100 protein-coding genes, 1 tRNA gene, 1 other RNA gene, 2 pseudogenes and 1 riboswitch (2 of these 105 cut by a window edge) are annotated in these 115343 nt (G+C 59.7%); of the genes and pseudogenes, 43 read left to right on the forward strand and 61 right to left on the reverse strand.

Going from position 1 to position 115343, the window contains the following annotated elements:
* The 3 genes in view from ftsL to mraZ are tightly spaced (at most 8 nt apart) and all read right to left on the reverse strand, a layout consistent with a single transcriptional unit that may run on beyond the window.
* Positions 1-146, reverse strand: the beginning of a protein-coding gene (gene ftsL / locus KW403_RS01850) for a cell division protein FtsL (RefSeq protein WP_223021083.1). It extends 223 nt beyond the left edge of the window; the window shows 146 of its 369 coding nt (coding positions 1-146); it begins with the start codon at positions 144-146; its stop codon lies beyond the left edge, outside the window.
* An 8-nt stretch (positions 147-154) separates the two neighbouring features.
* Entirely contained in the window at positions 155-1174 is a 1020-nt protein-coding gene (gene rsmH, locus KW403_RS01855) for a 16S rRNA (cytosine(1402)-N(4))-methyltransferase RsmH (protein WP_223021084.1), read from the reverse strand.
* Positions 1171-1638 (reverse strand): division/cell wall cluster transcriptional repressor MraZ, encoded by a 468-nt coding sequence (mraZ, locus tag KW403_RS01860; protein WP_223021085.1) that lies wholly within the window; start codon positions 1636-1638, stop codon positions 1171-1173. Before mraZ ends, rsmH begins: the two co-directional genes overlap by 4 nt.
* 361 nt (positions 1639-1999) lie before the next feature.
* Here mraZ and KW403_RS01865 point away from each other — a divergent pair, with 361 nt between their 5' ends.
* The gene (locus tag KW403_RS01865) at positions 2000-3109 is read left to right on the forward strand and encodes a cystathionine gamma-lyase (protein WP_223021086.1); all 1110 of its coding nucleotides are present in this window, start codon (positions 2000-2002) and stop codon (positions 3107-3109) included.
* 72 nt (positions 3110-3181) lie between these two features.
* Here the strand turns inward: KW403_RS01865 and rnpB are convergent.
* From rnpB to KW403_RS01910, 9 genes are all read right to left on the reverse strand, one after another.
* Positions 3182-3623: RNase P RNA component class A (gene rnpB, locus KW403_RS01870), an RNA gene on the reverse strand.
* Between the two features lie 80 nt (positions 3624-3703).
* Entirely contained in the window at positions 3704-4393 is a 690-nt protein-coding gene (locus KW403_RS01875) for a lytic transglycosylase domain-containing protein (protein WP_223021087.1), read from the reverse strand.
* A gap of 208 nt (positions 4394-4601) precedes the next feature.
* A complete protein-coding gene (locus KW403_RS01880; protein ID WP_223021088.1) occupies positions 4602-5369 on the reverse strand; it encodes an N-acetylmuramoyl-L-alanine amidase in 768 nt (255 codons plus the stop codon).
* Complete coding sequence (locus KW403_RS01885) at positions 5366-6076, reverse strand: molecular chaperone DjiA (protein WP_223021089.1); 711 nt, start codon at positions 6074-6076, stop codon at positions 5366-5368. Before KW403_RS01885 ends, KW403_RS01880 begins: the two co-directional genes overlap by 4 nt.
* A 132-nt stretch (positions 6077-6208) precedes the next feature.
* A complete protein-coding gene (locus KW403_RS01890) occupies positions 6209-6394 on the reverse strand; it encodes a hypothetical protein (RefSeq protein ID WP_223021090.1) in 186 nt (61 codons plus the stop codon).
* A 116-nt stretch (positions 6395-6510) separates the two neighbouring features.
* Entirely contained in the window at positions 6511-7032 is a 522-nt protein-coding gene (locus tag KW403_RS01895; protein ID WP_223021091.1) for a winged helix DNA-binding protein, read from the reverse strand.
* Between the two features lie 2 nt (positions 7033-7034).
* Entirely contained in the window at positions 7035-8339 is a 1305-nt protein-coding gene (locus KW403_RS01900; protein ID WP_223021092.1) for a TRAP transporter large permease, read from the reverse strand.
* Positions 8339-8890, reverse strand: a complete 552-nt coding sequence (locus KW403_RS01905) for a TRAP transporter small permease (protein ID WP_223021093.1) — start codon at positions 8888-8890, stop codon at positions 8339-8341. The genes KW403_RS01900 and KW403_RS01905 overlap by 1 nt, the downstream gene beginning before the upstream one ends.
* Positions 8891-8989: 99 nt before the next feature.
* The gene (locus KW403_RS01910; protein ID WP_223021094.1) at positions 8990-9961 is read right to left on the reverse strand and encodes a TRAP transporter substrate-binding protein; all 972 of its coding nucleotides are present in this window, start codon (positions 9959-9961) and stop codon (positions 8990-8992) included.
* Between the two features lie 159 nt (positions 9962-10120).
* Between KW403_RS01910 and KW403_RS01915 the strand changes: the two genes are divergently transcribed.
* The 3 genes from KW403_RS01915 to KW403_RS01925 all read left to right on the forward strand — a co-directional run bounded on the left by KW403_RS01915 (position 10121) and on the right by KW403_RS01925 (position 15872).
* The gene (locus KW403_RS01915; protein ID WP_223021095.1) at positions 10121-13747 is read left to right on the forward strand and encodes a hydantoinase B/oxoprolinase family protein; all 3627 of its coding nucleotides are present in this window, start codon (positions 10121-10123) and stop codon (positions 13745-13747) included.
* Between the two features lie 200 nt (positions 13748-13947).
* On the forward strand, positions 13948-15192 hold the full coding sequence (locus KW403_RS01920) for a BtaA family protein (RefSeq protein ID WP_223021096.1): 1245 nt from the start codon (positions 13948-13950) through the stop codon (positions 15190-15192).
* A gap of 2 nt (positions 15193-15194) precedes the next feature.
* Positions 15195-15872, forward strand: a complete 678-nt coding sequence (locus KW403_RS01925; protein WP_223021097.1) for a class I SAM-dependent methyltransferase — start codon at positions 15195-15197, stop codon at positions 15870-15872.
* A 138-nt stretch (positions 15873-16010) separates the two neighbouring features.
* Here KW403_RS01925 and KW403_RS01930 read toward each other — a convergent pair whose 3' ends face one another.
* A complete protein-coding gene (locus tag KW403_RS01930) occupies positions 16011-17408 on the reverse strand; it encodes a serine hydrolase domain-containing protein (protein WP_223021098.1) in 1398 nt (465 codons plus the stop codon).
* Positions 17409-17536: 128 nt separating this feature from the next.
* Here KW403_RS01930 and KW403_RS01935 point away from each other — a divergent pair, with 128 nt between their 5' ends.
* Together KW403_RS01935 and KW403_RS01940 are read left to right on the forward strand one after the other, a co-directional pair.
* Complete coding sequence (locus KW403_RS01935) at positions 17537-18337, forward strand: glycoside hydrolase family 25 protein (RefSeq protein ID WP_223021099.1); 801 nt, start codon at positions 17537-17539, stop codon at positions 18335-18337.
* Positions 18338-18380: 43 nt separating this feature from the next.
* Positions 18381-19559: a lytic murein transglycosylase gene (locus KW403_RS01940; protein ID WP_223021100.1), complete on the forward strand. Its 1179-nt coding sequence runs from the start codon at positions 18381-18383 to the stop codon at positions 19557-19559.
* On the opposite strand, the gene KW403_RS01945 is transcribed toward KW403_RS01940, so the two are convergent.
* A complete protein-coding gene (locus KW403_RS01945; RefSeq protein WP_223021101.1) occupies positions 19556-20992 on the reverse strand; it encodes a cation:proton antiporter in 1437 nt (478 codons plus the stop codon). The genes KW403_RS01940 and KW403_RS01945 overlap by 4 nt on opposite strands.
* A gap of 29 nt (positions 20993-21021) precedes the next feature.
* Positions 21022-22242 carry an alanine racemase gene (locus tag KW403_RS01950; RefSeq protein ID WP_223021102.1) on the reverse strand — a complete coding sequence of 407 codons (1221 nt, stop codon included), beginning with the start codon at positions 22240-22242 and terminating at the stop codon, positions 21022-21024.
* Positions 22243-22440: 198 nt separating this feature from the next.
* Between KW403_RS01950 and KW403_RS01955 the strand changes: the two genes are divergently transcribed.
* Entirely contained in the window at positions 22441-23364 is a 924-nt protein-coding gene (locus KW403_RS01955; RefSeq protein WP_246637858.1) for a DMT family transporter, read from the forward strand.
* Between the two features lie 335 nt (positions 23365-23699).
* Here the strand turns inward: KW403_RS01955 and metF are convergent, their stop codons facing one another.
* Together metF and KW403_RS01965 are read right to left on the reverse strand one after the other, a co-directional pair.
* The gene (gene metF, locus KW403_RS01960) at positions 23700-24620 is read right to left on the reverse strand and encodes a methylenetetrahydrofolate reductase [NAD(P)H] (RefSeq protein WP_223021103.1); all 921 of its coding nucleotides are present in this window, start codon (positions 24618-24620) and stop codon (positions 23700-23702) included.
* Positions 24620-25639, reverse strand: coding sequence for an ArsR/SmtB family transcription factor (locus KW403_RS01965; protein ID WP_223021104.1), 1020 nt, complete (start codon positions 25637-25639; stop codon positions 24620-24622). Before KW403_RS01965 ends, metF begins: the two co-directional genes overlap by 1 nt.
* 125 nt (positions 25640-25764) lie before the next feature.
* Here KW403_RS01965 and KW403_RS01970 point away from each other — a divergent pair, with 125 nt between their 5' ends.
* The gene (locus KW403_RS01970) at positions 25765-26100 is read left to right on the forward strand and encodes a DUF2293 domain-containing protein (protein WP_223022402.1); all 336 of its coding nucleotides are present in this window, start codon (positions 25765-25767) and stop codon (positions 26098-26100) included.
* Between the two features lie 14 nt (positions 26101-26114).
* Here the strand turns inward: KW403_RS01970 and KW403_RS01975 are convergent, their stop codons facing one another.
* Entirely contained in the window at positions 26115-27236 is a 1122-nt protein-coding gene (locus KW403_RS01975; RefSeq protein WP_223022403.1) for a beta-ketoacyl-ACP synthase III, read from the reverse strand.
* 240 nt (positions 27237-27476) lie between these two features.
* Complete coding sequence (ettA, locus tag KW403_RS01980; RefSeq protein ID WP_223021105.1) at positions 27477-29126, reverse strand: energy-dependent translational throttle protein EttA; 1650 nt, start codon at positions 29124-29126, stop codon at positions 27477-27479.
* Between the two features lie 100 nt (positions 29127-29226).
* On the opposite strand from ettA, the gene KW403_RS01985 reads away from it, so the two are divergent.
* The 3 genes from KW403_RS01985 to KW403_RS01995 all read left to right on the forward strand — a co-directional run bounded on the left by KW403_RS01985 (position 29227) and on the right by KW403_RS01995 (position 33065).
* Positions 29227-30156: an alpha/beta fold hydrolase gene (locus KW403_RS01985; protein WP_223021106.1), complete on the forward strand. Its 930-nt coding sequence runs from the start codon at positions 29227-29229 to the stop codon at positions 30154-30156.
* A 90-nt stretch (positions 30157-30246) separates the two neighbouring features.
* A complete protein-coding gene (locus KW403_RS01990) occupies positions 30247-31422 on the forward strand; it encodes a CaiB/BaiF CoA transferase family protein (protein ID WP_223021107.1) in 1176 nt (391 codons plus the stop codon).
* Positions 31419-33065, forward strand: a complete 1647-nt coding sequence (locus tag KW403_RS01995; RefSeq protein ID WP_223021108.1) for a thiamine pyrophosphate-binding protein — start codon at positions 31419-31421, stop codon at positions 33063-33065. Before KW403_RS01990 ends, KW403_RS01995 begins: the two co-directional genes overlap by 4 nt.
* Positions 33066-33636: 571 nt before the next feature.
* On the opposite strand, the gene paaE is transcribed toward KW403_RS01995, so the two are convergent.
* From paaE to paaA, 5 genes are read right to left on the reverse strand one after another with little or no spacing between them, the layout of a single operon-like run.
* Positions 33637-34716: a 1,2-phenylacetyl-CoA epoxidase subunit PaaE gene (gene paaE, locus KW403_RS02000; protein ID WP_223021109.1), complete on the reverse strand. Its 1080-nt coding sequence runs from the start codon at positions 34714-34716 to the stop codon at positions 33637-33639.
* Between the two features lie 22 nt (positions 34717-34738).
* Positions 34739-35257 (reverse strand): 1,2-phenylacetyl-CoA epoxidase subunit PaaD, encoded by a 519-nt coding sequence (gene paaD, locus KW403_RS02005; protein ID WP_281425682.1) that lies wholly within the window; start codon positions 35255-35257, stop codon positions 34739-34741.
* Positions 35258-35271: 14 nt separating this feature from the next.
* Positions 35272-36045 (reverse strand): 1,2-phenylacetyl-CoA epoxidase subunit PaaC, encoded by a 774-nt coding sequence (gene paaC, locus KW403_RS02010; RefSeq protein WP_223021110.1) that lies wholly within the window; start codon positions 36043-36045, stop codon positions 35272-35274.
* Entirely contained in the window at positions 36045-36332 is a 288-nt protein-coding gene (gene paaB, locus KW403_RS02015; protein WP_007008364.1) for a 1,2-phenylacetyl-CoA epoxidase subunit PaaB, read from the reverse strand. The genes paaC and paaB overlap by 1 nt, the downstream gene beginning before the upstream one ends.
* A 5-nt stretch (positions 36333-36337) precedes the next feature.
* Positions 36338-37333, reverse strand: a complete 996-nt coding sequence (gene paaA, locus KW403_RS02020) for a 1,2-phenylacetyl-CoA epoxidase subunit PaaA (protein WP_223021111.1) — start codon at positions 37331-37333, stop codon at positions 36338-36340.
* A gap of 118 nt (positions 37334-37451) precedes the next feature.
* Between paaA and KW403_RS02025 the strand changes: the two genes are divergently transcribed.
* The 3 genes from KW403_RS02025 to KW403_RS02035 all read left to right on the forward strand — a co-directional run bounded on the left by KW403_RS02025 (position 37452) and on the right by KW403_RS02035 (position 40093).
* Entirely contained in the window at positions 37452-37883 is a 432-nt protein-coding gene (locus KW403_RS02025) for a PaaI family thioesterase (RefSeq protein ID WP_223021112.1), read from the forward strand.
* Between the two features lie 213 nt (positions 37884-38096).
* A complete protein-coding gene (locus KW403_RS02030; protein ID WP_223021113.1) occupies positions 38097-38885 on the forward strand; it encodes an alpha/beta fold hydrolase in 789 nt (262 codons plus the stop codon).
* Positions 38886-38905: 20 nt separating this feature from the next.
* On the forward strand, positions 38906-40093 hold the full coding sequence (locus KW403_RS02035; RefSeq protein WP_223022405.1) for a PAS domain-containing sensor histidine kinase: 1188 nt from the start codon (positions 38906-38908) through the stop codon (positions 40091-40093).
* A gap of 52 nt (positions 40094-40145) precedes the next feature.
* Here the strand turns inward: KW403_RS02035 and KW403_RS02040 are convergent, their stop codons facing one another.
* On the reverse strand, positions 40146-40628 hold the full coding sequence (locus KW403_RS02040; RefSeq protein WP_223021114.1) for a CreA family protein: 483 nt from the start codon (positions 40626-40628) through the stop codon (positions 40146-40148).
* Positions 40629-40793: 165 nt separating this feature from the next.
* Here KW403_RS02040 and KW403_RS02045 point away from each other — a divergent pair, with 165 nt between their 5' ends.
* Positions 40794-41435, forward strand: coding sequence for a glutathione S-transferase family protein (locus KW403_RS02045; RefSeq protein WP_223021115.1), 642 nt, complete (start codon positions 40794-40796; stop codon positions 41433-41435).
* Between the two features lie 96 nt (positions 41436-41531).
* On the opposite strand, the gene KW403_RS02050 is transcribed toward KW403_RS02045, so the two are convergent.
* The 5 genes from KW403_RS02050 to KW403_RS02070 form a co-directional block, all read right to left on the reverse strand.
* Positions 41532-41804 (reverse strand): DUF2019 domain-containing protein, encoded by a 273-nt coding sequence (locus tag KW403_RS02050; RefSeq protein WP_343224044.1) that lies wholly within the window; start codon positions 41802-41804, stop codon positions 41532-41534.
* 7 nt (positions 41805-41811) lie between these two features.
* Entirely contained in the window at positions 41812-42315 is a 504-nt protein-coding gene (locus tag KW403_RS02055; RefSeq protein WP_223021117.1) for a DUF2019 domain-containing protein, read from the reverse strand.
* 207 nt (positions 42316-42522) lie between these two features.
* Positions 42523-42894 carry a DUF2019 domain-containing protein gene (locus KW403_RS02060; RefSeq protein ID WP_223021118.1) on the reverse strand — a complete coding sequence of 124 codons (372 nt, stop codon included), beginning with the start codon at positions 42892-42894 and terminating at the stop codon, positions 42523-42525.
* 119 nt (positions 42895-43013) lie between these two features.
* Positions 43014-43625: a hypothetical protein gene (locus KW403_RS02065; RefSeq protein ID WP_223021119.1), complete on the reverse strand. Its 612-nt coding sequence runs from the start codon at positions 43623-43625 to the stop codon at positions 43014-43016.
* A gap of 199 nt (positions 43626-43824) precedes the next feature.
* The gene (locus tag KW403_RS02070; RefSeq protein ID WP_223021120.1) at positions 43825-44442 is read right to left on the reverse strand and encodes a TetR family transcriptional regulator C-terminal domain-containing protein; all 618 of its coding nucleotides are present in this window, start codon (positions 44440-44442) and stop codon (positions 43825-43827) included.
* A gap of 245 nt (positions 44443-44687) precedes the next feature.
* Here KW403_RS02070 and aptA point away from each other — a divergent pair, with 245 nt between their 5' ends.
* The 8 genes from aptA to KW403_RS02110 all read left to right on the forward strand — a co-directional run bounded on the left by aptA (position 44688) and on the right by KW403_RS02110 (position 52888).
* Complete coding sequence (gene aptA, locus KW403_RS02075) at positions 44688-46016, forward strand: omega-aminotransferase AptA (RefSeq protein WP_223021121.1); 1329 nt, start codon at positions 44688-44690, stop codon at positions 46014-46016.
* Position 46017: 1 nt separating this feature from the next.
* A complete protein-coding gene (locus tag KW403_RS02080; RefSeq protein ID WP_223021122.1) occupies positions 46018-46311 on the forward strand; it encodes a cupin domain-containing protein in 294 nt (97 codons plus the stop codon).
* 13 nt (positions 46312-46324) lie between these two features.
* Positions 46325-47575, forward strand: a complete 1251-nt coding sequence (locus tag KW403_RS02085; protein WP_223021123.1) for a Zn-dependent hydrolase — start codon at positions 46325-46327, stop codon at positions 47573-47575.
* A gap of 51 nt (positions 47576-47626) precedes the next feature.
* Positions 47627-49078: a dihydropyrimidinase gene (hydA, locus tag KW403_RS02090; protein WP_223021124.1), complete on the forward strand. Its 1452-nt coding sequence runs from the start codon at positions 47627-47629 to the stop codon at positions 49076-49078.
* A 13-nt stretch (positions 49079-49091) separates the two neighbouring features.
* Positions 49092-49916, forward strand: coding sequence for an ABC transporter ATP-binding protein (locus tag KW403_RS02095; protein ID WP_223021125.1), 825 nt, complete (start codon positions 49092-49094; stop codon positions 49914-49916).
* Positions 49917-50075: 159 nt separating this feature from the next.
* The gene (locus KW403_RS02100) at positions 50076-51002 is read left to right on the forward strand and encodes an ABC transporter permease (protein WP_378596647.1); all 927 of its coding nucleotides are present in this window, start codon (positions 50076-50078) and stop codon (positions 51000-51002) included.
* Positions 50999-51859, forward strand: coding sequence for an ABC transporter permease (locus KW403_RS02105; RefSeq protein ID WP_223021126.1), 861 nt, complete (start codon positions 50999-51001; stop codon positions 51857-51859). The genes KW403_RS02100 and KW403_RS02105 overlap by 4 nt, the downstream gene beginning before the upstream one ends.
* Positions 51860-51904: 45 nt before the next feature.
* On the forward strand, positions 51905-52888 hold the full coding sequence (locus KW403_RS02110) for an ABC transporter substrate-binding protein (RefSeq protein ID WP_223021127.1): 984 nt from the start codon (positions 51905-51907) through the stop codon (positions 52886-52888).
* 9 nt (positions 52889-52897) lie between these two features.
* On the opposite strand, the gene KW403_RS02115 is transcribed toward KW403_RS02110, so the two are convergent.
* The gene (locus tag KW403_RS02115; protein WP_246637859.1) at positions 52898-53680 is read right to left on the reverse strand and encodes a helix-turn-helix domain-containing protein; all 783 of its coding nucleotides are present in this window, start codon (positions 53678-53680) and stop codon (positions 52898-52900) included.
* Between the two features lie 231 nt (positions 53681-53911).
* On the opposite strand from KW403_RS02115, the gene pobA reads away from it, so the two are divergent.
* Positions 53912-55084, forward strand: coding sequence for a 4-hydroxybenzoate 3-monooxygenase (pobA, locus tag KW403_RS02120; RefSeq protein WP_223021129.1), 1173 nt, complete (start codon positions 53912-53914; stop codon positions 55082-55084).
* Between the two features lie 51 nt (positions 55085-55135).
* Here the strand turns inward: pobA and paaZ are convergent, their stop codons facing one another.
* Both paaZ and KW403_RS02130 read right to left on the reverse strand, forming a co-directional pair.
* Positions 55136-57169, reverse strand: coding sequence for a phenylacetic acid degradation bifunctional protein PaaZ (gene paaZ, locus KW403_RS02125; protein ID WP_223021130.1), 2034 nt, complete (start codon positions 57167-57169; stop codon positions 55136-55138).
* Positions 57170-57187: 18 nt separating this feature from the next.
* Positions 57188-58426, reverse strand: coding sequence for a cytochrome P450 (locus KW403_RS02130; protein WP_223021131.1), 1239 nt, complete (start codon positions 58424-58426; stop codon positions 57188-57190).
* Between the two features lie 115 nt (positions 58427-58541).
* Here KW403_RS02130 and paaI point away from each other — a divergent pair, with 115 nt between their 5' ends.
* Genes paaI through KW403_RS02150 form a run of 4 tightly spaced genes read left to right on the forward strand, consistent with a single transcriptional unit; the run spans position 58542 to position 61879 of the window.
* Positions 58542-58979 (forward strand): hydroxyphenylacetyl-CoA thioesterase PaaI, encoded by a 438-nt coding sequence (gene paaI / locus KW403_RS02135; RefSeq protein ID WP_223022407.1) that lies wholly within the window; start codon positions 58542-58544, stop codon positions 58977-58979.
* A gap of 18 nt (positions 58980-58997) precedes the next feature.
* Entirely contained in the window at positions 58998-60308 is a 1311-nt protein-coding gene (gene paaK / locus KW403_RS02140) for a phenylacetate--CoA ligase PaaK (protein ID WP_223021132.1), read from the forward strand.
* 43 nt (positions 60309-60351) lie between these two features.
* Positions 60352-60948 carry a TetR/AcrR family transcriptional regulator gene (locus KW403_RS02145; protein WP_223021133.1) on the forward strand — a complete coding sequence of 199 codons (597 nt, stop codon included), beginning with the start codon at positions 60352-60354 and terminating at the stop codon, positions 60946-60948.
* Positions 60949-60988: 40 nt separating this feature from the next.
* Entirely contained in the window at positions 60989-61879 is an 891-nt protein-coding gene (locus tag KW403_RS02150; RefSeq protein WP_223021134.1) for a PaaX family transcriptional regulator, read from the forward strand.
* 2 nt (positions 61880-61881) lie between these two features.
* Here KW403_RS02150 and KW403_RS02155 read toward each other — a convergent pair whose 3' ends face one another.
* The 11 genes and pseudogenes from KW403_RS02155 to KW403_RS02205 form a co-directional block, all read right to left on the reverse strand.
* Positions 61882-62826, reverse strand: a complete 945-nt coding sequence (locus KW403_RS02155) for a DMT family transporter (RefSeq protein WP_246637860.1) — start codon at positions 62824-62826, stop codon at positions 61882-61884.
* A 91-nt stretch (positions 62827-62917) separates the two neighbouring features.
* Positions 62918-63292 (reverse strand): DoxX family protein, encoded by a 375-nt coding sequence (locus tag KW403_RS02160; protein WP_223021135.1) that lies wholly within the window; start codon positions 63290-63292, stop codon positions 62918-62920.
* A gap of 40 nt (positions 63293-63332) precedes the next feature.
* Complete coding sequence (locus KW403_RS02165; protein WP_223021136.1) at positions 63333-63800, reverse strand: carboxymuconolactone decarboxylase family protein; 468 nt, start codon at positions 63798-63800, stop codon at positions 63333-63335.
* 35 nt (positions 63801-63835) lie between these two features.
* Complete coding sequence (locus tag KW403_RS02170) at positions 63836-64327, reverse strand: RrF2 family transcriptional regulator (RefSeq protein ID WP_223021137.1); 492 nt, start codon at positions 64325-64327, stop codon at positions 63836-63838.
* 190 nt (positions 64328-64517) lie between these two features.
* Positions 64518-65828 carry an NAD-dependent dihydropyrimidine dehydrogenase subunit PreA gene (preA, locus tag KW403_RS02175; protein ID WP_223021138.1) on the reverse strand — a complete coding sequence of 437 codons (1311 nt, stop codon included), beginning with the start codon at positions 65826-65828 and terminating at the stop codon, positions 64518-64520.
* Between the two features lie 14 nt (positions 65829-65842).
* The gene (locus tag KW403_RS02180) at positions 65843-67195 is read right to left on the reverse strand and encodes an NAD(P)-dependent oxidoreductase (protein ID WP_223021139.1); all 1353 of its coding nucleotides are present in this window, start codon (positions 67193-67195) and stop codon (positions 65843-65845) included.
* Between the two features lie 195 nt (positions 67196-67390).
* Positions 67391-68350 carry a peptidase inhibitor family I36 protein gene (locus KW403_RS02185; RefSeq protein ID WP_246637861.1) on the reverse strand — a complete coding sequence of 320 codons (960 nt, stop codon included), beginning with the start codon at positions 68348-68350 and terminating at the stop codon, positions 67391-67393.
* A 625-nt stretch (positions 68351-68975) separates the two neighbouring features.
* Positions 68976-71075: pseudogene (locus KW403_RS02190) on the reverse strand (dipeptide ABC transporter ATP-binding protein); the annotation flags it as partial.
* Positions 71076-71097: 22 nt separating this feature from the next.
* Entirely contained in the window at positions 71098-72255 is a 1158-nt protein-coding gene (locus tag KW403_RS02195) for an ABC transporter permease (protein WP_223021141.1), read from the reverse strand.
* 12 nt (positions 72256-72267) lie between these two features.
* Positions 72268-73305 (reverse strand): ABC transporter permease, encoded by a 1038-nt coding sequence (locus KW403_RS02200; RefSeq protein WP_223021142.1) that lies wholly within the window; start codon positions 73303-73305, stop codon positions 72268-72270.
* Positions 73306-73391: 86 nt separating this feature from the next.
* A complete protein-coding gene (locus KW403_RS02205) occupies positions 73392-75044 on the reverse strand; it encodes an ABC transporter substrate-binding protein (RefSeq protein ID WP_223021143.1) in 1653 nt (550 codons plus the stop codon).
* Positions 75045-75331: 287 nt separating this feature from the next.
* Positions 75332-75540, forward strand: a riboswitch (cobalamin riboswitch).
* 126 nt (positions 75541-75666) lie between these two features.
* Between KW403_RS02205 and KW403_RS02210 the strand changes: the two genes are divergently transcribed.
* Genes KW403_RS02210 through KW403_RS02225 form a run of 4 tightly spaced genes read left to right on the forward strand, consistent with a single transcriptional unit; the run spans position 75667 to position 80151 of the window.
* Positions 75667-77520 carry a TonB-dependent receptor plug domain-containing protein gene (locus KW403_RS02210; protein ID WP_223021144.1) on the forward strand — a complete coding sequence of 618 codons (1854 nt, stop codon included), beginning with the start codon at positions 75667-75669 and terminating at the stop codon, positions 77518-77520.
* The gene (locus tag KW403_RS02215; RefSeq protein ID WP_223021145.1) at positions 77520-78389 is read left to right on the forward strand and encodes an ABC transporter substrate-binding protein; all 870 of its coding nucleotides are present in this window, start codon (positions 77520-77522) and stop codon (positions 78387-78389) included. Before KW403_RS02210 ends, KW403_RS02215 begins: the two co-directional genes overlap by 1 nt.
* The gene (locus KW403_RS02220; RefSeq protein WP_223021146.1) at positions 78386-79366 is read left to right on the forward strand and encodes a FecCD family ABC transporter permease; all 981 of its coding nucleotides are present in this window, start codon (positions 78386-78388) and stop codon (positions 79364-79366) included. The genes KW403_RS02215 and KW403_RS02220 overlap by 4 nt, the downstream gene beginning before the upstream one ends.
* Positions 79366-80151, forward strand: coding sequence for an ABC transporter ATP-binding protein (locus KW403_RS02225; RefSeq protein WP_223021147.1), 786 nt, complete (start codon positions 79366-79368; stop codon positions 80149-80151). The genes KW403_RS02220 and KW403_RS02225 overlap by 1 nt, the downstream gene beginning before the upstream one ends.
* Here KW403_RS02225 and KW403_RS02230 read toward each other — a convergent pair.
* From KW403_RS02230 to KW403_RS02240, 3 genes are read right to left on the reverse strand one after another with little or no spacing between them, the layout of a single operon-like run.
* Positions 80148-81551: a S8 family serine peptidase gene (locus tag KW403_RS02230; RefSeq protein ID WP_223021148.1), complete on the reverse strand. Its 1404-nt coding sequence runs from the start codon at positions 81549-81551 to the stop codon at positions 80148-80150. The two genes, KW403_RS02225 and KW403_RS02230, sit on opposite strands and share 4 nt — an antisense overlap.
* Positions 81544-82200: a hypothetical protein gene (locus KW403_RS02235; RefSeq protein ID WP_223021149.1), complete on the reverse strand. Its 657-nt coding sequence runs from the start codon at positions 82198-82200 to the stop codon at positions 81544-81546. Before KW403_RS02235 ends, KW403_RS02230 begins: the two co-directional genes overlap by 8 nt.
* On the reverse strand, positions 82197-82766 hold the full coding sequence (locus KW403_RS02240) for a sigma-70 family RNA polymerase sigma factor (protein WP_223021150.1): 570 nt from the start codon (positions 82764-82766) through the stop codon (positions 82197-82199). Before KW403_RS02240 ends, KW403_RS02235 begins: the two co-directional genes overlap by 4 nt.
* A gap of 424 nt (positions 82767-83190) precedes the next feature.
* Between KW403_RS02240 and KW403_RS02245 the strand changes: the two genes are divergently transcribed.
* Both KW403_RS02245 and KW403_RS02250 read left to right on the forward strand, forming a co-directional pair.
* The gene (locus KW403_RS02245) at positions 83191-85179 is read left to right on the forward strand and encodes an NHL repeat-containing protein (protein ID WP_246637862.1); all 1989 of its coding nucleotides are present in this window, start codon (positions 83191-83193) and stop codon (positions 85177-85179) included.
* Between the two features lie 10 nt (positions 85180-85189).
* Entirely contained in the window at positions 85190-88804 is a 3615-nt protein-coding gene (locus tag KW403_RS02250) for a DUF7929 domain-containing protein (protein WP_223021151.1), read from the forward strand.
* Between the two features lie 66 nt (positions 88805-88870).
* Here the strand turns inward: KW403_RS02250 and KW403_RS02255 are convergent, their stop codons facing one another.
* The gene (locus KW403_RS02255; RefSeq protein ID WP_223021152.1) at positions 88871-93724 is read right to left on the reverse strand and encodes an isopeptide-forming domain-containing fimbrial protein; all 4854 of its coding nucleotides are present in this window, start codon (positions 93722-93724) and stop codon (positions 88871-88873) included.
* A 654-nt stretch (positions 93725-94378) separates the two neighbouring features.
* Positions 94379-94455 (reverse strand) — tRNA-Ile (locus KW403_RS02260).
* 109 nt (positions 94456-94564) lie between these two features.
* Here KW403_RS02260 and KW403_RS02265 point away from each other — a divergent pair.
* On the forward strand, positions 94565-95293 hold the full coding sequence (locus tag KW403_RS02265) for an SIMPL domain-containing protein (RefSeq protein ID WP_223021153.1): 729 nt from the start codon (positions 94565-94567) through the stop codon (positions 95291-95293).
* A gap of 79 nt (positions 95294-95372) precedes the next feature.
* On the opposite strand, the gene KW403_RS02270 is transcribed toward KW403_RS02265, so the two are convergent.
* The 3 genes from KW403_RS02270 to KW403_RS02280 all read right to left on the reverse strand — a co-directional run bounded on the left by KW403_RS02270 (position 95373) and on the right by KW403_RS02280 (position 96744).
* Positions 95373-95726: a hypothetical protein gene (locus tag KW403_RS02270; protein ID WP_223021154.1), complete on the reverse strand. Its 354-nt coding sequence runs from the start codon at positions 95724-95726 to the stop codon at positions 95373-95375.
* 99 nt (positions 95727-95825) lie between these two features.
* Positions 95826-96242, reverse strand: a complete 417-nt coding sequence (locus KW403_RS02275; RefSeq protein WP_223021155.1) for a nuclear transport factor 2 family protein — start codon at positions 96240-96242, stop codon at positions 95826-95828.
* A 52-nt stretch (positions 96243-96294) separates the two neighbouring features.
* Entirely contained in the window at positions 96295-96744 is a 450-nt protein-coding gene (locus tag KW403_RS02280) for a YcgN family cysteine cluster protein (protein ID WP_343224045.1), read from the reverse strand.
* 204 nt (positions 96745-96948) lie between these two features.
* Between KW403_RS02280 and KW403_RS02285 the strand changes: the two genes are divergently transcribed.
* A complete protein-coding gene (locus KW403_RS02285) occupies positions 96949-98835 on the forward strand; it encodes an OmpA family protein (RefSeq protein WP_246637864.1) in 1887 nt (628 codons plus the stop codon).
* 696 nt (positions 98836-99531) lie between these two features.
* Here KW403_RS02285 and KW403_RS02290 read toward each other — a convergent pair.
* Positions 99532-100236 carry an orotate phosphoribosyltransferase gene (locus KW403_RS02290; protein WP_223021158.1) on the reverse strand — a complete coding sequence of 235 codons (705 nt, stop codon included), beginning with the start codon at positions 100234-100236 and terminating at the stop codon, positions 99532-99534.
* Between the two features lie 174 nt (positions 100237-100410).
* Here KW403_RS02290 and KW403_RS02295 point away from each other — a divergent pair, with 174 nt between their 5' ends.
* The 4 genes from KW403_RS02295 to KW403_RS02310 all read left to right on the forward strand — a co-directional run bounded on the left by KW403_RS02295 (position 100411) and on the right by KW403_RS02310 (position 103258).
* Positions 100411-100797, forward strand: coding sequence for a YciI family protein (locus tag KW403_RS02295; protein ID WP_223021159.1), 387 nt, complete (start codon positions 100411-100413; stop codon positions 100795-100797).
* Complete coding sequence (locus KW403_RS02300) at positions 100794-102047, forward strand: RNA polymerase sigma factor (RefSeq protein WP_223021160.1); 1254 nt, start codon at positions 100794-100796, stop codon at positions 102045-102047. The genes KW403_RS02295 and KW403_RS02300 overlap by 4 nt, the downstream gene beginning before the upstream one ends.
* A gap of 92 nt (positions 102048-102139) precedes the next feature.
* The gene (locus tag KW403_RS02305) at positions 102140-102559 is read left to right on the forward strand and encodes a VOC family protein (protein ID WP_223021161.1); all 420 of its coding nucleotides are present in this window, start codon (positions 102140-102142) and stop codon (positions 102557-102559) included.
* A gap of 264 nt (positions 102560-102823) precedes the next feature.
* Complete coding sequence (locus tag KW403_RS02310) at positions 102824-103258, forward strand: FKBP-type peptidyl-prolyl cis-trans isomerase (RefSeq protein WP_223021162.1); 435 nt, start codon at positions 102824-102826, stop codon at positions 103256-103258.
* Positions 103259-103318: 60 nt separating this feature from the next.
* On the opposite strand, the gene KW403_RS02315 is transcribed toward KW403_RS02310, so the two are convergent.
* Positions 103319-103744: a VOC family protein gene (locus tag KW403_RS02315; protein WP_223021163.1), complete on the reverse strand. Its 426-nt coding sequence runs from the start codon at positions 103742-103744 to the stop codon at positions 103319-103321.
* Positions 103745-103879: 135 nt separating this feature from the next.
* On the opposite strand from KW403_RS02315, the gene KW403_RS02320 reads away from it, so the two are divergent.
* Positions 103880-104476, forward strand: coding sequence for a TetR/AcrR family transcriptional regulator (locus KW403_RS02320; RefSeq protein WP_223021164.1), 597 nt, complete (start codon positions 103880-103882; stop codon positions 104474-104476).
* Positions 104477-104483: 7 nt separating this feature from the next.
* Here KW403_RS02320 and KW403_RS02325 read toward each other — a convergent pair whose 3' ends face one another.
* From KW403_RS02325 to dnaG, 6 genes and pseudogenes are all read right to left on the reverse strand, one after another.
* The gene (locus tag KW403_RS02325) at positions 104484-105194 is read right to left on the reverse strand and encodes a DUF599 domain-containing protein (protein ID WP_223021165.1); all 711 of its coding nucleotides are present in this window, start codon (positions 105192-105194) and stop codon (positions 104484-104486) included.
* A 114-nt stretch (positions 105195-105308) separates the two neighbouring features.
* Positions 105309-105602 (reverse strand): HlyU family transcriptional regulator, encoded by a 294-nt coding sequence (locus KW403_RS02330; RefSeq protein ID WP_223021166.1) that lies wholly within the window; start codon positions 105600-105602, stop codon positions 105309-105311.
* Positions 105603-105684: 82 nt separating this feature from the next.
* A pseudogene (locus tag KW403_RS02335) lies at positions 105685-106040 on the reverse strand (secondary thiamine-phosphate synthase enzyme YjbQ).
* A gap of 114 nt (positions 106041-106154) precedes the next feature.
* Complete coding sequence (gene map / locus KW403_RS02340; RefSeq protein WP_223021167.1) at positions 106155-106907, reverse strand: type I methionyl aminopeptidase; 753 nt, start codon at positions 106905-106907, stop codon at positions 106155-106157.
* A gap of 136 nt (positions 106908-107043) precedes the next feature.
* Positions 107044-109041 carry an RNA polymerase sigma factor RpoD gene (gene rpoD / locus KW403_RS02345; protein WP_223021168.1) on the reverse strand — a complete coding sequence of 666 codons (1998 nt, stop codon included), beginning with the start codon at positions 109039-109041 and terminating at the stop codon, positions 107044-107046.
* A gap of 357 nt (positions 109042-109398) precedes the next feature.
* Positions 109399-111336, reverse strand: coding sequence for a DNA primase (gene dnaG, locus KW403_RS02350; RefSeq protein ID WP_223021169.1), 1938 nt, complete (start codon positions 111334-111336; stop codon positions 109399-109401).
* A 207-nt stretch (positions 111337-111543) separates the two neighbouring features.
* On the opposite strand from dnaG, the gene KW403_RS02355 reads away from it, so the two are divergent.
* Positions 111544-113937: a sensor domain-containing diguanylate cyclase gene (locus KW403_RS02355; RefSeq protein WP_246637865.1), complete on the forward strand. Its 2394-nt coding sequence runs from the start codon at positions 111544-111546 to the stop codon at positions 113935-113937.
* A 198-nt stretch (positions 113938-114135) separates the two neighbouring features.
* On the opposite strand, the gene KW403_RS02360 is transcribed toward KW403_RS02355, so the two are convergent.
* Complete coding sequence (locus KW403_RS02360) at positions 114136-114585, reverse strand: GatB/YqeY domain-containing protein (protein ID WP_223022412.1); 450 nt, start codon at positions 114583-114585, stop codon at positions 114136-114138.
* 403 nt (positions 114586-114988) lie between these two features.
* On the opposite strand from KW403_RS02360, the gene carA reads away from it, so the two are divergent.
* On the forward strand, positions 114989-115343 hold the start of the coding sequence (carA, locus tag KW403_RS02365; protein WP_223021170.1) for a glutamine-hydrolyzing carbamoyl-phosphate synthase small subunit. Its footprint extends 845 nt past the window's final position; 355 of the gene's 1200 nt are visible here — the first part of the coding sequence; the start codon lies at positions 114989-114991; its stop codon lies off the right edge, out of view.

A 115343-nucleotide genomic window follows, 5' to 3' on the forward strand; every position in this document is an offset into this window, starting at 1 on the left:
TCGATGGAATCCTCCTCGAGCTCCGCCTGCCGCTCGATCTTGCGCAGTTCCTCATATTTGGCTTCGGCATCATGCTTGGTCTTGTAGGTAAACGCCGCCGCCGCCATCATGACCGTGATCAGCACAATATCGCTCGTGCGAAACATCTTTGCCTCTACCTCTCACCAGCACGTGTCGGCCGCGGAAAGCGCGAAAGACCAACCATGTCGAAATCAACCTCTCCGGCTTGCGCCTCGCTGCGCACTGCCAGTCTGAGGCGCGCCGAGCGCGCCCTCGGATTCTGCTCGGTCTCTTCCCGCGATGGAGCGACCGGCTTGGCCGGCTTGTGAAACGTAGGGACGCTGTCATGCAGCTCAGGCAGATGGCGGGAGCCACCCTGCCCCCCGGCACGTTCGACCATGAAGCGCTTCACGATCCGGTCTTCGAGTGAGTGAAACGTCACCACGACCAGCCGCCCGCCCGGTTTCAGAACACGTTCCGCCGCAAAAAGCGCCCGCGCCAGTTCACCAAGCTCGTCATTGACGTAGATCCGCAACCCTTGAAAAACACGCGTTGCAGGATGAATTTTCTCCTGCGGTCGACGGCCGACGATCTTTTCAACGGCGCGCGCCAGATCCAGCGTGGTCTCAAAAGGCTTTTCGGCCCGGATCCGCTCCAGACCACGCGCAATGCGCCCTGCCTGGCGCTCCTCGCCCAGAATCCCGAAGATGCGCGCCATATCGCCCGCCTTCATCGTGTTGACAACATCGGCCGCGCTCAAACCCGAGCGCTCCATGCGCATATCCAGTGGCCCATCCTTCTGGAAGGAGAACCCGCGCACCGCCTGATCGATCTGCATGGATGAAACGCCGATATCGAGCACCACACCGTCGACCGGGCCATCGACAACCTCATCGAGCCTGGAGAAACGGTTCTCCACCAGCCGGAGGCGCCCGTCCCACTTTTCCACCAGTGTTTGGCCTGCTTCGATGGCGGTCGGGTCGCGATCGATCGCCGTGACCGACGCACCGTCTTCAAGAAGTGCGGTGGTGTAGCCACCAGCACCGAACGTGCCATCGATGAAATGCTGGCCATCGAGAGGGTGGAGAGCGTCGAGGACTTCACGCAAAAGAACCGGAATGTGGCGGGCCGGTCCGCCACCGGCCGGGCTTTCGCCGCCGGGGCCCGCCATCATTCCGACTGTCCGGCAGCCCGGGCCGAGCTGGCCGCCTGCCGAAGTTTCAGAAGCCGTGCGCGCACCGCCCGCCCATGGGCCTTCAGCTGCTCCGGCTCCCAGATCTGAAAGAAATGACCACGGCCAACGAACGCCACATCCTTCGTGATGCCGGTGTGCTCGCGAATGAAATCCGTCACGGTGATGCGACCATCTTGATCGAGTTTGAGGAACGCGCCGTCGCCATGAACGAAAAATGACATGTCGTCCGCAGTCTGCAGGAAGGGGTCTTCCTGCGCGATCCGCTCTTCGTAACGGTCGAGCAGGTCGAGACCACCCACATCCATCGCAGGAATGTCGAGCGCACGAAGCGCATAAAGTTCGGTAAAGCCACGTTTTTGAACCACGGAGCGGAAATGCGCCGGAACGGAGACCCGACCCTTGGAGTCGATCTTGTTTACTGCATTCGACAGAAACCGGTCCATGACGCGTTGTGGCCAAAAGGCCCATGCCCCTCTGCATCTCTTCAGCCGCGTTCAGTTGCGGCTCTCCGAACATTTGCCCGCCCCTCTGCAAGGGTGAATCCCCGCTGCCACGCCGCCCCGAGAAAAAGGCCGACATGGGAGGAACCCGTACTCCAACTGCAACGAAACGCTGATTTGTTATATGGGGTATCATGGGCCGATATGGGCGTCAACGGGATTAAGCTTCACAAATGCCGCAATGACAGGCGTTTTGGACATGCATCGGGCCATGGTCATTTATCGTGCATTAAGGCTAACAAAAGGTTAGGAAGAGCCTCGTGCCATCCGGCCCGCACCTACCCAATATGACCGCGAGGAGCCCATGTCCGACAGCCAGAACACCCGCGCTGCACGCCTTTCACACCTTCACTCGGGCGATCTCGAAAAAGGCGACCCGCTCTCCACGCCAATCGTCATGAGTTCGGTGTTTCACTTGCCGGGCGACCCGGCAGGCGCGCGTCAATATGGCCGTTTCGACAATCCCACCTGGGAGGCGGTAGAGGCTGCCTTCGCCCACCTGGAGGATGCCGACGCCATCGCGTTCCCCTCCGGCATGGCGGCCATTTCGTCGGTGCTCCTTGCCCTGCTTTCGACTGGCGATCGGGTGCTTCTGCCCTCGGACGGCTACTACACACCCCGCGTCCTTCTGGAAAAGCACCTCACCCGTCTTGGCATCCGCTACGACACCCGACCGACCGCGTCGTTCCTCGAAGGCGGGTTTGCCGGATACCGCATGGTGCTTGTCGAAACCCCTTCCAACCCGGGGTTGGATATCTGCGACATCAAGGCAGTGGCAGAGGCCGCCCAAGCTGAGGGCGCAATCGTTGTCGCCGACAACACAACCATGACACCTTATGGCCAGCGCCCGCTGGATCTGGGCGTCGATCTTGTGCTTGCCGCCGACACCAAGGCCCCCAATGGACATTCCGACGTGCTTTTCGGCCACGTCGCAGGCCGCGACGCGACGATGATCGAAACGATCCGCGAGTGGCGCAAACTTGCCGGTGTCATCCCCGGCCCCTTCGAAGCATGGCTGGTCCTGCGCGGGCTCCAAACGCTTGAAGTGCGTTTTGACCGCATGTGCTCATCCGCCGAGACCATTGCAACACGTCTCGCAGATCATCCGGCGGTCCGGTCGGTGCGCTATCCTGGCCTGAAGAATGATCCCTCGCACGCCCTTGCCAAAACCCAGATGCTCCGTTTCGGTTCGCTCGTCGGACTGACGCTCGGCTCGAAAGAACAGGCAGAGCGCTTCATCGATACCTGTCCGTTCATTGAGGCGACCACCTCGTTCGGCGGCGTTCACACCTCGGCCGAACGGCGCGCGCGATGGGGTGATGATGTGGCCGAAGGTTTCGTTCGTCTGTCGGTCGGATGCGAGCCGACAGACGCCCTCTGGCAGGCGATCGACGCTGCATTGAAAACGGCGTGAAACTGTTCGGAATTTTCTGAAAAGGAGCCGAAATCCGTCGAATTCCGGAAAAATCGGCAAATTTTGGAAAAACGTGCCAGCCGGTCTGTAAGCCGGGTTCTGTATGGCTGCATCGCCCGAAAACGACGCAACGTGACGGCCATTCCTCTGGGTCCGATGTCGCCATCGGCCTTAAGCAACCTACCCGAACGGCTGGGCCGGAAAACGCCCTGAGGGTTGCCCCTCGCGCCATTCCTATTCGGTCTTGCTCCCGGTGGGGTTTACCATGCCGTCTTCGTTACCGTCGACGCGGTGGGCTCTTACCCCACCCTTTCACCCTGACCCCGCCAGTTTTTCGGTTCTCGGCAAGTAGCTGAAAAACAACCGAAAAACAGGCGGGGCGGTCTGCTTTCTGTGGCACTTTCCCTAGGGTTACCCCCGCCGGATGTTATCCGGCACCGTTCTTCCGTGGAGCCCGGACTTTCCTCGCAGACAGCCTTTCGGCTCTCGTCCGCGCGGCCGTCCGACCGGCTGGCAGGACGTATAAAGGGTTTCGCGCGGCAAAAGGCAACTCAAAACAGACCCGTTCCCGCACGAAACCCCGTATTCCCGGACTTAATGCCCAAGAATGCGCTTCACCTTCGTGCAATATCGCGAAGAAATCGGATTCATACGCTTTGCGCCATGACCGGCATTGTACTTGAGAATCGTGCCACAAGTCGTGCCACCGCCAAGCTGGTGGGCCTTGGCGAGATACTTCATGCCGTATTTAATGTTGGTGTCAGGATTGTAGAGCCCCTTGGCCGAGCCGCGGTAGCCCATCATGCGCGCAGTCGCGGGCTTAATCTGCATCAGGCCGATCTCGCCAGCCGCGCCGCGAGCATTGGCGCGATAGTTGCTTTCAACCCGGACCACCGCATTGGCAAGGGAAACCGGCACTCCATAGGCAGAAGCGTACTGCGCGATGATCGTCTGATAAGAACCGCCCTTGCCGCTCGAACGGACGGTCGTCTTTACCGTGGTCTTTTTCTTGCTGGACTTTGAAGCCGTCTTTTTAGTGGCCTTCGCAGGCTTGACGGACGCGGTGGTGGTCATATCGACCTTGCTCGCCTGGGAACCATTTCCGCCGCGAAGAATTGTCCGAAGCAGATTGGGAGCATCTTCACCTTCAGCTGCTTTTTCCGCGCTTTTCTTGGCTGAGTGCATAGCAATCTCTTGCGCGTAATTGGTCTTCTCGGCAGCGTTGGACAAAGACGTGGCAGCGCAGACAGCGATCGCTGCCGCGAGTAAGGTTTTGATTTTCATTTCGACCCGTAACTCTGAGCCGCAGCATTCGTGCGGCGGTTTTGCTTTTCACAAGGCCGGGACTAGGGTCCCACGACCTCAACACGGGCGGTGTTTTGCAGGCGAAGGGGGAACAAAAAAGGCGCTTCAATTCAATAAATATGAATCGATGTAATTTTGCGCCAGTCTTGGGAGTGAGTGATCGTCAGGGAGAAGAATCAATCACAGATCAATTATACAACAATTCCCTCAAAATTATGCACGTTGTCGCATCGGCTAGACCATTAACTTCTAAAGGTCTGAAATGTCTTTGAAATTCTCGCACAACGATTTGCGTATTTGCGTCATAAACACCACTGATATCGATGTTGTACCCGTAGCGACTCAGTAATCGCTGGAGTGCCTCAACGGCCGGTCCTTCGTCCTCGGGGCCAAGGACATGTCCACCTGAAACTGCCGCCATTGCGACAAAATGGCCGAGCCCGGCTTCGGCCAGGCGCTGCCAGGGAAAACGTTCTCCTGGATCAACCTTTCGGCCAGGGGCAATATCGGAATGAGCAAGAACCCGTTTTGGTGGAATATCGTGGCGACGGCAGATGTCGCGTCCGAGTTTCAACACGGCTTGTACTTGCACCTCTGGGAATTCCGGCAATCCCTTAGGGTGCCCCGCATTCGCGATCTCGACACCAATAGACCAGGAATTCACATCGTCGCGTCCCTGCCAGGTCCCACGGCCCGCATGCCATGCCCGGTCCGACTCACGGACCATCTGCACGATGCGCCCATCCTCGTGAACGAGGTAATGGCTTGAAACCTCACTTTGGGGTGCACAGAGCCAGTCCTGCGCGCTCTCGCCCGTCTCCATTCCCGTATAGTGAAGTATCAGAGCATCAGGTGTGTGCCCATCACGACGCTCGCCAAAATTGGGGGAAGGACAAACCTCCGCGCCTCTGAAATCCGGCTCAAATGAGGCTGCTTTCAGAACGACCCCGCTCAAGCGCGCACCTGCGCTTTCTCGATGCTCTCATAGGCAGCATTGATCGCTGCAAGACGCGTGTTGGCGATGGCCAGAAATTCTTCGGGAACGCCACGGGCGATAAGTCTGTCGGGGTGGTTCTCAGCGACCAGCTTGCGATAATGGCGCTTGATCTCATTGAACGGCGCACCCTGTTCGATTCCGAGTACAAGATAGGGATTGCCCCCCCCCTTGATCGCATGGCGTGACAGGATCTGGTCAAAATGGTCTTCTCCAATATCGAAGATCTCAGCGACGTGCTGGAGAAACGCCATCTCCCGTTCATGAATCACACCATCGGCCTTTGCGATGTGAAACAGCGCATCGAGAATGTCTTCAAGCACCATGCAATTGGGTCCGCCATAGCCGCACAGATTGGCCATCTGATGCGCATAAGCCTCAAACCCCGCAACGTCCTGCTGGGCCAAACTATACAGCCGCGCAACATTTGCCTGTTCATTTCGCGGCACTGAGAAAATCTCGTGAAACGCCTGCACCTCGTCCTGTGTGACGATTCCATCTGCCTTCGCCATTTTGGCCGAGAGAGCGATGATTGCGATTGAAAAAGCGACGCGCCGGCGCAATTGCGGATCGCCTTCGAAAACGGTGCGGATGGCCTCGACCATTGCCGACAGCGCATTGCCCGGCGCGCGCGTGATAAAGTCTGTTATTCGATCCCAAAACGTCATGTCGGTTTTGTAACCGCAAACGCTGGGGATTTCGAGGCACAGTTTGGCGCGAGCAAAACCGGATGGGCTACACAGCCCACCCGGTTTAATGAATGTCAGGCACTCAAAACGTAACCTGAAGGGATCGACACCTTACTGGCTTGTCGTGGTCTCATCCGGAACCGGCTCGGTTTCGGGTGTTGCTGCCGGCGGATCCATTGGGGTCGCATCCTGCTGTTCAGGCTCGATGCTCTGGGTGGTCGTGTTGTCGCCTTCACTGCAGGCTGCAAGACCGAGAAGGGCCAAGCCAGAAACGGTTGCGGCTAGAAACTTTTTCATTTCCACTCTCCATACAAAGCACATCTCGAAAGCGCTTCGCCGCGCTCACACTGAAGAAATGCGCAAGCTCGCCTGGAGTTTCGTAACGTTGAGTGACGGCACGTAACGAAGAGGGATCAAAGACTAGTCGCTCCCCGTGCAGCCTGATCGTACTGACCCGAAAGAGCGTGCATCACGGCAGCAATACCGGAAAGCGCTTCTTCATCGAGTTTAAGCCGCTTGGTGCTGGCAACCAGCAGAGCCTCCCGAACTTCGTGGTAGCGCTCGCAGGCCGCAGCCCCCTCCGCCGTGGCTTTCACGGTCTTTTCCTTGCCTCTACGTCCGGTCTTTACCAGTCCGAGGGCTGCAAGTTTCTTGATCGCATAGGAGGCAACATGCACATCCTCAATGTTAAACATCATGCACAGTTCCGAGAGCGTCTTCTCCCGGTTTCTGTGATTGGCTGCATGAAGGATCTGGACCGCCGTCGGCTGGAGGCCCGGAACACCTGCGGCGGCCATGCATCGCACCATCCACCGTTCGAAGGAATGGCTCATAACGGTCATCGCAAACTCGATCTCCGATAACGCCGGCATGGCACCGGCGGCCAGATGGGCTGCAGAGACAACCGGTCCAACCTTCTTTTCGGCGTTCGACATTATCACCTCGCGAGCATGGTTTGCGGCAGCCATAGCGCCAGTTGCGGGAACAGGACGATCAACACCACGGCGACGATCATCATGAGGAAGAACGGCAGCGTCATGCCGGCGACCTTGAGAATATTGTGACCGGTCAGTCCTTGTATGACGAACAGATTGAACCCGACCGGCGGCGTGATCTGGCTCATCTCGACCACGATGACGAGATAGATGCCGAACCAGATGATGTCGAGCCCCGCAGCCTCGACCATGGGCAAAATCACCGACGCCGTCAGCACGACGATCGAAATGCCATCCAGAAAACAGCCAAGAACGATGAAGAACAATGTCAGCGCCGCGAGCAGCGCATAGGGCGAATAGTCTTGCTGCGCAATGAACTGAGCCAGCGCGCGGGGAATACCTGTATACCCCATCGCCACCGTCAGAACCGATGCTCCAGCGAGAATGAGCACGATCATGCAGGAGGTGCGCGAGGCATTGCGCAACGCATCAGAAAAGGTCGCGCGGTTGAGCGTTCCGGTGAACCAGGAGAGTCCAAGCGCGAGAACCACGCCCACGACTGCCGCCTCCGTGGGAGAGGCGAAGCCGCCATATATTGAGCCGACAACCCCCACGATAAGTGAAAGGATTGGAAATAGGCGGCGTGTCTGCCAGACGCGCTGGAGATATGGAACGCGCGCATCGGCTTCGGGCATGCGTTTGCGATTGATAAGCGACCAGACCGCCGTATAGCCCATGAAAAGTCCCGCCAGCATTAGGCCGGGGATGACACCAGCAATGAAAAGCCGCGCAATCGATTGCTCTGTCGCCGCTCCATAGACGATCAGTATGATTGACGGTGGAATGAGCAGGCCGAGCGTGCCGGAACCCGCAAGCGAACCGATAGCCATCCGCTCGTCATAGCCACGGTTTTCAAGTTCGGGCAGAGACATGCGGCCGATGGTTGCCGTTGTTGCGGCGGATGAGCCGGACACCGCGGCGAAAATGGCACAGCCCAGGATGTTGACGTGCAGGAGCCGGCCCGGCAGGCGGCGCATCCACGGCGCAAGACCAGCAAACATGTCTTCAGCAAGCCGCGTGCGGAACAGGATTTCGCCCATCCATATGAACATGGGCAGGGCCGCCAAATCCCAGGAGTTGATGGAACCCCAGACCGTCGTGGCCATAACCGCGCCGGGCGGCACAGGAACCATTAGGAAGATGGCAGCAAGACCGGCAATCATGAGCGCCAGAGCGACCCACACGCCCGCCGTGAGAAGAATGAGGAGCAGGCTCCCGAGCGTCAGGGAAATGGCGAAAAGGTCCATCACACCTCCTCCACCGCGCCGTCTTCCTTGGCGAGATAGGATGGAGACCGTCCCGCAAGAACCTCGAAGAGGTCTTCCACCAGAGCAACGGCGAAAATTCCGACCCCGAGAGCCATCACCGCTTGCGGGATCCAAAGCGGAATGGCGATGATGCCATAGGACAGTTCGTTGAAACGGTAGCTATCGACGGTGAGCTTTGACGCATAGTAAAAGAAGAACCACGAGAGTGCAGCACCAATGACGAGGACAAACACCTCGGCCACCTGCCGCATCCTGTAGGGCATGGCCGACAAGCCCAGTGTGACCCGAATCTGTGCGCCACCTCGCAAAGAGCCGGCAAGCGCCATGAAGGATGCGCCCACAAGCAGAAAACCAGCGATTTCCGCCAGAGATGGGACAAGGAATCCAAAGGGGGGCAGGCCAAAAAGGCCAATAATGGTGTCGAACACACGCCCGAGCACCTGCGCGAACACCAGAAGAGCGATCACGCCGAGAGCAGCCATGGCCAGCCATTCGGCCGCGCCATAGAGCCCGTCAAGAATTTTTCTCATTGTCGTCGTCTCCGCTCCGACGGTCTGATTGTGGTTGTGCGCGACAACCAATCTGCAGGCAGCGGAGTGCTCCACCGCCTGCAGAGCCTGCCAAAGCGATCAGTTGTTGAAGGTGTCGAGAACAGCTTTGCCTTCGTCCCCGGCCTTCTCGGCCCATTCGGCGGACATCTCTGCACCTATGACCGCCAGTCCTTCCTTGAGCTCGGTGCTGGGGGCAGTGACGGTAATCCCGTTGTCCTTCAGAACCTGGGTCTTTTCCATGGTTTCCTTGACGGATGCTTCCCAGCCACGGGTTTCGGCGGAGGCGGCTGCCGCAAGTACGGCAGCCTGCTGCTCCTGTGGGAGCGCGTCGAACGCGCCTTTGTTGACAAACACCATGTTGCGCGGCAGCCACGCCTGAGCGTCCGAATAATGCGACAGGAAATCCCAGACCTGGGAGTTCGCGCCGGTGGACGGCGATGTGATCATGGCTTCGACACGCCCGGTGGCGAAGGCCGTTGGCAGATCAGGCACCTCGACCTGTGTCGGCAATGCGCCCGCAAGTTGCGCAAGGCGCTCGGTGGCGGCATTATAGGCGCGCATCTTCAGGCCTTTGAGATCACCGACCGAAGAGACTTCCTTCTTTGTGTAGATGCCCTGCGGCGGCCACGGGACCGAAAACAGCAACTGAAGCCCCTGCTCCTCGAGCTTGGCAGAAAGCTGGTCCTTCGACGCGTCATAAAGCTTCTTCGCGTCGTCATAGCTGGTGGCCAGGAAAGGAATGGAATCCACTTCATAGATGGGGTCTTCATTGGAAAGACGCGAGCCGAGGATTTCGCCAATCTGGGCAAGCCCCTGACGCACGGCATTCTTGATGTCGGGATGCTTGAAGAGCGATCCATTGGAGTGAACCGTGATCTCCAGCCCGCCACCCGTCGCGGATTTCACATCGTCAGCAAACTGAACGATGTTCTGCGTATGGAAATTGGTATCGCCATAGGGGACAGGCATGTCCCATTTGGTCTGGGCGGATGCTGTCGTGGCAAAGCCGAGCGCAGCGACGGCCAGTGCAAATTTCATGGAATGATGCATATCAAGTCTCCCATTGTGAAGCGCAATGGAGGCGTTTCCATGCCTTTCTCATTGCAATGCGAACAACGTGTCACACTCAGAGAATATGTCAATAAATTGTTGACGTTTTATTCGAGACATGTTTCTCCTGCTCCGTAGGATAATGCGAAGGAAGCAATGATGACAGAAGGCAAATGGGATTTTTGGATCGACCGCGGCGGTACTTTCACCGACGTCATCGGCCGCGACCCCAAAGGCGGGCTGCACGCCCGCAAGCTGCTTTCTGAAAATCCGGAAGCCTATGCCGATGCCGGCATTCAAGGCATTCGCGATCATCTTGGTGTCAACAAGGGCGAAGCCATGCCCTCGCACCTGATCGGCGATGTGAAAATGGGCACGACCGTGGCCACCAATGCGCTTCTGGAGCGCAAGGGCGACCGCGTGGCGCTTCTCATCACCAAGGGCTTTCGCGATGCGCTGAAAATCGCCTATCAGGCGCGGCCGGACATCTTCGCGAAGGAAATCATTCTTCCCGAACAACTCTATGAGCGCGTGATCGAGGTGCCGGAGCGCCGCCGCGTCGACGGCGCGGTGGAAACGGAACTCGACCTTGCCACCGTGAAGGGCGAGATCGAGGCGGCGAAGGCTGACGGCATCGATGCGGTGGCCATCGTCTTCATGCATGCATGGAAGTATCCAGAACATGAGAAAGCGGCTGCAAGCCTTTGCCGCGAATCCGGTTTCTCACAGGTTTCCGTGAGCCACGAGACCTCGCCGCTGATCAAGCTGGTGGGGCGCGGCGACACCACGGTGGTGGATGCCTATCTCTCGCCCATCCTGTCACGTTATGTGAACCGCGTGGCGGCGGAACTGGGCGTCGACGAGAATGGCGAAGGGCCGGGCCTCAAATTCATGATGTCGTCGGGCGGACTGACGGCAGCCGACAAGTTTCAGGGCAAGGACGCTATCCTTTCAGGGCCCGCTGGGGGCGTGGTCGGCATGGTGGAGACTGCGCGGCTTGCCGGTTTCGACAAGGTGATCGGCTTCGACATGGGCGGCACCTCGACGGATGTCGCCCATTATGACGGCGACTATGAACGTGCCTTCGACACGGAAGTGGCGGGCGTGCGCATTCGCGCGCCGATGATGCGCATTCACACCGTGGCCGCCGGGGGTGGCTCGGTGCTGCATTTCGAGGACAACCGGCTCAAGGTCGGTCCGGATTCGGCAGGCGCGAATCCCGGCCCCGCCTGCTATCGCCGTGGCGGGCCGCTGGCCGTGACCGATGCCAATGTGATGCTCGGCAAACTTCAGCCTGATTTCTTCCCGGCTATTTTTGGCCCCGAGCAGAACGAGCCGCTTGATGTGGACGCCGTGCGCGCACGTTTTACCGCGCTTGCCGAAAAGCTCGGCGACGGGCGTCCGGCCGAAGCGGTTGCCGAAGGTTTTGTCACCATTGCCGTGGAAAACATGGCCAATGCAGTGAAGAAGATTTCCGTGCAGCGCGGCTATGATGTGACGGGCTATCTGCTGAACTGTTTCGGCGGCGCGGGCGGCCAGCATGCCTGCCTCGTGGCCGATGCGCTTGGCATGGAGGCAGTGCTGATCCATCCGATGTCGGGCCTGCTTTCGGCGTATGGCATCGGCCTTGCGACCGTGTTCGCCTCACGCCAGCAAGCGCTGATGCAGCCATTCTCGGAGAGCGCGCTGGGTGCCATCGAAGCGCTGTCGGAGTCGCTGCGCGAAGAGGTGCGTGCAGAACTTGCCGATCAGGGCATCACCGGCGACAAGGTGGTCTGGGCGACCAAGCTGGAAATCCGCTACGAGGGCACCGACACCACGCTGCCCATCGCCTTCGATGGCACGCTTGAGACCGCCAGGGCCGCCTTCGAGGCAGCGCACAAGGCGCAGTTCGGCTTCGTCTATGACGACAAGCCGATGGTGGTGGAAGCCGTCAGCGTCGAGGGACTGGACGCGGGCGATGGACGCCCGGTGGAGCAGGAGCAGGCGACCAGCGACGCCACGCCCGCCCCCGGCGAGACGCGCGCGATCTTCTGCGATGGCGCATGGCACGATGCCGGCATCTACCGCCGCGAGACGCTGTCACGCGGCGCGAAGGTCAACGGCCCTGCCCTCATCATCGAGACCAACCAGACGGTTGTCGTGGAGCCCGGCTGGCAGGCTGAGATCACCGCGCTCGACCACATTCTGATGCGCCGCGTGGAAAAGAAGGCCCGCATGGCCGCACTCGGCACCAAGGCCGATCCGGTGATGCTGGAGGTCTTCAACAACCTGTTCATGTCGATCGCCGAGCAGATGGGCGTGACGCTGCAGAACACCGCCTACTCAGTGAACATCAAGGAGCGGCTCGACTTTTCCTGCGCGGTCTTCGACCAGAATGGCGCGCTGGTGGCCAACGCCCCGCACATGCCGGTGCATCTGGGCTCCATGGACCGTTCGGTGGAAACCGTCATTCGTCTGAACAAGGGCAATATCCGCCCCGGCGACGTGTTCGCGCTGAACGCGCCCTATAATGGCGGCACGCATCTGCCCGACATCACGGTGGTCACGCCCGTGTTCGATGACAGGGGCGAGAACATCCTGTTCTACACCGCCTCGCGCGGCCACCATGCCGATGTCGGCGGCACAGCACCTGGCTCCATGACGCCGCTGGCGACCACGGTGGATGAGGAAGGCGTTCTGTTTGACAATTTCCGCCTCGTCAAAGACGGCAGGTTCCGCGAAGAGGAGCTGCACACGCTTCTGACCGACCACCCCTATCCGGCGCGCAACCCGCACCAGAACATTGCCGATCTGAAGGCGCAGATCGCCGCCAACGAAAAGGGCGTGGCGGAATTGCGCAAAATGATCGACCAGTTCGGTCTGGACGTGGTGCAGGCCTATATGGGCCATGTGCAGGACAATGCGGCGGAAGCCGTGCGCCGCGTGCTGGAACGCCTGCCGGATGCGTCGGAATATGAATATCCGACCGACACGGGCCAGGTGATCAAGGTGAGGATCACCGTCGACCGCGAAAAGCGCGAGGCAACCGTCGACTTCACCGGCACGTCAAACGTTCAGAAGAACAATTTCAACGCGCCCGAACCGGTGACCCGCGCAGCCGTGCTCTATGCCTTCCGCGTGATGGTGGAAGGGCAGATCCCGATGAATGCGGGCTGCCTCAGGCCAATCAACATCGTGATCCCGGAAGACTGCATGCTGCGCCCCTCCTATCCGGCGGCGGTCGTGGCCGGCAATGTGGAGACGTCCCAGCACGTCACCAATGCGCTGTTCGGTGCGATGAAGGCCATCGCCAACAGCCAGGGCACGATGAACAACCTGACCTTCGGCAATGAAGAGTATCAGTATTACGAGACCATCTGCTCCGGCTCGCCGGCCGGTCGCATGAATGACGGTCGCGGCTTCGATGGCGCGTCGGGCGTGCATGTGCACATGACCAATTCGCGCCTGACGGACCCGGAAATCCTTGAATTGCGCTTCCCGGTTCTGCTGGAGGACTTCCACATTCGCGACGGTTCGGGCGGCAAGGGAAAGTGGCGGGCCGGCGACGGCACTCGCCGCACCATCCGCTTTCTAGAGACGATGGAATGCGCCATCCTCTCCTCCCACCGCACGCAGCCACCGCGCGGCGTGGAAGGTGGTGGTGATGGCGAGATGGGCAGGACCGAGGTGCGCCGCAGGGACGGTCATGTCGAAACACTGAAGGGCTGCGATCAGACGGTGATCGAGACGGGTGAAGCGGTAATTGTCACCACGCCCACCGCCGGTGGGTTCGGCAAGGTGTAGAGCGTCCAGGATCAACGGGCGGAAGAAAACACTCTCCGCCGATATTGTCCTTGGCCCGGTTCGGGTCAAGGGTTCCTGAGCGGGTAACGCGGATCGTAAACGCCGCATTTCACAGCCCCGTCACACTCGGTCACTCAGCGTTCACGCGCCTGTCATGGAAGCGCAGTAGCCCCTCAATAAAAGATTGAGGGGAGAGACCCATGACAGATCTTTCAGCCGGTACCGGCCTTTCCACCCGCCGCCATCTCGGCAAGGCGGTCTATCAGAACAGGGCCACCACGCGCGCCGGCCTTTCCGAACGCCTCTTCGCTCTCCTTTTTTCAGGCCTCGTCTATCCGCAGATCTGGGAAGACCCGGAGGTGGACATGGCGGCCATGGAACTCGACGAAAGCCACCGTGTCGTCACCATCGCCTCGGGTGGCTGCAATGTGCTGGCCTATCTCACCCGCCAGCCGGCGAAGATTGACGCCGTGGATCTGAACGCTGCGCATGTGGCGCTCAACCGGCTGAAGCTCACCGCTTTCAAGACATTGCCAAGCCATGGCGATCTATTGCGGTTTTTCGGCACCACCAACCAGCGTTCCAACACGAAAGCCTATGAGCGTTTCATAGCGCCCGCGCTCGATGCCCAGTCGCGCCGTCATTGGGAGAAGCGTGGACCGCTCGGCCGCCGCCGCATCGATGCCTTTTCGAAAAATTTCTACCGCAAGGGCCTGCTGGGCTTCTTCATCGCCACCGGACATTCATTTGCCAAGCTTTATGGCGTCAATCCCGCCGACATCATGAAATCGCGCTCAATCCGTGATCAGCGCATTTTTTTCGAAGAGCAGTTGCGGCCCCTCTTCGACCGCAAACTCATCCGATGGGCGACCTCGCGGAAAGCCTCACTCTTCGGCCTTGGCATCCCGCCGGCACAATACGATTCGTTAATCACCGCCGGCGATGGCACGATGGCGGAAGTGCTCTCCAGCCGCCTCGAAAAGCTCGCATGTCACTTCCCCCTCAAGGAAAATTACTTCGCCTGGCAGGCCTTCGCGCGCCATTACCCGACGCAGGGCGAAGCCGCCCTGCCCGCCTATCTGGAACGCCGCAACTTCGAGACAATCCGCGCAGCTGCAGACAACGTGACCGTGCATCACGCCAACCTGATGGATGTGCTGGGTAAAAAGCCGGCACAGAGCGTCGACCGCTATGTGTTGCTCGACGCCCAGGACTGGATGAACGATGATCAGCTCAACGCGCTGTGGAGCGAGATAACCCGCACGGCAGCGCCCGGCGCGCGGGTCATTTTCCGCACAGCCGCAGCACCGAGCCTGCTGACGGGCCGCGTACACGATCACATTCTGAACCAGTGGCACTATGAGAAAATCCGCTCGCGCGAACTTTCAGCCAATGATCGCTCGGCGATCTATGGCGGCTTCCACCTCTATGTGAAGGCGGCCTGAAAATGGCCATGCCGCAGGCCGCAGGCCACGCCAGCCTGATGGACGGCGTCTATCGCCGCCAGCGCCATATCTATGATCTGACGCGCAAATATTATCTGCTTGGGCGCGACGGGCTGATCGGCGGGCTGAACGTGCCGGAAGGCGGCGCGGTACTGGAGCTGGGCTGTGGAACGGGGCGCAATCTGGCGCTCGTATCGGACCATTTTCCGAAGGCGCGTCTTTTCGGCCTCGACATCTCGCGGGAGATGCTTTCGACCGCGAGGCGGCGAATGGAGCGCGAGAACATCGACGCCCGACTGGCTGAGGCCGATGCCTCGTCCTTCGACGCCGAGGCGTTGTTCGGGCAGGCCCGCTTCGAGCGAGTTTTCATTTCCTATGCACTGTCGATGATCCCGCCGTGGCGCGAGACCATTGCAGCCGGCCTCGACTGCGTTGCGCCGGGCGGCTCGTTGCACATCGTGGATTTCGGCCGGCAGGAACGGCTGCCCGGCTGGTTCCGCTCCGGCCTTCGGCGCTGGCTGTTAGCGTTCCACGTAATCCCGCGTGATTCACTGCGTGAAGCACTGGAATCGGAATGCGAGAAACGGGGTGCAAGCCTGCGTTTCGACTCGTCTTTTCGCGGTTACGCCGTGCGGGCGATTGTGGAACTGCCTGCGGTGAATGACACCCGATTGCAGTGAAGTTGTGCGTGGTTCGACAAGCTCACCATGAGGGAGGTGGAGCTTCGCGATGAAGACCGGTTCCACGCCCTTGCTCACCAGTTGCGCAGCCAATCCCATCCCTCATGGTGAGCTTGTCGAACCACGCACCACTCCACCCTACTCCATCTTCCCCGGAAGTTTCGCCAGAGCCTCGATCAGCGCCTGTGGCTTGTAGCCGAGGCGTGAGGGTGTGAGCCCCATGCGCACAACCACCATGCGCAGCGAGGGGATGACCGTGATGGTCTGGCCATCATGGCCGAGCATCCAGAATGCATCAGAAGGCAGGTCGAAACCCTCGTCTTCCGGTACGCCGCGCGGTGTATTGGCGCGCGGGCCGTGCAGCCAGACATGACGGCCATATTCACCTCCCGAAGCTTCGGTGGGGGTCCGCATCCAACGCACCCAGCCTTCGGGCAGAATGCGTTCGCCCTTCCACACGCCATCCTGAAGGAGAAGCTGGCCGAACTTCGCCCAGTCACGCGCAGATGCATAAAGGTTTGAGGACCCGACATAAGTGCCACGCGTATCGGTCTCGAAGACGGCGCTGTCCATGCCGAGCGGACCGAACAGGGCCTCATAGGGCCAGGCCAGCGCATCCTGGGGCGCGCTGAACGTGTCCTGCCACACACGCGACAGGAGAACGCTCGTGCCGCTCGAATAGTTGAAAACCTCGCCGACCGGGCTTTCAAGCTTCTGGTCAGCCGCGAAGGCCGGCATGTCCGAGGCGAGATAGAGCATGCGCGTGACATCGCTCACATCGCCATAATCCTCGTTGAAGTAGAGACCGCTCTCCATGGCGAGAAGATCGGCAACGGTGATCTGCGATCGTTCGTCATCCGCCCATTCGGGGAACAGATTGCTGTCCTCGACAGACAGGCGGCCAGCCTTGACGCGGGTGCCGATGAGGACGGCGGTAACGGTTTTGGTCATGGACCAGCCGATCAGGGGCTGCGTGTAATGGGCGACGTCCTCGCCAAAGCGCTCGCCAATGATGCGGCCATCCTGAACGACGACCACGGCGCGCATGCCGGGGCCGGTGAGCGCGGGATCACCAAGCAGTTTGGCCACCAGCTCATGCCCCTTTACGTCGATGCGCGGGCCATCCGGCCACAGATCCGTTCCCTGAGGCGAAGGCTCCTGCCTGTCGAAACGGGCGCCCAGTGCCGCGTCCACATCGCCATCGGCCACGGCGGCGCAGCCGGTCGCACCGCGATAGACGGCAAGCCCCCCGCCAAAAACACCGAAGAGGCCGGTGTGAACCGTCGCGTCTGACGGCTCGACCCGCACGCGCATGAGCTTCAGGAGCGGGTGACCCGGCGCCTGAACATCCTGCTCAAGCACGGTCTGCGGGTCGCGGCCCGCTACAAAGACATTCGAGCAGATGATTTTGGCAGCGTAATTAGAACCAACGCGGATAAGAGCGGGGGGAGCAAGATACAGCCACAAAGCCCCCCCGGTGAGCACGATCAAAATGAGACTGAGGAGCCACTTGAGAAGCCTGAACATCAGCCGCATTCGCACTTCCAGTTCTTGATTTCGCCTCGCTGCCGGGCCTGCCGTGGTGACTGGGCTGTCATCTTCGCCTATTCCTGTGAGCGACGCTCAATTTCGCTGATTCGCATCCGGGGGAGCCTCTGCACATCATGCGTCGTTTGATCATGGCCAGTCTATCCGTCTTGCTCGTCGGCTGCTCCACGGTCGACTATGATTTTTCCGATATTGCTCCCAAGGTGCAAACACCCGCTTCAACCAGCCATGGCCTGCGGTTTGGCGACACCGACCCGCATGAATGGAAAGGTCGGGCGCCCTGGCACTATGCGATCCATGGCACTGATGTGGCCAAATATCAGGCTGAAATTGATTGGAATAAGGTCGCGCGCAACAACATCTCTTTCGCTTTTATCAAAGCGACAGAAGGCGGCGACCGGGTGGATGACTTTTTCACGCGCAACTGGCGCGAGGCCAAGGCCGCCGGTGTTCCTCGCGGCGCCTATCACTTCTTCTACTTCTGCCGGCCGGCCATCGAACAAGCCCGCTGGTTTATCCGCAACGTGCCGCGGGATGCCTCAGCACTCCCACCCGTGCTCGACATGGAGTGGAACCCTTTCTCGCCAACCTGCACGACCCGCCCGCCAGCGGAGAAAGTGCGCGCAGAGATGCGGATTTTCCTCGATACGGTGGAACGGCATTACGGCAAGCGACCCATTATCTACACATCGATCGATTTCTTTGACGACAACGGTCTCAGCCGTTTCAAAGGCTATCCCTTCTGGTTACGCTCGGTGGCCGGACACCCGGACGACAAATATGGAAACCATCCATGGGTCTTCTGGCAATACACCGGTACCGGTGTCATTCCCGGCATAGAGGGTAAAGCCGACATCAACGTGTTTAACGGCAATGCGACAGCCTGGAAAAACTGGCTGAAGGCCAACGCCAGATGACAACACGAAGCGCCCACGGCGTGCGTTTCCAAGGAGAGTAGACATGCGCAGTAAAACCATTTTGCTCGGAGCGCTCTTTGTCTTCGGCCTCACCGGCAACGCCCTGGCGCAACAGTGTGGTGGTGATTTCAACGCCTGGCGAGAAGGTGTGCGTCAGGACGCTGCCTCAGACGGAGTTAGCGAGCGCGGGCTCTCCGCGCTGAACGGCGCGCGCATCGACCAGAAAGTTCTGGAGCGCGATCGGGCACAGGGTGTCTTCAACCAGACGTTTGCGGAATTCGCCAACCGCATGATCAATGATTATCGCCTGAAAAACGGTGCGGCCAATCTGCAGAAATATGCAGACATCTTTGCACGGGCAGAGAACGAGTTCGGCGTACCGGGGCCGGTGATCGCCTCCTTCTGGGCGCTGGAGACGGATTTCGGCGCCGTGCAGGGCGACTTCTCGACCCTCAACGCGCTCGCCACGCTGGCGCATGACTGCCGCCGTCCGGAAATCTTCCGCCCGCAGCTCATCGCGCTTCTGCACCTGATCGATCAGGGCTGGGTGCCCGCTGACGTAACCGGTGCTTGGGCGGGCGAAATCGGCCAGATGCAAATGTTGCCGTCCGACTATTACACCAAGGGTGTTGACGGCGATGGCGACGGCAAAGTTGACCTTAAGGGCAGCTCTCCCGACGCAATTTTGACTGCAGCCAAAAACCTTCAGTCCCTCGGCTGGAAACCCGGTCAGCCATGGATGGAAGAAGTGCGCGTGCCCGACCAGATGGCTTGGGAGAAAACCGGCCGCGTCAACAAACTGCCCCGTTCGGAATGGGCGGCGATGGGTGTGACGCGCCGCGACGGAAGCCCCCTACCATCCGACGGAATGCCGACAGGACTGGTGCTTCCGATGGGGCACAAGGGTCTAGCCTTCCTCGTCTATGACAATTACGATATTTATCTAGAGTGGAACCAGTCGCTCATCTACACCCTGACGGCGGCACATCTGGCCGCACGTCTTGCCGGTGCGCCCCGTTTCGACGTGGGATCGCCTGAACAGGGCCTGGCGCCAGAGACGATGAAACAGCTGCAGACCAAGCTTGCCGCACGCGGCCATGATGTGGGCAAGATCGACGGCATTCTGGGGGCCGGAACACGCGAAGCCGTGCGCCAGGAGCAACTGCGCCTTGGCCTGCCCGCCGACGGGTGGCCGACACCGACACTGTTTTCCAACCTCTAGACCTTTTGCTTCGACGTCCCGGTGGCCTCCCGTTGATCGGCTTGCCGGGTCGTGGCTTCCATCGTAACAGCCTCGGGGGGCGGCTCCTCCCGTTCCCTCCTGGCCGCCTTGGCGGCCTTTTCCAACGCACGGCGCGCGCGCCATTTGCGCAGGGTCATCCGGCCGGCGCGATAGCGGGCGCGCACCCACCAAAGTCCCTCACCGACATTCTCGATCTCATCAGCATAAGCTTCCGACAAGGCTTCACGATAGGAAGAGAAACTCTGAGCCGCGACGTCTTCGATGCGACGCATCACGGACATCCAGGCAGGTGAAAACAGAAGGGAGATGGCAGTGACAGCGATGGCGAGACGGTAACTGTCCTGTGCCAGAGCGCCGGCCGATAGCCCGGCCGCCGCGAGCACGAAGGAAAACTCGCCGATCTGCGCCATGGAAAGGCCACCGATCAGCGCCGTGTTGCGATCATGACCGGTGGCGCGCAACAGAAAAACATTGAGCAGCGTCTTGGCGGCGATGACGAGAAACGCTGCCCCCAGCACCATCCAGAGATTTTTCCAGATATAGCCCAGATCGAACAGCAGGCCGATGGACAGGAAGAAGATCACCACGAGCACGCTCTGAATCGGCTCGATGACGGGAATGATGCGCGCGCGAAGGTTTGAGTTGCCGACCAGAATGCCCGCGACGAATGCGCCGTAGGCCGGCGAAAGGCCTAGGAAACCCGATAGCGCCGCCACACCGAAACAGACACCCAGCGCGCCAAGAGCGAGAATTTCCACATTGTCGGCAATGGCACTAGCGAAAGGCACGCGCAACTTGCCCCGCCGCCCGAGCCACCACAAAAGCCAGGCTAGAAACCCAACCGCCAACGCTACCTTCCCGGCAATCGCGACGAGACTGGTATCGGCGCCGCCCAGTGCAGAAACGATGATGAGCATAGGCACAACGGCAATGTCCTGGGCGATGAGAACCGCTATAGCAATGCGCCCTGCATCGCGACGCAATTCGTCCATGTCGTCGAGCATTTTCATGGCAACGACCGTGCTGGAAATGCCTATGATGAAACCGAATATGATGCCTTCGGCAAGCCCTGCGCCGCTCATCCATGCAATGGACAGGCCGATGGCCAACGCCACGGACAATTGCCCGACGGCCACGAGCACGGCGGGCCTGAGGCTCATGATGAAAGCTCTGAGCGACAACTCCATGCCGATGAAGAAGAGCAGCATCAAGACGCCCATCTCGGCAAGTGCGATGACGTTTTCGGAATTGTCGATAAGGCCGAATCCGGTTGGCCCCATGACGACGCCGGCCAGGATGAACCCCACCAGCGGCGGTTGCTTCAGCCGCATAAGCCCAAGCCCGAGCGCAATCGCGACGAGAAGGACGAAGGCGACCTCCGTCAAGGGAAAGGCATGTGCTTCCGCTTCCAAATCCGTTCCCCTTGTCCTTCAACCCCGGATCAGTCCGCCATGGTTTCTAGGCTGGCAAAGCCTTCAGGCGCTGAACCCGCATCGAAAGGTGTTTTCACCTCGATGAACGTGTCGGGATAAAACCCGTTGAAACGCGTTCTTAGCGACAGGGAATAGGCACCAATATGGCCAATTTCGATCCAATCACCAGTGTCTACCGTTTCTGGCAACCAGAATGGGCGTGAGAGAATATCAACAGAATCGCAGGTGGCGCCACAGACCTTGAACGGTACGAGCTTATCGGCATCGCCGTTGCGGTTGCGGATCGCGGGATCGGGAATGAAGCGCGCCGGCAGCGTGATCTTGCCGGTCCAAGAATCCGAGAGTGATGCCCAAATGCCGTCATTGATATAGAGCCGGCGACCTTTGCGCAGAAGTACGCGTACGATGAGCGAAAAGGCACGCGCGACGATGACACGGCCGGGCTCCGCCACAAGCGGCATGTCGTCAAAGCCCCACTCCACGATATCGGCCCGCAGCCGCGCCATGATTTCATCAAGACTCGGCATTTCCGGCTTCTTGCGGTTAGGGTCATGACCATATTCAGCCGGAAAGCCGCCCCCGACATCAAGTGCCGCAAGCTCCACGCCCGCCCTGCCCCGCACCCAGTCGGCTGACGCAAGCGCGCGCTCATAGGTATCCGGATCATGGATCTGGGAACCTACATGAAAGCAAAGGCCGAGCTTGTAACCATACCGGTCGAGCCGTCGCAGAAGCTCGACCGCCTGCGCAGGCCCCGCACCGAATTTCTTCGAAAGTTCATAAGCCGCGTGGCCCTTGGTCTGAATGCGCACGAAAACGGTGAGCGAACCGGGGTCGATGTCGAGGGCACGGACCACCCGGATCAGTTTCGTCACCTCGTCCTCATGGTCGACCACGATGACCCGAATGCCGTATTCCTCAAGCGCCAGACGTATGTCCGACTGTGCCTTGACCGGGTGCATGTAAAGCATTTCTGCGTTAGGCGCGACGGAGCGAACGGCGGCGAACTCAGCCGGAGACGCGACATCGAAGGCCTCAACGCCTGCCTCAGCCAGCGATTTCAGCACGAGCTTCTCGCCATTGGTTTTCACGGCATAGGCAGTTTTACCCGGAAACTGTCCCATGAAATTGCGTGCGTCGGCTTTGAGCACTTCGGGCCGGAAGCAGTAGACCGGATCATCGGGACGAAGCTTGAGGGCAGCGTCTCGGGCGGTCTCAAAAATCTGCATTGGCAGCTCCTGGTTCGAATGAACGCAAAGGGCGGGAGGAAAGCGTAGTGGATTTGCGTTGCATGTAAACGCTCCACCGCAGCGTTTGCGGTTGAAAAATGCGGCGACCTCGGCTTCGGCCACGTTTCGGGTGGTTACTGCTTTCCCAGCCGGGCAACGCGTGAAACACGCGAATGATCCAAAACTGAGAGACAGGCGATGACAAGGCAAGCGCCCGACCAAATGAATGCTCCTCAAATGTCGGCCCGAGACTGGGGTCTACTCATCCTGCTCGGTGCCGTATGGGGAGGGTCTTACTTCTTCGCCCGAATCGCTGTCAGCGAGATGCAGCCTTTGGTGCTTGTCATGTTTCGCGTCTCGATTGCGGCCTTGGTGCTCCATCTTTTTCTGACCGTCCGCGGACCATCCTTCCGCACGGCTTTGCCTCTCGCTGGCAGCTTTGTCGTGTTGGCGCTCTTCAATAACGTCATTCCCTTTTCCCTGATCTTCATGGGGCAGACACAATTGGGAGCCGGGCTTGCATCTGCGTTGAATGCCACGACACCCTTCTGGACCGCTCTTCTTGCCAGTGTCCTTACTGAGGATGAGCGACTTACTCCGGTGAAGCTGACCGGCATCGCATTCGGCATTGCAGGCACAGACGTGATGATCGGCCCGGGTCTCCTCAACGGGATGAGCGGGCCCCTATGGGCAAAATTCGCGCTGATCGGCGGCGCAATCTCCTATGGCCTCGCCTTCATCTATGGGCGGCGGTTTCGCAGTGTGCCTCCAACCATCATCGCCACGGGCCAGCTTTCCGCCTCGAGCATCATCATGATTCCACTGGTGCTCACACTCTACTGGTCGGAAAACCTGCTAGGCTTTTCCGGCAACATCTGGTCCGCAGTCATCGGCCTCGCTGTGCTTTCGACGGCTTTTGCCTATCTGATCTATTTTCGGGTTCTGGCGAGCGCCGGCGCCAGCAACGCATCTCTGGTGACCTTTCTGAACCCCGTGAGCGCCATTTTGCTGGGGAGCCTGTTCCTGGGTGAACGGCTGGCTCCCTTTGAAATCAGTGGGATCGTGCTTATCGCCGCAGGATTGATCATCATCGACGGAAGGCTTCCGGCTCGCATCCGTTAACACAAAGTGAATCGGATCAATTGCTCAATGATTTCAAATGAGCGCGATCAGCGCGGCATGCTTTTTTCACAAACCTACCGCAATGCAGCATAAAATCCGCTTGCCGGATGGCCGCTCATCCATAGAATCCGGCTTGCAGATAAGCAGAGGAGGCTTTGGCATGGGACTGACACGGCCTGTGAATGCACTGATGATTTGCGCGGCATTCGTGTTCATCGGCGCCCTTGTGATGGGCGTATTGCCGTAAATCCATGATCGGAGCACCCACCACGAAGGCAGCGCTTCCGAATTTGTTGATATGATACGAAAAGGGCCGGTTCATCCGGCCCTTTATTTCATGCTGCAGCAGGTTGTTCCACAGTCGTGCCGGACCGCGGGCGAATGCCTATCATGTGGCAGACCGCGTAGACAAGATCGGCCCGGTTCATGGTGTAGAAGTGGAAATCGTCGATCCCGCGCTCCATGAGATCAAGCACCTGTTCCGCAGCGACCGCCGAGGCTACCAGAGCATGAATCTGCGGCTCGTCTTCAAGCCCCGCGAACCGCTCGGCAAGCCAGCCGGGAATGCTGGCGCCGCAGCGTCCGGCAAAATTCGCGACCTGGGTGAAATTGTGTATCGGCAGGACGCCAGGAACGATGGGCACGTAGATACCCGCACGGCGTGCACGCTCGACATAGCGCTCATAAAGATCGTTGTCGAAGAAAAATTGGGTTATGGCGCGCGTCGCGCCATTGTCGACCTTGCGTTTGAGCATGTCGATATCGGTGGCAAAATCGGGGCTTTCGGGATGTTTCTCGGGATAAGCCGAGACTGAGATGTCGAGATCGCCCTGACGCTTCATCGCCCCCACCAACTCAGCGCCGTTGGCATAGCCATCGGGATGCGGGCGGTATGCTGCTCCGACACCGGCGCTCGGATCGCCGCGCAGGGCCACAAAGCGCTTCACACCCATGTCAACAAACTCGCCCACCACCTGATCGACGTCTTCGCGCGATGCATCCACACAGGTCATGTGCGCGGCTGGCGTAAGTTGCGTTTCCTCAAGGATGCGCTTGACCGTGCGTGCCGTGCGCTCACGTGTGGAACCGCCGGCACCATAGGTGACCGAGACGAACGAGGGGGAAAGCGGCTCAAGCCGTTTCACCGTCTCCCACAGACGCGCCTCCATGGCATCCGTCTTCGGAGGGAAGAACTCGAACGATACGCGGAGCTTTCCGGATACATCGGGCTGGCGGGAAAAACGCTGTTGCGGCATCAAGCCGTCTCCTTTTGAGCAAATGACGGCACTCTGCCATCGGCAATCTGCATGCGCCGGTCGCGGGCAAGCCAGAGCTTGACCGTGAGACCTTTTCCAGCCTCACCCTGCGGCGCAAATTCAAGTGTTTCAGCAAGGTCCAGTTCGGCCTCGTCAAGCCATTCGGCGATCTGGCCATCGGCCAGCCCAAGGCGCATATGCGCATGTTCCTCACGAAGGAACTCATGCTCATGTGGCGCGAAATCCACGATCACCAGCCGCCCGCCCGGTCTTAACAGTCGGGCAGCTTCACGGATGGCAATGCCTGGCCGGTCGATATAGTGCAAGACTTGGTGAATGGTCACCAGGTCATGGGCGTCACGCTCGAGCTGCGGGGCGGAAATATCGCCAAGCCGAACCTGTGCATGGCCAATGCCCGCGCGGTCGAGATTGGAGCGGGCGACCGCAAGCATCTCACGCGAAAGGTCGATCCCGACGGCGCGCTGATAGAGTGGGGCAAAAAGCTCCAGCATGCGCCCCGTGCCGGTGCCGAGATCCACCATGGACTGGAACGGCCGCGCGCCGATGAGCTTCAACAGCTCTTCCTCGACCGCCTTGTCGGGCACGTGCAAAGAGCGAATCTGATCCCAGCTCGCCGCATTCTGGGCAAAATATTCTGCCGCACGCTCTTCGCGGCGATGTTTGATGGCAGCAAGCCGCTCCAGATCACGCTCAATGACGGCATCGGCACGATCCAGCCTGCCAATGACACCGTCGACAAACTCGCGCGCTGCCTCGGCATCGGACAGGCGGAAGTAGGCCCAGGAGCCTTCCTGATAGCGAAGGATGAGCTGGGCCTCGAGCAGAAGCTTGAGATGGCGGGAAACGCGCGGCTGCGACTGACCGAGAATTTCGGTCAGGTCGGTCACGGTCAGATCACCCTGCGACAAGAGCGCAAGGATACGCAGGCGGCTGGTTTCTGCCGCCGCTTTCAACGTGTCGACCATCTGGTCGAGTTGAATTGCCGGACGCATGAGCATGCGTTTCTCCCAATAGATATAAAGATATGTTTATATCGTTTCGACTTGCTTGGCAAGGCGGCACAGTACAGTGTGCAAAGAGTGCCAATTGCCCAGAACCCAAACAGAACAAGGTTTTTATGACGATGAAGCGGGCTTCCACCGGGCGACGCAAATCGGTCGACAAGGCGCTGACATTGCTGATTCCCTGGGCACCGATGGCCGATGCCGAGGCTATCCGCGACAAGGCCAATGACCGCAAGCTGCGCACATTGCCGCCGGCCATCGCAGTCTGGCTCGCCACCATCACCCATATCCGCCACGAGCATACCGACTATGACGCAATGCTGGACGATGGCTATGACCGGGACGCGGCACGCCACTTCATTGTCGATGACATCAACACGGTGTTGACGCGCTGGCGCGCCACACGTCTGCTCGATCCGGAAGAAGAGGACGGGCTGGAAGCCAGGCAGAGCTGAAGCGTAGCGAGCGCCTACATCATCCTGAGCAGCGCGCCGCCGATGGAATAACCCGCACCGAAAGCGCACAGCAGCCCATGTTCGCCGGGCTGCATGTCCCGATGGTTTTCTTCCAGTGCGACAATGGCACCGGCAGCAGCCGTGTTGCCCAACCGGTCGAGCACAGTGGGGGCGCGATCCTGTCCCACCTCGCCGCCGAAAGCGAGCTTCAGGATCATGGCATTCATGCGTGCATTGGCCTGATGCAACCAGAAACGGCGCATGGTCTGGGGCGTGTGACCATGCTCGGCCAGAAAATCGACGATGAATTTGTGCCCGGCAACGGTAACATCCTTGAAGACCTTGTTGCCGTTCTGCTTGATGAGATTGCCTTCCATGGCGAGATAGGAGGGATCATCCTGCGCAAGGCGGCTCATGAAGCCGAAATTCGTGCGGATATTGTTGGAGAACTGGGTCCAGCTGCGCGTGTCGACAATCTCGAAGTGGCCGGGACGTTCTTCGCGCGCGCCCAGCGCCTCGATCAGAACCGCCACGGAGGCATCTCCGAAAATGAAATGGGTCTGCCGGTCGCGGAAATTCAGATGCGCGGTGATGAGCTCGGGCGTGACCACGAGCACACGGCGATGCGCGCCGGAGCGCACGAGATTGGTTGCCACATGCAGACCGGCGAGCGCCGAGGAGCAACCAAGCCCCATGTCGAAACCCGCACCGCTGGTGCCGAGCGCCTTTTGAATTTCGATGGCGATGGCCGGATAGGGCCGCTGGTGATGGGCGGAGGCGCAGATGACGAGATCGACATCCCGCGCCTGGACACCGGCCTGATCAAGCGCCTTGCACGCCGCCGCCGCACCAAACTCGGCCATGACCGAAAGCTCATCGTCGGGCCGGGCCGGAATGATGGGAGCCATGCGGTTCGGATCCAGAATGCCGTCGCGCTCATAGACGTGGCGGCGCTTGATGCCGGAGGCATGCTCGATGAAATCCGCGTCGGACTTGGCCAAGGGTGACAGCCCCCTCGCCTCTCTCTTCGGGTTTTCCATGTCGACCCAGGCATTGAAGCTGTCGACCAGCTCTTCATTTGAGATGGATGCCTCGGGGATCTCGACACCAATACCGCCAACGCAGACCCGCGTCATGGCGTTGGAGTGGTGTGGTGCGAAATCTGAAGCCTCTGGCTCGACGGTGCGCAACATGGTCCGTGCCTGTGTTTGCCTTCTGGGGCGGATTTACGCTGAAACGCCATAGTGTCAAGGAAACACGACTGCGGACGTTCACGATCCGATACTGATTTAAACACTCAAACAGAGTGTAAATGTCAAAAAGATGAAGGGGCCGAAGCCCCTCCCACCATATTTTATCGACAAGGACCGGTCTGTCTACCGCGTCAGTCGCTTGTAGGTCACCCGCTTCGGATTGACACTGTCGGGACCGAGGCGGCGGATCTTGTCCTGCTCGTAGTCCTCGAAATTGCCCTCGAACCATTCCACATGGCTGTCGCCTTCGAAAGCGAGGATGTGGGTGGCCAGGCGGTCGAGGAACATGCGGTCATGCGAGATGATAACGGCGCAACCGGCGAAGTTTTCAAGCGCGTCTTCGAGTGCGGCCAGCGTCTCGGTGTCGAGGTCGTTGGTCGGTTCGTCGAGCAGGAGCACATTGCCCCCTTCCTTGAGCAGCTTGGCCATGTGAACACGGTTGCGCTGACCGCCGGATAGCGTGCCGACCTTCTGTTGCTGATCGCCGCCCTTGAAGTTGAAGGACGAGCAATAGGCACGGCTGTTCACCTCGTGGGTGCCCAGCTTGATGATATCGTTGCCGCCGGAGATCTCTTCCCAGACCGTCTTGTTGGGGTCGAGCGCATCGCGGCTCTGGTCGACATAGCCGAGCTTGACGGTGTCACCAATGCGTATCTCGCCGGCATCCGGCTTTTCCTGGCCGGTGATCATCCGGAAGAGTGTCGTCTTACCGGCGCCGTTGGCACCGATGACGCCGACAATGCCGCCGGGCGGCAGTTTGAACTCGAGATTGTCGATCAGAAGGCGGTCGCCATAGCCCTTGGTAAGCCCTTCTGCCTCGATCACCACATTGCCAAGCCGCTCGCCGGCGGGAATGATGATCTGCGCATCGCCGGGCCGCCGGTCGGCCGCCGACTGGACCAGCTCGTCATAGGCGCGAATACGGGCCTTCGACTTGGCCTGACGGGCCTTGGGGCTGGCCGCCATCCACTCGCGCTCGCGCGCCAGCGCCTTTTCGCGGGCGGCTTCCTCGCGGCCTTCCTGCTGCATGCGCTTGGCTTTGGCTTCCAGATAGGCGGTGTAGTTGCCTTCATAGGGAATGCCGCGACCGCGGTCGAGCTCGAGAATCCAGCCCGTGACATTGTCGAGGAAGTAGCGATCGTGGGTGATGATCAGCACGGCGCCTGGATATTCGCGCAGGTGCTTTTCAAGCCATGCGGTGGTCTCGGCATCCAGATGGTTGGTCGGCTCGTCGAGGAGAAGCAGGTCGGGCTGGCGCAGCAAGAGCTGACACAGCGCAACGCGGCGCTTTTCACCGCCGGAAAGATGGTCGATGGAAGCATCCCCCGGCGGGCAACGCAGCGCCTCCATGGCCATTTCCACCTGGCTTTCCAGATCCCAGAGGTTCTGGCTGTCGATCTGGTCCTGAAGCTGGGATGCCTCCTCCGCCGTCTCGTCGGAATAGTCCATCATCAGCTCGTTGTAGCGGTCGAGGATCGCCTTCTTGGCGGCAACGCCCTCCATCACATTGCCCATCACGTCGAGAGCCGGGTCAAGCTGGGGCTCCTGGGGAAGATACCCGCAGGTCGCGCCTTCGGCGAGCCACGCCTCGCCGGTGAACTCCTTGTCGAGGCCGGCCATGATCCTCAGAACGGTCGATTTACCCGCGCCATTGGGGCCGAGAATGCCGATTTTCGCATCCGGGTAGAAGGACAGGTGAACGTTCTCCAGAACCTTCTTGGAGCCATAGGCCTTGCTGAGGCCGGACATGTGGTAGATGAATTGGCGTGCCATGTGGCTCGTCGCGCTCCGTCTCACTCGAATTGGGGGAACCTGTTGCGCAGCGTATGTAGGCCAAACGGAGCGGCGGGGCAATCCGCCGTGAGGAGGGAAGATGGGCTTCGATGCTGAAACCCGCCTGGCATCGCCGACCGGGTCCGATCTGCATGTTTTGACACGCCGGGCGCGCGAAACCGTGCGCGCTGCAGTACAGATCAACCATGGGGTGGCAGAGCATGCGGCCCGCTATGCCCGTTTCGCAGATTTTCTGTCCGAAAGCGGTTTCCATGTGTATGCGCATGACCATCGCGGCCATGGCAAGACCAAGGCTCCCGGCGCACCACTCGGCCATATCGGGCCGAAGGCGACCGCCGGAACGTTGCTCAAGGATGTGGAGACGGTTCACAGATACATTGCCAAGGAGCATGCCGGTCTTCCGATCATCATTTTCGGCCACTCCATGGGGGGTATGATCGCGCTCAACTACGCGCTGCGCAACGGCCACCGCCTTGCGGGTGCGGCGATCTGGAATGCGCCGCTGGCGACAAGGGTGGAGGCGCTGGCCGGCAAGGCCGTGCTCGCGTGGGAACGTTTTCGCCTGGGCTCGGACGTTCCCTCGCGGCTTCTGCCGAAACTCACCTTCGCCAGCTGGGCGCGTGCCTTTCCCGACCGGCGCACCGATGCCGACTGGCTGTCTCGGGATGAGAGCGAAGTGGATAAATATATCGCTGACCCCCTCTCTGGCTGGGAAGCATCCATCGGCATCTGGACAGCACTCTTCGATTTCAGTCTGAAGGCAGCCGACAATGCGGCGCTGGAGGCCGCCCGCAAGACATTGCCCTTCATGCTCGTCGGTGGAAGCGAAGACCCCTCCACTAAAGGCGGGAAGATCGTCCGCAAGCTCGAAAGCCGACTGCGAGAAAACGGCTTTTTGAATCTTGAAACAAGGATCTACGACGGTTTCCGACACGAATCTCTCAACGAAATCGGCCGCGAGAGGGCGATGGAGGACTTTGTCCGCTGGGCCGGAAAACTCATCAATTAATGCCAAAATAATGCGGTCTGCGCATCTGGAAGCACGCCTTGCGGTTTGCTACCTCAAAACGGCAGGAGTTTTGGAGGGCTGCGGGCGATCATGAACAACCCACCCCTGAAGGGCATTCGCGTCATCGAACTGGCGCGCATTCTGGCCGGCCCATGGGCAGGTCAGGTTCTGGCCGATCTGGGCGCTGACGTCATCAAGGTCGAAAACCCCAATGGCGGCGACGACACCCGCAAATGGGGACCGCCCTTCGTGGAAGGTGCGGATGGCGAGAACCTCTCGGCTGCCTATTACCATTCGTGCAACCGCGGCAAGCGCTCCATCGCGCTCGACTTCTCGCAGCCGGAAGAGGCGGAGAAGCTGAAAAAGCTGATCGCCACTGCCGACGTTCTGATCGAGAACTTCAAGCTGGGTGGCCTCAAAAAATACGGGCTCGACTATGAAAGCCTGAAGGCCATCAACCCGCGCCTCGTCTATTGCTCTATCACAGGCTTTGGCCAGACCGGCCCTTATGCGCCGCGTGCGGGCTACGACTTCATCATTCAGGGCATGTCGGGCCTGATGTCCATCACCGGCGCACCGGGCGGCGAGCCGCAGAAGGTGGGCGTAGCGGTGAGCGACATCTTCACCGGGCTCTACTCGGTGATCGCCATTCAGGCGGCACTGCGCCATGCGGAGGCGACCGGCCAGGGCCAGCACATCGACATGGCGCTGCTCGACAGTCAGGTCGCCGTGCTTGCCAACCAGAACATGAACTACCTTATCTCCGGCAACAGCCCGGTGCAGATGGGCAATGCGCATATGAACATTGCGCCCTATGAGGTGCTGCCGGTTAAGGACGGGCACATCATCCTTGCCGTGGGCAATGACGGCCAGTTCCAGCGCTTCTGCAGGATCGTCGGGCTGGACGACCTGCAGGCAGACGAACGCTTTGCAACCAACCCGGCGCGCGTGGCCAACCGCGCAGCGCTGCGCGAACGCATCGTGGCCACGCTGGCGGGCTGGGAAAAGGGAGCGCTTTTGGGCGAGTGCGACGCAAACGCGGTGCCGGCAAGTCCGATCAACACGATCGAGGAGATGTTCGACGACCCGCAGGTGAAGGCGCGCGGCATGCAGCTTTCCCTCGATGACGGGCACGGCACGGTGCTGCCCTCGGTGCGCTCCCCTATCAACCTTTCACAAACACCGCTCGCCTTTGAGCGGCCAAGCCCAAGGCTTGGCGAACACACGGCAGAGATCCTGCGCGAAATCGGAGAAGACAGCGAATGAAGACCGGCGGCCAGCTTATCGTCGACAGCCTTGAAGCCAATGGCGTCGACCGCATCTTCAGCGTGCCGGGCGAAAGCTACCTGGCGGTGCTCGACGCGCTTCACGATTCCAAGATCCGCAACATTGTCTGCCGTCAGGAAGGCGGCGCGGCGATGATGGCCGACTGCCACGGGCGGCTGACCGGCCAGCCCGGCATTTGCTTCGTCACGCGCGGGCCCGGCGCAACCAACGCCTCGCCCGGCGTTCACATCGCCATGCAGGATTCCACACCGATGATCCTGTTCATCGGACAGGTGGCAAGCCACGCGCGTGAACGCGAGGCGTTTCAGGAAGTGGATTACCGCGCCTTTTTCGGCCCCATCGCCAAATGGGCGACCGAGATCGACAATGCGGCGCGGATTCCCGAAATCCTGACGCGCGCCTTCTCGGTCGCGACCTCCGGTCGCCCCGGCCCGGTGGTGATTTCGCTTCCCGAGGACATGCTGACCAGCGTGGTGGATGCGCCCGCACCACAGCCCTTCACGCCGGTTGAAACACGCCCGGGCGCAGCCGAGATGAAAGAGCTTGCCGCTCTCCTGAAAGATGCCAAGCGTCCCTTCGTCATTCTCGGAGGTTCGCGCTGGAACGAGAAGGCCGTGGCCGATTTCCAGAAGGCGGCGGAAGCGTGGGCCCTGCCCGTTGGCTGCTCGTTCCGCCGGCAAATGCTGTTCGATCATCTGCATCCCTCCTATGCGGGCGATGTGGGCATCGGCGCGAACCCGAAGCTTGCGGCGGCAATCAAGGAAGCCGACCTGGTGCTGCTCGTCGGTGGCCGGTTCAGCGAAATGCCGTCCTCCGACTACTCGCTCATCAAGAGCCCCTATCCCGAACAGAAGCTGGTGCATGTGCACACCGACGCCGGAGAACTGGGCCGCGTTTACCGCCCGACACTTGCGATCAACGCTTCGGCAACCGCTTTCGCGGAGGCATTTGCCGCACTTGCGCCGAGCGGCGCGCCATGGGCGGGAGAGACCGAGCGCCTGCATCAGGCCTATCTCGACTGGTCGACCCCGCCAAAGACCGGCCCCGGCGCGGTTCAGATGGGGCCGATCATGGAGTATCTGGAAAGCGTTCTGCCGGACGATGCGATCTTCACCAATGGCGCGGGCAACTACGCCACCTGGGTGCATCGCTTTCACCGATTCCGCCGTTTCGCCACGCAAGGCGCGCCGACCTCCGGTTCCATGGGCTACGGCACACCGGCGGCGGTGGCCGCGAAGGCGCTCTTTCCCGAACGCCCGGTGCTGGCCTTTGCCGGTGACGGCTGCTTCATGATGAACGGGCAGGAATTCGCCACTGCCGTGCAGGAGAACCTGCCGATCATCGTGGTGGTGGTGAACAACGGCATTTACGGCACGATCCGCATGCATCAGGAGCGCGAATATCCCGGCCGCGTTTCCGGCACCTCGATCAACAATCCCGATTTCGCAGCGCTCGCCCGCGCCTATGGCGGGCATGGCGAAACGGTGGGGAAGACCGAGGACTTTGCCGCAGCCTTCGAGCGCGCGCAGGCAAGCGGGAAACCGGCACTGATAGAGATCAAGCTCGACCCGGAAGCCATCACGCCCGCCAAGACGTTGACGGATATTCGCGAAAAGCGCTGAGCATCGTTGGCCAACGGCCATGGCAGCGCGTGCCTTCTCCCCCGCCCTTCGCCTTTCGGCAAGCTCAAGATGCTCAGGATGAGGGAGAAGGCAGATTGACCGTGCTATCTTTGATCAGGCGAGATTACGTTTGAAAGCCCACTGATAGGTTGGGTTCCGACTTGCTAAGTCCTCCCCTCCAACACAGCCCTCATCCTGAGCTTGTCGAAGGGCGGGGGCGGCATGGCGCGTGCAGCGTAAAATCAATAAGAGCAGGCGCTTACCCCTCATCCCCCCGCCGGGACCTTCTCCCCGCTTGCGGGGAGAAGGAGTGCGTCATTGACGGCTCTCAGAAATGATACCCGCTGATCAGGCGGAATTTTGCGCTATTCGGGAAGCGAGCCGGGAGCTTGAACCGCCTATCCGAGGCGGTCGCAACGACACCACACGCACCAACCCAGCCCTCATCCTGAGCCGGTCGAAGGGCGGGGGCGGCATGGAGGGTGCAGCGTGAAATCGATAAGAGCAGGCGCTTGCCCCTCATCCCCCTGCCGGGACCTTCTCCCCGCTTGCGGGGAGAAGGAACACGTCATCAGGCCGCGTCGAAATCGAGAACCAGTTTCTTCTCCGTGGGGCGGGTCTGGCAGGCGAGCGTGAATCCGGCTTCCACTTCCCAGGGTTCCAGCGAAAAGTTCACGGCCATCTCCGATTGTCCCTCCACCACGCGGCAGCGGCAGGTGCAGCACATGCCGCCGGCGCAGGAGTAAGGCAACTCGATGCCGGCTTTGTGGGCCGCCTCAAGCACAGTGCCATCCGCATCCTGCATGGAAAAGCTGCGGCGCACGCCATCGACCACGACTTCGACCGCAACACCTTCCTGAACCGCCTCGCGTGCAGCCTTTGACGCCTTGCGGGGCGCCGGCGCTTCACCGGAAGGCGTGAAGCGCTCGAAGCGGATACGGTCGCGCTCGACGCCCATGGCCTCAAGTGCGCCGGAGACAGCATCGATCATCTCGCCGGGGCCGCACAGGAAAACGCCGTCCATGGCGGCGGGCTCGATGAGGCCGCCATCGGCGAGTTCGCCCACGCGCGAAGCGTCGATGCGGCCGTTCAGAATGTCCACATCCTGCGTTTCGCGCGACAGGAGATGGATCAGCGTGAAGCGGCCCATATAGCGGTCCTTGAGGTCGTTCAGTTCCTCAAGAAACATGATCGTCTCGGTGGAGCGGTTGCCATAGACCAGCGTGATCGTGCTGTCGAGCTCATGGGCGAGAACCGTGCGGGCGATGGAGAGCATCGGCGTGATGCCAGAGCCGGCGGCAAACAGAAGGTAATCGTGGCGCTCGCCCTTGAGCGCGGTAAAACGGCCCTGCGGCGGCATCACGCGGATCGTGTCGCCGACCGAAAGCACATCGTTGACGAAGGTGGAGAAGCGGCCATCGGCCACTTTCTTCACGCCGACGCGCAGATAGGGATCGCCGGGTGCGGAGCAAATGGAATAGGAGCGGCGGGCTTCCTTGCCATCAATGTCGGTGGCGAGCGTCAGATACTGGCCGGGCGTGAAGGCAAACGCCTCCGCCTGATCCGCCGGGATTTCGAAGGCGATCGCCACGGCATCAGGGGTCTGGCGTTCGATGGAAGCCACTTTCAGATCGTGAAAACGCGGAACCATAGTCACCTCGGTCTGGGGTCTGTCAGATACATTTGAAATAGTCGAAAGGCTCGTGGCAGGTCTGGCAGCGGTAGAGTGCCTTGCAGGCCGTGGAGCCGAATTCGGAAATGCGCGCGGTCTCAAGCGAGCCGCAGCGTGGGCACGCCACTTGCGTCTCGCCAAACAGGGCGCGAATGGAGTTGGAGGCTTTCACGGGTGGCGCGATGCCATAGACGCGCAGCTTTTCGCGCCCCTCCTCCGTAATCCAGTCCGTCGTCCAGGCGGGCGAAATGACACGCTCCACGCGCGGTTCGAAACCGGCGTCACGCAGCGCCGTTTCCAACGCAAGTTCAATGGCGAGCACCGCCGGGCACCCCGTATAGGTGGGTGTGACGCGGGCGACGGCGACATCGCCATCCATCTCGACACCGCGCAGGATGCCGAGATCGGCAATGGTGACGGCGGGGATTTCCGGATCGACCACGGCGGCGGCGGCGCGATAGGCGCGCACTTCCTTCTCCCCGCCTGCGGGGACAGACTGACCTGAAGAAAAGGCCGTCACCACCCTTTCGCCGATCACCAACTCATCCCAGGATAGGTGCGCTGCATATATTGCAGCTCCGCAAGAAGGAAGCCCAGCGCCTCGCCATGGCGGCCCTGACGGCCGCCCGTCTGGCCATAGGGCGTTTTCACCCATTCAAGGCCAGCCTCGGCAAAAACCGGGCCTATGATGGCGTCGAAAGCAGGCCGCAGGGTGGACGGATCGGGCGCGATGCCGGCCTCGGCCACAGCCCGCGAAACCCCGTCGCTCTCAAACAGCTCGTCCACATAGGGCGCCAGCGCCTCGACCGCCGCCTTCATGCGGCGCGTGCTTTCCTCTGTGCCATCGCCAAGGCGCACCACCCATTCGCCGGCATGGCGAATGTGATAGGCGACTTCCTTCTCGGCCTTGGCGGCAATGCCGGCGAGATGCTCGTCGGTTGAGGTCATCATGGCCTGCCAGAGCGGCTGCATGAAGGCAGCGAAATAGAACTGGCGCAGCATCGTGTGCGCGAAATCGCCGTTCTGGCGCTCGGCCATAAGACAATTCACATACTCACGCTCGCGGCGCACATAGGCCAGCTGGTCCTCGTCGCGACCCTTGCCCTCGACCTCGCCGGCATAATGGTAGAGCGACCGCGCCTGACCGATGAGATCGAGCGCCATGTTTGGCATGGCGAGATCTTCTTCCAGCATGGGCGCGTGACCGCACCATTCCGAAAGCCGGTGGCCAAAAATGAGATGATCATCGGCAAGCCGCAGCAGAAACGCCGTCAGCATCTCGCTGGAAACGGGAGAAGCGGCGGCCATCACATATGCCCCACATCTTCGGGAATATCGTAGAAGGTCGGGTGACGGTAGACCTTGGAAAGAGACGGCTCGAAATTCTCATCCTTGTTTTCCGGGTCCGACGCGGTGATCGCGGAGGACGGCACAACCCAGATGGAGGTGCCCTCGCCCCGGCGCGTGTAGACATCACGCGCGGCCTGAAGCGCCATCACCTCGTCGGCGGCGTGAACCGAACCGCAATGCTTGTGGGCCAGCCCGTTGCGCGGGCGGATGAAAACTTCCCAAAGAGGGATCAGGTTCTTGGTCATGTGGCTCACTCCGCCGCCATTTTCGCCGCCTCGTGGCGGGCTTTCCGTTTTTCCGCATGGGCAAGGGCCGCCTCGCGCACCCATGCGCCATCGTCCCAGGCTTTCCGCCGGGCCTCAATGCGTTCGCGGTTCATGGGGCCATGCCCCTTCACCACGCGCCAGAACTCGTCCCAGTCGATGGGGCCGAAATCGTAAGAGCCCTTCTCCTCGTTCCATTTCAGATCGGGATCGGGAAAGGTCAGGCCGATGAACTCGCCCTGCGGCACCGTTGCATCAACGAATTTCTGTCTGAGCTCGTCATTGGTGAAGCGCTTGATCTTCCACTTCATCGACTGGTCGCTGTGCTGGCTGTCGCTGTCGGGGGGGCCAAACATCATGAGCGAGGGCCACCACCAGCGGTTCAGCGCATCCTGCGCCATCTCCTTCTGCTCGGGCGTGCCACGCGCAAGCGTCATCATGATCTCGTAGCCCTGGCGCTGATGGAAGCTCTCTTCCTTGCACACCCGGATCATGGCGCGGGCATAGGGACCATAGGAACAGCGGCAGAGCGGGATCTGGTTCATGATGGCAGCGCCATCCACCAGCCAACCAATCGCGCCGATATCGGCCCAGGTCTGGGTCGGGTAGTTGAAGATGGATGAATATTTTGCCTTACCGCTGAGGAGTTCCTCCGTCATTTCCTCCCGCGAAACGCCCAGCGTCTCAGCGGCGGAATAGAGATAGAGCCCGTGGCCGCCCTCATCCTGCACCTTGGCAAGCAGGGCCGCCTTGCGGCGCAGCGACGGCGCGCGTGTGATCCAGTTGCCCTCCGGCAGCATGCCGACAATCTCGGAATGCGCGTGCTGGCCGATCTGACGGACCAGCGTCTTGCGATAGCCCTCCGGCATCGGGTCGTTGGGCTCGATTTTCTCTTCGGCATCGACCCGCGCCTGAAAGGCGGCGAGAAAGGCCTCGTCTTCGGTGGTATCGGTTTTCGCACCGATAAGCCCTTGGCTATACATCGCTCGTCCTCCATGCTCACGCGCGGCTCAGGGCGGGGCGTCAATCCGCTTCAAATGTGTAACAAAAAATGCTTATGATGGCAATATTTCGTAACGCATTTCTGGGGATCGGAGTAAAATGAACACGCAATTTGAGGCCGAACAGGCGCTTGGCGCAGCAAGGGAAACGCTACAATCGGTCTTCGCGCCGTGGATCCAGGCGCTGGCAATCGAAGCGCTATCGGCAGACGAAACGGGTGTCGATTTCCACCTTCCGGAAAATGCCGATCTGGTTCATGTGGGCGGGGTGATCTGCGGACAGGCAACGGCTTCCGCCGCCGACACCTGCGCCGTGGCAGCGCTTTCCGCCGCCAATGGCCGCTTTCGAACCTGCACCACGGTGGACATGACCACGCATTTCATCCGGCCCTTGAAGCCCGGTGCGGTTCTGATGCGCGTCGAGATCCTGTCGAATGGTCGGCGCATGGCCTATGTGCGGGTAGAGATGCGCGCTGAAGGCGACGCTCGCCTGGCCTTCACGGCGACCGGAGCCTATGCCTATCTGGAATAGAATAGGGCATTCAATCGGTTGAAACCGGACATGAATCGCGAGGCCAGTCGGTCTTCCGCAACGGAAACACAAAATTCCATAACCGGCTTTCTCGACCGATGAATTTCGCTTAGCATGAATCAAAGGAGGCACCCCACCACCGACAGCAGGCGATTTCTCCTGTGGCTGGCTATCGGCGGCAGGTCCATCCCGGTAAAAATGGATCCGTTCTGAATGTCGATCATCACGCGCAACAACATAAAAGTCAGCGGCGAAGGCCAGACGCCGATGATCTTTGCCCATGGCTTCGGGTGTGATCAGAACATGTGGCGTTTCATTGCTCCGGAATTCGAGCGCGACCACAAGGTGATTTTGTTCGACCACGTAGGGGCGGGTCGCTCCGATCTTGCAGCATATGATCAAGCGAAATATGCCACGCTCGACGGCTATGCGGATGACATCGTCGAGATCTGCGAAGCCCTGAATGTTGAACACGGAGTTTTTGTCGGCCATTCGGTAAGCGCGATGATCGGAGCGCTGGCTTCAATCAAATCGCCCGGGCATTTCGAAAAACTCGTCTTGGTCTGCCCTTCCCCATGCTACCTCAATGACGGGGCGTATCAGGGCGGGTTTTCGCAGCAGCAACTGGAAGAATTGTTGGAGTTTCTCGACGAGAACCACATGGGCTGGTCGGCACAGATGGCTCCAATAATCATGGGGAACACCGAACGCCCTGAACTTTCCGAGGAGCTTGAAAACAGCTTCTGCCGCACCGACCCGGATATTGCCCGAAAGTTTGCACGCGCGACATTTCTATCAGACAATCGCGCAGATCTTGCTTCCGTACCCTCACCGTGTCTTGTGCTGCAATGCAAAGAGGATGTGATCGCCGGTCAGCAGGTCGGAAAGTATGTGGAAGAGCACATTCCTGAAGCGCGACTGACCCTGCTTGATGCCTATGGACATTGTCCAAATCTCAGCGCACCCGATCAGGTGATCAAGGCCATGAGAGATTTTCTGTGAACGTGGTCTATCAGGACACGATGAATGATGCAGAAGAGCTGTTTGAAAACGCGCCTTGCGCTTATGTTTCATTGCACCCCAGCGGCCGCATTCTGCGTGCCAATGAGACTCTCGTCGACTGGCTCGGCTTCTCCAAGGAGGAGCTCGCAGGCAAAGCGTTTCACGACATTCTGAGTGCACCCGGACGTATTTTCTATGAAACGCATTTCGCGCCCCTGCTGCGCATGCAGGGGTTTTTCGACGAGGTGGCGCTCGATCTTTCCGATGCGTCGGGCACGACACTGCCAGTACTCGCCAACGCACGGGAGGTGCGAGACGCAACTGGCGCTCCGAACTCAGTTCGCGTCGCCCTCTTTCGGGCCCGTCAACGCCGACAATATGAGCGGGAGCTTCTGGAAGCGCGCCGCGCTGCGGAGAAGGCACAACAAGAGCTATCCACTCTGAACGCCTCCCTGGAAGAACGCGTGGAAAAGGGCGTGCAGCGACGCATCAAGCTGGAACAGGGCCTCTGGTATGAAAAGCAGACGGCCAAGCTGCGCGAGCAGTTTGTCGCCGTTCTCGGCCATGACCTGCGCAACCCGTTGGCCTCCATACGCAGCGGCGCAGAAATCCTGACCCGCGACCCGGACCCGGAAAAGCGGGAAAAAGTGGTCGATCTCATGCGCTCCAGCATCGCGCGCATGAGCAATTTGATCGACGACATGCTTGACCTCGCCGCTAGCCGGCTTGGCAAGGGCATGTCGGTCGAGACGAAGGCGGTCGACCTTGGCCCAGTCATTCAGCAGGTTGTCGATGAGGTCGTTGCCGGTCGCGATGCGGCGCAGGTCGAAACACAGATCGATCTTCCGGATCCGATCGAGTGTGACGAGGGGCGCATCGGCCAGCTCGTTTCCAATCTCGTGGGCAATGCCATCGATCACGGCACCGAGGGTGAAGCCGTCCGCGTTGTCTCCGCGTGCCGCAACGGCGTTCTCACGATCCGCGTCACCAATGCCGGTGGGCCGATTCCTCCGGACGTGCGGGTCAGGCTCTTCCAGCCCTTTTCCCGCGCCGAAGTGCGCGCGCATCAGAAAGGGCTGGGCCTTGGGCTGTTCATCGCTTCCGAAATCGCCCGCGCCCACAAGGGCAAGCTGGAGGTGGAAAGCGACGAGAAGGAAACGACGTTCCTGTTTTCAATGCCTCAAGCGGCGCCGCAAACAGTCCCTTGAATAGCCCCTCAGGCGACCAAACCGAGCTGACGGGAGAATGCGCGCCTGCGACTTACTCTTCCTTCACCCATCGCGCCTTGGTGCCGTAAAGCGGCACGGTGGAGATCGCCATTTTGGCCGAACCATCCTGCACCTGACGGGCGTGGGAGAGATAAATCAGCGTGTCGTTCTTCTCGTCGTAAATGCGCTTGACGACGACCGACTTCCAGATCAGCGACTGGCGCTGTTTGAACACCTCCTCGCCATCCTCGCCAAGATCGATGTCACCAATGACGATAGGCCCCGTCTGACGGCAGGAAATGGAGGAGTTGGAGGGGTCTTCGAACCAGTTCCCCTTCTGCAGCCGGTCGATCATACCGCGATCGAAATAGGTGACGTGGCAAGTGACACCCTCCACTTCGGGATCGCTCACGGCCTCTATCACAATGTCGTTTCCGAGCCAGTCCACGCCCACCTCACCCACCTGCTCGGCAGAGGCCGGGCTCGCGGCAAGTGCGGCCATCAGAAACGAAGCGGCAATCAAGGAAGGGCGCATGGACTGATCCTTTCGTTACGACGATGCGTTCTGCGCATATGGGGCAATTTGCGCGATATTGAAGCCCTGTCGCTGAAAACCGGGTCTGAAGAGTAAGCAACATGTCGGATCACGGCATTGCTTCTCGTCCTTGGGACATGAGGGCAGTGACAAGGGAGAAACAGGATGCGTCCGCTTCTGACTGTTTTTGAGAAATCACCCGATGGGGGACAAGGTCATGCCCGCGACATGCGTGTGCGCTGGGCGCTTGAGGAGGTCGGGCAGGATTATGATATCCGCACCGTTTCGTTCCAGGAAATGAAGGAGCCCAGTCATCGCAGGCTCCAGCCGTTCGGCCAGATTCCCACCCTTGAAACGGGCACGGTGAGCCTGTTTGAAACGGGCGCCATCCTTCTTCACATTGCCAGCGAACATGCCGGTCTTCTGCCGGAAGACGATCGGGCGCGCGCGAAGGCACTCTCCTGGTTCTTTGCCGCTCTGAACACCATAGAGCCACCCATCGTCGAACGGGAGGCTGCAGGCTATACAGTACGGGACCGCCCCTGGTTCGGTGAACTCCTTGTCCTCCTCGACGAAAAGGTCGATCTCCGGCTCAGGGATCTTTCGGATGCGCTTGCAGGCCGGGACTGGCTTTGCGGCCATTTCAGCCTGGCCGACATCATGATGGTGACCGTGCTGCGCCGGCTGGAGGGCAGTTCACTCATTGAGAAACACGCCAGTCTCTGCGCCTATATGGAGCGCGGCAAAAGCCGTCCCGCCTATCAGCGCGCATTCGACGCGCAGCATGCGCTCTATCGCGCGCGATGAGTTTGCGGGTTCTGCCGGCTGATGAAATGGCACTGCATCACTGCCCGCACTGGTTGCTGAAACTCATTCCGGAACGAAGATCCCTTCATCCAGCGCTTAGAGGCACATCCCGGCATCGCCAGCTTGTGGATTATGCTTCGATTCCGCGATCCACTCCAGGAGCGCCCGCGCCTCCTGCGGCGCGACGGCGAGGGTCGCCTTGGCGGAATTCAGACGCACCTGCATGTTTCGATGTTCATAGAGTTTGATGAACAGCCGCCGCCGATCCCCTGGCCGCCCACGCAGTTCTTCTTCGATTCCCATCAACTCATCGAAAAGTCTGTTGTAGCGGGCAATTTCATTTCCCAGCAGCGCATGGTCCTGTTCCACACCAATTTCAGCGGCACGCGCGATGAGACTGTCGTCTGACTGGTTTGCAAGACGAGCGGCTTTGGACTTCCGTTTCAGCACCCCAAACCTTCTCAGTGCATATCGCCCCATCAGTTCGCGTTCCTCCCGGCGGCTTTCTACCTTCGCCAAACCGTGGTCCATACATCAGAAATGAAAGTACATCCTTGGCATATACTTCCTGCGGAAGCGCCCTGCCATCAACGATGGATTGAACAATCTGAATGGCCTTATCGGGATAAAGAGGGTGGGCATGTTTGGCGGCATTCAGCCGCACTTGAGGATTGTCGTGATCAAACAGTTCGATCAGCGCATGACGCTGATCACCGGGGCACGCTTCCAGTTCTTCAACCAGCTTTTTGATTTTCATATAAGCCCGGTTGTAAGGCCCGCTCTCAAGATATAGCAGCGCCTCATCCTGCGTCAGGCTCAGTTCGATGAAGCGTTGCAGCATCTCGTCGACGGGAGCGTTATTCTTGCGTCTCGTCATCATTTGAAAGTTCCAAGCCGTTGCAACGCAAAAGGCCGGCCTCTACCCACCCGCGCCCTGAAGCCCTCGAAGAAGTTGCTGAAACAAGAATCCTCCCAAATCATTGGATTTGGCAGCAGACCTACCCAAGCGTCCAACCCATCCAGCATGTTCAATGAACGGGCTTGGGTTTCGGCATGATGTCGAGATGTCATCTTCGCAACAACTCCATCATTCCGGCTCAAGAGGTCCATTGATAAAGTAGTCAAGCACGGTTCTAGCATCCGCTTCCTGTGGATGTCTTTTGGCATCAATGATGGATTGAACGACCTTAATGGCCGGATCTGGGAAAAGGGGATGGGCATATGTGGCAGCGTTCAAACGCACTTGCGGGTTTGGATGGTCGAAAAGATCGACCAGAACATGCCGCTGATCACCGGGGCGTGCTTCCAGTTCTTCCGCCAAACCTTTAATCTTAAGATAAGCGCGATTGTAGGGCCGTGTTTCGAGATATAGCACAGCCTCATGCTGCGTCAGGCTGAGGTCGATCAACCGCCGGGTAATCTGATCGACGGAGAGCTCACTTCTCTTCTTCACCGTCATCTCAAAACTCCATGTTTCCTCAATGCCAACAGTCCTATCTCTACCCGCCTGCGCCAAGTGGCATTACGGAGAGCCTCTCGAGGAGAGAGGCCACCGAACTTGCCATTTCTTTTGGCGTACTAGGCCGTGATCTCCCAATGCTTGTACCGCGGTACCAGGACCTTGTTCTGCGGGCTCTCGATCACCTCCCGCGAAAATCCGTCACGATGTGCCGGCGTTTTCTCAACTATATGGTGTATATCATAGCCCGGTCTCGGAGAAGTCGCACGTTCCTTAAGTTCCTCCAATGAGCGCGGCTCGTCAGAGTAGGATCGGATCGTGTGCCCGGCTTCGCTCGCCAGCCAGCCGACCCGCGCGAGAAAGCGAACCTGCTGCCAAAGCGGAAGCGTCCGCAGATACCGGGCCGCAGCACGACCGATCCGATTTCGCTCACGCGCCCGCGCAGGCCTCCTGTCGGGGATCTTCGGTTCGTCCGGGTCGCCGCTGACGGCCACAATTCTCGCACGGCCATCGTCCCGTGCAGGTCCGCCCCAGTCGCCACCCGACCCGGTCCACCGCCCGCCGTAGCGGTAACCACGCGGAACACGCGGCTGAGCGGGATTGAAGTTCGCCCGCGCCTCCAGCAAGACCTGCAAATGCCAAGCCCGCATCAAAAACGCGCCTTCGGCATAGGCCGCGCGCAGCGCCGCATAATCCCTGGCAAGTCCTCGCTCGTCGCCGTCGCTGACCATCTGCCCCCGCCTCATTCAACGGGGTTATGATCGGGCTACTGCGGGCAACGAGGCGCGTTCCCAAGACAATTCAGATGCTTGGTCAGATGCTTGGGAAAAGAAAAAAGATCAGGATTGCGGGTATGAGCGCGGGTTTATCCCCGGACGGGGCCGGCCTTATCGCATCCTCATGACGAACCGTCTCGATGAGCGCCGTTTCTCAGGCCAGAAACAACCCCTCCAGAAACCGCGCGGCATCCTCGAAACGGCCCTCGCCACCGCGGTTTTCGCCCAGCACCGCACGCACCTGCACGTCGAAATCGGCATAGTGCTGGGTGGTCGCCCAGATGGCGAAGATGAAGTGGTAGGGATCGCTTTTTTTAAGGCGTCCCGCGCGCATCCAGGTGGCGATAATCGCGGTTTTCTCGTCCACCAGTTCCTTCAATTCGCCTTCCAACAGCGGCAGGATACGCGGTGCGCCCTGCAGAATCTCATTGGCAAACAGCCGGCTCTCGCGCGGGAAATCACGCGACATCTCGATCTTGCGGCGAATATAGGAGCGGATTTCGGTGTGCGGATCACCCGCCGCATCCATCTCGCGCAGGGGGGCGAGCCAGGTCTCCATGAGACGGTGAATCAAAGTCGCAAAGATCTCCTCCTTGTTCTTGAAATAATAGAGGAGATTGGGCTTCGACATGCCCGCCGCATCGGCAATCTGGTCGATGGTCGAGCCGCGAAACCCATGCTGGGAAAAAACCTCGAGCGCGGCCTCGCCGATCAGTTCACGCTTTTCACGCTGAATGCGGGTGCGTTTGGGGCGATGAGCAGGCTTGTCCATCAGGTGAGCCCCCCTCCAAAACACGCGTGGCGGACACAGGCCGCGCGGCCCGCCTGGTCCAGCCGATTAGTCCACCGTGGAATGCGCCGGCTCAAGAAGATTTCCCCTACTATACTCTTGACCGCCCACATGGCGGTGTTAACGTTTGTCCAAACGGTCAAAAATTGCGTAGCATATCTTCGCGCAAAGCACCAAGCATTGACCGGGACAAGCCGAGCGAAACAACAATCAGGGGAAGCTTGGTCATGCTCGACAGGCTCAACAAGAGGCCGAACGATCTGTCTGCGTTCTGGATGCCGTTCACCGCGAACCGGCAGTTCAAGGAAACGCCGCGCATGCTGGTCGCCGCCAAGGATATGCACTTCACGGCCGAGGATGGTCGTAAGATCATGGACGGCACGGCAGGCTTATGGTGCGTCAATGCTGGCCACTGCCGGCCAAAGATCACCGAGGCCATTCAACAGCAGGCGGCACAGCTCGACTATGCGCCCGCCTTTCAGATGGGGCACCCCATCGCGTTCGAATTCGCCAACCGGCTGGCAGCGATTGCGCCGGAAGGCATGGACCATGTGTTTTTCACCAATTCCGGCTCGGAGAGCGTCGATACGGCGCTGAAGATCGCGCTTGCCTATCACCGTGCCAAGGGCGACGGCTCCCGCTTCCGCCTGATCGGCCGCGAGCGCGGCTATCACGGCGTCAATTTTGGCGGCATCTCGGTGGGCGGCATCGTGGCCAACCGCAAGATGTTCGGCACGCTGCTGACGGGCGTCGACCACATGCCACACACACACCTGCCCGGCCAGAACGCCTTCACGCGCGGCGAACCGGAGCATGGCGGCGACCTGGCCGACGAGCTGGAGCGCATCGTCACACTGCACGACGCCTCGACGGTGGCAGCGGTGATCGTCGAGCCGGTGGCCGGCTCCACGGGTGTCCTGATCCCGCCGAAGGGCTATCTGAAGCGCCTGCGCGAGATCTGCGACAAGCACGGTATTCTCTTGATCTTCGATGAGGTCATTACCGGTTTCGGCCGCCTCGGCGCGCCGTTTGCGGCGGATTATTTCGGCGTGGTGCCGGACATCATGACCACCGCCAAGGGCGTGACCAACGGCGTCATCCCCATGGGTGCGGTTTTCGTGAAGAAGGAAATCCACGACGCTTTCATGAACGGGCCTGAACATCTGATCGAGTTCTTTCATGGCTACACCTATTCGGGCAATCCGATTGCCTGTGCGGCGGGTCTGGCCACGCTCGACACCTACCAGGAAGAGGGGCTGCTCACGCGCGCCTCGGAGCTTGCCGACCACTGGGCCGATGCGCTGCACTCGCTCAAGGGCGAACCGCATGTGACCGACATCCGCAACATCGGCCTCGTCGGCGCGGTGGAGCTTGAGGGCATTCCCGGCGAACCGACCAAGCGCGCCTTCTCCGCCTTCCTGAAAGCCTATGAGCGCGGTTTCCTGATCCGCACCACCGGCGACATCATCGCTCTTTCGCCACCGCTGATCATCTCGAAGGGCCAGATCGACGAGCTGATCGACAATCTGCGCGACGTTTTGAGGTTGATCGACTGACATGGCGACGGAACGCGAAAAGGCCACCCATGAGGTGCTGATCGACGACGAGCGTGTGCGCGTGACCCGCTGGGATTTCGCGCCGGGCGCGGAAACCGGCTGGCACCGCCATGGCATGGACTATGTGATCACCACGCTCACGCCCTGCGCCTTCCATCTGGAGATGCCGGGCGGCGAAGCCGTGCACAACAACCTTGAAGCGGGCATTTGTTATAGACGCGACGAGGGTGTGGAGCACAATGTCATCAATGGCGGCGACAAACCGATGTCGTTCGTCGAAGTGGAATTAAAGTAAGGGACAACACAACATGGCCGCACCGGGCGAGAACCTGAAGATCAACGCCGACCGCCTCTGGGATTCACTCATGGAGATGGCGAAGATCGGGCCCGGTGTGGCCGGCGGCAACAACCGCCAGACACTGACCGACGAAGACAGCGAAGGCCGTAAACTCTTTCAGAAATGGTGCGAGGAAGCCGGCCTCGAAATGGGCGTGGACGAAATGGGCACCATGTTCGCAACGCGCGCAGGCACCGACCCGGACGCCCTTCCCGTCTATGTGGGCTCCCATCTCGACACCCAGCCGACAGGCGGCAAATATGACGGCGTGCTCGGCGTTCTGGGGGGACTCGAAATCATCCGCTCGATGAACGATCTGGGCATCAAGACCAAGCACCCCATCGTGGTGACCAACTGGACCAATGAGGAAGGCACGCGCTTTGCCCCAGCTATGCTGGCGTCGGGCGTGTTTGCGGGCGTCCATGAGCGCGACTGGGCCTATGACCGCACGGACGCGGAAGGCAAGCGCTTCGGCGACGAGCTGGAGCGCATCGGCTGGAAGGGCGACGAGCCTGTCGGCCAGCGCAAGATGAAGGCCTTCTTCGAACTGCACATCGAGCAGGGCCCGATCCTTGAGGACGAGTTCATAGACATCGGCGTCGTCACCCATGGCCAGGGTCTGTGGTGGCTGCAGGTGACGCTGACCGGGAAGGAGAGCCACACCGGCTCGACTCCGATGCCCAAGCGCCGCAATGCCGGGCTGGGCATGGCGCGGGTGACCGAGCTGGTGCATGAAGTGGCGATGGACCATCAGCCCAATGCAGTGGGCGCCATCGGCCATGTGGAGGTCTATCCCAATTCCCGCAACGTCATCCCGGGCAAGACGGTGTTCACTGTCGACATCCGCTCGCCCGACGAAAAAACGCTGAACAGAATGCGTGCGAAGATCGAGGCGGGCATCGAGACCATCTGCGACGCGCTCGACATCAAGTACGAGATCGAGCCGGTCGGCCATTTCGCCCCGGTCACCTTCGACAAAGACTGCGTGAAAGCGATCCGCGACGCTGCCGAACGGCTTGGCTATTCGCATCGCGACATCGTTTCGGGTGCCGGACACGACGCCTGCTGGATCAATCAGGTGGCGCCGACCGCCATGGTGATGTGCCCCTGCGTCGACGGGCTTTCGCACAATGAGGCGGAAGAGATCACGAAAGAGTGGGCGCAGGCCGGTGCGGATGTCCTGTTCCATGCTGTGGTGGAAACGGCGGAGATCGTCGAATGATCTGACGATCCCCCAAAACCGCCAAGGACAACAAAACAAGAGGGGAAACTCATGTCCAAGGTCATCAGAAACGGAACCATCGTCACGGCTGACCGGACGTGGAAGGCCGACATTCTCGTGCAGCACGACAAGATCGTGGCGATTGGCCACGATCTTGTGGGAGATCATGAGATCGACGCGACCGGCTGCTATGTGATGCCGGGCGGTATCGACCCGCACACCCATCTCGAAATGCCCTTCATGGGCACCTATTCAAGCGACGATTTCGAAAGCGGAACGCGCGCCGCAGTTTCCGGCGGCACCACGATGGTGGTGGATTTCTGCCTGCCCTCGCCCGGTCAATCCCTGCTGGAAGCCATCCAGATGTGGGACAACAAGTCGACCCGGGCGACCTGCGACTATTCCTTCCACATGGCGATCACCTGGTGGAGCGAGCAGGTGTTCAACGAGATGCCTGAGGTGGTGGAAAAGGGCATCACCTCCTTCAAGCATTTCATGGCCTACAAGGGCGCGCTGATGGTGGACGATGACGAGATGTATTCGTCGTTCCAGCGCTGCGCCGAGCTTGGCGCGCTCCCGCTTGTGCATGCCGAAAACGGTGATGTCGTCGCTCAGCTTCAGGCAAAGCTTCTGGAGGAAGGCAACAATGGGCCGGAGGCCCATGCCTATTCGCGCCCGCCGGAGGTTGAGGGCGAAGCCACAAACCGCGCCATCATGATCGCCGACATGGCGGGCACGCCGCTTTATGTGGTTCACACCTCCTGCGAGCAAAGCCACGAGGCGATCCGCCGGGCGCGGCAGAAGGGCATGCGCGTTTATGGCGAACCGCTGATCCAGCATCTGGTGCTAGACGAAAGCGAATATGCCAATGCCGACTGGGACCATGCTGCACGCCGCGTGATGAGCCCGCCCTTCCGCAACAAGCAGCATCAGGATTCGCTGTGGGCGGGCTTGCAGGCCGGCTCGCTGCAGGTGGTGGCCACCGACCACTGCGCCTTTACTACGGAGCAGAAACGCAACGGCGTGGGCGATTTTACAAAAATCCCCAACGGCACGGGCGGGCTTGAGGACCGTATGCCGGTGCTATGGACCTACGGGGTCAATACTGGCCGGCTGACCATGAACGAATTCGTCGCCGTCACCTCCACCAATATTGCAAAAATCCTGAACATGTATCCGCAGAAGGGCGCCATCGTTGAGGGCGCCGATGCGGACATCGTGATATGGGATCCGGAAGCCACGAAGACGATTTCGTCCAAGAGCCAGCAATCGGCCATCGATTACAATGTGTTCGAGGGCATAAAGGTGAAGGGCCTTCCGAAAACCGTTCTGTCGCGCGGAGAGATCGTGGTCGAGGATGGCGCGGTGAAGCCGAAGCCGGGCCACGGAAAATTCGTGGCGCGCAAGCCGCACATGGCAGTGAACCGGGCGCTGTCGCAATGGAAGGAAGTGACCGCGCCGCGCAAGGTGGAGCGGACGGGCATTCCGGCGAGCGGCGTATAAGGAGACACATCTATTGAACGCCAACCCAGCCATCCGCCAGGAAGCGCCTTCCCCTCAAACCAGCCAGCCCGTCGTGGAAGCGAAGGGGCTCGGCCTCACCTTCGAGACCAATGACGGGCCGGTGCACGCGCTAGCCGATGTGGATCTGACCATCAACAAAGGCGAATTCGTTTCCTTCATCGGTCCATCGGGCTGCGGCAAGACCACGTTTCTGCGTGTGATCGCCGATCTGGAGCAGCCCACCGCCGGTGAAATCCTCGTCAACGGCATGACGCCGGAAGAGGCGCGCCGCAAGCGGGCTTATGGCTATGTGTTTCAGGCGGCCGGGCTCTTTCCCTGGCGCACCATTGAGCAGAATGTCGCCCTACCGCTGGAAATCATGGGTTATTCCAAGGCGGAACGGAAAGAGCGCGTACACCGCACGCTCGATCTGGTGAACCTTGCGGGTTTCGAGAAGAAGTTTCCCTGGCAGCTTTCCGGCGGCATGCAGCAACGTGCCTCGATCGCCCGCGCGCTCGCCTTCGACGCCGATCTTCTTCTCATGGACGAGCCGTTCGGCGCGCTCGACGAGATCGTGCGCGACCATCTGAATGAACAGTTGCTCGACCTCTGGGCGCGCACCGGAAAGACCATCGGCTTCGTGACCCACTCGATCCCGGAGGCGGTCTATCTCTCGACGCGCATTGTCGTCATGTCGCCACGGCCCGGCCGTGTGACCGACGTGATCGTTTCCCCGCTGCCGAAGGAACGACCGCTCGACATTCGGGAATCGCCGGAATTTTTGGAAATTGCGCACCGTGTGCGGGAAGGTCTTAGAGCGGGGCATGGCGATGATTGAGCCAATGATTGCCGCAGGCGCTCGCCCCTCATCCTCACCTTCTCCCCGCATGCGTGGAGAAGGGGGCATAGACGTCGCCGCTTGGCCCTTCTCCCCGCATGCGGGAAGAAGGTGCCGGCAGGCGGATGAGGGGCAGAACGCCGCCCAACAGGTGACGCCATGACGGCGACGACGGACACAGCCCCGACCCGCACCACGATGCCCATCTTCCGTCGCGCGATGGAAGGCAAGACGCTGCCGATCCTGATCGTGCTCGGCGTCATTCTTCTCATCTGGTACGCCTTCACTGTCTATCTGAACGCGCCTTGGCAGATCGACGCCTATGAGCGGGCGGGGACGGAATGGACAGTCGCCGATCTGGTGCGCGATACGATGGCGCAGGAGCGGCCCGTCCTGCCCTCGCCGCATCAGGTGGTGGCGGAGATATGGAAAACCACGGCTGGAACACGCCTCACCTCCAAGCGCAATCTGTTCTATCACGCCTGGATCACCCTCTCCTCCACCCTGCTCGGCTTCGTGATCGGCACCGCGCTCGGCGTGCTGCTCGCCATTGGCATCGTGCACAACAGAGCGATGGACAAGTCCGTCATGCCCTGGGTCATTGCCAGCCAAACAATCCCGATTCTCGCCGTTGCTCCCATGATCATAGTGGTGTTGAACGCCATCGGCCTCTCGGGCCTTCTGCCCAAAGCGCTGATCTCCACATATCTTTCATTCTTTCCCGTGGTCGTGGGCATGGTGAAAGGCTTCCGCAGCCCGGAAGCCTTTCAGCTCGACCTGATGCGAACCTACAATGCCAGCGGCGCGCAGACCTTCTGGAAACTGCGCTGGCCGGCCGCCCTTCCCTATCTCTTCACCTCCATGAAGGTGGCGGTAGCAATCAGCCTGGTGGGGGCGATTGTCGGCGAACTGCCGACAGGGGCGGTTTCGGGCCTCGGCGCACGGCTTCTGGCCGGCTCCTATTACGGCCAGACGGTGCAGATCTGGTCCGCCCTCTTCATGGCTGCCGCACTCGCCGCCGTTCTGGTGGGCGTGGTGGGCATCGGCCAGCGCATGGTGATGGCGCGGATGGGAGAAAAGCCATGAACTGGGCGCTGACCGGAGCGCTTCTTTTCTGGGCCGCAGCATGGGCGTTGAACGAGTGGCTTGCCGGTTTGAACCCGCGCTCTGTGCAGACCAGACGCGCGCTCGGCCTTCTTATCCCGGCGATCTTCGGCATAACGCTTCTCGTCGTGTGGGAAGGTTTGGTGCATGGCTTCAACATATCGCCGGTGCTTCTCACCCCACCGAGCGCAATCTGGGCACGTATCACGTCGTCCCTACCGACCCTCTGGGCCGATTTCCAGCAAACTTTCCTCAAGGCGGTGCTGATCGGCTATGCTATCGGCTGCGGCGCGGGCTTCCTGACCGCCATCGCCATCGACCGCTCACCCTTCCTGCAGCGCGGCCTGATGCCACTTGGAAATTTCGTCTCCGCCCTTCCGATCATCGGCGTCGCACCGATCCTGGTCATGTGGTTCGGCTTCGACTGGCCGTCCAAGGCAGCGGTCGTAGTCATTATGACTTTCTTTCCGATGCTGGTGAACACGGTTGAGGGCCTTGCCGCCTCGTCCAACATCGACCGCGACCTGATGCGCACCTATGCATCGTCCTACTGGCAAACGCTTTTCAAGCTGCGCCTTCCGGCAGCGGCTCCGTTCATCTTCAACGCATTGAAAATCAACTCAACGCTTGCGCTGATAGGGGCCATCGTCGCCGAATTTTTCGGCACCCCCATTGTGGGTATGGGGTTCCGCATCTCGACCGAGGTGGGGCGCATGAACATCGATATGGTGTGGGCCGAGATCGCAATGGCAGCGCTGGCCGGCTCACTTTTTTATGGTGCAGTGGCGCTTCTGGAGCGCGCCGTCACTTTCTGGCATCCATCCATGAGGAGTGGATAACCGGCCGCGTGGAGAACAGCGGCCCAATCAAAGAGGGAAGCGAAAATGAAACACGCAGTAACGGGCCTTTTATCCGGTGTGCTGATGCTCACCGCCTCGCAGGCTATCGCCGCCGATGACGTCACGCTACAGCTCAAATGGGTGACCCAGGCGCAGTTCGCCGGCTATTACGTCGCGAAAGACAAGGGCTTCTATGAAGAAGAAGACCTGAACGTCGAGATCAAGCCGGGTGGACCCGATGCGGCTCCTGTCCAGGTTCTGGTGGGCGGCGGCGCCGATGTCATGGTGGACTGGCTTCCCTCGGCGCTTGCCGCAAGGGAAAAGGGCGCCCCGGTGGTCAACATCGCCCAACCATTCGCCCGATCCGGCCTTACCATGGTCTGCCGCAAGGAAACCGGCATCGAAAGGCCGGAAGACTTCAAGGGAAAGACCCTGGGAACCTGGTTTTTTGGCAATGAATACCCGCTCTACAACTGGCTGTCGAAGCTCGGCCTGCCCCGCGACGGTTCGGAAGATGGCGTGACCATTCAGAAGATCGGCTTCAACGTCGACCCGCTTTTGCAGAAGCAGGCCGACTGCATCACCGCCATGACCTATAATGAATATTGGCAGGTATTTGATGCCGGGCTGACCGAAGACGATATCGTGGTTTTCAACTACACCGACGAAGGCGTCGCCACACTGGAAGACGGTCTCTATGTGCTGGAAGATAACCTCAAGGACCCCGAATTCGTCGAGAGGATGGCTCGCTTTGTCAAAGCCTCGATGAAGGGATGGATGTGGGCGAAGGACAACCCGGAAGAGGCAGCGATGATCGTGCTCGACAATGATGCGACCGGCGCGCAAACCGAAAAGCATCAGACCCGTATGATGGGTGAAATCGCCAAGCTTTTGGGTGAAGACGCCACGTTGGATGAGGGCGCCTATCAGCAAACTGTGGAGACGCTGTTGCAGGGTGGCGACGATCCTGTCATCACCAAGCAACCGGAAGGAGCCTTTACCCATGAGGTGACGAAGAAGGCGATGTAACCGCCGGTTTCAGGACGCCAGCCTGCGCCGTTGCGTCTCTCGGTAGGCGCCCGGCGTGGTGCCGGTTTGACGTCGGAAAAAGCGATTAAAATAGGCCGGGTCCTGAAACCCCAGCGAATAGGCTATCGCCTGAACCGGGGTTGGCGTGAAGACCAAATCGCGGCGCGCCGCATCAATCAGGCGGCGTGCGAGCAATCGCGAGACGCTCGTACCCGCCTCCCGGCGCGCGATGCGATTGAGTTGGGCAACCGACACGCCAATTTTTTCGGCATAGAAGGCAATGGGGTGGTGCTCGCGAAAATGTGTTGCGATCAGTGTCTCCAGTGCCAAGAGCCGCCGGCTGTCGCTGTTTGACCTGCCCTGCGGCTCCGACGAGGATACTCGTACACCAGCGCGCGCCAGCCGCAGCAGAATTTCGGAAACATGCATGTCCAGCAACAGATCGCGACCTAGAACGGAAGCTTTGCCATGTTCTTCAAGCAATTGAAAGAAAAGGCGCTCCAGATGCGTCCCTTCACCGGCCGTGTCATTCCCCATGGGCACAATGCGCGACTGAGTGAAATAGGTCGAAAACGCCCTGTCTGACGCACGCGGCAAAGCCAGCCGGTCTGCAAGAACCGTCGCAACGACGCCTTCGGAACCTCGAGCAAAGTGAAACCCATGCGCCGCCCCCGGGGGAATAAAAATGGCGCAAGGAGCGGAAAACACGCCCCCCGCCATATCCTCACCGATCAGCTTTCCCTCTCCTGCGGTCATCCAGAACAGCTGAAAAAGCGCGTTGTGCCGATGCACCGAAATTTCCCAATTGTGCATTGCACTGCGAGCGGAGAGCATTTCACAATGGAGCCAAAAGTCAGAGAATTCCCCTGATTTCTCTTCATAAAGTCGATAATTTGGAACCCTAGTGCGCATCACACTTCTCTTCAATTATGATCAAAAAGTGCAATTGTTCGCGCCAAATGTCCATTGTCCGGCAGCATTGAGTCTTTCAATCTTTCCTCTCCAAGGGAGGAAGATCTAAGCGTGCGAACAAAAGTGGTCATCATTGGCTCCGGCCCGTCGGGACTACTGCTCGGGCAGCTTCTGACCAATGCCGGCATCGACAATGTCATTCTCGAGCGGGCGTCGAAGGCACATGTGCTCTCGCGAATCCGCGCAGGTGTGCTTGAGGAAGGCACCGCCGCACTGCTTGATGAAGCCGGTGTCGGCAAGCGTATGCGCCACGAAGGTCTGCCCCATGACGGGTTCGATCTCGCTTTCGACAATCGACGTCACCGCGTCGATCTCCATGAGTTGACGTGTGGCAAACGTGTTCTTGTTTATGGGCAGACCGAGGTCACCCATGACCTGATGGACGGGCGGGAAGCCGCCGGTGCCGTCACAGTTTACGAGGCCGGAAATGTTCAGCCTCACGATTATGACGGCGCTCGCCCCTACGTGACTTATGAGAAAAACGGCAACACCCACCGCATTGACTGTGACTTCATTGCCGGTTGCGATGGCTTTCACGGCATTTCGCGCAAATCCATCCCGCAAGACGCCATCGAAAGTTTCGAACGCGTCTATCCTTTTGGTTGGCTTGGCATCGTCGCCGACGTGCCTCCCGTGGGTGAGGAACTGATCTACGCAAACCACCCTCGCGGTTTCGCCTTATGCTCCATGCGTTCAACGACGCGCAGCCGCTACTATGTTCAGGTGGAGGCGGATGAGCGCGTCGAGGACTGGTCCGACGAACGTTTCTGGGATGAAATCCGCGACCGGCTGCCGACGGCCACAGCTGAGGCGATGATCACCGGGCCCTCGATCGAAAAATCTATCGCGCCTCTACGGTCCTTCGTGGCGGAACCGATGCGCTTTGGCTGCCTGTTTCTGACGGGCGACGCCGCTCACATCGTGCCGCCCACCGGTGCGAAAGGCTTGAATCTTGCTGCGAGCGATGTCCGCTATCTCTTTGATGCCTTTCGGGAATTCTATATCGAGCGATCCTCCGCCGGGATGGACGATTACTCGAACAAGGCACTCTCACGCGTTTGGAAGGCAGAGCGCTTTTCCTGGTGGATGACGAGCACCCTGCATCGGTTTCCCGACCAAGGCGCCTTCGGCCAGCGAATCCAGCATGCGGAACTCGACTATCTGTTCCAGTCGCGTGCCGCGCTTACGATGCTGGCCGAAAATTACGTCGGGCTGCCCTATTAGCTCGCACAAGAACGAGACCGTCCAACAAAGGAATGATAATCAGCAGCAACATCATTCCATGGCGTTCATCGTCAGGAGTTCGTAGGCGGCAACCTGCTCGCCTTCCTGGTTGTAGACGCCGACATCCCAGCGCACTTCACCATATTCGTCCTTGCGGCGCGTCTTCTGCTTCACCGTGAGGCGGACTTTCAGCGTGTCTCCCGGTGAAACCGGCTTCATGAAGCGCAGATTGTCCAGGCCGTAATTGGCAAGCACGGGACCCGGCGCAGGATCGACAAACATGCCCGCTGCAAAGGACAGGATCAGATAGCCGTGCGCTACGCGCCCGGGGAAGAACGGGTTGGCAGCCGCCGTCTGCTCGTCCATATGCGCATAGAAGGTGTCCCCGGTGAACTCGGCGAAATGCTCGATATCTCCTATCGTCACCGCGCGTGGTCCCACCCAGATCGTACGGCCGGGCTCCAGTTCGCCAAAGGTCAGGCGGAAGGGATGCGGCTCCTTCTCCTCCGTCGAGGCACCCGCCACATAGCGGTTGGTGATACCGGCAATCAGATCGGGGCTTGCCTGGATCGCGGTGCGCTGCATGTAATGCATCACGCCACGCACACCGCCAAGCTCTTCACCGCCGCCGGCGCGGCCAGGACCGCCATGCACCATGTGCGGCAGCGGCGAACCGTGGCCGGTTGCCTCCTTGCCGGTGTCGCGGTTGGCGAAATAGAGCCGGCCATGGAATGCACCTGCCTCCAGCACCGCTTGGCGGGCGACCGCCGGATCATGGGTGAAGATCGATGCGACGAGAGACCCCTCGCCGCGATTGGCGAGTTTCAGCGCATGGCCGAGATCACGGTACGGCATGATGGTGGACACGGGGCCGAACGCCTCGACGGAATGCAGCTTCTGAGCGCCATCGGGATCGTCGCAGGAAAAAAGCATCGGCGGAACGAATGCGCCCGCGCCGGCATCGGCTTCGGTGACCGCAAAGGCTTCCGGATCGCCAAAGACACGGCGGGCCTCAGTGGCCAGAATGCCGGCCTTTTCAAGCACGTCGTCACGCTGGGCAAGGCTTGCGAGCGCGCCCATCCGAACGCCTTCGCTGCGCGGATTGCCGACCACCGTCTTCTCAAGCCGGGCGATGAGCGCCTCGGTGACCGCATCGCGGTGGGCGGCGTGCACGAAAACACGGCGCACGGCGGTGCATTTCTGACCGGCCTTGGCCGTCATCTCGCGGTGCACTTCCTTGATGAAGGCGTCGAATTCAGGCGTTCCAGGTGCCGCATCCGGGCCAAGCACCGAGGCATTGAGAGAATCCTGCTCGGCCACGAAGCGCACGGAGTTGCCGATGATCTTCGGATTGGCGCGCAGCATCGAGGCTGTGGAGGCGGAGCCGGTGAATGAAACCACATCCTGACCGGTCAGGCGGTCAAGCAGGTCTCCGGTGGAGCCGGCAATGAACTGCACCGCGCCTTCCGGAAACAGGCCCGATTCCACGATCATGCGGAAACAGGCTTCGGCGAGCCACGCAGTCGCTGAGGCCGGCTTCACGATGGCCGGAACGCCGGCAATCAGCGTCGGCGCCATCTTTTCCAGCATGCCCCACACTGGAAAGTTGAAAGCGTTGATGTGAACGGCCATGCCTTGCAGCGGTGTCGCCACATGCTGGCCGACGAAATTTCCGGAGCGGGAAAGCTGCTCCAGCGCGCCATCCACGTAGACGTGATCGTCCGGCAGCTCGCGCCGGGCCTTGGACGAATAGACGAACAGCGTGCCGATGCCGCCATCGATGTCGATCATCGAGTCAGGCTTGGTCGCGCCGGTCTCGTAGGAAAGCTCATAGAGCGCTTCGCGGCGGTCGTTCAGATATTGCGCCAACGCCTTGATGGCGAAGGCGCGGTCGTGGAACGTCATCGCGCGCAGCGCCGGCCCGCCCACCTGGCGGGCATGATCGGCCATGCGGGCGAAATCCAGCTTTTGCGAGCCGAGTTCGGCAACGACATCGCCGGTGACCGCACTCCGCAGGGGTTTGAGGTCGCCCGAGGGCGCAACCCACGCCCCCGCCACATAGCTTTCAAGCCGCATCACGCTCATGGAAAACTCCTTTACTGGTCAGCGCACCCGCGCCGGCAGCCAGGAGAAGCCGCGGAAGCGCACACGTCCGGTGCGTTCGGGTTCGCCGGTCAGCCGGTAATCGGGAAAACGTTTGAGAAAATGCGAAATGCCGATGCGTCCTTCCATGCGCGCAAGCGAGAAGCCCGCGCACAGATGAGGGCCGCCGGCAAAGGCCAGATGCTTGTTCGGCTTGCGCCCCACATCGAGCCGGTCCGGCTCGGCGAACTGGCGTGGGTCGCGGTTGGCAGCACCAATGCACAAATGGATCGGTGTGCCAGGCTCCACGGTTTCGCCATAAAACTCCACCGGCTCCACCGCCATGCGGTTGCCAAGCTGATTGGGGCTCTGGAAGCGTAAGAACTCATCGACAGCCGTTGCGATCAGGTCCGGGTCCGCTTCAAGCCGCGCTTTCTCTTCGGGCCATTGCAACAGCTCATAAAGGGCGTTGCCGATCAGGTTCGTGGTGGTCTCGTGACCGGCATTGAGGATGAAGATGCAGTTCTGCAAAAGCTCCACCTCGGAGAGCTCTTCCCCATCATTGCCGTTGATGAAACGGGTCAGAACGTCGGTCGCCGGATCGCCGGGATTGCGTCGGCGATCATCGGCGATGTCCTTGAGATAGGCCTTGAAATCGGTGACGGAGGTGTTGCCCCATCTGAGTTGCTCATCGCTGAGAACCGGTTCCAGCGCCCCGAGAATGGCGAGCGACCAGTCGCGCAGCGGCTCGCGTTCCTCATGGGGAATATCGAACAGATTGCCGATCACCTCGACCGGAATCGCCGCGGCAAAATCCTCGATCAGATCGACCTCGCCCTTCTCTTCCATACGGTCGAGCAGGCCGTCGACCAGCGTGATCAGGCCCGGCTCAAGGGCTGCCAGCGCGCGCGGCGTCAGCGCCCCCATCATGATCTTGCGCACCCGCGTGTGGAGCGGCGGATCATTGAAGACGAGGCTTGTCGTATGATGTTCATAGAGCGGTGTGTCGCCGAATTTCGGCCGGAACTCCGCCTTCTTGTCGGAGGAGAAGGTTTTCGTGTCGCGGTAGACGCGATCGAGATCGGCATAGCGCGACAGCATAACGGACCCATCGGAAAAGCGCTTCAAGGGTGCATGCTCCAGAAGCGCGTGATAGGCCGGAAACGGGTCATTCACGAAATCCGATGGCAGTGCCGTCAATTCGAACTCTTGCGCCAGTTTCTGGCTTTCCGCCACAGCGATCTGTGCCGTTTTCGTCATGCTATCCTCCCGGAAGCGGCGCCACCGCCTCCTCACAACAGTATTATTGACCGACCGGTCGGTTTATGCAAGTCTGATTGCATTGATGGCCTCGGGAGGAGCCTAAATGTCACAAATGCAACTGTCTCCACAGGAGATCGCAGAGCGTAGCGCGCAGGCGATGTGGGCGCGCGACGATGCGTCCAAATGGCTGGGATGCAGCCTCGATGCGGTGGCCCCGGGCAGCGCGACCCTCTCCATGACGGTGGAGAAACACCACACCAACGGGCACGACATTTGCCATGGTGGCTACATCTTTACGCTGGCGGATTCGGCCTTCGCCTTTGCCTGCAACTCCTACAATCAGATCGTTGTCGCACAGCACAATTCCATCACCTTCATCGCGCCCGCCGCGCTCGGCGACCGGCTGAAAGCAGTCGCGAGGGAGGTTGCGCGGTTCGGCCGCTCCGGGATTTATGACGTGCGGGTCGAAAATCAGGACGGCAAGCTGATCGCGGAATTCCGTGGCAATTCTCGCGTGATCAGCGGCAAACATTTCGAGGAGGAGGCCTGAGAGCTTCGGGAGAGACACATGAAAGACCTGACCCCAAGAAAAGAAGAGCTGGATCCCATTGAAATCGCCTCGCGCGATGAAATCCAGGCGTTGCAGCTGGTACGTCTCAAATGGTCGTTGAACCATGCCTATGAGAATGTGCCGCACTACAGGAAGAGTTTCGATGCTGCCGGCGTTCACCCCGACGACCTGAAAGAGCTCTCCGATCTCTCGAAATTCCCCTTCACCGTAAAAACGGACCTGCGCGACAACTATCCCTTCGGCATGTTTGCCGTGCCGCGCGAGAAAGTGGTGCGTATTCACGCTTCTTCCGGAACCACCGGCAAGCCGACCGTGGTGGGATACACGGAAAAGGACATCGACACCTGGGCGGAGGTCATGGCGCGCTCGATCCGCGCGTCTGGCACACGCCCCGGTGATGTCGTGCATGTGGCTTATGGCTATGGGCTCTTCACCGGCGGGCTTGGCGCGCATTATGGCGCGGAACGGCTTGGAGCCACCGTGGTGCCCGCTTCCGGCGGCATGACGGCACGCCAGGTCACGCTGATCGAGGATTTTCAGGCGCAGACCATCATGGTCACCCCCTCCTACATGCTCTCGATCCTGGACGAATACCGGGCGAAGGGTCTCGACCCGCGCAAGAGCCCGCTGCAGGTGGGAATCTTTGGTGCCGAGCCCTGGACCAACGCCATGCGCGCCGAGATCGAAGACGCATTCGACATGCATGCGGTCGACATTTACGGCCTGTCGGAAGTGATGGGACCGGGCGTTGCCAATGAATGCGTGGAGACCAAGGACGGACTGCACATCTGGGAGGATCACTTCTATCCCGAAATCATCAACCCGGAGACCGGCGAAGTGCTGCCGGACGGCGAAATGGGCGAACTCGTCTTCACCTCGCTCACCAAGGAAGCCTTTCCCATCGTGCGCTACCGCACCCGCGACCTGACGCGGCTTCTTCCGGGCACCGCGCGATCCATGCGCCGAATGGAAAAGATCACCGGGCGCTCAGACGACATGATGATCCTGCGCGGGGTGAACGTCTTCCCGACCCAGATCGAGGAACAGATTCTGACCGTGAAGGGCCTTGCGCCCCATTTCCAGATCGAGCTCACGCAGGAAGGCCGCATGGACGCCATGACGATCCATGTGGAAATGGCCTCGCCTGAGACGGGCGAAGATGTGCGCCTTTCCGTTTGCCGCCAGCTCGGCGAGCGCATCAAGGATATTGTCGGCGTGACGGTGCGTGTCCACGCGTCCGATCCCGGCAGCGTGGCCCGCAGCCAGGGCAAGGCCGTGCGCATCATCGACAAACGGGTGAAACAGTGATCTCGCCCGACATTTCCAAGCATCCCGATTTCGAAGGAAACTGATGGCCCGCACACGCGCCAAAGATTATGACGACAAGCGCGACGCCATGCTGCATGGCGCGGCGCGCATTTTCGCGCGTGATGGCTATGACCGCGCCTCGATGAACCAACTTGCAACAGAACTGGGTGTCTCCAAAGCGCTGCTCTATCACTACTACGCCTCCAAGGAAGCGCTGCTCTTCGACATCATCGAGACTCATCTTCAGGAGCTGGTAGAGGCGGTGGAAGAGGCGAATGATCCGGAGGCCGAGCCTCGTGCACGACTCGAACGGCTGGTCACGGCCTTGCTCGAAGCCTATCGCGACGCCGACAACGAACACCGCGTTCAGCTCTCCGGCCTTCAGCTTCTCCCCGAGGCGCAACAGGAACAGCTGAAGGCTCTGGAACGACAATTGGTGGCGATCTTTGCCGAGGCGGTACGTCAGTCGAATCCCTCGGCCTTCGACAACAAACCCCTATTGAAACCCGTTACGATGAGCCTGTTCGGCATGCTCAACTGGTTCTATATGTGGTTTCGCGAGGATCGCGGGATTTCACGGCAGGATTATGCAAAGCTCGCAACCCATCTGCTTGTGAGCGGTGTGAAGGAGCTCCCCTGACAGTCTTGCTAGCCCCGCGCTCTCGTGGCATTTGAAGTGGATGGATGTACCAGCGGAACCTGCCGAAACCGCCCTTGCAGGCCTGATTGATCGTCTGCATCGACGAGGGCGTGTTCGTGTGTGGTCCTTGGTCATCACGCTGTTTGGCGACGCGATAGTGCCCCGAGGAGGCGAAGCGCCACTAGCGGGGCTTCAAGAGGTCATGGCGCGGCTTGGCGTCGAAGCAGGAGCACTGCGCACAGCGATGTCGCGTCTCGCCAGCGACGGCTGGGTGGTGCGCGAGCGGCGCGGTCGCAATTCATTTTTTTCCCTCGACAAGCACGGTCAGCACGCCTTTGACCTCGCAACCCGTCGTATCTATGCGGCCGGACCGCCGGCCTGGGATGGTTCGTGGACCGTTGCCATCGCCGCACCCGGCAGCAACGGCGTGCATGATTGCACTCTAAAGGACGGCGGGTTTCTCAAGATCGCCGATGGAATCTATCTCCTTCCACGCACCGTAGAGCCACCCGACAGCACAGCAACCGGCGACGCTCCTTTGAGCGAGATGCTGGTGATCCATGGCTCCAGCGCCGAGCACCCCGAAATGCTGCGAAACCTCTGGCCCTCAGACGAGATTGCTGGTGCCTATCGCGAATTGGTCGCCGAATACGCGCCCCTGGCTGAGGGGCTTACTGATACCCCGTTTCCAAACCCCGTCGACGCGATGGCCGCACGAACCCTGCTCATCCATGATTGGCGACGAATCGTTCTGCGCGATCCCGGCCTGCCAATGGCTCTCCTGCCAAAGGACTGGCCTGGAGAAAAGGCGAGGAGCCTGGTTCACGAGATCTATCGCCGGCTTGTCGAGCCCAGTGAACGCTGGCTTGATCAGACAGGCCTGCCGTCGCTCAGGAACGCCGACACCTTCCAGCGCCGGTTTGTCGGATAGGTTCACCTTTCGGGCGACAATGCCAGAATGATCAATCCGAAGATGGTGAGAACCGCGCCTGCGATCACCGAAAGGCTGGCCCAGCCATGACCAAGCAACCCCTCGAACACGATGATCAGCGTCGGCGTCAGATAGTTATAAGCCAGAACTTTTGAGGCCGGCAGACGCAGAGCGGCGAACTGGAGCAGGAAAAAGGTGCCCGCCGTCGTGAAAATCGCGAGATAAAAGATCGCGATCCAGGTAATCGACGGCAATGCACTCCATTCAGTCGCAGCGATCTCCGGTACGCCATACATTGCTATCAGAAAACCGGTTGCCAGAAGCGTCCAGAACGTAAATGCGATGATGGATTCACCACGGTTGTAAAGCCGCACCAATGAGGCATAGGCGGCGTGCGCAACCACACCGGCGAAGAAGATCAACTCTCCCTTGCCCAGATCGAAGCGACGCATGGCCTCCAGATTCCCGTCGAAAATGACCCAGACCGAGCCCAGACCCGCCAGAACGAGACTTGGTATGACAAGCCCGCGCGGCACCTGTCGGAGAATGAGAAACCCGAAAAAGGCGCTGAGCAGTGGCATCAACGTGAACACCGCCCCGGTCGACACCGGGCTTGTCATGCCAAGCGCCATGAACATTGTGACGAAATAGAATGCCATCAGCCCGCCCAGCACCAGAAAGCGCCATGGGGCTTTGGGGAGAGGCAGCGGCTGGCGCAGGACAAGCCGCACCATCACGCCCATGAAGACAATCCCGATCAGGAAACGCGCCGCATTGAGGGCCACCGGGCCAATATGCGGCGCAGCCAAGGACCCTAGCGAAAAAGAGCCGGCCACCAATGTTGCGAAGCCGAGCATGGCAAGATGCCCAAGCTTCTTCTGAATACCGGTCGCGCTTGAGCGATGTGCAGCGCGGCGCGCCGCCTTGGTGTCCACAGTGTCGGTCAAACCCGCCTCCCTTTCTCCCTCGAGATTTAAAGAAAAGGCCCGGAAACCGAAACCGGTTTCCGGGCTCTTCCGTAAACTTCCGAGGCTTGGATCATCCGTACGCGACGACGAGCAGAAAGCTCCCGGCAAGAGCGGTGTTGGTGATCACACCATTGAGGTGTGCGACCCGCTCCTCGCCCTGATAATCCCAGAAATTGTGAAAGATCAGGGTTGCGACGATTAGGAATACAATCAATCCCAAAGCCGCAAATGCAGAATACAGACCGATCATCAGCAAGAGCCCGGCCACACACTGGATCGCTATACCGGTTATCAGCACCATTGAAGCCAGGGGCACCCCGCGCGCTGACAGCGCACCCGTCAGAAAGGACATACTGCCAAGATTGCGCAATCCCGCGAAGACGAAGGCTCCACCAAGAAGCAAACGCCCCAGAACAGGAATGAACGTGGGTACTGTTTCAAACATCATCCACTCCAATCGATTGCAGATGAAATGGCCAGTCTCCCTACGCCGCGTTCCGCGCGCTATCCGGAACCACAGGATGTACGGAGCGGAACGGGATCGCGATCCGGTTCCAGACGTTGATCAGCCCGACCAGAACCGCGAGCTGGACCAGTTCCGTTTCAGAGAAATGCTCAAGCATGTTTTCGTAGTCCCCATCCTCCACCGGGCCTTCGGAAATCTTTGTGAGGCGTTCGGTCCACCCGAGGGCCGCGCGCTCCCGATTCGTAAACAGGGGAGATTCCCGCCAAGCCGAGACGAGATGCACACGTTGTTCGCTTTCGCCATCCCTCCGCGCCTCGCGCGTGTGCATGTCGACGCAATAGCTGCAGCCATTGATCTGCGAGGCACGCAAGTTCACCAGATGGATCAGCCCGCGATCTAGCCCGGATTTATCCACGGCCTTCTTCAGATCAAGCACGGCGCCGATCAATTCGGGCTGGGTTTTCATGTAGTTCAGACGTTCCTGCATGGTCCTGTCCTTCTCTTCTAAATGCGGGCACTGCCCTATGGACGTTGATGGCGCTCGACAAAGGCGCAACCAAAGGCAAGCGAACGGGGATCCGCGCTTGCCTGATAGTCGGAAATCACATCTGAGAGCCGCGTCTTGCGAAGCTCGGCACGATAAGCCTGTTCGGCGCGCAGCATGGCAGCGTTGATACCGCATGGTTTCGCGTAGGCTTTCGGCTCCAGAGCCCCCGGCCCGCGCTGGCGAATTTCGGCGCAGCGAAAGGCAGGTTTGGGACCTTCGATCGCCAACACCACGTCAAGCAGCGTGACCGCATCCGCAGAGCGCGCCAACCGATAACCGCCATGGGGGCCGGGAACAGACTCCAGAAGACCTGCCGCCGTGAGCTGCTTGAGATGTTTCAGAAGATAACTTTGCGAAAGACCGTGATATTCGGCCAGCGCACTGGCCGGCATGGTTCGTCCCTCATCCAGCTGCGCAAGAAGCGTGGCGCAATGAACAGAAGCCTCGACACCATCGCTTAGTTTCATCTCGACCTCCATAATATCGATACTTAATATCCTGGATATTTTATATCTTCAATAGAAGCCAAACCACCAACTGCCATCTCCTGACAGATGGCCGTGTTGCTCGGTCAGACGGGCGGCAGGCGTTTAGCGCAGGGATGCGTGTGAAGAGGGTGTACAGGGAAACGGCGGCAGTATGCCGCCGCCGCTCTCGCTATTTCGCAGCCACTTTAGCCGGGTTGTTGGGATGCGTCGTCCAGTTGGCATAGACGGGCTGGACTGTCTCGCCCGTGCGTTTGTCGAGCGCGCCGGCGGCCAGCGGCACCATGTCGATACAGCCTTCCACCGGGCAGACATTGACACAAAGATTGCAGCCAACGCATTCCTCTTCGATCACCTCAAAATGGCGTTTGCCATTCACCATGGCGGTGATCGCCTGATGAGAAGTGTCTTCGCAGGCAATGTGACAGCGCCCGCATTTGATGCACTGATCTTGATCGATCCGCGCCTTGGTCACGTAGTTTAGATTGAGATACTGCCAGTCGGTCACGTTTGGCGTCGCCCGGCCGATCACGTCATCAAGCGTGGCGTGCCCCTTGGCGTCCATCCAGTTTTCCAGCCCCTCGATCATCTCCTCGACGATCTTGAACCCATAGGTCATGGCGGCGGTGCACACCTGCACATTGCCCGCTCCCAGCGCCAGAAACTCGGCCGCATCGCGCCATGTGGTAACACCGCCAATGCCGGAAATCGGCAGACCGGCAGTCTCGGCATCGCGTGCGATCTCAGCCACCATGTTGAGCGCGATGGGCTTGACCGCAGGGCCGCAATAGCCGCCATGCGACCCCTTGCCATCGATTGTGGGTTCGGGCGCGAAACTGTCGAGATCGACCGCCGTGATCGAGTTGATCGTGTTGATGAGCGACACCGCATCCGTACCGCCCGCATGAGCCGCGCGGGCCGGCTGGCGCACATCGGTGATATTGGGCGTCAGCTTGGTGATGACCGGCATCCGCGTGGTCTGCTTGCACCAGCGCACGACCATCTCGACATATTCGGGCACCTGCCCGACAGCAGCCCCCATGCCACGCTCGCTCATGCCGTGTGGGCAGCCGAAATTGAGCTCGATGCCATCAGCTTCAGTCTCCTCCACCAAAGGAAGGATTGCCTTCCAGGCCTGTTCCTCACACGGCACCATGAGCGAAACGATCAGCGCGCGATCCGGCCAGTTCTTCTTCACCTGCTTGATTTCGCGCAGGTTGAGATAAAGATCGCGGTCAGTGATGAGCTCAATGTTGTTAAGACCGAGAAGCCGGCGATCCGCGCCCCAGATCGCGCCATAGCGCGGTCCATTGACATTGACGACCGGAGGCCCCTCCTCGCCAAGCGTCTTCCAGACGACACCGCCCCAACCCGCCTTGAAGGCGCGCTCGACATTATAGGCCTTGTCGGTGGGTGGTGCGGAGGCGAGCCAGAAGGGATTTGGAGACTTGATGCCAACGAAATTGCTGCGAATGTCTGCCATGGGTTTCTCGCTCCTCAGCCGGCCAATGCGCGGTGGATGCTCTCGGCCGCGTCGCGCCCCTGCGCGACCGCCGAAACGGTGAGATCTTCGCCGCCGGCGATGCAGTCGCCCCCGGCCCAGACCTTCGACATGGAGGTTCGCCCTTCCTCGTCCACCTTGATGCGACGCCCCTCAAGCGCAATCGATGCGCTGGAGCCGTTCAGAACCCCGACCTCGAAAGACTGCCCGATGGCCTTGAACACCTGGTCGGCACGCAAGGTCAGTGTGTCACCGGTGCCGGACAGCGTTCCATCCTTCAGCGCCGTGTATTCAAGTTCGATCCCGATGACCTTGCCATTCTCCGCAAGAATGCGCCGGGGCTGCAGCCAGTGCCGGATGACAACGCCTTTGGAGGCGGCCAGATCCTGCTCGAATTCCGATGCGTTCATGTGTTCCTGGCCCCGGCGATAGCAGATCGTCACCTCCTCGGCGCCAAGGAGCCTTGCCTGAACGGCAGCATCGATGGCCGTCATCCCGCCGCCGATCACGACGACACGGCGACCAACCGGCATGCTGGCAAGATCCTGCGCCTGGCGCAGATGTGCGATGTAGTCCACCGCCCTCTCCACGCCTTCAACATCTTCACCCTCAGCACCGAGCGCGTTGACGCCGGCCAGCCCCATGCCCAGGAACACGGCGTCGAAATCACTACTCAGATCTTCAAGCGAGAAATCACGCCCGAGCGCCTTGCCTTCCTTAAGCGTGATGCCGCCAATCGCCATCACATAGTCCACCTCGGCCTGAGCAAACCCGTTCGGTGTCTTGTAGGCGGCAATGCCGAACTCGTTGAGGCCGCCGGCCTTGGATCTTGCTTCGAAGATGGTGACGTCATGTCCGTGCATGGACAAACGATGGGCGCAGGCAAGTCCCGCCGGCCCGGCCCCGACGATGGCAACCCGCTTTCCGGTTGGCGCGGCGCGCTCATAAAACTGTGCGCCAGCGGCCATCGCCGCGTCGGTGGCAAAGCGTTGCAGACGGCCGATCTGCACCGGTTTGCCCTCCGCCTCCTCGCGCACGCAGGCTTCTTCGCACAGCGTCTCCGTCGGGCAGACACGAGCGCACATTCCGCCAAGAATGTTCTGGTCGAAGATCGTCCTGGCAGAGCCCAGCGGATTGTCCGTGGCGATCTGGCGGATGAACATGGGTATGTCGATCGATGTCGGACACGCCGTCATGCACGGCGCATCGAAGCAGAAGTAACAGCGATCCGCCTCCACAGCCGCCTCATGGCGGTCGAGCGGTGGATGCAGGTCGGAGAAGTTCCTGTCGTACTCCTTACCGGAAAGGCGGCCGGCGGCGATGCCGTCCGCATAGAGACCATCAGCCATTCCGTATTCCCCTTTTATTATTGGGGAAAGGCTAACGCAGTTTCAATTTTTTATCAATCGGTCAAATTTCCGGTCGCGGGCTATCGTCTTGATAATTATATGAATATCCAAGTCATATTTTTATGAGTCGGCATCCAGAAGAAAATTGCCGCCACAAGGGGCGGCGCACCTGATGGAACCGCTGTCGAGAACGGATCAGTAGACTTCGATGGAGCGAACATCGTCATTGTAGAATTCGCTAAGGCGGCGCGTGCTGCGCTCAACCGTTTCGCACCATCCGCCAAAATTGCGCCGTTCGCAGATGCGCGCTTGGACATCGCCCTCAAGGCGCACTGAAGCGATACGGCGCACCCACTCATGCGGAAGTGCCGCATTCCCATCGCCTGCGTCGAAACAGATGCTCGCGCCATGAAACTCCACGCGTTCAAAAAAGCACGCCCGTCGCACCGACTCGAAATCGGGTTCGTCCCCTGCCCGCCGGCGAAGTACTCGGAAGGAGGAGACGACGTGACCTTGCCGAATATGGGGGACATCCTGTGTTAGTAGACTGCAACGTCCATTATGGTCAGGGCGCGAACAGATCTCCACCGAACTGCGCTTGCCCACACGGACCGAGGCAAAGCGCCCACGCCACCCGGGCGCAAGGACACGAACGTCTTCACCAATACCCACGCAATACTGACGGCCCTGAAAGTTCGGACGATCGTAGAAACAGGCGTTACGCGGGGTCGGGCGACGATCACCGTCAGAGCCCGCAATCTCGTCAAACGCATCGTCGCGGTCGCGGTCCTCCAGCTCTCGCATCACGAAATCAAAGATCTCCAAACCGATCAACGCACCAACATCGGAAATCGGGCGATCACGATAGCGGGGACGCGTATCACGCAGATGCCTCGCAGAGACCCATCCTTTTCGCGCAGCATACCCCACCTCGCACCACTCATAGCGCCGTGTACAGCGCAATGTCGCAACGCGGGCGCCCCGCGGGATGGTAAGCACGGCGCGATAACGCATGCCCGGCCCTTCGCGCATCTTCACATCGGCAGTCGCCTCGGCTGCAACACCACGCTGCGCATGGGCAGAGCTCGAAAGGGGGATCGACAATCCTGCCAGGGTCAGCAGGACAAGCAAAATGGGAACGATCCGGGCAGGCACACGACTCTCCATCACATATGGGCTGGCCCGCGCAAAGTGATGCAAAGTCGTAACGATATCCAAAAGAGATCGCTTAAAATGCGCGACAGGATCGGGATCAGCGCGGCTTCTTGCCAAAAACCCGCACATACTCCTCGACACCGCCCTTGGCCAACGCCTTGGCCTGTTTCACCCAGTCGTCGCGTTCGATCCGGCCCTTGAAGCTCAGATGATCATCCACCCAGTCGCGCTCGGCCTTTTTCCAGGCCGCAATCTGCGCGAAAGTGTAGACGCCGAGACCGTTGAGCCGCGCCTCCAGCTTCGGCCCCACGCCGGAAATCAGCTTCAGATCGACGGGCTTTGCGGGCTTGCGGATGCGGACAGGCTTCGCGTCTTTTGCCGCCTTTGCGGTGGCCGGCTTGACGCGGGCGGACGCGGCCTGACGCCCCGCCCCCGCTTCGACCTGGACCCGTTTCGGCGAGGAAGAACCCGGAACCGCTGAGAAGTCAGCAACAGAGGCTTTGGCGGGCTTTCGCCCTCCGGCGATCGGTCGTATTTCACCCTTTGCCCGTGGCTTCTGATCTGCCGCCTTCGCTCTACCCTTCCGACGCGCCGGTTTGGTTGTCTTAGCGGTTTCGCCGGGCGCATCGAAACTGATCACCGGCTCCATGGATTTCAGCGTTTCGTCGTCCAGCCAGCAAAGGCTGAAATGTCCCTCGCCAAGATCTTTCAACGGCGGCACCTCTCGCTCGCATTTGTCGCCCGGCACCTGATCCTTGTAGCGGCAACGGGTCTGGAAAGGGCAACCGGAGGGCGGGTTCATTGCCGAGGGAATGTCGCCTTCAAGCACGATGTGCTTCTTGCGGACAGACGTGTCGGCAATCGGGATCGCCGAGAGCAGCGCCTCCGTATAGGGGTGATAGGGCGGCGCGAATATCTGGTCGGTCGTCCCCTGCTCCACGATATGGCCGAGATACATGACGACCACCCGGTCGGCCAGATAGCGCACCACGGAAAGATCATGGCTGATGAACAGCATGGTGGTCTTGTTCTTGCGCTGAATGTCCATCAGAAGCTCGGTCACCGCCGCCTGCACGGAAACGTCGAGCGCGGAGACGGGCTCGTCCGCCACCACCACCTTGGCATTGCCGGCAAAGGCACGGGCGACACCGATGCGCTGCTTCTGCCCGCCGGAAAGCTGGCGCGGCATACGCTCGGCAAAGGCGCGTGGGAGCTTTACGAGATCGAGCAGTTCCAGCATGCGCTGCTTGCGTTCGGCCAGCGTGTTGCCGATGTTGAACTTCTCCAGCGTGCGCACAATCTGCGACCCCACGGAGTGGCTTGGATTAAGCGTGTCGAACGGGTTTTGAAACACCATCTGGATGCCGGCCACCGTGCCCGTATCCCGGTCTTCGACCGCTGTGGACTGTATGGGCTCGTTTGCCAGCACCACTTCGCCATCCGTGGCCGTTTCCAGCCCGAGAAGCACCTTGGCGAGGGTCGATTTTCCACAACCGGATTCGCCGACAATCGCGACGGTTTCGGATTCCCGCGCCTCAAAGCTGATCTGCTCGTTGGCCTTGACGGTCTTGGTATCTCCACCTCCGAAAATGCTGTTGGCGGCGACGTGATAATATTTCTTCAGTTTTTCGATGCGCAACATCGGCTTGCCGGGTTCAACCGGCTCCTTGTCCACAATCGCGCCTTCCGGCAGCGCGCTCCAGTCGATCTCATCAAAGCGCAGGCAGCGGGAGTGATGCCGCGCATGCCCTTCGACCGGCAGCATGGGCACGTCGCCGGCATCGCACAGGCCTTCCTTGAAATGCTGGCAGCGCGGGCCGAAATTGCAGCCCTTCGGGCGCTCATGCGGCAGCGGCAACTGGCCGGGAATGGCAATCAAGGGCCGCTCGTTCTTGTCGGCACCCGGCAGCGGAATGGAGCGGAAGAGCCCTTGCGTATAGGGATGGCGCATCCGGTCGAACACGTCTTCGACGCGGCCCGTCTCCACCGCCTCGCCCGAATACATGACCGTCACGCGATCGCAGGTTTCAAGGATAAGGCCCAGATTGTGCGACACGAAGATCATCGACGTGCCGTATTTCTTGCCGAGCCCCTTCACCAGTTCGACGATGCCCGCCTCGACTGTCACGTCGAGCGCGGTGGTCGGCTCATCCAGCAGGAGCAGTGCCGGCTTCGACAGTAGCGCCATAGCGATGACGATGCGCTGCTGCTGGCCGCCGGAGAGCTGGTGCGGATAAGACCGCATCATGCGTTCGGGATCGGGCAGCCGCACCGCGTCCACCATCTCCAGCGCGCGGCACCACGCCTCGTCCTTCGACACATTGTCGTGGATGAGCGGCACTTCCATGAGCTGCTGGCCGATCTTCATGGCCGGGTTGAGGCTCGCCATCGGCTCCTGATAGATCATGGCGATCTCGTTGCCGCGGATCTGGCGCAGCTCCTCCTCGCTCATTTCGGCCATGTCCCGGCCCTTGAACCTGATGCGCCCGCCGACGATCTGCCCGACATTGGACAGGTCCCGCATGATGCCGAGTGAAACGGTCGACTTTCCGCAGCCGGATTCGCCCACAATGCCCATCGCCTCGCCGGGCATGACCTCGCAGGAAAAATCCATCACCGCCGGGATTTCGCCGGCGCGCGTGAAAAAGGAAATGGAGAGGTTTTCGATCTCCAGAATGGGCTGACCGCTCTTATGACCGCGTGTGATGCTGATGGCTTCGTTCATGGCGTCGCTCTCAGTGTTCATCTCAATCCTTCAGTGACTGCTCACGCAGCGCATCGGCAAGCAGGTTCAGCCCGAGCACGAAGGACATGAGGGCAAATACGGGCGGCAGCGCCGGGTGAACATAGGCCCTGAGCAGACGGCTCGATTCCTTGATGCCCGTGCCCCAGTCCGGGCTTTCGGGCGCAAGACCGAGGCCGAAATAACCGAGCGTTCCAAGAAGGATGGTCGTGTAGCCAATGCGCAGGCACACATCGACAATGAGCGGACCGCGCGCATTGGGCAGCACTTCCCACAGCATGATGTACCAGGGCGTTTCACCACGCGTCTGCGCAGCTGCCACATAGTCACGCGTCTTGATGTCCATCACCAGCCCGCGAACGATGCGGAAAACGCCCGGGGAAGAAGCAAACACCACGGCCACGAAGATGTTGAGCTGGTTGGAGCTGATCGAGATGATGCCGAGCGGATCGGCATCGAACACGAGCCCCACATAGGCCCAGCCACCGATGAGCAATGTCAGCGCAAGCTGGATCGCCAGTAGCTGCGGGCGGCTTCTGTAGCGCGTCCAGAAAAGCGTCACAAAAAACACGATGGGGAAGATGAAGAACACACCGGCCATCCATTGCGGAATGGGTGTTTCGCGGATGCCCGGCGTCACCAGCAGGTAAAAAAGCAGGATAACGGGAAAGGCGAGCACCAGATTGGCCAGGAAGGACAGGAAACTGTCGATCCGCCCGCCATAATAGCCAGCCGGCAGGCCTAGCGTGGTGCCCACCATCAGCGCGAAGAGCGTTGCCGCAGGCGCGATGATGAGAACGATCTGGCTGCCGTAGACCATGCGCGAAAACACGTCGCGCGCCAGCCGGTCGCCGCCGAACAGAAAGGCCTGGCCGCTTTCCGGTTCAATACCGCCTGGAAGTACATTCTTCATGATCGGAAACTGCGCCAGCGGGTCGAAAGGCGCGACCGTACCGGCGAAGATTGCCGTGAACAGCCAGAAAAAGCAGATCATCACACCGGCAACGCCGACGCCTGAATCGAACAGCTGCCCATAGAGGCCGAGCCGCTCACGAAAGCGCAGGCTGAAGAACAGGATGATGGCCAGCACGATCCACACCGGCCAGAAGCGCGCCAGCACGCCGAAGATGATGCCGAAAATGCCAAGAGTTTCCACCTGCATCGCGTGTCCTCTCTATTGCACGCGGATGCGCGGGTTGAGATAGGCATAGCCCACATCCGAAATGAGCTGCGTGGACAGGACGACGAAGACCGACACCAGAGAACAGCCTAAAAGCAGGTCGATGTCGTTGTTGCTGGCCGCCTCCACCAGCGTGAAGCCAAACCCTTGATAGCGGAACATCACCTCGACGATGACAACGCCCGTCAAAAGCCAGGGAAACTGCAGCATGATGACAGTGAAGGGGGCGATCAGCGCATTGCGGAGCGCATGCTTCATCACCACGGCGCGAAAGCCCAGCCCCTTGAGGCGGGCGGTGCGGATATATTGCTGCGTCATGACCTCCACCATGGAGGCACGTGTCATGCGCGCTATATAGCCGATGCCGTAAATCGCCATCGTCATCACTGGCAGGGTGAAATTGTAGAAGGAAATGCCCTGTCGCGTGGCTGTCGCGGCAGAGCCGTTCAACCAGCCAAGCCATGAAGCGAAGATGACCGCGAAGATCACGCCGGACACATATTCCGGGGTCGCCGTGGTCGCGATCGAGGCGACGGAGAGCGTTCGGTCCGTTCGCGTCCCCTCCCGCATCCCCGCAAGGACGCCGATGAGAAGTGCCACGGGAACCATGACCACCATGACCCAGAACATCAGGATCCCGGTGGCGCCAAGTGCGGGGAAAAGCTTTTTTGCTACAGGAACCTTGAACTTGGTCGAGCAGCCGAAATCTCCCTGCAGAATGCCACCGTAATAAGGTTCTGCGGGTTCATCGCAATAGGAAAACCGTGGAGAAGATACTCCGGTTTCCGGATCGATGTTAGGCTGCTTCTGAACCACGCCCAGCCACTGGCCATAGCGCATAAAAAAGTTCTGGCGGTAGCCGTTCTTTTGTAGCCAACTCTCCAGTTCCTCGGCAGAGGAGCGCATGTCGAGCTGGCTGATCGCGAGCTTTTTGAGGTTGGGCTCCAGATTGACCAGAAAGAAAACAACAAGTGTCAGGCACAGCATCGTCAATGCCATCACGCCCAGACGTCTTACGATAAACCCAAGCACAGTGTCCCCTTCCCCCGTTTGCGGAGGTTGTTGTTCATCGCCTGCGCAAAAGGGGGCCCTCCTGGCCCCCCTTTTTTTGTTCAGTCTCAGCCCTCGTCGAGCCAGACCTTTTCCAGATCGATCTCAAACGTCTGGTGCATGCCGTGATTTTTCACGGCCTCCACGGAATGGTTGTAGAGCTTGCGCCAATAGGGCTGAAGGATGATGCCCGAACCCTGGATGATCTCCTCGATTTTCTTCATCACCTCGCGGCGATTGTCGGGATCGGGAATGGCCAGCGCCTCCTCGATCAGCTTGTCGAGCTCCGGGTTGGAATAGGCCGATTCGTTCCACGCCTCGCCGGTGCGATAGGCGAGTGCCACCACCTGAATGCCCAGCGGGCGCATATTCCAGTTGGTCATGGAGAAGGGATACTTCGTCCAGTCGTTCCAGAAGGTGGAGCCCGGCAGCACCGTACGCTTCACCTTGAAGCCGGCCTCGCGCAACTGGGCGGCGATGGCGTCGCCCGTGTTCTTGTGCCAGTCCTCGTCCACGGTGATGAGCTCGTGCTCATGGTCCATCTGGCCGGCCTCTTCCATGAGCGCCTTCGCCTCGTCCAGATTGCGCTCGAGCTTCGGCAACTCCGCATATTCGGGATGGATCGGGCAGACATGGTGGTTCTCGGCCACCTCGCCGGCATTGTTGTAGCCAAGCGCCAGCACGGTCGTGTTGTCGACGGCGCGCTGCAGCGCCCGGCGCACCTTCTCGTCATCATAGGGCGCATTGTCGACATTGGTGCGCGCCACGATGGTTGTCGCCGTGGTGACCTCTGATTTCACCAGGCCGAGTGAATCCAGAATGTCGACGAAATCGGCGGTGGTCTCGTAGTTCGTGTGGATTTCTCCGGATTCAAAGGCGCTGACGGTCGCAGACGGATCCGTGCCGTAGTCGATGAACTCGATACCATCGAGATAGGCTTCGCCACCCCACCATTTGCCGTCTTCACGTTTTTTGAGCTCCACTCGGTTGCCCACTTCATAGGATACGAGCTCAAAGGGACCGGTGCCGATGGGGTTGGCAACGAAATCGCGACCAGTTTCATCGAAACTCGGGTGTACGATAAGAGCCGGATAATCCGACATACCGGGGATTATCGAGATGTCGGGCGCCGAAAGATTCAGCTTCACCGTCATATCGTCGACCTTTTCGATGGCGCCTTCACGCGCCTTTTTGGTCTCGGGATCGATCAGCGACGCCATACGGGCCGGCATCGAGTTGCCCTCCACTGTCTGATCGCACCAACGGTTGAAGTTGTAGATTACATCGTCGGCGGTGAAGGCGTCGCCGTTGTTCCAGGTCACACCCGGCCGCACATGGAGGATGTACTCGGTCGCATCCTCATTGACTTCCCAGCTCTCGAGAAGCTTGCCTTCAAAGGTAAACTCGCGGGTGTACTTCACCAACGGCTCGAGCGTCTGACGCATGGCGTTGGCAATCTCCGACCAGTCGGCCGTGCGTGGATCTTTCGGATCCTTGATGAACATAGCGACACGCAGCGTGCCACCCTTCTTGGGCTCCTGGGCCAGGGCATGTGTTGGCGCTGCAAGGCCAAGCATTCCATAAGCGGCTACCGTTGACGCGCCTAGCGCGCTTGCAAGCGCGAGAAATTCACGCCGATCCACCCGACCGGCACGCGCCTCCTCGGCCATGGCAGCAACACCGGCTGGCACTTTCTCGCCATTGCTCTTGAAAAATGACATCGACGCACTCCCATTCATGGACATAGGCATTTTTGAATATTGGTTCGTGTTAGCATTTCTTATCCGCCCCCTTATGTCAAAATCCGAGGAGCGATGCGGTCATGATTTTGCAGATTTTTCGACAGATACAATGACGGATTTGCGACAATCTCGCCGCAAAAGTTACATGGGCAGGCGCTTCTACAACAAGTTTGGAACCGCGTTTGCTGAAAACGCTCACGTGCCGCATTGGTTCCTGCAAATCAAATCGGGTGTCGCGATTGACGCTAAATTCTGCCCTTGATAAGCGGTTATTGTTCGCTTGAGGTGCTTTGGCGGGTGTTCATCTGCCGGAGAAAAGGGAACACGGAACGGTCGTTTTGATGAACCGCAGCCGTGGCTGCTCCCGCAACTGTGAGCGCTGAGGCTCCTCGAATGCCACTGGGCGCAAGTCCCGGGAAGGCGAGGAAGCCGACGAAGCGCGAGCCAGGAAACCTGCCTCAGGCCGTCACCGACCGGATGCGGGACGCTTCCGGGGCTGTGTTTCTCGCAGTGGTGACGATAGTCATCGCTGGCGGGGAGACTGAACTTAAGCGTCTGTCGCTCTCCAGCAAACCTGAAAATCTGGTCCTGGAGCACACGCATGCTTTCAAACAGACACCGAAACTCCATCCTGGCCGGAACAGCCGGCCTGCTGCTCGGCTTCTCCGCGCTGACCACGCAGGCTGAGGATTTCGAGCTAGACACTCTGGTCATCACCCCCAGCCGCACGCCAACGGAGGCAGCGAAAGTGGGCTCCACGGTGGAAATCATCGAGCGCAAGGAAATCGAGGAGCAGTCCCTGCCGCTGGTTCAGGATTATCTTAATCAATTGCCTGGTCTCAATCTCTCCCCGAATGGCGGTCCGGGCAACACCACCACGCTGATCATGCGCGGCCTCCGCGGGCAGTATGTAAAGACCCTCTTCGAGGGCATCGAAATTTCGGAGGTTACGGGCCCGACCGTGCAATCCGCCTACGGTCATATCCTCTCCGGCAGTATCGGTCGGATCGAGGTTTTGAAAGGCCCACAGAGCACGCTCTATGGCTCCGATGCGATGGCCGGCGTGGTCAATCTCTCGACACTTGGCGGCATTCCGCAGGGCATCGAACACGGCATTCATGTCGAAGGCGGGTCGCGCAAAACCGGCTTTGGCAACTACACGCTGACGGGCGGTTTCGACCGCGGCGAGTTTGGCCTTTCTCTATCTGGCTTCACCACCGATGGCTTTTCAATGGCATCATCCGGTGTTGAAGATGATGGGTACACCAATCTGACCGGGACATTCAGCGGCCGATACGAGATCAGCGACGATCTAGCCGTTTTCGCCAGCGGGCTTTTGTTGAATGGTTCAACGGAGACGGATGATGGGTATCCCATCGCTGACAGCCCGGCGAATAGCACGTTTCGACAGGCTGCCGGGCGGGTTGGTGCCGAATTCTCTCTGTTTGACGGTCAATTGAACAACACGGTTTCGGCGCAGATATCCGATACTGCCCGCGAAAGCACCAGCGGCTTCGGTTCCACCTCAACCTTTGACGGATTGCGCTACAAGCTGGATTATCTCGGTTCTCTGGAAATCTCTCCCGAATTGACGCTGAACTTCGGCGCTGATTGGGAGCGTCAGACCGCCCTTACCGCAAGTGTCGATAAAAGCGTTTCGATGGGTGGCGGCTGGATCGACGCGATCTACAGCCCGTTTGACGCGCTGACTTTGACAGCGGGCCTCCGACACGACGAACACAGCACCTTCGGCGGACACACATCCTGGCGCACCACCGGGTCCTATGAATTTGCCAGCACCGGAACACGTTTCCACTCGTCGGTCGGAACGGGCTATCGCGCGCCGAGCCTCTATGAGCTCTACGCACCGTTCTATGGCAATATCGACCTGAAGCCTGAATCCAGCATCGGCTTTGACATTGGTGTCGAACAGCGTTTTCTGGATGACAGGCTCGTCGCCGACCTCACCTTCTTCATGATCGATGTCGATAACTTTATTGGCTACGATCCCGTTACCTTCCAGAACATCCAGACGGACGGCGTGGTGAAAACGCGCGGCGTTGAGGCGTCTTTTGCCATTGCGGCGACCGACTGGCTCGACCTGCATGGCGCTTACACCTACACGAAAGCAACACAGACTGACGGACTGCGGGAAGTCCGAATCCCGAAGCACGACATCGCCCTCGGCGCCACGATCCGTCCGGCCGAACGCTGGGAAATCGGAGCGACAGCGAAAATCGCTCTCGATACGGTGGACGGTTATGTCGACGGCCCGCGCTCGGAGCTTAATGATTACGTTCTTCTGAACGCGAAAATCGCCTACAAACCGAACAAAAACACGGAGCTCTATCTGCGAGGCGAAAACCTGCTCGATCAGAACTACGAAGTCGTTCAGGGTTACGGCACACCCGGCTTCGGCGTCTTCGCCGGATTCCGTGCAAAGTTCGCTCCCTGATGCTGAAGCGCCGGAAACGTCTCCCCCGCCTTTCCGGCCTCGTACTTTTGGTCGGCGCACTGCTTGTCGTGCCGGTCTCCGCCTCGCCAAAACGTGTCATGTCGCTCAATCTGTGCACTGACCAGCTTGCCATGACATTGGCAGAACCGGATCAGCTTGTTTCTGTCTCCTTCCTTGCGCGCGAGCCGAGCCTTTCCATGCTGCATGAGAAAGCGCAAAGATACCCGGTCAATCACGGGCTTGCAGAAGAAGTGTTTCTGGAAAATCCCGACCTGATCGTCACCGGCACTTACTCATTGCACAACACCACCGCGATGCTGAAACGTCTCGGCTTTCATGTCGAGGAATTTTCCTTCGCGCAAACACTTGAAACCATTCCCGGTGAAGTCCGGCGCATGGGAGCACTCATCGGGCAAGAAAAAAGAGCTGAAACCATAGCAGACGATTTTACCCGCGAGCTCGAAGCGATTGCCGCCGGCCAATGCGGCAAAGCCCCGACCATGATCGCCTATGACCAGAACGGCATCGCCTCTGGACGCGGTACGCTGGCCGATTCCGTTATCCGGGCTGCCGGCTTTGCCAATCTTGCCGCGGAGATGGATATCGTCGGCGTTGCCCCCTTCCCACTGGAGCAGGTAATCACCGCCCAACCTGATGTCATAAACGTCAACGTGGGACACACGGCACCGACGCTCGGCGAATATGTGCCACGCCATCCCGCAATTGCGGCTCTCCCGGATACGCGCATCGGCGCATTCGTACCGGAGGGTTCGCTATCCTGCGGCACACCCTCGGTTATAGAAGCCGTCAGGGCACTGGTAGCACTTCGTGCCGAGATCGCCCCCTGCCCCGGGAGCGCCACACAATGAAGCTTTCAATTTCACTGACGACCCTTGCTCTCGCTCTCTTCGCCTTGTCGCTGTTGGTCGGCCCCGCTGAGCTGTCCATTGGAGACAGCATTGCCGGCCTTTTTGCCGGCGGTGGAGAGGCAACGGGCATCATAATGCGCGAAATCCGCCTGCCACGCGCCCTGCTCGGTCTCGCCATCGGCATGTCACTGGGGCTATCCGGCGCGGTCTTGCAAGGGTTTCTGCGCAATCCGCTGGCGGAACCCGGCGTGATCGGCGTGTCCTCTATGGCAGCGCTAGGAGCGGTGCTGGTGTTTTACTCGGGCCTCGCCGGAAGCTCGCTCTACGCCCTGCCCGCCGGCGCGCTGTTCGGCGCACTCCTCGCAGTTCTCATCCTGCTTGCGATCGCCGCGCGCCAAGGGTCGACGCTGACTCTCATTCTGGCAGGCGTTGCGCTTTCGAGCCTCGCGGGAGCGCTGACCTCGCTTGTTCTCAACCTGTCGCCCAACCCCTTTGCCTCCTACGAGATGATCTTCTGGCTTCTTGGGTCTCTCAAGGACCGTTCCATGGAGTTTGTTGTCATCGCCTTGCCGCTGATGGCTGTGGGCTGGTTCCTGATCGCGCTGTCAGCCCGCGCCATCGATGCGCTCTCACTGGGCGAGGAAGCGGCCTCCAGCCTCGGCATTGACATGGCGCGCGCACGCTTCATGATCGTCACCGGTGTCGCGCTCTCCGTCGGTGCGGCCACGGCGGTGAGCGGCACGATCGGCTTCATCGGCCTGGTCGTTCCGCACCTGATCCGACCGCTCACCAATCGAATGCCAAGCAGCCTTCTTTTACCCGCTGGTCTGGGTGGCGCCTCACTTCTTCTCGCCGCGGACATCGCCGCGCGGATCATCTTGCCTGCCGGCGAGCTGAATGTCGGTGTTCTGACAGCGTTGATCGGCGCGCCCTTTTTCCTTTGGCTCGTCGTTCGCGCCCGCCGGGAGATGCTGTGATGGACATTCACGTAAAAGATTTGAACGTGGCGCTCAGAAACAGACAGGTCCTCGATGCCATCAGTTTTGACATTGAACCTGGGCAGGTGATCGGTCTACTCGGACCGAATGGCGCCGGTAAATCCACGCTCATGCGCGCTCTCAACCGGCACATCGCGGCCGTCGGCACCATGCGTCTTGGCGAACACGATCTTGCAACCATCGGCCCTGCGGCGCGCGCCCGACTCATCGCCTACCTGCCGCAGCAGAGAACCATCGGCTGGCGTCTTCCCGTGCGCGATCTCGTGGCACTCGGACGTCTGCCATGGCGCGCTTTCGGCCAGCGCCCGAACGCCCGGGACGAAGCCGCTATCGCCCGCGCCATGACGATGGCAGATATTGCATCCCTTGCCCATCGGGTCGCCACCGAACTTTCCGGCGGCGAGCAGGCCCGAGTCCTGATGGCGCGTGCAATCGCGCAGGACACACCGCTCCTCATGGCCGATGAGCCAGCCTCCGGTCTTGATGTAGCGCACCAGATCACGCTGATGCAATCGCTGAAACGGCTCGCTGTCGAGGGAAGAACCGTGCTGGTTTCACTCCACGATCTGACACTGGCCGCCCGCTGGTGTGACAAGGTCATGCTTCTCGACGAAGGAAGGCTGGCGGCACTCGGAGGCCCGGAAACCGTGCTCTCAGATGAAAACCTTGCGATGATTTATGGCGTAACAGCCCATCGCGCACAGGACGATCAGGGCTTGATCATCGCGCCAACTGGACTCAAAAAGGTTTCTACGGCCAGCTAATTGGCCGTGCGTCCTTGCATCGCCGCCCGCGCGTTCAGCAGTCCATCGCCGAAATCATCATCGCGTCCCGGTGTGCCCAAGTCCACCGCCGTCGTCCGCAACAGTTGCGCAAGCAACTTTGGTTCGGCGTCCTCGCCGGCATGAATTAGATTGGCAATCGCACCTGAGACGATTGCAGCGGCAAAAGATGTGCCCGTGACGACATCCATGCCACCGGGAATAGGCGCTACCACGTTCACACCCGGCGCGGAAAGATCAATATAGCGACCGCGATTGGCCTTGCCCAGCACCTGGTCGTGCACATCCGTCGCCGTTACGGCGATCACGCCATCATAGGCCGCAGGATAACCGAAAGGTGCGCCCGGTCCATTGTTCCCGGCAGCGGCAACAAGCACGACACCCCGCGCCATCGCATTGCGGCAGGCCGACAAGAAAAGCGGGTTCTCCGGCCCGACAAAGCTCATATTCACGATTTGCGCGCCCTCTTCTACCGCCCAGTCGAGCGCGGCCAGAAGCACATTCGTGCTGGAGACACCACCCTCGAAAGCCCGTGCATGAAGTAGCCGCACGCCAGGCGCCATGCCGCGAAACAGGCCATCCCCGGCAATCAGGCCGGAAATGGACGTGCCATGCTCCCGGTCTTTCACCTCCATGTCGGGGAGCGCGTCAAACACGCTTGCCACACGGCCGACAAGGGCCGGATGCGCCTCGTCCAGCGCCGTATCTACCACGGCCACGCTTACATTCTCGCCGCTCACCGCACCGGCATCGAGTGCGATCCGTTCGAACGCGTAATTGACGACGCCTGCCGCCTGCTGAAGCTGAAACACATGGTTCGGCACACGATCTGCCAGCCGGCCGTCACCCTCGAGCTGCGCAAGCACGAAGGCTACCGGACGCCCGTCAGGAATGGCAAACTGGGCTATTGTGCGCCCCAGCAAGGCCGAACCACGGGCCGAGCGCAATTCCAGGCCAAACTGCGCGGCAATGGCAGCAGCCACATCCTCATCACCATCGAAGGTGACAAGAACTTCATCTGGAACGAACGTACCGGAGATCGCGCGCTGCGGCGCCACGGGTCTGGCATTGGCGCCCGCGCTCCCTATCGTGGTCGCCGGGGTGACTGCTGTGGCACCGTTTCCTGCCGCGCTGCCATCCCCCGCCGAAGATACATCACCGGGAGCCGCAGGCTGGGCCAGCGTACCGGCGTCCTCGCCAGGGCCAAACAGCTCTGCCAGCATCTGAGGCAGAAAGACCACATTGCGCTCGCTGGCATTCAGTCGCGGCTGCTCTTCAGCATCAGTAATCTGAGCGAGGTCAGGAGACTGCGCATATGCCGGAACCGCGATCTCAATGGAGAGTGCGAGCCCGGCCACCATGCATGCAAAAAGCCTATTCATTGCCTGGTCTGCGCCCCGTCACCACGGTTTCCACCAATTCAGCCTGTTCGAGCTCATTAACGATGCGATCATACTGTTCTACCGTTTCGACAGGAACGACCACACGGTAAAGACCGCCCGGAAGTGGCCCGGCGGCAATCTCAACCCCGCTTTCTTCCAGCAGTGCCGAGACATGAGCGATGGAGGCATGCGAGGAAAAAGTGACGAAGAGAAAAGGCACATTCTCACGCTCTGCGCCCGCCACGGAATATTGCTCGGTCTGTGAGAGGTTGAACCAGAATGTCTGCCCGAGCAATATCGCGAAGGCCAGCCCGGCAGCCACCCAAGCGGCCTGAACGGGGAGCGATGGGAGGAAGGTAGCCAGCCTTTCCCGCAACGAAAGTTTGGCGATCCGTTCGGGACCGGCCTCCTCGGTGAGCGCCTTGGAAAACCGCGCCAGTGCGTCCTCCGGCGGGAGGATCGCCTCATTGTCGGCAAGCGTGGCCGAATATTCACCCTCCGCCTCTGCCAGCGAGGCCATGGCCTCGGGATCGGATGCAAGCCACTCCTCGACCTCGCGCAACTCAGCACCCGAAAGCGTTCCGTTTAGAAAGAACGGCAGCAGCGCTTCCAGCCGGTCACGGCGGTTTGATTGCGCGTTTTCGTTCATGGCCAGCCTCGGTCATATCCGGCCGCCTGCAAGGCTTCTCCAAGCTTCTTGCGGGCGTAAAACATTCTGGTTTTTACGGTGGCGATGGGCACGGAAAGGATTTCGCCGATCTCGGTTACCGACTTGCCGTGATAGTAGGCCAGGTCGACCACCATGCGATGTTCTTCCGACAAGGCATTCACGAACGCGCGCAGCGCCGCCGCCTTGTCATCTTTCATTGTGGTTACCTCGGGGGTGTCGGCGCTGTCTTCAATCGCCTCGGCCTGTCCTTCCTCCAGCGCACTCTCCCGGCGCTTGCGCAATGCCGAAAGCGCCTTGAAGCGGGCGATACCGAGCAACCAGGTGGAGACTTGAGAGCGCGCTTCGAAGCGCGGCGCCTGACGCCACACCTCCAGAAACACTTCGTTCGCAATCTCGTCTGCCATCGTTTCCGATCCCGTCTGGCGCATCACGAAACGAAAGACCCGTCCGTGATGCCGCATGAACAAGAGCCGGAGCGCTGCCCTGTCGCCACGCGCCGTTCTGGCCATGAGTGCTGCATCGGATGTCCGATCAGCACCACTCATGACCGGCCCTTCGACAATGTGTCGCGCGACGGGACGTTTCGGTTCATCGCTTCCCCCAGTTTCTGAAAAGCTAATTCATTTGACGGTCGGTGGAAACAGAATTGCCTTCCTCTACCGACTTTATAGCGCACATCAGTGTGAACCTTTTCACAGCCCCGTCAGACAAACCCTGCAGGGTACGCATGGTGCGCACCCGGAAAGGAGTGTTCTGATGACACGGCATATCGACTGCAAACGGTCGTTCAAGCCGCCGCGGCGCATGGCTGGGGCGGCTTTATTGACCTTGCGTAAGCCGAGGCGTACGCTCTGCCATGACGGGGTTGAAATGAACCTCGCTTCGGGGGGATACACCGGAACAAGGGGAACAGGGCTCGAGAAAGATGCCCATCCGGCGACCTTCCGAAACGGCTTCGGGAGGCACGTTATGGGGCATAACCGGCAGTTCCCGGCACGGTGCGAAGAAAACGCACATGCGCGTTCTGGCAGAATCGCCAAACGCATTCTTAAAAGCACCGCCATAGCGCTCGCAATCATGGCGGGCTTTTCAGCACATGCGCCAGCGCGCGCGCAGGAAAACGCGATCATCCAGCCGGGTTTCATGGCCGTGACAGGGTTCCCCGGCACCCTCATCCCCGGTTTCGAGGAAGGGCTCTTGCCCGGTGTCGACCCGGTGGACGAAACCTTCATCGACACCGAGAGTGCCTCGCTGCGCATCTTCGACATGACCTGGCTCGGCGCACCACCCAGCGGGCAGGTGGTCTTTACGCCACCGCCCTTCGAAGTGCCGACCTCCGAAATCGGCCAGGTGTTCGGCCTTGCCTATGATGACGGCAAGCGCGAAGAGACCATGGCCATCGTGCCGAACCTCTATGCCGCGGCCACGTCCCTGCACGGCCTCCAGATCGTCACTGAAGATGAAGACGAGGACGGGAGGCCCGAACGGCAGCGCCGTGGCAAAGCCGGGGCACGCTTTATGGACGGTCAGTTTGGCGAGAAGAATGGCGGCGGGCCCGGTTCGATCTGGAAAATCGACGGTGTCACCGGTGCCGTGACCCTGTTTGCCAATATCGACATGAACAGCGGACCCGGCATCGGCAATATCGCGTTTGACCGGTTACACCGCCAGTTCTTCGCTTCCGATCTGGACAGCGGCCTCATTCACCGCATCGATATCGACGGCAATCTCATCGACACGTTCGATCATGGTGTCGACGGCAGGCCGGCACGCGGGCTCGATCCCGTGGGCGACGATGGCGCCGTGATGGACATACAGGGTGCTGCTTTCGACGCGGAAGAGCCCAAAAGCTGGGGCTACACGCAGGAAGAGCGTCGCGTCCATGGCCTCGCCATGCATGGCGGACGCCTCTACTACGCAGTCGGTGAGGAAGCGGAAATCTGGTCCGTGGGCATCGCCCGCGACGGCACCTTCGCCGGCGACCCGCGCTGGGAGTTGACGGTGGAAGCGGACGAAGACCTTCCGGTCACCGACATCGCCTTCGACACGCGCGGCTTCATGTACCTTGCCCAGCGGGGCGAGGTCGAAAACCGCTATGACTACTCAAGCTTCGCTGACAGCGGCGAGGCGTCGGTGCTGCGCTACTGGCGCGAAAGCCCCGACGATCCCGAAACCGAAAGCATCTGGGTGCCGGCACCTCAGGAATATGCAGTCGGTTTTCCCGAACCATACCGACAGGGAGCCGGCGGCATCGACCTGCAATATGGCTATGACGCCGAAGGCTTCTTCAATCGCAATGCCTGCGCCGCCACGCTGGTCAAAACCGGCGACAGTCTGCGCGACAACCCCGCCCTTGAAGACCAGCTCATCGAAGGCGGGCCGCTTGCCGTTCATGGCGCACAGCTTACGAGAAGCACGCTCGTGCGGCCAAAAAACGAACCGCCCTTCGGCTCGTGGTTTGCCGATTACGACGGTTTCTTCGAAGACCCCGAGGTCAAGGGGCATGTCGGCGACGTGGAGGTCTGGCGTCCCTGTGAGGGCCGCACCGGCTACTACGAGCCTATCCCCTATCCGGGCGACATTCCCGTCCCCGGCTGGCCGCCCGGCTTCCGGCCGCCCAACGATCTCCCGCCCTGTATCGAGCTAGAGACGGCAACGTATTTCTGTACGCCCGCAGGGCTCGAAGCCGATCTCTATATCCATGACCGCGCCGGCATCGGTGGCGATTCGCTGTCTGCGAAATCACTCACGCCCGGCGTAGGCGTTTCCCCGTCCAAGCAGACGGTCCCCGGTCTGGCCACGCCGTTCACACTCGGCATCAACGGCCACATCCCTGGCGAAACCGTCGATCTCGGCCTGTGCTTCTATAAGAAGTCCGACGCCGAGGCGGGTGGCTACTTCCCCTGTTGCAAGGTGACGTTGCCGCTTGAAACGCCGCTTGAATCCTGTGCGCCGTGAGGAGGGAGAGATGATCATGTTCACTTTTCCCACCGACCGGACCACGGTCAACAACGTCATGGAGACGACCATGAAACCCCTTGCAGAAAAAGCGCGCTCGCCGCGCTGGCTGCTGGTGGCGGGCATGGCGCTCTCCACCACGCTCATACCGCTTTCCGGCATCAATCAGGCCAGCGCCCAGGACCGGACAATCGAAGAGCTTGAGGTTCTCGAAACGCCGGGCGACGCCGAAGGCCCACGCATTGAGCTTGAGCCATTGGAACCCGCAGTCGAGCCCGATCTGACGCCTTTCCTTGAAAAGCGTGGAGCACAGCTCAATTGCGATTATGTGGAATACCGCCTGCGACTCGGCGTGCGCGGCACACCTGATATGATCGCCCACCCGGGCCTCGACGCGTTTCTCACCAATGTAACCTTCGAGTTTACCGATCAATTTCCCGCCAATCTGTCGATTGTCGACGCCAGTTTCAGCGGCGACATCATCGGTGTCGGCGGTGGAGCCGTTCCACCCCATGTGGTCAGCACGACCGCAACCCTGGACGACACGGCCACCCAGTCGGACTTCCACCTTTCCGCCGCCGATCTCGACGGCGACGGCAGTCTGACCGAGCGCGCAATCGACATCACCATCAAGGCAAAGATCGACCAGGCGGCGTTCCCTGTCGCAACCAATGTCGACAATCAGGCCAAAGTGGCCGTGATCCGCACGGCAACGGGCGGGCTTGTCGCCACCATTCCGTCGCACGATCCCGCCCTGCCGGACGATGGCGACTGGAAGACCGGCGACCCGACAACCATCTCGATCGACGTGACGGATTGCGATCCGCCACCGCCACCTCCGCCGCCCGGTGACGGGCCGGAAGAGGCCTGTTTCTCGGTCGAGACCGGTGAGGTGGACTGCCTTCCCGGCGGCGGCGCCTATATTTATCGCATGGACGTGGGGCCGGAAATGGCAGGCAATGTCGTCACCGTCACCTCCACCACGCCCGGCATCACCATCGATCCGCCAAGCCAGGCCGTTCCGGCCGGCGGTGGCACGTTCGAATGGGAAATCACCGGCGCACTGCCCGGCGATACGGTGCATCTGATCGTCACCGGCATCGAGACCTATGCGGGTCCGGCCGAAGGCGTCGGCCTGTGCTGTTCACAGGTGGTCGACATCGAGATCCCCGAAGACCTCGAATGCCCACCCGACGATGAAGGCGAGCCCGATATCAAGGTCGAAAAGCGCGCCGATGAGGCCGAGTGCGAGATCGATGGTTCATGCGATTTCACCATTCGCGTCTCCAATGCGGGTGACGCCCCTTACACCGGCAAGATCGTGCTGGATGAGGTGACGACCCCCGTCAATGCAACGGTGGTCTCGGGGCCAAATGCGCCATGGACCTGCGTGCCGATGGCCAGCCCCATGTCGTGCGAGCATCCCGAAACGACCCTCAATCCGGGCGAATTCGTGGAGTTGAAACTCGGTTTCCAGCCGGGGCCGGCATGGAGCTGGAGCGCGATCCGCAACTGCGCCGAATATGACTACACGGCCAGCGGCAAGGATCCGTTCGGCGATCCGACCAACGACAAGGCCTGCGCCACAATCGCGATCTGCCTGCCGGGCGATCCGGCCTGCACACGGCCGGAAAACGACATCCCGGACATCGCCGTGCGCAAGCGCGCAGAACCCACGGTCTGCACGCCGGATGGTCTTTGCACCTATGTCGTGACCATCCTCAATGCGGGCGCGACGCCGATCAACGGTCCCGTCAGCTTCGTGGACACGTTCCCGGCCGGTGATGTCGCTTCGGCATCGTTCAGCCCCTCACCGCCCTGGTCGTGCGCGCCGCTCGCCGGCAACACGTTCCAGTGCGATCATCCGGGCCTGAACCTCGTGCCGGGCGCATCGACGGACATTCTCGTGACCACAATCGTTGGCGACTATCCGACAAACGAGGTCGAGAACTGTGCGAAAGTGACCGCGCTTGAAGGCGAAACCAATCTCGCCAACAACGAGGCGTGCGCGACGGCGACCATACCGGGCATCCCCGGCGGCCAACCGCAAATGCGCATCCAGAAGACCTGTGAGCTCACCGTCTCGCTCGCCGAAGGTGTGGCCTGCCGGATCACGGTCAGCAATGCCGGAACGGCAACACCCGTCGGCCCGGTTCGCGTCAACGACGCCGCCGAGATCATCGGCAGCGGTGCGCCGGTCAATATCCAGACTGTCACGCCTGATGGTCCGGAATGGTCGTGCGGCGCAGTGCCTGCGGCAAATCTCACCTGTGAGATTCCCGGCGCCACCATGACGCCCGGTACCGCGCGGCACTTCGATGTGACGGTCAATGTCTCACCCAATCAGCGGTTCGAAAACTGCGCACGCGGTTCCTTCGGCCCGGCTCCGGGAGACGACATCGTCTATCCCATCGGCGAGGCCTGTGCTCAGGGCGGCACGCAGATCTCGGTCGAGAAGACCGGCGATGCAGAGTGCCTGCTTGGCCAGCCGTGCACGTTCCAGATCACCATCCGCAATGAAGGTCCGTCATCGATCTCCGGTCCGGTTCGCATCGGCGATGCGCTTCGGGTCGAAGGGTTTGGCGGCGTTCCGGCCCGGATCGTTTCGGTGAATCCGCCCTTCGGCTGTTCCCCCGAACCGACCGAGCTTCCCTTCGCTTGCGAAGCCGGCCTCACCCTTGCCAGTGGCGAGAGCCGCGCGCATGAGGTCGTTGTCGAGTTGCCGGAAGATGGCGGCCTCGCCAATGAAGTGGGCAATGGTGCATCGGGACGCAACTGCGCTGCGGTGATCGACCGTGATGCGGATGTGCGCACCGCACCCTCGCTTTCCGGTACGCCGGATGGTGATGGAGATAGCCGTGCCTATGACTGCCATGACTTCACCGTCCTGGCAGACGAGGAAGAGGACCAGCAATGTTCGCCGGGTCTCGTCCTCAACAATGCAGGGCGCTGTGTCTGTCCGGAAGGCACCACCTTCCGCAACGGCCGGTGCGTCGGCACGCAGACCGCCCCGGTCCCACTGCCCACGCCGCGGCCAACACCGCCGCGCGAGCCGGAGCCCAAGCCGCAGGCAGATCCCCGGCCGCAATGCCGGCTCCTGCCGGGTCAGATCCGCACACGCGATGGTCGTTGTGTCTGCCCACGCGGAACACGGCTGACCAACGGCCGCTGCGTCAAGCCGCAGGTCGAGCGCGAATGCCCGCGCGGCACGACGGGCACACCGCCCAATTGCCGGCCAATCCGCCAGCAGTGCCGCCTGCTTCCGGGCATGATCCGCACACAGGACGGACAATGCGTCTGTCCGCGCGGAACACGTCTGGTGGCCGGTGCCTGCCGCAAGCCGGAGGTGCAGCGACAGTGCCCGCCGGGAACCACGGGCCGCTATCCCAACTGTGTACCCATCGTGCAACCGCGCTGTCCGCGTGGCACTACAGGAAAATTCCCCAACTGCCGTCCTGTTGTGCAGCGCCGCTGCCCGCCGGGCACCACGGGCAAATACCCGAATTGCCGGCAGATCCGCGTGACGCCGCCGGTCAACCGGGTGCCCCGGCAGCAGCTTGATCGTCCGCTGCGCATCAATCCGCAACTCCTGCGGCCGCGCGACAAGGGCAATCAACTCCAATAATGGGAAGAACCATGACAATGCCCCGCCGGGTTCTCCGGCGGGGCGCTTATCCTTCCCCAACAGATTTCACTCCCCGATGGTCTCGCCCAGGTCAAAGCCCGAATATCCAGGTGGACGGACTTTGCCGGTGAGCACACGTGTTTCAATGTCCAGACGATATCGGCCGCCCCACTGACGCCAATGGTTTATGATGCGCTTTTCAACCCACGCAAGGCGATGTCTGGCGAGGGTGCGGCTGCCTTCTTCATCCAGATAACTTACCCGCAGGATGGAGGGCTCCCTGTCGAGAATCTCGATCAGCTGATCGACAGCGGAGAGCCAATCTTGTCTCAGCACACTTCTCCCTTGCATGAAGGCGTCACTCCGAAGATCAAGCCGCACCAAGCGGTAGATAGATGCGCCAAAATTGATTTTGGTCATTTTGCCCGCCGTCAAACGAACCACCCGGACATGTTCCGTCGTCAGGCGATAGCCGGAAGGCAGGGTTCGAGTATCGACTTTGACAACGTAGTTGGTCCCCAAACGCTGATCTGGCAGCGACGCGCATGGTATATGAAAGCGACCCGCCGCGTCGGTCGTTGTCAACTTCCCTTCCACTGCGGCCAAGCGCACCCCCGGCAGTCCCGGTTCACCTTCATCCGAATACCCGTTCCGGTTTATGTCGTCGAAAACTCTACCGATCACATCACCGCAGTCGAAAACCGGCTCCTCTTCTATCCGGACACTGGCTTGAGCTTCGGAGGATATCCGGCGACCGAGCGGATCGGTCAGCACCGCAGTGTTGATGTAAACACCTGGGCCTATAGACGCCGGGGCGTTCATGCTCAGGCGGATTTCAATGGAACTGCGTGCCTCCAGTAAAATGTCATCGAAGCGCAACAAACGGCCATTCACGACCGGGGCTGCCGGCGCTCCATCCACCAGTGCAGAACCTTCAACAAAGCGAAACCCCGGCGGAAGCCGATCCTCCACTTTCAATCCTCGAACGGGCCCATCGCTATTGTTGGTTACGATGATCGTGAATGGCGCCAACTCACCCCGCCGGATGGTCGTTCTTTCCGCAGTTTTGCTGATCGCAAGGTTGCCGGCCCCAGCCGGTAATGTCAGTGGCAGCGTGCTTTCGTTCGAAGCGAGCGAAAACACCGCTCCACCGCCATCCAAAACTGAGCCATAAGCAATTGCTGTGTTCACAACCGCCTCGGAGGTTCCCGCACCATTCTTGATATCAGCCTGCGTGAGCATATAGCTGGCTGAAAAGCGCTCCGTCTCCCCTGCCTCCAGCGCTAGCGTTGCCGGCTGTACATCAGACAAGCGGCCATTCGCAGCATGCCCGTTGAACTTAGGTCCATGGTCCTCGATCCGAATGTCGGTGACCGGAAGCTTGCCGGTATTGGTGACTTCAAACTCGTATAGGAGAACATCGCCGGGTGAAGCCAGGCCGTCGCCATCCATATCCGAGAATTCGCCGGTTTTGGCCAAGCTCAGCCCGGGGAACTGGAGAGGCAGGACAACGCATTGTTCGGAGGGGCAATCTGGGTCCGCTTCAGCGGGGACTTTGGCAAAGTTGACTACCGTATCCGCCGGGTGTGCCAGTCGTTCGACCACAGAGGCATCGACCCTCAGAACAAGTTGACCGTTGGTGCTCCCCTCGCGCTGCGGGACAGTCAAGCCTGTCCACTCGACAGTACCGCTGCTGTGGCGTCCACCGTGGCTGGCGGCCACAAACCGCAAATGCGGGTCCAGAACATCGAGCACGGAAAAGTCGATGGCAGCGCTACCGACATTGGTCAGCACGATCTCGAATGTAAGGGGCTCTCCCAATTCGGCGAGCCTCGGAACCGCGCCTCCCTCCGTCACAAGCGATTTTGCAACACTCACATCCGGAGGAATATGGTTTTCCGTTCGGCAAGGTGCACACGCCCCATTGCTGGCAACCACTGTGTTGGACAAGGTCACCGGTGCATCCTCGTCGACGACAGCCGTATAGGTGATGCTGTGAGTTCCAGCCGGCGTTCCCGCGGGAAGCTTGAAGGAAAGCTCCGGTGCTGCACCTGTTTCTGCTTCGAACAGGCCGGAACTGACCACACTGCCGAATCTGAGCCCGGGCCCGAGCGTATCGGTTAATTCGAGATCCCGCGTTGTCGTCCCGTCTGCAACCACCGTCGTTAATGTGTAGGTCAGCGCGTCTCCGATTTCGACGGACGCACCGTCGCCCACATCCGACGTCTTTGACGTACCTAGCCGAACCAGCGGATTTGCCATTGTACAGGATGTGCATTCTCCCACATTCGCGACCACCGAGTTGGACAGGGGTCCGGTAGCACTCTCGGAGACCGTCGCCGTATAGGAAACGCTGTGTGTCCCCGCCGCCGATCCCGCTGGGAGTCTGAAGGACAGAACCGGCGCGGAACCGGCGTCGGCAATGAATGCGCCAGGCACGATTACCGTGTTGAAATCGAGCCCCGGCCCAAGCGTGTCGGTCAAAACCAGATCCTGTGTCGTCGTTCCTCCCGTCACCTCGGCCGTAAGCGTATAGGTGATTGTGTCCCCCGCCTGAACCCCAACACCGTCCCCTACATCCGATGTTTTGGATGAGCTCAATTCAACAAGTGGATTGGAGGTCATGCAGGGCGAACAATCGCCCACATCGGCCACGGCGCTGTTCGAGACCGAATCCGATGCACTGTCTGATACCGTCGCCGTGTAGGACACGGTGTAGATTCCCGCTGCCGTTCCGGCGGGCAAGGTGAAGGACAGGATCGGTGCGCCGCTTGTATCTGAGACGAAGGCCCCTGGCGTCGTGACACTGCCAAAGTCGAGCCCTGCGCCCAGCGTGTCGGTCAGAACCAGATCCTGTGTCGTCACGCCGCCCGTCACCACAGTGGTCAGCGTATAGGTGATCGTGTCCCCCGCCTGTACGCCGACACCATCGCCCACATCCGAAGCCTTCGACGTGCTCAGTTCCACCAGCGGGTTCGTGGTCGCGCAGGGAGAGCAATCCCCCACATCCGCCACCGCACCGTTCGAAACCGATCCCGAAGCACTGTCAGAAACCGTAGCCGTGTAGGACACGCTGTAGGTTCCCGCTGCCGTGCCGGCAGGCAAGGTGAAGGACAGAGTCGGCGCGCTGCCCGTATCTGGAACGAAAGCCCCAGGCGCGGTGACACCGCCAAAGTCGAGCCCCGCCCCCAACGTGTCGGTCAGAACCAGATCCTGTGTTGTGGTCCCTCCGGTTACGAGTGTGGTCAGCGTGTAGGTGATCGTGTCCCCCGCCTGAACACCAACTCCGTCACCCACATCCGAAGCCTTCGATGTACTGAGCTCAACAAGCGAGTTCATGGTCGCGCAGGGAGAGCATTCCCCCACATCGGCCACCGCACTGTTCGAAACCGATCCCGATGCGCTGTCAGACACCGTCGCCGTATAGGACACGCTATAGGTTCCCGCTGCCGTGCCGGCAGGCAAGGTGAAGGAGAGGCTCGGCGCGCTTCCCGTATCTGGAACGAAAGCCCCTGGCGTCGTGACACTGCCAAAGTCGAGCCCCGCCCCCAGCGTGTCGGTCACAACCAGATCCTGCGTCGTCACACCGCCCGTCACCACGCTGGTCAGCGTGTAGGTGATCGTGTCGCCTACCTGGACGCCGACGCCATTGCCAACATCCGAGCCCTTCGAAGTATTCAACAAGACCTTCTGATTGATAACCGCACAGTCGATCTCGCTGTCGACCGCCACAGCCTCAGGAGAAAGTGTGAACGAACTCTCATTAAACGACACCGCTCCCCCTGCCCCCATTCCCAAACAGACAACGTCGACCAGAACCCAATTGGGTGGCAAAGTCTCTGAAATGACCGTCTGGACGTCGACCTCTGCCAGGATCTGCGTAGCTCCCGGCTGAGCAACGCCTTGGGACACGGTGGTGATCGTCTGAGTCTCCCATCCATTGTTGCCGGTGAAGGTGAAACTACCGACATCATCCAAGGTGGTCTTACGAAGCGTGAGTCTGGGCAATTTGACGAACTGCACAGTCCCCTGCGCCTGATCGTTTGACAGAACAAAATCATCGTTCGTCGGGTCGGTGTCTCCGTCGGAGACAGACCGGTCAAGCGAGACAACAAGCGGATAGCTTCCGGAAACGGCATCCGAGTTTGCGACCAACGGGATGGTGAAGCCTATGTTTCCCCCGCTGCCTCCAGGGACAGGAGCGGGCGAAAGAGGCGTGTTTATAGCACACGACACCGTTTGTCCTGAGACCGTACACCCGGGAACCGGGCTGGCTGTCCACCCTGCCGGCACGGAAACTATGATGGCGAATCCATCAGAGGTTTCGACAGGACCGGGGCCAAGATTGGTGGCACTCACACTCATATCCATCGTGTCGCCTGGCGCGTGGTAAACACCCCCCGGCGCTGAGATGGAAATTGAAAGATCGGGTCGACCCGAGACCGTGAGAGAACAGGTGCTGTCTTCCTGGTCGACCTTTAGGATGTTGCTCGCGCAACTGCCTGTTTCCGCAAAAGAGTTTTCGGGAATGTCCGTTGGTCTTTGTGATGTCGTAGCCCCATAGCCGGATCCCGGCAGAACATAAACCTCCTTGCTGGAATCGTAATCAGCCGTATCGTTGTCGGAAGCAGCGAGATATGGCTGGACATCCTCTCCCGAAAGTCCGCTTCCATTGTCGAGAAGAACCCCATCCTTGGTCAGATTGAGCAGCCAGCCTGTGCCGCCAATCGTTTGATCCCATGCAAAATCGGAAAAATTCAGAGCCGCCGAGTGGCGCGCTTGCTCCAATTGACCACAGTAGACATTGATACCATCGTAGCCACTCCCTCCAGCCTGCCTATGAATCCCCGAGGCTGCGCGATACGCCTCATTATTGCAAAACCAGCCCCGGAAATTATGCGTGGCGTTGCTCTCGTTCACCCCAACGGTCTGCACGCCTGCTGTCGCAGCCGTATTGACGGAAACCCAATCCGATGCACCCAATTGAAGAGGACGACACGCCATTTGCAAACTGGAAGCCCAAGAAAATCTGCTTGGAGCCGCAACACGATCGTACCCCCCTAGTTGATGAACTATATGTCCTGGAGGACAGTATCCATGTCGCTGGGTTCCTTGATTTGGATAGGCGTAGCCGGAAACCTCAGGAGTACCATCAACAGACGTGTTGATCGTTTCCACAGTGCCGTTCGGGAGGACAGTGATCGACGCGCAATAAAGCCCAACTTGCGCTGTCATACCGCGAACGCCGGAAAAATTTGCGCTCATGGAAACATCAGCGTGATGAAGCCCTCGAAGCACTGTTCCGGCCGGACATTTGTAAGCTTCGACCGATCCCTTGTTCGATCCGATCGTCCCTACATAATTGCCATCTCCACGGAAACCGATGCCGATTTGGGAAAAGGCAAAGTCCGGGAAAAGACAAAGTATGAAGAAGAATATTGATCGTAATAGTAGCTTCTCCACCGGAAACACCAATTCTTGGGGAATCCGTGGATTAATAAAAACTTAATTAATTATGATAAAAAAACTGATCAAACGACCGGGTTAGACCTGCATCACCAGAAGACTGGTTGATGGTGGGCCCGGAGGGACTCGAACCCCCAACCAAGCGGTTATGAGCCGCCGGCTCTAACCAATTGAGCTACAGGCCCGGTGGCGATGGATTAATTGCTTTTTTCTCCCCGCACAAGTCATCTTGCCGCAATCGACACACAATCCGTAGCTAGGCCGCTTTTCGGGACATCGCAAAAGGAGATTTCCATGACCAAATCCGTCTTCCCCGCCGTATTCGCTGCTCCCGTGCTTGCTGTTTCCCTGCTCAGCGCTGTTCCAACTTTGGCAGACGATAGGGATAAGCGAATTATCGTGACTGGCGAGGGAGAAGCGGCTGTCAGCCCCGATATGGCAATTCTCACAATCGCCGTGGTGCGTGAAGCAGAAACGGCACGCGACGCTCTCGACGCAAACAATCAGGCAATGACCGCTGTCATCGATGCAATGAAGGAAGACGGCATTGAAGCGCGTGATCTGCAGACGGGCGGACTATCGATCAATCCGCGCTATGTCTATCCGAACGAGAAGAATGACGAGAAGACGCCGCGGATCGTGGGCTACGAGGTTGGCAATACGTTGACAGTTCGCATCCGGGATCTCGACAAGGTCGGCGCAGTCCTTGACAAATCAGTCACCTTGGGCGTGAACCAGGGCGGTGATCTCAGCTTCACCAACGACGATCCATCAGAAGCCACCACCGAAGCCCGAAAGCGCGCCGTCAAGGACGCACTCGACAAGGCCAATACGCTTGCTGAGGCTGCCGGCGTGAAATTGGGCGACATCGTTGAGATCTCCGAGCAGATGCATCAGCGCGCCCCAATGCCCTTTGCTGGCAAGGCTGTGCGGATGCAGGCCTCCGCCGAAGCTGTGCCGGTGGAAGCGGGCGAGAACGCCTACCAGGTACAGGTCAATGTGACGTTTGAACTCGACCGGTAGACCCGACTCTCGAATAGCAAAAATCGAAAGCCGCCGGCGCAAGCCGGCGGCTTTCTTGTTCCAGGTTGTCAGTCCACTTTCAACGGATTACCGGACACCGTGGTGCACGAGCAAAAACCACTTGTTGTGGTCCTCTATGGGTGCGTCCCGCAACGCGGATAATGTTACGATTGGCCCTGACCACCCGCGCTCTACGAATGCCCATGCTTTCCGCTTTGCGAACCGCCTGCCCATGGGTGCAGGAAGGATGGTGGTGGCGGGGACGTTCGGCACGATGGCTGCGACCGCTATTACCGTAGAGATAATCGCCTGAGGGCCCACCAATCCCGAAGCCGAAATACAGACTGTCCGCTTGAGCAGTGGCCGGCGCAGCAAGCAGGGTTCCCAACCCAATCAATGCTGAAGCCGTGGCGATCTTCAGTTTCTGAAACATGTGCTCTCCTTGGTGTTCAGGACACTCATGTGCCCCTCATGGAGATCACAATCTCAAACCGTGCCTGAACCATTCGGGAACGGGTTGTTCATTTCGCATTCAGCAGGTGGCCGACAAAGCCGCCCACCACTGTACCGGGTTCCGCTGCTCGCTGATCCGCGTGATTTCGCCGCCATCGATCTCGAAAAACATCCCACCGGGGAGCGTATAGGTTTGCCCAGCCGCCTCCGGAAGGCCTTCTGCAGTTGTTCGGTAGGTGCCGCGAACCGTGAACTCCGCAGCAGCCCGAATGCCACCAGGAGCGTTCATCACCGTGATATCCGCCAGGCGCTCATCAAAATGCCGCCCCCTCAGTCCGAGACGCCATCCCAGTTTCTCGCGCCCGATCTCCCTTTCACCATCAAACGGATCGTGCGCCACATCCTCGCTTACCATTGCCAGAGCTGCATCATGATCGTTGGTGTTCAGGGCTTTCAGAAAAGATTGCACAAGGCTTCGTACCTCTTCCTCGGACATCGACATTACTCCTCATTTGTAAAGCGCCCCGGAAAGAAACATTGGGTAATGTTCAAGGTTCCTCATCCAGAATGAATGCAAAATAATCTTCCGGTTCTGCCAATTGAGCCTCGTTGGCCTTCACGCGGCCACGAATAGAAATGCCAGCCTCATGCACGGTGTTTTGATCACCCGAAACCAGCGGGTGCCACCAGGGCAGATCTTTGCCCTCCGCGACAAGGCGATAGCCGCATGTGCTCGGAAGCCAGGGGATATTGCCCACGTTCTCCGGTGTCAGCCGCACGCAATCGGGAACGCGTTTGAGCCGGTTCTCGTAGTCGCTGCATCGGCAAGTTTCGCCGTCGAAAAGGCGACATCCCACACCTGTCCAGTAGATCTCGCCGGTCTCCTCGTCCTCAAGCTTGGCGAGACAGCATTTACCACAGCCATCGCAGAGAGCCTCCCATTCCTGGTCATTCAGCTCCGCAAGCGCCTTGGTTTTCCAGAATTCTTTGGTTGTCATGTTCGAGCTTTGGACCGCCAGTCGACGCGCGTCAAGCATCGCTCTGTTTCCAACCTAGATATGCTGTCACCACGAAACCGTCATCTTTCCACACGCCGGAGTGTCAATCACACAGACCTGGGAACCGAACGTCCTCCAAGTGGTTAAAGCGGCGATGGGACGCCTGCTTACAGGAGAAATTCTATGAAAACGCGAAAGCGGATCATGACGACTACCGCCCTCGGTCTGTTCATCGCCGCAGCACCTTTGGCGAAGCAGCCGAGCCTTGCAACGGAGCGTTTCTCCGGTGTGCTGCTGGCACAAGCCGAAAAGCCCCAAGGCATGACGGAAGAAGCTTGGCGCGCACTCTTGGAGAGGCGTGGCGAACAAAAGCAAAGGGGCAATGCTCCGGCTGATGAGGAGACCTCACCTGCCTTGGAACCTGAGACCGCGCCGGAACCTGAGGTCGATGCACCTGCAGCGGAAACACAATCCGATAAGCCGGCAGCCCCCCGCACTGAGGAGGATGCAGGATCCAACGACGCAGGAGTGGTCGAGGCACCCCCCTCCGATGTCGAGATACTGAAGGAGAGGCCTACGCGCCCTGTCGAGCCCGAAACGGCGAAAAGCACCCCCGGTGATGGGGAACCGGCTTCCAGCATGAATGAGACCTCGCCGGACACCGTGGAAGGCACCGGCTCTCGGCCGGAGGTAAGCTCAGAACCAACTGCCGACGACACAAATGCGCCCGCAGAAGCCGTACCTTCACCCGGCACGGATGAACCAGCAGAAGATCAACCTGTCGAGGATCTGGTGCCCGCCGAGAGACGGCCTTCCAGACAAGCGAAAAAGGCCGTTCCCGCGCCTCAGGAAGAACCTGGAAGCGACGCGACTGGGTATCAGAGCGAGCCGGAGAACGAGCCCCAGCCTGAAGCGCAAGAGAACGAGCCTCTGCCTGAAAATGCCGCTCCTATACTGGACAGCGAAAAGGAGCCCGAGGCCGAGGGAACGTCACAGAGCCCTACGCCCACCGAAGCGACCGACGCTACGAACAACAAAGCCCAAGCGAAATCACAACAGGCCCTGATGCCTGAAAGCGATGCCGAAGCACAAGCCGACGCCGTCAGCCCCGACACACTTCGCACCGAGATACGCAACATTCTTGAAGAACAGGGTGAACGTATTGAGCTTGGCGAGACGCGTGAGGAGCGCCGCGAACGCCAGCGTGAACTGCGTCAGCGCCGCGATTCTGCAGAGGTCGTGCGTGAGTTCAACGACAATCGAACCATCATTCAGATCAACAACCAGGTTTTCGTCGAAAGCCAGGACAGCAATCGCCTTATCCGCGACGATGACGAAGTCTATTACGAAGAATTGCCGCGCGACCGCGTGCGCGAGGTTGTCACGCGTCCCAATGGCGTTCGCCTGATCACTGTTCGCAACCGCTACGGCGACGTTATCCGTCGTGTGCGTATCACGTCCGAGGGCCGCGAACAGGTCCTCGTATTCGTTCCGGATGAACGGCTTGAGACAGTCGACCGTTGGGAAGACCCGGCTCGCGAGCTGCCTCCGCTCCGCCTGACCATCCCCGTCAGCGATTACATTCTGGAGGCTGAGCGGGTGGAGGATCCCGAGCGGTACTATACGTTCTTGGAAAAGCCTCCAGTGGAGCCGGTACGGCGTATGTATTCGCTGGAAGAGGTGAAGCGCTCGGCCCGCTTGCGCGATATGGTTCGCCGTATCGATCTAGATACAGTCGAATTTGCCTTCGGCTCGTCCGATATCGACGAGAGCGAGATTGACGAGCTTGAAGCGATTGCGACCGCCATTGAGCGCATGCTGGACGACAATCCTGCCGAAACCTTCCTGATCGAGGGGCATACGGATGCTGTCGGTTCGGATCTTGCCAATCTGGCACTCTCGGACCGCCGCGCTGAATCCGTCGCTCGAGCTTTGACGGATGTGTTCGGCATCCCGCCGGAAAATCTGGTCACACAAGGTTATGGCGAGCGTTATCTCAAGATCGAAACACAGGAGCGCGAGCGCGAAAACCGGCGTGTAGCGCTACGGCGAATCACCCCGCTTGTGGCGCCGGTGGCGAGCACCAGATAAGCCGGAATTGCTTTTTGTCCGCCCCATGCTCCGGCAGCGGGCTGGCGAGAGGAGCCCGGCCGGATGTTCCCTCCTCCGGCCGGGCTTCGCTTTGCTTGCGAAATTTGCAAGATCCATTCGAATTGAATGCCCAATTCAAAGGAGTTCCCTCATGAAGCACAATGGTCAGCGTGGCGTCTCGCCGCCGTCCCGACTCCTGCGCTATCATCGGGTACCCCTGATACCGTGCGTTCTCTGTGCAATACGGAATGGGCGCTGGAGAATGGCTGCGACGCAGTGAACGTGCTCGGCACAACCGGCGAAGATCAGCGACTTCGCAGTATTCCCGAGCAATGAAGCCTCGATTTCGAGAGCAGAAGCTGAGAATTATGCCGAATTCATCTCGACAACAGCGAGCGTGACGGCACCGCTCGTCGCGAAACTGTGGTCCGAACCGATAAATGACAACACCCTCGAAGCAGCCTCTCGTGCGCGCACCGCGCTTTCGGCGCTCCCCCATTCCCTCGGTAAAATACCTGACGGCGCGATTGCACAATGACGCGAGCTTTGCTGCGCCGCTGCCGCCGCACCTGCCGCTCACATTTGAGCAAAAAGCTTCTATTGACGAGATACCCCGTGAAACAACGAGACGACAGTTCCGTGCTCCGAAACTGTCGCCGCCACCACTTGCTATCCAGAAGATCGATTGACAGCGCGTCAGCCGGCCTTTTCGCCAATCTCGGAGATGCCGCCATTGGCTGTAGACCATTCGAGTGGATGGTTCAGAAACTTCTCCACCTCATCGAGTGTCTTCTCGTCAAAAAGCTTGTCCGCGCGCGCCACCTGCAGCACATCCCACCAGGTTGTAAGATAGTGAAGCCGCATGCCGGCATCCTCCAAACGCTTCGGAGTATCGGGAAAAATACCGTAGTAAAAGACGGCAAACGTGTCAGTCACCTCGGCGCCGGCCTTGCGAACCGCTTCGGCGAATTTGAGCTTGCTCCCGCCATCCGTGGTCAGATCCTCCACCAGAAGCAGCCGCGCGCCCTCGTTCAAATCGCCTTCGATCTGCGCGTCACGGCCAAAGCCCTTGGGCTTTTTGCGAACATACAGCATCGGCAAGCCAAGCTTGTCGGAAAGCCAGGCAGCGAAAGGAATGCCCGCCGTCTCACCACCTGCCACCGCATCGAATTTTTCAAATCCGGCATCCCGCAACACGACTGAGGCCGCAAAGTCCATGATGGCTGAGCGAATACGCGGATAAGAGATAAGCTTCCGGCAGTCTATATAGACCGGGCTCTTGAGCCCTGAAGTGAACGTATAGGGTTCATCAGCCCGGAAATGAACCGCTTTGATCTCGATCAGCATCTTGGCCACGGTCTGGGCAATCAGGGCGCGGTCGGGGAATGTGTTGGCGAACATGGCTGGCTCTCGTTTGGTGACGCGGCTTTCAGCTATCAGGATTGAACGCCGGGCGGAAGTTTTTCCGACAATATTCCGGTGGATGGCTACGCGCCATGCGTCTCACAATTTTCTCGACCTACGGTGTCGGAATGCTCCAAGGTCTGGCGTCTTCCAGATGAGAAAGGAACCGGAATGCTTTACGCGATTCTCTGCTACCACAATGAAGATGTCGTAATGTCCTGGTCCAGGGAAGAGGACGATGCTGTTCTGGCCAAGCGCCGGAGCGTGCAAAAGGAACTGGTGGACACGGATCGCATGGGCCCCGCCATACGTCTGATGCCCACATCCGCTGCAACGACGATCAGGGCTTCGGGAAGCGAACAGCTTGTACTGGATGGCCCATTCGCCGAGACCAAGGAACAGTTGCTCGGCTTCTATGTCGTTGATTGCGAGAACCTGGAAGAGGTGGTCGATTTCGCCAAACGCATGAAGGAAGGCGAAAGCGTCACCTTCGAAATCCGTCCGGTGCAGATATTCGAGAAAGGGAACCTTCCGGAGCGGGAAGCGTCCACGAAATGACCGAGCTGGCCTGGATCGAGAATACGCTGACAAGCGCGCGCCCCCAGGCGATGGGCGCGCTCGTGCGGTATTTCCGCGACCTCGACCGGGCCGAGGAGGCGTTTCAGGAAGCGTGTCTGCGAGCTTTGAGGAACTGGCCGATGAAGGGCCCTCCGCGCGACCCGACCGCCTGGTTGATTTTCGTCGGTCGCAACGCAGCGCTCGACGGTGTTCGGCGTGACAGCCGCAACACCGCTCTACCACCCGAAGACAAAATATCGGACCTCGATGATGTCGAAACCGATATGGCTGAACGGCTGGACGATGCGCATTACCGGGATGATATTCTCCGACTGATGTTTGTCTGCTGCCATCCCGACCTGCCCGCCACGCAACAGGTGGCGCTTGCTTTGCGCATTGTCTCAGGGCTGAGCGTACGCCAAATCGCCAGCGCGTTTCTGATCGGCGAAAAAGCCATGGAACAGCGCATCACCCGCGCCAAACGCCGGGTTGCCGAGGCCAATCTTCCATTTACCGCACCGAACGCCGTGGAGCGGTCCAAACGGCTCGGCTCAGTCGCGGCAATGATCTACCTCGTTTTCAACGAAGGTTATTCGGCGACCTGCGGTGCGGACGTCGTGCGCGCCTCGCTGTGCGATGAAGCGATCCGGCTTGCCCGCCTGTTGTTGCGGCTCTTCCCCTCCGAACCCGAGATTATGGGGCTCCTCGCCCTCATGCTTCTCCAGCACGCCCGAAGCGCCGCCCGCACGGATGCGGACGGTAATGCCGTTTTACTCGACGACCAGGACCGCACGCTCTGGAACCGCAGCGGGATTGAGGAGGGATTGGCCCTGGTGGACAAGGCTCTGCGCCACGGGCAGCCCGGCCCCTATCAGGTGCAGGCGGCGATCGCGGCACTACACGCCCGTGCCAAAACGCCGGAGGAAACGGACTGGGAAGAAATCGACCTCCTCTATCAGATGCTGGAAAGCCAGACTCCGTCACCCGTCGTCACGCTCAACCGATCAGTCGCGATCTCCAAAACTCAGGGCCCCGAAGCCGCATTGCAACTGATCGCGCCTCTTGCAGAGCGCCTCTCCGGCTATTTTTACTACCATGGTGTGCGCGGTGCGTATCTGAGTAAAACCGGCCGTGCAGAAGAAGCCCGCGAAGCGTTTGACCGCGCTATAGCGCTGGCTCGTACACCAGCCGAAGCTGCTCACATACGCCAGCATCTCGACCAACTGGCCGTGATGACTCAGGTGAATTGAACAAAAAATCGGTCCGTCTGTCGGAGTTACCGGCCGTTATTCGTCCTCATGACAAGCCCCGACATCGCGGGCTTGTCATGAGGAGAAAATCCATGTCCGAAACCCACAATGTTGCAGATGAAGAGGAGATGCCCAAAGTTCTGGGTGGCGTGGTCCCTTATCTGATCGTCGATGGCGCATCAAAAGCCGCCGAGTTTTACAAGCAGGCTTTGGCGGCCAAAGAGGTTTTCCGGCAACCGGAAGACGAGAATGGCCGCACCATGCACATCCATCTCTACGTCCATGGCGGTTCGCTCATGCTGTGCGACCCCTATCCCGAGTATGGGCAGCCCCTGCGCGGGCATGCCGGATACACGCTGACGTTAAACGTTAACGATGTCGACAGTTGGTGGGCACGCGCGATGGGTGCCGGCATGGAGGTGACACAACCGCTGGAACGCATGTTTTGGGGTGATCGTTACGGGCAGCTTCTCGATCCCTTCGGTGTGATCTGGGCGATCGTCGGCAAATAGAATCGCTCGAACTCTGCAAGAAGCGCGCTCTTTCACCGCGTTGCCCCCCCCGGTGCCCCCAAGCCGTCGGGCCGTTCCGCGCTGTGGAAGGCGACCGGGGACAAACCATCCCCGGTCGTTTGCGTCCATCGCTTTACAGGGGTGCCCCGCTCGCATTAGGCTGTGTCGACAAGGGACGAAAGGCATTGCCAAATCCCTGTTCGCCGACGCAGAGCGCTATGCCGCGTCAACATCTTCTCACACAAAAGCGATTGAGAGACAGACATGAGCCAGGTCAAAAGCGGCGATGTCGTGCGCATTCATTACACAGGCAAGCTGGCCGACGGCACGCAGTTTGATTCCTCGGCCGGACGCGAACCGCTCGAGTTCAAGGTCGGCAGCGGCCAAATCATTCCCGGCCTCGACCGGCAAATCCAAGGTATGAAGCAGGGTGAAAGCGGCACACTGAACATACCTGCAGCGGAAGCTTATGGTGCACGCGATGAAAATCAGGTTCAGGCGGTGCCACGTTCGGCGCTCCCCACTGAAATGGACGTGCAGGTCGGCTCCAACCTGCAGGCCACCACGCAGGAAGGAAATCAGATTTCCCTGACTGTGGTCGGCGTAGGTGATGATGAAATCACCGTCGACGCCAATCATCCCCTGGCCGGACACGATTTGATCTTTGACATTGAAGTCATCGAGATCGTTGGCGCCTGATCACGATAGTGCGGAAGCCGCCGGTGCATTTGCACCGCGGCTCCCCGTTAACATGCGGCATTACTGCGGAACGGCATCAGGCGAATATTGAACTGCAAATTCGGCAGATGGCGGGATCGGCTTTATGATGTCAATCAGAACACCATTCGGATCGGCGGTGATGAAGTGACGTTGTCCAAACGCTTCGTCACGCAGTTCCAGTAGAATTGGAAGACCCGCTTTTTGTAGCCGCTCATACTCAGCATCGACATCTTCGACTTCAATATTCAATATCAAACCCGACACCTTCCCCCGGCCGCTCTCCGGTACTGTCGCGTGACTTCCATTCAGTATTGCGAGATTGATGCCAGGGTCATCGCTTGACTGAAGATGGATATACCAGTCCGCCTCGAAAGCCGGATGAAACTCAAAGTGAGCGCAGTAAAATGCTGCGGTTTCGGCAACTTTTTCCGTCATGACGACCGGGTAGTAGCTGGTGATCTTCATCGGTGTGGTTCCTCTTGGCGCGTTGGACGCAACTGCAGGCTTTGATCCCGCGACACGTATAACACTTGCAATCAGCGACCGTCGCTATAAACATACAGACTGCATGTATCGATAAATAACATACAGGCTGCATGTATGCAACATGAATCGGGACACCGCTCTAACCGGGAGCGCAGCGAGGAAACCCGCGATAGGCTCATTGAGGCCGCGCGGCGTCTTTTCGTGGAGAAATCCTATGCGGAAACAGGGACACCAGAGATCGCGCGGGAAGCCGGGGTAACACGGGGCGCACTCTATCATCATTTCGCCGACAAACAGGCTCTGTTTGCTGCCGTGGTTGAGCGTGAGGCAAGCATAGTCGCGAAGGAAATCGAGCAGAACACCGCGGCCTCCTTATCCGCGACGATGGCTTTGATCGATGGGGGAAAAGCTTATTTGAAAGCGATGACCGCCCCTGGCCGCACACGTCTCTTGCTGCTCGATGGGCCCGCTGTTCTAGGAAGAAACGGAATGGACCAAGTCGACAATCGCCACGGCAACAGGACCTTGAAGGAAGGGTTGCAGGCTGCGATTGAAGCCCGGCAGATTCGCGATCTGCCGCTGGATGCTTTGACCGGCCTGCTTGGAGCGGCATTTGACCGGGCAGCGCTGGCGATTGATGCCGGTGCGGATGCGGAAAGCTATCGTAAAGCCCTCGCCGGATTGATAGAGGGGCTACCTCCCGCTCCGTAGGCGCAGACTACGGCTTGCTCCTGCTCCTCTTACCACCCGCAGTCTGTGCAGGATTGGCCACGTCAACCTTGAGACCGGCAACAAGTTCACGAGCGGCAGAGAAGAACTCCCGGTAAAGTATCGATGCAAACAGCAGAACACTGACACCGATAGCCGCCCAAGCTGAAACAAACCAGGCGATCATACCCAATGAAAAATAGTAGGCTCGAATGCCCTGATTGAAATTGCGCGCTGCAATCGTGTTGAGCGCGGCCATAACATAGATTTCCTCTGGGTCGCATTCGTCCGCCTCGTCTGCCGCCCCGAGCATGATGCAGAAATGGTTGAACTGCCGCAGCGACAGCGTGAAGGATAAAAACGCCATCACGAACATCACCAGAAAAAGCACAAGATGTCGCTCGACGGACGCTTTAGAAATGTCCAGCGCGGGTTGCATGACCGACACGGCCTCCACCACCGCACTGATCTGACCAAACACTGCGATCAACGCCAGTATGATGAGAACTGTGGTTGATGCGAAAAACGAGACAGCCCCCATCAAATTTCCTGAGAGAATAGCATCCATCGGCGTCTCACGGCGCACGGCGTTGCGCACCCATCGGTGGCGCTGCGCACCCATAATGATCGACAGAGAGGGCCGTCGCTTTTCCAACCAACGGGCAAAGACGGTGTAGAACACCCAGCAAAAAATTGGAAAGAGCGAAGCTGCGAGCGTCAATGCAAATGCCTTTCAGCCACTAAATTACAGACTGCAAGTCTGACCGAAGCCATCCTTTTGGTCCAGTCAACCATCTCTGTTGAAAGACTTATAAAAAACATGTCGACGACTGAATCAGATGAAAATCTGATCACCTTGCTCGTCGATCACCTGGCGACCTTTGCGGACCGCCTGCTCGGCCGCGAGATCAGCACTAGGAAAACGGTCGGCGCGAACGAGCCTATGCTCCTTGCGAACGCCATCCACTTCTTTTGAAATCAGAGCGCAAGTCTGGAATTGCCCGCCTTCGGAGAACGGAGTTGGTTGGATGATGAAACCTTTGTGCTCGACAGCATCACCTACCGGCTCCCCCTCCCCTGCAGCGGACCTTCCCGCTCCACCACCGAACAGGCGCTTCAGGAATGACATATATTTACTCCCCTCGTTTCAACGATCTCATGCCGTTTTACCTCTGTACGCACCTGGGCGAAACACAAAGGACGCGGTTGCTTCATGAAAGATGCAATACTACCTCACGCCGATGCGGTCGAACGCGGTGCTCAAATAGATAGATCCCCGCCAAGTGCCTAAAGCCAGCCCGCCATTCATCACCGGAATGCCAATTGAGGTCTGGGTCAATGCCGCCTTGATATGGGCTGGCATGTCATCGGGGCCTTCAAGGCGATGGACAATCCAGGCCATGGAGGGATCGTCCGAAGAAGGAGCCAATCGGCTGAAGAATGTCTCCAAATCCCCTCTCACATCCGCATCGGCGTTTTCCTGAATGTTCAAGGAGCAGGATGTATGACGCACGAAAACCGTAAGGAGCCCCGCCTCAAGGCACGCTTGCTCAACGAAGCTCTCAATCCGATCGGTGAACTCTTACAATCCGCACCCGGCAGTGGGGACCGTCAGAATCGTCTGTCTCATGCTATTGGTGGAGCTCCCCAATGAACGCGCGTCAAGCAATCAGGCCTTGGTTCATCCGGGCAACGTGACCACGATTGGCCCTCGGTCCGTCGCGACGACCGTGTGCTCGTATTGCACCACCGGCGCGCTGGGTTCGGCGTGCAGGGTCCAGACATCATCGTCCCCATGCATGGCCCAAAGCCCTCCACAAGACAGGAATGGTTCAACCGTCAGAACCAGCCCTCTGTTGATCCGGCGTCTGTCATTGCGTGTCGGCCAGGTGGCGATTTCCTCGGGGTATTCGTGCAGGGACCGGCCCACACCATGGCTGGCCAGATTCCGGATCAGGGTGTAACCCCGGCGCTCCGCAAAGCGACCGATTGCCTTTCCGATATCGGCCAAGGGTTTGTTGCTGCGCACCTGCGCGATGCCGATCTCCGTAGCGCGCTTTCCGTCTCGGCACAGAGTTTCGAGACGGGCATCGACCGCCCCGAGCCGAAATGTAGCGCCTGTATCGGCGAAATAGCTATTCTTGGATGCGGAAACGTCGATGTTGACCAAATCGCCCTCAACGAGAACCCTGCTGCCCGGGATACCGTGAGCAATCTCCTCGTTCACGCTGATGCAGGTCGCGCCAGGGAAATCATAGGTTGTCTGAGGAGCAGAAAGAGCACCTTCACGCTCCAGCAGCGCGCCGCCGAGCTGATCCAGTTCCTTGGTGGTCATCCCCGGTTCCATGGCTTTCGCCATTGCATGCATGGTGTTCGCGACAATGCGACCAATCTCTCTCAAGCCGTCCAGCTCATCCTGATGCGTAATCGTCATCGCTCTGCCTTGTCCTGCCCGGTGCTGATAAAACGTCTTTGAACAAAAAAGCCGGGCACTTAGACCCGGCTTCCAGATATTTGTCGTCGCTCACTGTACATAAGAAAACAGGTGGGAGCGAGCCACTATAGGGCTGTTAGCTGTCGAGGAACGAACGCAATTTGCGCGAACGGCTCGGATGCTTGAGTTTACGCAGCGCCTTGGCCTCGATCTGGCGAATACGCTCACGCGTCACCGAGAACTGCTGGCCAACTTCTTCCAGGGTGTGGTCGGTATTCATGCCAATGCCGAAACGCATGCGCAGTACACGTTCCTCGCGCGGCGTCAGCGAGGCAAGCACACGCGTCGTCGTCTCGCGCAGATTTGCCTGAATGGCCGCATCGATGGGCAAAACCGCGCCCTTGTCCTCGATGAAGTCGCCAAGATGCGAATCTTCCTCGTCACCCACCGGGGTTTCAAGCGAGATCGGCTCCTTGGCGATCTTTAGCACCTTGCGCACCTTTTCGAGCGGCATGGCGAGCTTCTCGGCCAGCTCTTCCGGCGTCGGTTCGCGGCCGATCTCATGCAGCATCTGGCGCGAGGTGCGGACGATCTTGTTAATCGTCTCGATCATGTGAACCGGAATGCGGATAGTGCGGGCCTGATCGGCAATCGAACGGGTGATCGCCTGCCGGATCCACCACGTCGCATAGGTGGAGAACTTGTAGCCGCGCCGATACTCGAACTTGTCCACCGCCTTCATCAGGCCGATATTGCCCTCCTGGATCAGATCCAGGAACTGAAGGCCGCGATTCGTGTACTTCTTGGCGATGGAGATCACGAGACGCAGATTCGCCTCGACCATCTCCTTCTTGGCGATGGCAGCTTCGCGCTCGCCCTTCTGGACCTGGTTGACGATCTTGCGGAACTCACCGATGGAGATCGCGGTTTCCTGTGCAAGATTCTGGATCTCCGCACGCAGATCCTCGATTGCCTTCGCCTCGTTCTTCGAAAACTCTTTCCAACCCTTGGCGGAAAGCGTCGCGACCCGCTCGGTCCAGTTCGTGTCGAGCTCGGATCCCTGATATTCCTTCAGAAAGGACTCCCGCTTCACACCATAGCTTTCCGCCAAGCGCAGCAGGCGGCCTTCGTTCTGCACAAGGCGCTTGTTGATGTCGTAAAGCTGCTCGACGAGAGTCTCGATGCGCGCATTGTTGAGAGAAAGAGACTTCACCGAAGTGATCAACTCGCCCTTCAACTGCTTGTAGCGGCGCTCCTGGCTCGACGACAGTGTGTCGGCATCGGCCAGGCTCGATTCAACCTTCTGGTCCTGCAGCTTGCGCAGTTTCTTGTAGGTGTCGGCAATGAAATCAAGCGTCTCCATGACGCCCGGCTTGAGTTCGGCTTCCATCGCGGCAAGCGATAGATTGGCCTCATCCTCTTCGTCGTCCTCTTCCTCAGGCTGTCCTTCACCACCCACGTCGGTAACATCGTCACCGCGCGTACGTTTTGGCTTTTCATCAGCGGTCGGCTTGTTTTCCTCATCGGGACGCTGCACGACCGGCGCCTGCTTGGCTTCCGGACCCGCATAGGTAGCCTCGAGATCGATGATCTCGCGCAACAGGATCTTGCCCTCGTTGAGCTCGTCACGCCAGATGATCAATGCCTGGAATGTCAGCGGGCTCTCGCACAACCCGGCGATCATCGTCTCGCGGCCCGCCTCAATACGTTTCGCGATGGCGATTTCGCCCTCGCGCGACAGAAGCTCCACCGAGCCCATTTCGCGCAAATACATGCGTACGGGATCGTCGGTACGATCCGTCGGCTCTTTCTTCGTGGTGGTCGTAACGGCGGTCCCTGACTGCGTGGTCAGCTCACCGCCTTCCTCGCTGTCATTGGAATCATTGTCTTCCGAAACCTCATCTTCTTCCACCACATTGATGCCCATATCCGAGAGCATCGCCATCGTGTCTTCAATCTGTTCGGAACTGACTTCGCCAGAAGGAAGGACGGCGTTGAGTTCGTCCATTGTCACATAGCCGCGCTTTTTCGCGGCCTTGATCATCTTCTTGACTGCGTCATCGGAAAGGTCGAGCAATGGGCCGTCGGAGCCCTCGCGTTCGGTTTCGACCTCTTCCTTTTCTTTCGTCGCCATGCTTTGCTTTCTCCAACCGATGGGGGGCCATGCCACCCCGTCGCCGCCGCTGCAACGGCTGTCCGTCGCGGCATCTCGCAACCTGATTCGTGGTCTAGCGTCAGCTGCGTTAATGCCGGATTAACCCTGATACTTAGGTGGACTCCCTGTCACGTCCAATTTCGGTATCTTGTTCTTGCGTGCTGACCTTTCAAATACGCAGCACAGCTCCCTTCTCGAATCGATCCTGATTCCTGCATTCCAGCGCTACGTCAAGGCGATGCGCCGTGATTCGTACCAAAAAAGCGAATCAAGCAGTGATTCGGACACATTTTCGAACTTTACAGGCCCCAACCCCGCATCGATCCATTCTCGTCATCAAGACCGATTCGCACGCCCCGATAGAATGCCGAAGCCTTCGATGAGCGCTTCGGTTGCCTGCAAGTTGCTCAACTCGGCCTGGATCTCAACCAGGTGTCGCGCGTCCTCTTCATTCCAATCATTGGCAAGCGCCAGTTCGGCCGCTTTAAGCTCCTTATGTAGAGAGCCTGCGCGCCGGTGCAAGTGGAGCGTCTGCGCAAAGGCTTCCCGAGCGTCATCAAGAGCAGCATTTTCAAGCGCTGGCCACATATATGCGGATTTCACGCGGGCCTCCGCCTGCTTCCAGACGGAAAGGAGCCCGTCTGCCTCGATTTTTTCCAGAAGAAGCGCGCGGTCGTGCGTCGGATTGTGCGCCACCGCATCAAGGATCGCCATGCGCAGCCGGCCGAGATCGGCGCTCGCCAGCAACATCTGGTCGAGCGCGTCAAAATACTCATCGATCAAAGCCGGATGGTTCACCAGCGAAACCAGAAGTGTGGCCTCTCTGAGTGGCATGGTCGGCGTCGAGCTGCGCACCAATGCGGAACGGGCAAGGCTCTCGGAGACCGCCAGCCGTCCCGAAGCCCCGCCGGGGCGCCCGCCAAAGCCGCGGTTTCGTCCACCACTGCCACCATCGCGGAAAGCGCGCTGTCCACCACGCTGAGACTGATTGCCGCCAAAGAAGGCCCGCGCACGTTCGCGCATATCCTGACTGTAGTGGCGTTTCAGATTTTCGTCGCCGATCCGCGCCGTCAACGCCTGCAGATTGCGCTCCAGTTCAGCACGGCGCTCAGGCGTATCGAACACCTTGCCCGAAGTTTCGCGCATCCAAAGCATGTCAGCGAGGGGCCGTGCTCCTGAGAGCACAGCCGCAAAAGCGTCCGGCCCCTCCTCCCGGACAAGGTCATCAGGATCCTTGCCCTGCGGCAGCAGCGCAAAACGCAAGCTTCGTCCCGGTTGCACAAGCGGCAGCGCAAGATCGGCCGCACGCCATGCAGCCCGTAATCCTGCTTCGTCGCCATCGAAACACAAAACCGGCTCCCCCGACATGCGCCACAGCAGATCCAGCTGGTTGTCTGTCAGGGCCGTCCCCAACGGCGCCACGGCGTTTTCGAAACCCGCCTGGGCTAGCCCGATCACGTCCATATACCCTTCCACCGCGATCACAGGAGCCCCCTTGGCGGCGGAACGGCGCGCCCGGGCGAGATTGTAAAGAACCGTTCCCTTGTGAAAGAGCTCGGTATCCGGTGAATTTAGATATTTGGCGGGTACATCCTTGGACATCGCACGGCCACCAAAGGCGATCACCCGTCCCCGCGCATCCTCGATGGGAAACATGATGCGGTCACGAAAGCGATCATAGGAAACCGGAATGTCAGGACCGAACACAACAAGGCCACAAGCCTCGATCTGGTCCTTCGTAACCCCTTTACCAGCCAAATATTCCTTGAGCGCATTTCGGCTCGAAGGAGCAAAGCCAATGCGAAAAGCCTGTTGAGTGGCGCTTGAAAGTCCGCGCCCGCGCAAATAGGCCCGCGCCTCTGCCCCCTGCTGTTCTTGCAGGATGCTCTGAAAGAACCCCGCCGCCATCTCCATGACGTCAGATAGGGAAGCGCGCTGCTGCTCGCGCCGCTCGGCCTGCGGATCGCGCTGCGGCATGGGCAATCCCGCCATGTCGGCCACCCGCTCCACGGCTTCCGGAAAACTGATGCCATCGAGCTCGGACAAAAACCGGAAGTGGTCTCCTGAAACCCCGCAACCGAAACAGTGGTAACGGCCCTTTCTGTCTTCGCAATGAAAACTCGGCGTATTTTCTCCGTGAAAAGGGCAGCACGCCCAGTAATCTCCACGCGACGCATTTGTCTTCTTGGGATCGAATGTGACACGCGTGCCCACCACCTGCGATATCGGCACGCGGTCACGGAGTTCATCGAGAAAGGAGTTCGGAAAGCGCATTTTTATCCTGCCTACCCGATCATATAAGCATGATCGTCCGCAACCGCGACTCTTGAAGAGGCTTCTTCACGGTATTCACAGCCGGAAAATACAAGAGAGGGTGCCGCCCCGTCATACAACTTAACCGATTGTTCAAGCGCAGATGCTAAACCCCCGGGATCGATTCGAAACGGCCCGGCCGACAAGGTCGGCATTGCAAGCATCAGAATGGCGGTACACGTGCTTACGGTTTACAACTGCATTGTCAATGAACACGATCTCCGGCTTGTAGTACTGGCTGGCGTTCTGGGAGCGATCGCCTCGTTCGCGGCGGTGACGCTTCTTCGGCATCTGCGCAAATCGACAGGCCAAACGCGCCTCTTATGGACGACTGTAGCCGCCATCTGCTTCGGGTTTGGTGTATGGGCCACGCACTTTGTCGCCATGTTGGCATTCTCCCCCGGCATGCCAACCGCTTATGACGTTCCCCTTACGGCCCTGTCCTTGATCCTTGCAATCGTTTGTAGCGGCTTGGGGATGTCGGTTGCGACAGCCCGACCGACCATCGACCACCATCTCGTTGGAGGCTCGATCATCGGAGGTGGAATTGCTGTGATGCATTTTACCGGCATGATCGCTTTTGAAGTGGGGGGGCGGCTTGAATGGAATATGATGCTGGTCGCCGCCTCCGTCATCGCCGGTGTCGTACTTGGTGCCCTTGCCATTCAGATCGCCTTGGCACGCACCTCACAGACGCGAAATCTTTTGGCGAGCCTGACGCTTACGCTTGCTATCTGCACGATGCATTTCACGGCCATGGGCGCCGCCTCGATCATTCCCGATCCCGCGATCACCATATCCCAGTTCTCCGTTCCTTCCACAATTCTTGCGGCCGCCGTTTCTCTCGCAGCGGTCATGATTTTTGCGCTGACGGCTTTGGCCCTTTGGGTCGACATTCGTGACAAGCGCCGCGCCTTGGCAGAAGAGCGCCGCATGCGTGGCCTCGCCAACGCCGCCTTCGAAGGTCTTCTGGTCTGCGATGATACGGTTATTGTCACGGCCAATCAGAGCCTCGCCAAACTGTGCGGGCGGACCATCGAGGAACTGGTGGGAATGGATTTTACGGACCTGTTCGGCACCTTCCAGTTTGATGACGCCGATGCCCAGGAACCCGTCTGGGAGACCACGCTCCAACACGCCAATGGAACGAGCAGGCCAGTTGAACTTCTTTCCCGAACCATTGACTACAGCGCAAAGCCGCATACCGTCATAGCGGTTCGCGACCTGTTCGAACGCAAAAAGGCGGAGGCCGATATCCGTCGCCTGGCCATGAATGACACGCTGACCAATCTGCCCAACAGGCGGAGCTTTACAGCCCAGCTGGAAAAAGAGATGGCAACGCTTTCAGAGAGAAAGTCGATAGCGTTGCTGTGCCTTGATCTTGACCGGTTCAAAGAGGTCAACGATCTGTTCGGCCACGCCGCAGGCGACGCGATGCTACGCAAGGTCGCGGAGAACGCTGGAAGCGTTTTGAGCGAGGGTCAGATGCTGGCGCGTCTTGGCGGTGATGAATTTGCCATCATCGCACCTGGTATTTCAGATCACCAAGAGGCTGCGACACTCGCTGAGAGGATACTTGAAGCCTTCCGAGCGGAGAACGCGCGGGCGAGCAGCGACGGCCTTATGTCTACGAGCATCGGCATCGCCATTTATCCAAGCGATGCGCAAGATCAGGAGATGCTCATCAACCATGCCGACACGGCGCTCTACCGCGCCAAGTCCGAAGGGCGCGACACTTACCGGTTCTATGAACACGCCATGGGCATCGAGGCCCGTTCCCGTAGGATAATGGAGCACGAGCTGCGCCATGCAGTGACCCGGAATGAATTCCACCTTGTGTATCAGCCCCAGAAGAAACTCGATACTGGTGAACTGATCGGCTACGAAGCGCTTCTGCGCTGGCAGCATCCTGAACGGGGAAACGTATCGCCCGGCATTTTCATCCCGGTTGCGGAAGAGAGCGGCGCCATTGTTCCGATCGGCGAATGGGTTCTCAAGACAGCCTGTCAGGCCGCCGTTAGTTGGAAAAGCAACCTGATGGTCGCGGTGAATGTTTCGGCGATCCAGCTTCACAGCGTGAACTTCGTGCAAACGGTCCACCGCATCCTGCTTGAGACCGGATTGTCACCGCATCGTCTCGAAATCGAGATTACCGAAACCGCGTTGGTCCGTGATATGCATCGGGCGCTTACCACGCTGCGTCAGTTAAAAGCTCTCGGAATCCGCGTTGCTATGGACGATTTCGGAACGGGATATTCGTCGCTATCCAATCTGCGCGCCTTCCCCTTCGACAAGATCAAGATTGATGGAAGCTTTATTCGACAGGTCGATACGAATGAACAGGCCGCCACCATCGTTCGCGCGGTTCTGGGTATCGGCCGCGGACTAGGCCTTCCAGTCCTGGCCGAAGGGGTAGAGACTTCCGGCGAGTTGAGCTTTCTAGCGAAGGAACTTTGCCAGATCGGCCAGGGCTACTATCTTGGGCGCCCGAGCCCGCTTGACGATCTGCACGAAGACGATCTGCGCACGAAAGAAAAAAGCGCGGATGCCAACGCGGCCTAAGCATCTCGGAACCGCGGCAGGGCCACTCTTGATGAAGTTTCTGGTTATCTGTCATTCGAGAACGCCCGCAACCCTCCCTGTTCCGGGACAGCGCTTCCAACTTCTGGAAGATGCAGCACGCCCTTCATGGCCCTGCTGACGCAAAATGGCGGCTCATTGAGCCGCCTGTGAGCTTTTTCGAATAATTGTGCTACACGTTCAGCGCAGCATACCTTTGACGATGCCACTGGCCTTGCCGAAATCCAAGCGCCCGGGGAACTTTTCCTTGAGCACATTCATGCATCGGCCCATGTCGCGCAGCCCATCTGCACCAACTTCATGAACCACTTGCGCACACGCTTGCTTGAGATCGTCTTCACCAAGCTGTTTGGGGAGGAACTCGGCAATGACCGCAATTTCCTCGCGTTCCTGCTCAGCAAGCTCCAACCGGTTACCCTCTTCAAAGGCCTTCGCGGATTCCTGTCGTTGCTTAGCCATTTTGGACAAGATCTGCAGTATTTCTTCGTCGCTAACCGGATCCTTTCCGGCTCCGCGATTTGCAATATCCCGGTCCTTGATGGCAGTCTGAACCAGACGCAGCGTAGAAATGCGGCGTTTGTCTTTCTGTTTGACGGCGTCGTTTAACGCCTTGGCGAGTTTCTCGCGCATCATAACACCTGTCTCCCGTCGCTAGGACGAACATAGCTCCGGCCAAGTCACGAAGCAAGCCACAACGCCCCAATAAACCATTGGAAACATTGACATAAATAATTAATTACGAGTGATTGACCGCTTTACAGCCTTTGCCTATTGTCCGTGACCTGCATGGACAATTTCCTTTCGGCCTGAATCCGCCAGCTTTTTGCGTTCTCGTGGATCCGTTTCGCTGGGGCATATGGCCCATGTGCGACTGTCTTTCAAGCCCCCAATGCTCAAGCCCTATTTTCATCCCCCTTGCGTTCGACGGCAAAAAGTGAGAACCGGTCTGCTCGCAGATCATGTTAAGGGAACCTGAGCGTGCGCAGGCCCCTGCCCGCGATGACATTCAGGTACACGAATGATGGAGACCCCAATGGCGATCAAGACCGCCCCCTGGACCACGAGCCGGCCGACTGCCCTGATCGTGTTGGCCGACGGCACTGTGATCGAGGGAAAAGGCGTGGGTGCCGGCGGAGAGGCGATCGGCGAGCTCTGCTTCAACACGGCCTTGACCGGCTATCAGGAGGTTCTGACCGACCCTTCCTATGCCGGCCAGATTGTCACCTTTACCTTCCCGCATATCGGTAATGTCGGTGCCAACGATGAGGATATTGAAGATCTTCATCCTGCTGCTCGCGCCGGAGCAGTCGGTGCCGTTTTCCGCTCCGACATCACGAACCCGTCGAGTTATCGTGCCAGCGGGCATCTTGATGCCTGGCTTAAACGGC

The sequence above is a fragment of the Nitratireductor kimnyeongensis genome (assembly GCF_019891395.1).
In the GTDB taxonomy this organism is placed as follows: domain Bacteria; phylum Pseudomonadota; class Alphaproteobacteria; order Rhizobiales; family Rhizobiaceae; genus Nitratireductor; species Nitratireductor kimnyeongensis.

Bases quoted from the DNA above. Each gene is read 5' to 3' on its own strand.
- rsmH (WP_223021084.1), bottom strand. From the start codon at position 1,174: ATGATGGCGGGCCCCGGCGGCGAAAGCCCGGCCGGTGGCGGACCGGCC.
- mraZ (WP_223021085.1), bottom strand. From the start codon at position 1,638: ATGGACCGGTTTCTGTCGAATGCAGTAAACAAGATCGACTCCAAGGGT.
- KW403_RS01865 (WP_223021086.1), top strand. From the start codon at position 2,000: ATGTCCGACAGCCAGAACACCCGCGCTGCACGCCTTTCACACCTTCAC.
- KW403_RS01875 (WP_223021087.1), bottom strand. From the start codon at position 4,393: ATGAAAATCAAAACCTTACTCGCGGCAGCGATCGCTGTCTGCGCTGCC.
- KW403_RS01885 (WP_223021089.1), bottom strand. From the start codon at position 6,076: ATGACGTTTTGGGATCGAATAACAGACTTTATCACGCGCGCGCCGGGC.
- KW403_RS01890 (WP_223021090.1), bottom strand. From the start codon at position 6,394: ATGAAAAAGTTTCTAGCCGCAACCGTTTCTGGCTTGGCCCTTCTCGGT.
- KW403_RS01895 (WP_223021091.1), bottom strand. From the start codon at position 7,032: ATGTCGAACGCCGAAAAGAAGGTTGGACCGGTTGTCTCTGCAGCCCAT.
- KW403_RS01900 (WP_223021092.1), bottom strand. From the start codon at position 8,339: ATGGACCTTTTCGCCATTTCCCTGACGCTCGGGAGCCTGCTCCTCATT.
- KW403_RS01905 (WP_223021093.1), bottom strand. From the start codon at position 8,890: ATGAGAAAAATTCTTGACGGGCTCTATGGCGCGGCCGAATGGCTGGCC.
- KW403_RS01910 (WP_223021094.1), bottom strand. From the start codon at position 9,961: ATGCATCATTCCATGAAATTTGCACTGGCCGTCGCTGCGCTCGGCTTT.
- KW403_RS01915 (WP_223021095.1), top strand. From the start codon at position 10,121: ATGACAGAAGGCAAATGGGATTTTTGGATCGACCGCGGCGGTACTTTC.
- KW403_RS01920 (WP_223021096.1), top strand. From the start codon at position 13,948: ATGACAGATCTTTCAGCCGGTACCGGCCTTTCCACCCGCCGCCATCTC.
- KW403_RS01925 (WP_223021097.1), top strand. From the start codon at position 15,195: ATGGCCATGCCGCAGGCCGCAGGCCACGCCAGCCTGATGGACGGCGTC.
- KW403_RS01930 (WP_223021098.1), bottom strand. From the start codon at position 17,408: ATGCGGCTGATGTTCAGGCTTCTCAAGTGGCTCCTCAGTCTCATTTTG.
- KW403_RS01935 (WP_223021099.1), top strand. From the start codon at position 17,537: ATGCGTCGTTTGATCATGGCCAGTCTATCCGTCTTGCTCGTCGGCTGC.
- KW403_RS01940 (WP_223021100.1), top strand. From the start codon at position 18,381: ATGCGCAGTAAAACCATTTTGCTCGGAGCGCTCTTTGTCTTCGGCCTC.
- KW403_RS01950 (WP_223021102.1), bottom strand. From the start codon at position 22,242: ATGCAGATTTTTGAGACCGCCCGAGACGCTGCCCTCAAGCTTCGTCCC.
- KW403_RS01955 (WP_246637858.1), top strand. From the start codon at position 22,441: ATGACAAGGCAAGCGCCCGACCAAATGAATGCTCCTCAAATGTCGGCC.
- metF (WP_223021103.1), bottom strand. From the start codon at position 24,620: ATGCCGCAACAGCGTTTTTCCCGCCAGCCCGATGTATCCGGAAAGCTC.
- KW403_RS01965 (WP_223021104.1), bottom strand. From the start codon at position 25,639: ATGCTCATGCGTCCGGCAATTCAACTCGACCAGATGGTCGACACGTTG.
- KW403_RS01970 (WP_223022402.1), top strand. From the start codon at position 25,765: ATGAAGCGGGCTTCCACCGGGCGACGCAAATCGGTCGACAAGGCGCTG.
- KW403_RS01975 (WP_223022403.1), bottom strand. From the start codon at position 27,236: ATGACGCGGGTCTGCGTTGGCGGTATTGGTGTCGAGATCCCCGAGGCA.
- ettA (WP_223021105.1), bottom strand. From the start codon at position 29,126: ATGGCACGCCAATTCATCTACCACATGTCCGGCCTCAGCAAGGCCTAT.
- KW403_RS01985 (WP_223021106.1), top strand. From the start codon at position 29,227: ATGGGCTTCGATGCTGAAACCCGCCTGGCATCGCCGACCGGGTCCGAT.
- KW403_RS01990 (WP_223021107.1), top strand. From the start codon at position 30,247: ATGAACAACCCACCCCTGAAGGGCATTCGCGTCATCGAACTGGCGCGC.
- KW403_RS01995 (WP_223021108.1), top strand. From the start codon at position 31,419: ATGAAGACCGGCGGCCAGCTTATCGTCGACAGCCTTGAAGCCAATGGC.
- paaE (WP_223021109.1), bottom strand. From the start codon at position 34,716: ATGGTTCCGCGTTTTCACGATCTGAAAGTGGCTTCCATCGAACGCCAG.
- paaC (WP_223021110.1), bottom strand. From the start codon at position 36,045: ATGGCCGCCGCTTCTCCCGTTTCCAGCGAGATGCTGACGGCGTTTCTG.
- paaB (WP_007008364.1), bottom strand. From the start codon at position 36,332: ATGACCAAGAACCTGATCCCTCTTTGGGAAGTTTTCATCCGCCCGCGC.
- paaA (WP_223021111.1), bottom strand. From the start codon at position 37,333: ATGTATAGCCAAGGGCTTATCGGTGCGAAAACCGATACCACCGAAGAC.
- KW403_RS02025 (WP_223021112.1), top strand. From the start codon at position 37,452: ATGAACACGCAATTTGAGGCCGAACAGGCGCTTGGCGCAGCAAGGGAA.
- KW403_RS02030 (WP_223021113.1), top strand. From the start codon at position 38,097: ATGTCGATCATCACGCGCAACAACATAAAAGTCAGCGGCGAAGGCCAG.
- KW403_RS02035 (WP_223022405.1), top strand. From the start codon at position 38,906: ATGAATGATGCAGAAGAGCTGTTTGAAAACGCGCCTTGCGCTTATGTT.
- KW403_RS02040 (WP_223021114.1), bottom strand. From the start codon at position 40,628: ATGCGCCCTTCCTTGATTGCCGCTTCGTTTCTGATGGCCGCACTTGCC.
- KW403_RS02045 (WP_223021115.1), top strand. From the start codon at position 40,794: ATGCGTCCGCTTCTGACTGTTTTTGAGAAATCACCCGATGGGGGACAA.
- KW403_RS02055 (WP_223021117.1), bottom strand. From the start codon at position 42,315: ATGATGACGAGACGCAAGAATAACGCTCCCGTCGACGAGATGCTGCAA.
- KW403_RS02060 (WP_223021118.1), bottom strand. From the start codon at position 42,894: ATGACGGTGAAGAAGAGAAGTGAGCTCTCCGTCGATCAGATTACCCGG.
- KW403_RS02065 (WP_223021119.1), bottom strand. From the start codon at position 43,625: ATGGTCAGCGACGGCGACGAGCGAGGACTTGCCAGGGATTATGCGGCG.
- KW403_RS02070 (WP_223021120.1), bottom strand. From the start codon at position 44,442: ATGGACAAGCCTGCTCATCGCCCCAAACGCACCCGCATTCAGCGTGAA.
- aptA (WP_223021121.1), top strand. From the start codon at position 44,688: ATGCTCGACAGGCTCAACAAGAGGCCGAACGATCTGTCTGCGTTCTGG.
- KW403_RS02080 (WP_223021122.1), top strand. From the start codon at position 46,018: ATGGCGACGGAACGCGAAAAGGCCACCCATGAGGTGCTGATCGACGAC.
- KW403_RS02085 (WP_223021123.1), top strand. From the start codon at position 46,325: ATGGCCGCACCGGGCGAGAACCTGAAGATCAACGCCGACCGCCTCTGG.
- hydA (WP_223021124.1), top strand. From the start codon at position 47,627: ATGTCCAAGGTCATCAGAAACGGAACCATCGTCACGGCTGACCGGACG.
- KW403_RS02100 (WP_378596647.1), top strand. From the start codon at position 50,076: ATGACGGCGACGACGGACACAGCCCCGACCCGCACCACGATGCCCATC.
- KW403_RS02105 (WP_223021126.1), top strand. From the start codon at position 50,999: ATGAACTGGGCGCTGACCGGAGCGCTTCTTTTCTGGGCCGCAGCATGG.
- KW403_RS02110 (WP_223021127.1), top strand. From the start codon at position 51,905: ATGAAACACGCAGTAACGGGCCTTTTATCCGGTGTGCTGATGCTCACC.
- paaZ (WP_223021130.1), bottom strand. From the start codon at position 57,169: ATGAGCGTGATGCGGCTTGAAAGCTATGTGGCGGGGGCGTGGGTTGCG.
- KW403_RS02130 (WP_223021131.1), bottom strand. From the start codon at position 58,426: ATGACGAAAACGGCACAGATCGCTGTGGCGGAAAGCCAGAAACTGGCG.
- paaI (WP_223022407.1), top strand. From the start codon at position 58,542: ATGCAACTGTCTCCACAGGAGATCGCAGAGCGTAGCGCGCAGGCGATG.
- paaK (WP_223021132.1), top strand. From the start codon at position 58,998: ATGAAAGACCTGACCCCAAGAAAAGAAGAGCTGGATCCCATTGAAATC.
- KW403_RS02145 (WP_223021133.1), top strand. From the start codon at position 60,352: ATGGCCCGCACACGCGCCAAAGATTATGACGACAAGCGCGACGCCATG.
- KW403_RS02150 (WP_223021134.1), top strand. From the start codon at position 60,989: ATGGATGTACCAGCGGAACCTGCCGAAACCGCCCTTGCAGGCCTGATT.
- KW403_RS02160 (WP_223021135.1), bottom strand. From the start codon at position 63,292: ATGTTTGAAACAGTACCCACGTTCATTCCTGTTCTGGGGCGTTTGCTT.
- KW403_RS02165 (WP_223021136.1), bottom strand. From the start codon at position 63,800: ATGCAGGAACGTCTGAACTACATGAAAACCCAGCCCGAATTGATCGGC.
- KW403_RS02170 (WP_223021137.1), bottom strand. From the start codon at position 64,327: ATGAAACTAAGCGATGGTGTCGAGGCTTCTGTTCATTGCGCCACGCTT.
- preA (WP_223021138.1), bottom strand. From the start codon at position 65,828: ATGGCAGACATTCGCAGCAATTTCGTTGGCATCAAGTCTCCAAATCCC.
- KW403_RS02180 (WP_223021139.1), bottom strand. From the start codon at position 67,195: ATGGCTGATGGTCTCTATGCGGACGGCATCGCCGCCGGCCGCCTTTCC.
- KW403_RS02195 (WP_223021141.1), bottom strand. From the start codon at position 72,255: ATGCAGGTGGAAACTCTTGGCATTTTCGGCATCATCTTCGGCGTGCTG.
- KW403_RS02205 (WP_223021143.1), bottom strand. From the start codon at position 75,044: ATGTCATTTTTCAAGAGCAATGGCGAGAAAGTGCCAGCCGGTGTTGCT.
- KW403_RS02210 (WP_223021144.1), top strand. From the start codon at position 75,667: ATGCTTTCAAACAGACACCGAAACTCCATCCTGGCCGGAACAGCCGGC.
- KW403_RS02215 (WP_223021145.1), top strand. From the start codon at position 77,520: ATGCTGAAGCGCCGGAAACGTCTCCCCCGCCTTTCCGGCCTCGTACTT.
- KW403_RS02220 (WP_223021146.1), top strand. From the start codon at position 78,386: ATGAAGCTTTCAATTTCACTGACGACCCTTGCTCTCGCTCTCTTCGCC.
- KW403_RS02225 (WP_223021147.1), top strand. From the start codon at position 79,366: ATGGACATTCACGTAAAAGATTTGAACGTGGCGCTCAGAAACAGACAG.
- KW403_RS02230 (WP_223021148.1), bottom strand. From the start codon at position 81,551: ATGAATAGGCTTTTTGCATGCATGGTGGCCGGGCTCGCACTCTCCATT.
- KW403_RS02235 (WP_223021149.1), bottom strand. From the start codon at position 82,200: ATGAACGAAAACGCGCAATCAAACCGCCGTGACCGGCTGGAAGCGCTG.
- KW403_RS02240 (WP_223021150.1), bottom strand. From the start codon at position 82,766: ATGAGTGGTGCTGATCGGACATCCGATGCAGCACTCATGGCCAGAACG.
- KW403_RS02245 (WP_246637862.1), top strand. From the start codon at position 83,191: ATGGGGCATAACCGGCAGTTCCCGGCACGGTGCGAAGAAAACGCACAT.
- KW403_RS02250 (WP_223021151.1), top strand. From the start codon at position 85,190: ATGATCATGTTCACTTTTCCCACCGACCGGACCACGGTCAACAACGTC.
- KW403_RS02265 (WP_223021153.1), top strand. From the start codon at position 94,565: ATGACCAAATCCGTCTTCCCCGCCGTATTCGCTGCTCCCGTGCTTGCT.
- KW403_RS02270 (WP_223021154.1), bottom strand. From the start codon at position 95,726: ATGTTTCAGAAACTGAAGATCGCCACGGCTTCAGCATTGATTGGGTTG.
- KW403_RS02275 (WP_223021155.1), bottom strand. From the start codon at position 96,242: ATGTCCGAGGAAGAGGTACGAAGCCTTGTGCAATCTTTTCTGAAAGCC.
- KW403_RS02280 (WP_343224045.1), bottom strand. From the start codon at position 96,744: ATGACAACCAAAGAATTCTGGAAAACCAAGGCGCTTGCGGAGCTGAAT.
- KW403_RS02285 (WP_246637864.1), top strand. From the start codon at position 96,949: ATGACGACTACCGCCCTCGGTCTGTTCATCGCCGCAGCACCTTTGGCG.
- KW403_RS02290 (WP_223021158.1), bottom strand. From the start codon at position 100,236: ATGTTCGCCAACACATTCCCCGACCGCGCCCTGATTGCCCAGACCGTG.
- KW403_RS02295 (WP_223021159.1), top strand. From the start codon at position 100,411: ATGCTTTACGCGATTCTCTGCTACCACAATGAAGATGTCGTAATGTCC.
- KW403_RS02300 (WP_223021160.1), top strand. From the start codon at position 100,794: ATGACCGAGCTGGCCTGGATCGAGAATACGCTGACAAGCGCGCGCCCC.
- KW403_RS02305 (WP_223021161.1), top strand. From the start codon at position 102,140: ATGTCCGAAACCCACAATGTTGCAGATGAAGAGGAGATGCCCAAAGTT.
- KW403_RS02310 (WP_223021162.1), top strand. From the start codon at position 102,824: ATGAGCCAGGTCAAAAGCGGCGATGTCGTGCGCATTCATTACACAGGC.
- KW403_RS02315 (WP_223021163.1), bottom strand. From the start codon at position 103,744: ATGAAGATCACCAGCTACTACCCGGTCGTCATGACGGAAAAAGTTGCC.
- KW403_RS02320 (WP_223021164.1), top strand. From the start codon at position 103,880: ATGCAACATGAATCGGGACACCGCTCTAACCGGGAGCGCAGCGAGGAA.
- KW403_RS02330 (WP_223021166.1), bottom strand. From the start codon at position 105,602: ATGTCATTCCTGAAGCGCCTGTTCGGTGGTGGAGCGGGAAGGTCCGCT.
- map (WP_223021167.1), bottom strand. From the start codon at position 106,907: ATGACGATTACGCATCAGGATGAGCTGGACGGCTTGAGAGAGATTGGT.
- rpoD (WP_223021168.1), bottom strand. From the start codon at position 109,041: ATGGCGACGAAAGAAAAGGAAGAGGTCGAAACCGAACGCGAGGGCTCC.
- dnaG (WP_223021169.1), bottom strand. From the start codon at position 111,336: ATGCGCTTTCCGAACTCCTTTCTCGATGAACTCCGTGACCGCGTGCCG.
- KW403_RS02355 (WP_246637865.1), top strand. From the start codon at position 111,544: ATGGCGGTACACGTGCTTACGGTTTACAACTGCATTGTCAATGAACAC.
- KW403_RS02360 (WP_223022412.1), bottom strand. From the start codon at position 114,585: ATGCGCGAGAAACTCGCCAAGGCGTTAAACGACGCCGTCAAACAGAAA.